A 114,591-nucleotide genomic window follows, 5' to 3' on the forward strand; every position below is an offset into this window, starting at 1 on the left:
GGCGCTCCGAATCCTAACAATCACCGCCCCGAGACCACTACTGTGACCACCGACAACAAGACCACCCCTGCACGGATGACCTCGACCCAGGCCTGGGTGACCTATCTGAGCAAGGTAGAACTGCCGGTTCTGGCCAATACGCTGCGACGCATCAATGAACTGGCCGACAACCGCAACAGCACGGTCAACGAGTTGGCCAGCGTCATCCTGAACGACGCCCAGCTCACCTCCCAGGTGTTACGGCTGTCCAACACCGTGTTTTACAACCAGACCCGGACCCAGGTCAGTACCGTCAGCCGCGCCATCACCCTGATCGGATTCGACGCCGTGAAATCCATGGCCATTTCATCCCTGATCGTCGACGCGCTGTTGCAACGCAACGACCGACCACACCTGCTGAGCTGCCTGGCCCGGGCTATCCACGCCGCGGTTCAGGCCCGGTGCCTGATGCCCAAACGCAATGAAACCGCCCTGGAAGAAGTGTTCATTGGCGCCCTGCTGATGAACATTGGTGAACTGGCGTTCTGGTCCTGCGAGACCGATCAGGCCAACGAACTGGAGCAGCGCCTGCGACTGGAGGAAGCCCCCGTGCCAGCCCAGAAGGCGGTGCTGCATTCCACCTTTACCGAAATTACCCGTGGCCTGGTCGAAGCCTGGTCACTGGGCCCTTTTATCCGCGATGTGGTCTCGCCAGGGCCCGCCAATTCCCCGGCCGCCAGCCTGGTGCGCCATTCGGTGGAAATGGCCCGTTTGTCCGAGCAGGGCTGGAGTGGCGCCGAAATGGACAAGGTGCTGGAGCAGTTAGGCAAGGACATTGACGAGAATCCGGCGACGGTTCGGGACCGGATCAAGGTCAACGCTTCAGAAGCCGCACGGGTAGCCGTTTCCCTTGGCATTCCTCAGGTCACCGCGCTGATGCCCGGCAATCGCAAAGCCGATGATCACCCCAAGGCCCTGGCCCCGGAGATGGATCCGGAGCTGCAATTGCAGATCCTTCGCGACCTGACCCACAGCCTGGCCGAGCAGCCCAATATCAACGAGATCTGCGAGCTGGTGATTGAGGGCATACACCGGGCCATCGGTATGCAACGGGTGGCCCTGTTGATGTCGGATCGGGACGGACAGGCTCTGGTACCACGAAAACTCAGTGGCCGGGGCACGGAAGGTTGGCGCGACCACCTCACCATCGCAAGAAACGGCAGTGGCATGCTCGGCGGCCTGCTACCTGAGAACGGCTGCTTCATTTATCGGCCTGGAACAACGCCAGGCTCGGTCAGCTACGACCGCTGGCTAGGCCGGGTGCCGGCCCTGATCGGGCCACTCCGGGCCGGCAACCGCCTCGTGGGATTGTTCTATGCGGACAACGCCGCCGGTGATTACACGCCCTCCGAGCAGCAGCTGACGGCGTTCGGACACTTCATCCAGAACGCCCAGCTGTGCCTGACCCTGATGGCCGCCCGCTAGGCGGCGTCAGAGTTCATACAGTTTGGTCACGTGCAGGATTGGGCCGGTGGGGGCACCCGTTGGCGAGCCGCCCACAGGCTCCAGGCTGATCGCCAGGGTACGGCTCTGGGACAGCGCTGTCCGGGCCTCGTCAGTCAACGTGACCTGGTGCACGCCGCCCGCCGGGATGACCCCGAGCGATAACGGCTGGCCCTGTTCGGGCACTACCCAGAGCTCATAATCCTTGCCGGCATCAGCCGCGCTGGCCGCAATCGAACGCAATTTCAGCAACCGGTCCGGCCCAGACTCACTGACCAGCCAGAGCGGATCACTGACATTGGCCTGGACAATCGCGCCAGACAGCTGTGGTGCGGGCACCGGCTGCTGCACGATCAATACCGCCATCATCACCGCGGCCGCTGTGGCCACCAGACTCCAACTCGGCCATAGCCAGCGCAGCCCTGATCCCGCACGCGCGCCAGACTTGGCCGTGTCCGGCCAGAGCCGACGTTCAATCGCCTGCCAGACTGATTTGGGTGGCTCCACCGAAGGTACTTCCGCAGACAGCTGGCCCAGTTTCTGTTCCCAGTACCAGACTTCCTGGCGCACCCGGCCCGATTCCATCATCCAGCGCTCGAACCGACGACGGGCCCGACCATGCAGAGAGCCCAGCACATACTCTGCCGCCAGGCTCTCAATACGTTCCGTTGTCATCTTCATTTTTCGAGACACCTCTTGAGGGCAATCAAACCGCGCCGAATCCAGCTCTTCACCGTTCCGATCGGAGAACTCAACGCCTGCGACAATTCGTCGTGGGTCAGGCCCTTGTAGTAGGACAGCAAAATGCTGTCCCGTTGCACGTCACTCAGTTCACTCAAACACCCGGTCAACTGGGTCGCGCCAGCACTGCGGAGCGATTCATCCAGCGGACCGGCACGCTGATCCTCCACATGCTCCAGCTGATCCTCGCCGGCGTGTTGGCGAACCTTTCTGGCGCGCATTAAATCCAGGGTGCGATAGCGGGCAATCGTCATCATCCACCCCAGGGGCGTGCCGCGATCGCTGTGATACTCACGGGCGTGGTGCCAGATCTGAATAAAGGTCTCCTGCAAGGCTTCTTCCGCCAGTTCCCGCTGCCCAGCCAGCTTCAGGCAAACGCCGTACATGCGGCCGGAGATCAGCTCATACATCTGCTGGAACGCACGTCGGTCCTCATGGGACACCGCAATCAAAAGGCGCATCAGGTCATCCTGACTGGCGTCGATTCGAGACATTTCAGCTCCACTCGTTGTTGTTCTGGGTACGCGCCGACTCTCGGGTGAGATGCAGCACAGTGGTCGAATTTATTTTTCAGTCAGGGGTGCATCTTTCTCGCAACGCTGCCCGTTGCTTCTGTTGCACAACCCAACAATAGACGAGGAACACGCAATGAACACAGCCACAAAACGCTCGGCCCTCGCAGTCGCCGTAGCGGGAATCTGTTTAGGCGCCAGCCTGAGCCAGGCGTCCAGTCACCGGGAAGCTCCGTTTATCACCGAAGTTCCGAAAGTAGACGGTACTGATTTTTACATGTTCCGCAGTTATGAGACAGGCCGAGAGGATTTCGTAACCCTGATCGCCAACTACTTGCCTCTACAGGATGCATACGGCGGTCCGAACTATTTTGATCTCGACGAAAACGCGATTTACGAGATTCATATCGATAATGATGGTGATGCAGTAGAAGATCTGACGTTCCAGTTTGACTTCGAGACCGTAAACCAGGATTTCACCCTAAATATCGATGGGACTGACGTTGCCATCCCGCTGAAAACCGCAGCAGCTCTTGGGGCAGACGCGAGCGCGGATGCTAATAATCCGGCGCTTCAATCCCGTCAAACCTATTCCATCGACGTTATTAGGGGGGACCGTCGTACCGGGACTGTCCAGGCAGTAACGGATATGTCAGGCGGTACCAATTTTAGTAAGCCGGCGGACAACATCGGCTCGAAGACCATTTCCAACTATCCCACCTACGCAAAAAGTCACGTCAATGATATCAGTATTCCAGGCTGTGGCATGGGACGTGTCTTTGTCGGACAACGGCAAGAAGCCTTTGCCGTCAACCTCGGCGAAATTTTCGACCTAGTCAATTTACCACTCGCCGATGTTGCGGGGTTCAACGGCCGGGATCTCGGCCTCAACATCCTAAACGATAAAAACGTTACCTCTCTGGCGATCGAAGTACCGACACAGTGTTTGACTTCAGGTAGCGAACCGGTCATCGGTGGCTGGACCTCAGCGAGCCTGCGCCAAGCCCGGGTTCTCAATCCCGAACCCACCAAGTTCACCGATACGGATATGGGTAAGGGTGCGACTGTCGAGGGTGGAGCTTACACTCAGGTTTCCCGCCTTGGTTCACCTTTGGTCAATGAAGTAGTTATTGGTCTGCGTGATAAGAACAAGTTCAATGCCAGCGAACCCAAGGACGACGCAAGCAACTTTGCTCCATATGTCCTGACTCCAACTTTGCCGGCATTGGTAGAAATTCTATTTGGCGAGCAAGCTGACACGGCCGGTTTCCCGGGAGCAGCCGATGCACCTACTGCATTTCCACGAGCAGACTTGATCTGGGCATTTCTAAACGGTGTACCAGGCTTGAATCGTCCAAGTGGCAATGTTGTTCTGAGTGAGATGTTGCGACTTAACACAACCATCGCTCCTACTGAATTGACAAGCCAGAACGATCTGGGCGTGATTGAAACTGATGGCATGGGCACTATTGTTAATCCTGATTTCGCAGGCTTCCCGAATGGAAGGCGCCCAGTTGACGACGTTGTCGATATCGCCTTGCGTGTTGCGATGGGTGTCCTTTATGCAGATCGATTCGACGCCGTACATCCGGACTTCGAAACTCTTATGCCCGGTGATGCCACCGCTAAAGACACAGAATTCACGGACGGGGCGGTCACAGCTACTGGCCCATTGCTAACCGAGTTCCCGTATCTGGGCCATCCCATTTCCGGTTCACCCAACCCGCAGCGTCCATAGCCGACAGATAAGGAGACAATCATGAAAAAAGCTCTCACTATCTCAGGCCTTCTAGCGGCAGTACTGACGCTTGCGGGCTGCACCGACGGCTCCAGCGTCGGATTTGAGCGACCGAATCCGTCAGTGGATTTCACCACCTTCGTGAAAGCGGAAATCGCCAACACCAGCGATACCCGTGCGGCGGTGGAGATCAACGACACGGACTTCAGCTTCAACGATGAAAACAACCCACAGGCCTACGATGACCTGTTCCGTTAAGAAGACCCTTCGCCGGAGCGACATCCGTCGTCGTCCGGCGATTTCCTTCCCTGCCCTCCCGGGCAGGGCTTTTTGGCTTGGGCTTACTCTGGCCGGATCACTGCTGTCGGCATCAGTGGTGACCAGTGCGCCGAGCCCAATCCAAAACGATTTTTCTGACCATGCTGTGTTGGCAACGCTTCCGGACATGTCGCCCGACCTAAGCTCTACCCCCGACAATGTCGAGGCATTGGCTGATGAGGTACAACAGCTGATCGGTCAGGCCCGATCGACCGGCGACCCCCGATTCCTGGGCTACGCCGAGCGTCTGCTGCAAGACTGGCCGGAGGCTGGCTTTACGGATCGGCTACGAGTTCTGCGTGCCACCCTGGCCCAGAGCCTGCACCGCTTCGATGCGGCCCGGCAGGATCTGGAGCGGGTCTTGCAAACCACACAACAGCGCCAGCAGCGGATTCAATCGCGGCTGACCCTGGCCAACCTCGAGCTGGTGCAGGGCAACTATGGCAAAGCCCGACAGCACTGCCAGGAACTGGCAGGCATCTACCCCGGGCTGATTGCTGCCAGCTGTCTGGCGCAAACCGACGCCAGAACCGGCCAGGCCGACGCCGCCTACGCGCACTTGCAAGCCCAACAGGCCTCAGCCTCCAATGCCGACCTAACCGGCCAACTCTGGGCCGAAGGCACATTGGGCGATCTTGCAGCACAGCTGGACCTCGACTCGGCAGCCGTCCACTGGGGTATCGTGCTTCAACAATCACCGGATGATCTCTACACCCGGACACAACTGGCAGATTGGCACCTGCAGGCAGGCAATCTCCAGGCAACCCTGGCACTCACCGAAGGCTATAAACAGGTCGATGCTCTGGCGGTTATCCGAGCGATTGCCCTGCGCGAAGCGGGGGCCCCGGCGGCGGAAGCGCTGGCAGACTCCCTGCGGGAACGGTTTGCCGAAGCCCAGTGGCGCGGCACCCTGCTGCATCAGCGGGATTTCGCCCGCTTTCAGCTCGACATCGAAAACCGTCCGACGCTGGCCCTGAAGCATGCACTGGCCAACTGGGAGACCCAGCGCGAACCCATGGACACCCGCCTGGCCTTGAGAGCTGCACACAGCGCTGGAGACCAGCCCGCCCTAGAGCGTTTACACCAATGGCTGGCGCAGTATGATCAGATTGACCAGCGCTACCCGGAGGCACCGTGATGTTCCGGCCAATTCCCCTACCACTACTCACCGTATTTCTCTGGCTATTGGCACTGGCCAATCCAGTGCTGGCCCATAAGGCCAGTGACAGTTTCATGTACCTGGACACCGACTCCAGGCAGTTCAGGATCGACGTAGCTCTGCGGGATTTGGCCCTGCTGGTTCCCCTGGATACCAACCGCGACGGCGAGGTGACCGGTGGCGAGTTGCGTCAGCATCGAGGGGCGATCCTGGCTGCCATCGAGGCAGCCATTACTCTGTCGGCTGACAATACCGCCTGCCAGCTGAGGGGCGAGGAGTCGGGAATCAGCCAGCACAGCGATGGCGCCTACGCCGCCACCCGTTACCAGGTGCTCTGCGACGGCGGTCAGGCCCCGGATAGCCTTAACTACCAGCTGCTCTTCGCGCAGGACAGCCTGCACCGCGGGCTGATTCAGATCAGCGCTGGCAACGAATCGTCACTGGCAGTGGCGGGACCAGACAGCCAAACTGTGGATTTGCGCCCGGCTGGCCGCGCGGGACTCTGGCACAGCTTCACCACGTTTCTCTGGGAAGGCGTGGTGCACCTGCTGATCGGCCTGGATCACATCCTGTTTTTGTTGGTACTGGTGCTTCCGGCCAGCCTCTCCCGCAACGATTCAATAACCTCGCCGCAGCGTTGGTTGCCATCCCGAGCGCAGATCATCGAGCTGACCGGCGTGGTCACTGCCTTTACGGTTGCGCACTCAATCACTTTGGCGCTGGCGGCCCTGAAGATCGTCAGCCTGCCCATTGCCTGGGTGGAAACGGTGATTGCAGCGTCCATTGTGGTGGCGGCGGTGAACGTGGTCTGGCCAGTGCTCGGGCGCAAAACCTGGCCGCTGGCCTTTGGCTTCGGGCTGATTCACGGCTTCGGCTTTGCCAGCGTGCTGTCGGACCTGACCTCTGGCACCGCCAATCTGGCCGTCGCCCTGGCAGGGTTCAATGTGGGCGTTGAGCTTGGCCAGCTGGCATTGCTGGCGATCTGCTTCCCGCTGCTAAACTTACTGGCGCAAGCAACACCGCTCTATCAGCGGGCACTGGTGCCGGTGGTTCTTCTGGGAGTGGTTGGCGTCAGTCTGATGTGGGTATGGGAACGCACACCGGCCGTTTAGGGGCTAAACGGCCGGAGACAATTGATGAAAGAATCAGCTGGCGTTGCTTAGTGCAGCGCTCTCAGCTCCCTGGGGTAGAGGGCTGCGCTGACTTCTGGTTCCTCAAGAAGATCAGCCAGTTCCCGATCGACATCAGTTTCCTGGCCTTCATCGGGCAGTGGCTCGAACAAGGTGCTGAGCCAAGCCGCAACCGACGGGGCTTCGTCCCGTTTATAGTCGGTGGACAGCGCCTTGATTCGGCGAAAGCCGACAATGCGCTGATGCTTGGGATCCCGAATCTGCTCGAACCCCCGCCAGTACACGTGATCTCGGGTGTGTAGCTGAACGAACAAGGTATCGATCGGGCTGTTATCAGCGGCGTCTGCGTCAGCATCGGCATGCTCCGATTCGCTGTCTGGCGCCATTTCCGGGTTTTTGTGACGAATGGTGGTCCAGGCTGGGTACAGCACGGCCACGGCATCCGCTTCCACATGCTCGCGGGCGGCGCGGAGGATCAGTCCCCAGCGGGCCTTGTCGGCATCGGTTTCAAGGGAGTTAATGGGCAAGTCGTAGCTTTGTTCACTGGACAGGACGATCGCCATCATAGGGGCATCCAGCTCCCCCATTGCCTCGGCCTGTGCTACTGACACCAGATCATCGATTGCCATCGGTTGGTTCATAATACGCTCGCCTCCTCGATGCCATCAGGGTCGTTCAGGAAGGAAGGAACCTTCCTGATAGACAGCATAGCCTGTTCCGCACACAAAGATAAACGTGGAGTTTCCCCAACCGGATCACAACCCCTAGCCGTCGAATGCGTTCTCCAGGCGCTCGTATTGGCCAAACCAGGGGCTCGCCTCTTCCAGCTGAGCCGCCAGTTGCAGCAGCCGGGCTTCATCGCCGTGCCGGCCGCCAAATTGCACGCCCACCGGTAAACCGGACTGACTCCAGTGCATGGGCACCGACATCGCCGGGGTACCCGTCAGGTTAGCCAGCTGGGTAAACGGGGTGCGGGCCAGGCTCTCCATCGCCATCTGATCCACCTGGCCAGTGCGGTGCACCAGCTTCCCCGCCTTCAGCGCCAGCATCACTTTGGCTACCAGTTTCAGGTGCGCCGGGGTATCCAGTTCGCCGATCCGGGCCGGAAGCTGGCCGGTGGTCGGGCACAGATAAAGATCGTAACGGCCAAAGAACGTGCCCAGGGCACGGGCAAAATCGTTCCAGCGCTGCCGGCGCCGAACGTAATCCGACAGCGGCATGGTGTTGCCCAGCATCCCGATCAGCCGGGTATCCAGCTCGAAACTGTCGTCCCCGGCACCGAACTCCTCGCGCGCCCGGGCCATCATCGCGGACACCTCGCCAAAGTAGAGCCCGAGGTAACAGCGGGCCAGCGCCATGCCGTCATAGTCCGGGCGGGCGTACTCCACCGTGTGGCCCAGATTTTCCAGCACCCGCGCCGTGGCTTCCACCGCGCCAACGCAGTCGGGGGCCACCTCGGTCCCGTAGGGCGAGGCCGTGAACACACCAATTTTCAGGGTGCCCGGAGACTGCTGGATCAGATCCCGATACCGTCCCGCCGGCGCCGGGATTTCAAACGGGTCGCCGGGGGCCGACCCACTAAGGACATCCAGCATGGCCGCACTATCGCGAACCGTGCGGCTGACCACGTGATCAGAAGAGGCGCCGGTCCAGGCCTCACCCACCAACGGGCCACTGGAAATGCGGCCCCGGGAGGGTTTGAGACCAAACAGGCCGTTGTAGGCCGCCGGAATGCGAATGGAACCGCCGCCATCGTTGGCACCGGCCATAGGCACCACGCCCGCAGCCACCGCCGCACCGGAACCACCACTGGACCCACCGGGAGTGCATTCGGTTTGCCACGGATTACGCGATGGCCCCCACAGCTCGGACTCGGTCACGGCTTTGAGCCCAAATTCCGGAGTCGCGGTGCGGCCCAGGAACACCAGGCCAGCCTCCCGCGCACGCCGGACAAACTCTGAGTCCTGGGACGCAATATTGCGGGTCAGACCCCGGCTGCCATAGGTACAGGGATGACCCGCCTGCTCCTGGGCCAGATCCTTGAGCAGCAGCGGCACCCCGGAGAACACCGACGAGGCTGGAAACTCCTGTTCCAGGGCTTCCGTGAACTGAGGATGGCAGATGGCGTTCAGCGAGCCGTTGACCCGGGTGGCCCGGTCAATAGCCGCCTCACACACTTCCCGGGGCGTTACTTCGCCACGTTGGATCAAATCTGCCAGTGCGGTGGCGTCATACCTCAGATATTCTGATTGCTTCATGAGCGGTTCCGTTTGTTATTGTGGTCCCGGGACGGTCACGGTTTTCTCTTGAGTGGTTCGTATATGGTTTGGAGAGTCATGAGCTTACGACAGCTCTGTGTGTTTTTCACCCTGGCCTGGGCGACGCTTGGCACCGCCAGCGCCAACCCGGGAAAAACCGCCACCAGTGACGACTGGACCCAGGTGGTTCGGAGCTCGCCCTACTGGGTCAGCCAGGGGGTCTACAGCAATGTGTTAACCATTCGCGGCTGGGTGCTGAAGGAATCCGGTTACTGCGCCGAAACCGATCGCCACATTTTGTTTGATATGCGGGGCCAGTTTCTGGCCTGGATCAGCGATGGCTCCGATCGGGACGAAACCCAGGCCCGGCTCAACGATACCCGGCAAAAGCTGTTCGATGATAACCGCACCGACACCTGGCTGCCTGGCAAAACAGGCCAGACCGGGTACCCCTTCGCCCTGGCCTGCGACCAGCCACACGTGAACCTGGACGAGGCGGTGGCCCGCTACCTTGGCACCCTGCCTTCAGAACGGATCTGGGGTGCCTGGGACGATCTGAATTTCGCCTCCAGCGGCCAACCGGAATCCCTGCATTCCGCTCTTCGTTATGTCGTCCAGACCCGTCAGGACCAGGGTCGCCTGGACCTGCCGCGGGAGCTGCCCCTGTATCTGGCAGGCCAGATCCTGATCGAAAGCGGTGGCCAGGCCCGCGCCCATTCCGGCGCTAATGCACGGGGCATCCTGCAACTGTCGCCCTCGGCGCTGTCAGACTGCCGGATCAAACCACGCAACTACTGGCACCGTCTGGCGCAGATCGACTGCGCTCTGCGCCTGATGAATCAGAATGCCCGTAATCTCGAGCCTGCATTTGCCGAGCGCTTTGGCCACCTGCCCGAGACCAAGCAACAGCGCCTGTTCACCCTGCTGCTGATCCAGGCCTACCATGGTGGCGCGGGCCGGGTTGAGGCCCTGCTGACCGACGAGGCCCTGTCCAAGCCCGCCGCCTACTTTGCCGAACACCATGACCGATTCACCGCCGGCGACATTGCCTTCGGCATGGTGTTCCATAACCTGGGCCGTGATCGCCTCGGGCTGGCCTCCCTGTATTACGTGGCCGACGTGCAGCTGGCCACGGAAGCCCTGTGCCGCACCCCCCGGCTGAACAGCACGGACTTCTGTGCATGGAAATAACTCTCCTGCCCGACAGCCTGAGCCTTCCGGTTGCGGCGTTCCTGTTAGCGTGTTCGGTCCTGACCTCCATGATCACCGCCAGCCTGGGCGCCGGCGGCGGGGTACTGCTGCTGGTACTGATGGCTACCTGGATGCCGCCCGCGGCCATCATCCCGGTGCATGGCATGATCCAGCTGGGCTCCAACGGCGGACGGGCGCTGCTTACCCGGAAACAGGTCGATTGGAAGGTGATTGGCGCCTTTGCGCCGGGTGTACTGGTGGGTGCGGCCCTTGGGGCCTGGCTGCTGGTCGATCTGCCGGCCGCAGCCTGGCAACTGACCATCGCCCTGTTCGTGCTGTTTCTGTGCTGGGGACCGGCCCTGCCCAAGGCCTCGTTTGGAAACACGGGAATATTTCTGGCCTCGGGCCTGACCAGCTTCATCAGCCTGTTTGTCGGCGCCACCGGGCCACTGGTTGCGGCCTTTATCAAACAGATTCACCGGGACCGCTTCACCACCGTGGCCACCTTCGCCACCGCCATGACCTTGCAGCACGCGCCCAAGGCGCTGGTTTTCACGGTAGCGGGGTTTGTCTTCCCGGATTGGCTGCCCTTCATCCTGGCTATGATAGCCAGTGGCTTTGCCGGAACCTGGCTGGGCCTGCACGTGCTCAAGTCACTCAGTAACCGCTGGTTTCACCAGGCCTTCAACCTGATCTTAACTGCCCTGGCCGCCCGGCTATTGTGGCAGGCCGGCCAGTCCTCAGGCTGGTGGTAAGCGTCAGGACCGGGCTGGCATCACCACCACGGCGTTGCGACCACGGGATTTGGCGGTGTAGGAGCCCTCATCGGCCCGGGCCATGACTTCTCGCGGCCCGCTGTCACCGGGGGCGAGTTCGGTCAAGCCGATACTGGCGGTAACACCAAAGCTTCGACCGTCCTGTTCGATCCGCAAGTCCTGAACCCGTGCCCGGATGCGTTCGGCCAGCGTCTCCGCCCGCTCCAGCCCGCACATGGGCAAAATGATGCCGAATTCATCACCACCCAGGCGGGCGACGGTGTCGGACTGTCGAACCGTGTCTTTGAACAGATCGGCCAGACGCTTGAGCAAGTCGTCCCCGAGCAGGTGGCCGCCCTGGTCGTTAACGGGTTTGAAATGGTCCAGATCGATCAGCATCAGCACCGAACGCGCAGTCGGCTCGGTCACTTCACTCAGGCACTTGAGCAGGGAGGCACTGAAGGCCCGGCGATTAAGCAGATGGGTCAGGCTGTCGTGGGTGGCCTCCCAGGACAGGCGTTCTTCCTGACGACGACGTTCGCTGTCGTCCCGGATCACGAACACCATACGTTCGTTAAACCGGCCCTGACGAACATGGAGCACGGTCAGGTCGATATCGTACCGACCATCGTTGCGGTTCTTCAGGGTGGCGTACAGGCTGTCGATGTCGCCACCGGTCAGAAAATCATTGTGGCTCAAAACCTTTTCTTCGCTCCAGATTTCCACCAGATCAAAAAAATTATGCTGGGCGCAGTCGCCCTCGGCGCCCAGGAATTGGCAAGCAGTCTGGTTGGCGAACCGAATCCGGCCTTCAATATCCACCATCAACACGCCTTCCTGCAGCACGCCGAGGATGTTTTCGGCGCGTTGTTGCTCCTCGCGCAGAGCCTCTTCCACCTCCAGCTCCCGGGACACGTCCCGGACAACGGTAATGCTGCCCAGGGTCTTGTCCGGTGTTTCAATCACCGAAGTCATCACATCACCCCAGATCAGGTCCCGCTCGCCGCGACTTAGAATGCGGAATCGACCCCGGAACACCTCTTTGTTCCTGAGTGACTGCCTCCAACCACTCAATACTGCTTCCCGGTCAGCCTCGAGGACGCCCTCGATCAGATAAGTATGCTGAAGTTCCGACGCTGGCCGCCCAATGAGGTTTTCAAAGGCCGGGTTCACGAAATCGATGCGGCCAAGAACATCGGTCTGGATGATGCCTATCGGCGCGCTCTGGGTCAGGGAACGGAAAAAGGCCTCGCGCTCTGCCAGAGAGGTCAATACGTCTTCACGCTCGTCCATGACAGTATTGAAAATCTCAGCCACCTGCCGGATTTCCCGACCACCGCTGACATCCACCGGCACGGTACGAACCCCCAGGTGCCGCTCATTGATTTGCTGACCCAGCACCTGAAGGGGCGCCATCAGCCGTCGGAAGCGCCAGAGTGCAAAAGGGGTCACAACACCAACAATGCCCAGCAACGTCCACAGGAAGGCATCGGTCATCCGGGTAATCGGTGCAAAAGCTTCCCGAGCCGGCCATACCGCCGCGACAAACCAGGGCACCTGATCCATCTGCCGGACCGACATGATGGTACGAACGCCCTCGCCGTTGCGGGTTTGCCGGGTACCTTCAAACCCCTCCATGGCATCCTTGAGCACCGGATTACCAACGCGCACAGGCACCATCACTTGGCCTGTCCGCCCATGAGCCAGGGTAATACCGCTGCGGGTGGCCACACCCAGGTAGCCGGTTTCGCCAATACGAAGGTCGGCAACTTCCTCCATGAAATTCTCGCCGCTCAGCAGCAGGGCGCCGGCGAGCATGCCAATGAATTTCTGACGATGATCGAAGATCGGCGCAACGATAGTGATCGCCGGCTGATCCTGATAAATCGAGACGTAGGGTTCGCTAATAACCGGGGTCAACCGCTGGGATGCGTCTTGAAAATAATCACGGTGGCTTAAATTAGAGCCGATCAGATCAAGATCCGAGAGATTTTCTGCAAGAACATTGCCTTTGGAATCAATCAGGTAAACAGCATCGAACAGGTCCTGGAGAGCATATTGCTCACCAATAAGAGCATTGGCGCGACCCTCCAGCATGGCTTCATCCATGGCAAAGCTGCGGGCCACATGACTAATCGTATCCAGCCGGCGCGCTAGCTTGTCATCCAGCTCACCAGCAACCAGTTGCGCAATGGTTGCTACCTGGTTTTTTGCCTGCTGTTCCAGCTCACTCTGACTGAGCACGGCGCCCACCACGGCAACCACCAACGCCGACGACAAGGTGAAGCCAATCACCAGCACCACCGCACGGTTCGCCAGACTCCCGAGCCAGCGTTTAATCATCATTTTCTTCCAGCGTTGAATGCTTGGGGGTTGGAGTAAAGGTTGGACTAATCAGATCGTCTCCGCAGCTGACCACGTTGTAGTTGGGCGTGATGAATTGAGGGCTGGCGCCGGGCATTTTAACAGAGCTGGGGCGATTGTCAGATTACGCCTTGCAAACGTATTGATAAGCGTTATCATTCGCAGCTGAATTTATTTTTGCGAGGATCCCCATGCCAGATTCTTCCCTGCTCTCATCAGCCGAGCCCTTCAACGGCCCGCTCGCCCAGCTGTTTGAGATGGGCGGGCCGGTCATGATGGTGCTGGCCGCCCTCGCAGTAATCGGGTTCGTAACCTTCCTCTACCTGATGCTGATCGGTGCTTTCTACGCACCACGCCTGACCCGCCCACTGAAGCGCTTCATGACGGTTTGGCAACAAACACCCGCTGATGCCCAGCCCGAGACGTTCCGCCAGCAGGCCAGCGCCGTCGGCCGGCTCAACCCGTTGCTGCCGCTGGTACTCGATACCGCCAAGGCCTGTCAGGCCCAGCGCGACCAGGCCCGCATCAAAACCACGGCGGCACGGGATGCCCAGGAAGCACTGCAGCCGTTTGAAGCCCCGCTTAAGATCATTGAGGTCATTGCCGCGCTCGCGCCGCTGCTGGGGTTGTTGGGTACGGTAATGGGCATGATCGACGCTTTTGGCGCCATGGCGACATCCGAGGGCCGTGCCAACGCGACGCAACTCAGTGGCGGCATCTACGAGGCTTTGACCACCACCGCGGCTGGTCTGGTGATTGCCATCCCCTTTGCGGCCCTGGCCGCCTGGATCGAGTTCCGGCTGCGCCGACTGCACGCCACCATCAACAGCACCCTGGTGACTGTCCTGAATGGCGCTGACGGCCTTAAGGTCGCGACAGCCGGACCAAAGGGCGAGCTGGGACCGGAAGCCGACACCCAAGACAGCAGCGAGCCACAGGATTTCGCAGCACGCAGTCGACAGCGCCTGGCCCATGCAACTGGTTGAACCCCGGCCCAGCCGACCCATTCCCATTCGCATGACACCGCTGATTGATGTGGTGTTCATCCTGCTGGTGTTTTTCATGCTCACTAGCCGTCTATTGCCCGTGGGCTCATTGGAACTGGCCAATGCCACCCCGGAGAAGCGCACCGAGGCTGGCGATCCGATTCCCGCACTGACCGTAGGCAACGACGGCCGGGTGCTATGGCAGGGGCAGGCGTTTACACCGGATGAGCTGATTCCAGCCCTTGCCGCAGAGGGGGTGAACGAAGTCACTCTGGGCACCCGGCCACAAACCCGACTGGGACAGTTCACCCAGGCCCTGACCCGCCTGGACGCCGCCGGCATCGAAACCCATTGGCAAAGGCAACCCGAACAGACCCCATGACCGACCTGGTTCCACCACCGTTCAGCTCAGGCAAGACCTTGATGGAGCGCGTGGAAGATGCGCTATTGCCACTGATCAATCTGGTGTTTCTGCTGCTGATGTTTTTTATCGTGGCCGGCCAGATGGCCGATGAGCCACTGCCAACGCTGCCCACTGCCGAGACCGGAGCGCAGCAGCAGGAACCCCGGGCCGAGCTGTCGGTGACCAGCAAGGGCGACTGGAAGATCGCCGGCCAGGTCCTGAACCGGGAACGCCTACTTGCATTGCTGCCGCCGGCAGATCCACAACAGCCGTTGACCGTCGCCGCGGCCGAGGGCCTGGCCATGGCCAAACTGGAGAGCCTGTTCAGAACCCTCGAAGACGCAGGCTACACCGAAATCCTGCTGTTGACGGAACCGGCTCCATGAAAGCATCCCCACAGTTGATCAGGACGGGGCTGTTACTGGTCGCGGTCGTGACCGCTGGGCTGATCCTGCTGTTCGCTATACCCCAGCAACCGATCACCCAACTGGCAATGGGTGAGGCGCCCAGCAACACTGCCCCGGCGGTTCGCATCAGTCTGGCGCCACAACAGGAACCCCAACCTGAGCCGACCCCCGAACAGCCGTCAGAGCCGGAGCCCCAGCCAAAACCCGAGCCCGTACCGGAACCAGAGCCTGAACCCGAACCCGAACCAGTGCCTGAAACAGTGCCTAAGCCAGAACCGGAGCCAAACACCAAACCGGAACCGGCGGCCGAAACCAGCCCGCGGGAACCGTCGGCAACCACAGCCACGGACGTTGCCGAGAGTACCGAACCGAAAAACCAGCAGGTCCAGCTTGAAGCGGGCAGTTCTGCCAGAATCGACGAGTATCTGAAGCAGCTCAGCCGGCATCTGAGCCAGCATTACCAATACCCCAGACGGGCGCGTCGGTTGGGACAGGAAGGCACGCCAGTGGTGGTCTTCAGGTTCGATCGGGAGGGGAAACTGCTGGAACTGCACTTGAAAACCGGTTCTGGCCACCCGTTGCTCGATGACGCCGCCCTGGAGATGCTCAGAGACGCCGCCCCCCTGCCGGCTGTGCCTGCCAGAATGAATGGCCAGAGTTTCAGCTACGCTCTGCCCGTCCGATTCCGTCTGCGTTGAGACCTGACTGAACCGAACCGGTCCGAACCACAGTGCAGCACTGACCGAAAAATACGCACTGAACCGGTGCGTGCCACCGTGCCAAATGACCAATGCCGCACTGTGAAAAACAAACCGCCCTCCGTAAGCCCCTGAGCCGAATAAGCTTTAAGCTTCACCCCACGACTCTGGCACAGTCCCTGCACTAATCAGATCAGTAGAGCCAACGTGGGCTCTGCTCACAGCGACAACATTATTTCAGACAACGGCGTCTGCTCTTCACCTTGCACAGGCAGCAGTAAAGGTGGTGGGCAGCGCCGTTTTTTTGTGGGCCAGAGGAACCAGCTATGTCTTATATATTACCTTCCGAGTTCGCCACCAAAATGGTGGACGCGGGTGAATCCAAGATCTTCATGTCCACCCGTGACACCCTGATCCGTGCCTTCATGGCCGGTGCAATCCTGGCTCTGGCGGCGGCGTTTGCCATTACCGTTGCGGTTCAGACCGGCGTGTTCCTGATTGGCGCCATCCTGTTCCCGATCGGGTTCTGCATGCTGTACCTGATGGGCTTTGATCTGCTCACCGGCGTGTTCATGCTGACCCCGCTGGCACTGCTGGACAAACGCCCGGGCGTTACCCCCAAGGCCATTCTGCGCAACTGGGGCTGGGTGTTCCTGGGTAACCTGGGCGGTGCCTTGACCGTTGCCTTCATGATGGCATTCATCTTCACTTACGGTTTCAACACTGACCCGGGCGCTGTCGGTGCAAAGATCGCCAGCGTGGGCGAAGACCGCACCCTGGGTTACGCCGAATTCGGCGCTGCCGGCTGGGCCACTATCTTTATCCGCGGCATGCTGTGCAACTGGATGGTGTCCATGGGCGTGGTTGGCGCGATGATCTCCACCAACGTCAGCGGCAAGGTACTGGCCATGTGGATGCCGATCATGCTGTTCTTCTTCATGGGCTTCGAGCATTCGATCGTGAACATGTTCCTGTTCCCCTCCGCCATGATCATGGGCGGTGAATTCTCGGTCATGGATTACCTGTGGTGGAACGAGATCCCGACAGTGCTGGGTAACCTGGTGGGCGGTCTGGCCTTTACCGGACTCACGCTCTACAGCACCCATGTGCGCACTGCGCCCAAGCGCCCCGCACCTGCCGCTTTTAATGACTCGGCATTGGCCAACCGTGCCTGAATCCTGTCCTGATCCGGCCACCGCACAGGCCGGAATGCCTCCGCCGGTGTTATCACCGGACGGGGGCAAACCCGTTACAGCACAACTGGAAATCACGGTGGGTCAGTACTCTGACAGAGGGCTGAAAACCATCAACCAGGATTTTCATGGCCTGCTGATTCCTGATCCACTACAGCGAACAACCAAAGGCATCGCGGTAGCCATTGCCGATGGCATCAGCTCGAGCAATGTCAGCCAGGTGGCGAGTGAGTCGGCCGTGGCCGGCTTTCTCAGTGACTACTTCTCTACACCAGAAACCTGGTCGGTCAAGAAGTCGGTTCAGCGCGTGCTGCTGGCTACCAACGCCTGGCTCCACGCCCAGACCCGCCGCAGCCAGTACCGGTATGACCTCGACCGGGGTTACATCTGCACCCTGAGTGTCCTGGTGCTGAAATCCACCACCGCGCACGCATTCAACGTAGGCGACTCCCGGATTTACAAAGTTCACAATCAGGCCCTGGAGCAATTGACCACGGATCATCGCCTCTGGTTGTCCCGAACCGAAAGCTGTCTGACCCGTGCCATGGGCATGGATCATCAGCTAGACATCGACTACCAGCAGGCTCCGCTGCAGGTCGGCGACACGTTCTTGCTGGCCACCGACGGGGTCTATGAGCACCTGGCCGAGGCCGACATCCTGGAACGGCTGAAACGGCACCCGGATGACCTGACCGCGGCCGCCAAAGCCCTGGCCGCAGCGGCACTGGCGGCCGGCAGTGACGACAACCTGACGGTGCAGATCATCCGCATCGATAACCTACCGAAGTCCCAACAGGCGGGCGAGCTGAGCCGCGAACTCAGCCAGCTGCCCTTCGCCCCGGAACTGACACCGGGACGATCCTTCGACGGCTACCGTATTCAGCGCCAGCTCCACGCCAGTGGCCGCAGCCATGTGTTCCAGGCGGTGGACGAGGCAACGCAGACACCGGTGGTGATCAAGATCCCATCCACCGATCTTCGTGACAATCCGGAATATCTGGAACAGTTCGCCACTGAGGAGTGGATTGCCCGTCGCATCTCAAACCCGCACGTAGTAAGGCCTTTCGCCCCGGATAGGCCCCGCAGCTGGGTCTACCTGGTGACCGAATTCGTGGAAGGCCGAACCCTGAAACAGTGGATGCTGGATCACCCGGCGCCTGCCCTGGAGACGGTTCGCAATCTGGTGGAACAGATCGGGCGGGGCTTACGTGCCTTCCACCGACTGGAAATGGTGCATCAGGACCTGAAACCCGAAAACATCCTGGTGGATGCTTCCGGCACCGTCACTCTGATCGATTTTGGCGCCACCCGGGTCGCCGGCCTGCAGGAAATGACCGACACCGATACCGAGCATTATCCTCGCGGCGCGGCCCTGTACAGTGCACCAGAAACCATGCTGGGCGAACCCGGCAGCTGGCTCGCCGACCAGTTCTCTCTGGGCGTCATCACTTATCAGTTGTTGACTGGTCAACTGCCTTTCGGCGCGGAAGTGCCAAGAATCCGCAGCCGCAGTCAGCAACGCCGACTAACCTATCAATCGGCCCGGCCCTACCGGGAAGATGTCCCGTTGTGGGTGGATGACGCCCTGGCCCGGGCACTGCATCCCGAACCGCACCGCCGCTATCCGGCACTGTCGGAATTTCTGCACGACCTCCGCCAGCCCGGCGCCGACTGGCAAAGCCGGCATCGGCCGCCGTTGATGGAGCGCCACCCCGTGGCCTTCTGGCAAAGCCTATCAGCGCTGCTTTTGCTAGCGCTGCTGGCCAGCCTCGCATTCGACTGAGACTGGCCGGGCGAGATTTGGCCCAGTCAGCAAGTCCTCGCTCAACGCACGGGCACCGTCTTGCCTGATGCCGGCGAAAGCCGACACAGAATGCGCCTTAGCCACTGTTTTATATAACCTTTATGTTACTGGCACGGAGTTTGTAATTGTCTGGAAGTCCAGGGAAGACCCACAGGGACACTCATTCAATCAGACGTCATGGAGCAGACAATGCCAACTCCTTGTTATATCAGTATCGAAGGCCAGACACAGGGCAACATCACCGCCGGCGCATTCACTTCCGACTCGGTCGGCAACATCTACGTAGAAGGTCACGAAGACGAAGTGCTGGTACAGGAATTCAGCCATGTGGTTACTGTCCCGACCGATCCGCAGTCAGGCCAGCCTTCCGGCCAGCGCGTGCACAAGCCGTTCAAGTTCACCTCTGCCCTGAACAAGGCCACCCCGCTGATGTACAACGCCCTGGCCTCCGGCGAAATGCTGCCCAAAGTAGAGCTCAAGTGGTACCGAACCTCCGTTGAGGGCAAGCAGGAGCACTTCTTCTCGACCATCCTGGAAGACGCCACCATCATCGACATCCAGTGCAACATGCCCCACTGCCAGGACGCCGCCAGCGCGGACTTCACCCAGCTGGTCACCACCTCCCTGTCATACCGCAAGGTCACCTGGGAGCACGCAGTTGCCGGCACCTCCGGCGCTGACGACTGGCGCTCGCCGTTCGAGGCCTGATCCAACCGCGTTGCTATCTCTACATCGGCCAGCCTCAGTGCTGGCCGATGTGGTTTTGCGCCGGCCCCGGGAGCGGGTATCATCAGCGTCGATATTCCCGGAAAAGCATTTGCTAGATGGCTCCTTGATGACCAGTACCCAGGCCCGGCAACTCGGCCAACTGATGTGCGACACCACTTATGACGTACTCTGGCAACCGGCCACCGGCTGGCTGACAGACCGCCTCCCAGGCAGCTCCCTGCAGTGTCGTGTCGGTGCCGGCCAGGCCACCTACCACCGCTTTGACCCCCAGCGAAAACAGCACCTGATCACCTACGGCGTGCGCATGGTCGAGGCCAAGCAACAGCCAGACACCGCCCATGGCTGGCTGTCCAGTCGAGAGATCCGGAAACGGGGTTATTTTGACGGCCAGCTGAGTCCGCTGAACCTGCTGGCGCACACCTGCTGCCATGAATTCGCGCACCTGTTACAGCAGAATGCCGGCAAACGCTTCCGGGGTTCGGTGCACAACCGGCACTTCTACGAGATTCTGGACGAACTGCACGCCAGTGGTGGGGCTGTGGCGGTGCGGCGGTCTCTGGCCATCCGTGCCGCCGACCGCGGCATGGCGCTGTCGACAGATCCGTTCGAACTGCCGGATCCAAGCGTCGCCCGCAAACACTGGCAGGTCGGCGAGGTAGTGACCTTTGGAGCCGGCACACGAGAAATCCGCGGCCGGATTCGCCGGGTCAACCGGAAGACCTGCACCGTTGAGGGCACCGGCCGGTCTGTGGGGTTGCGCTACCGGGTGCCCTTACCGCTACTGCGCAAAGCCGGCTGACCAAAGCTCAGGACACCTCGGCCGCTTCCGGCGCCGGGTATTGGCTCAGCAATCCGCGCAATTCCGGGATACAGGAGCCACAGTTGGTGCCGCATTTCAGGGCCTGACCCAGCGCTTCCACACTGTCTTCACCGGCCTGAATCGCCTTGGCGATCTGCATCTCACCTACCTGGAAGCAGCTGCACACCAGCGCGCCGGTGTCTTCGCTGTCTACAGCACGAGCCGCCAGCAGGCACTGACGTTGCTCGGGACTCAGACACTCGGCCTCAAAGCACTGATCCAACCAGGCCAGATCCGGCAACTCGGACGCACTCGGCGCCACCAGCAGAATCGCCTGCAGCTGCCCATCAACAATTCTAGCGGCCCGAAACCGGCCGCAGGCGACGTCGCCCATCACCACCTGAGCCGCACCGCCCAGCCAGGCATCGGCCTCCCGTTCCCAATCCACCGGCTGGTTGCCCGCCAGCCACCAGCTCTCGCTGTGACTCAGCGGCTGCCGGGCCCAGTAACCCGAGGGACTGACCAGCTCCGGCTGCCATCCACTGGCCGGGCGTCGCATCACGCGGGCGTGCCAGCGACTCGGCAACGGTTGCAGGCTGGCGACGCCATGTTTGCCCTCCGGCTGCCCGGATACCGGATCGGTCACTGCCATCATCAAATCGGTCGCAGTGCCCCGGGAGGCAAACTGACGGTTCCAGTGAATGGGCACAAACACCTCGCCCGGGCGCTGATCCGGTGTCACCCGAATCCGGCCCACGTATTCGCCACCGTTGCGACCGGTCAGCCGGCCCAGCTCGCCCTCAGCCAGGGTCAGTGCCTCAGCGTCGTTGGGGTGCACCTCAATAAACGGCTCCTGACGATGGGCAAGCAGCCGGGGTGCCAGGGCAGTCCGGGTCATGGTGTGCCACTGATCACGAATCCGGCCGGCGTTCACCACCATCGGCTGGGCGGGCGAAGGCTGTTGGCCCGCACTCACGGTGTGGATTGGCACCATTCGGGCGCGACCATCGGGCGTAGCAAAGCCGCCTTGGCCAAAAAGTCGGCGGGTGCCGGCAATCCCACCCTCCGGCGTAGCTGAAACCGGCCATTGCAGCGGTTCGAATTCGTCGTAATCAGAGTCGGACAGGGTTTTCAGGCAGTCAATATCAAACTGGCGGCGACTGCCGCTGGCCTGGACGGCGATTCCGGAAAGCGCAGCGTGCTCGCGAAAGATATCCGCCGGCCGCTGGTAGCCGAACGCCTCGCCATAACCCATCTCCCGGGCCACGTTCGCCATGATCCACCAGTCAGGTTTCACCTCGCCAGGCAGGGGCAGGAACGCCCTTTGCCGGGAAATACAACGTTCAGAGTTGGTCACCGTACCGTCTTTCTCGCCCCAGCCGGCAGCGGGCAACAGAATGTCGGCGTAGGTGGTGGTGTCGGTCTCGGCCATGCAATCGGAAACGATCACCGTGGGGCAACGTGCCAGCGCCTCGCGCACTCGGGTCGACTCCGGCAGGCTGACCGCGGGGTTGGTACCCATGACCCACAGCACCTTGATCTCGCCCCGATGCACTGCTTCAAAAAGTTCCACGGCTTTCAGGCCGGGGCCCTCGGGAACCCGGTCAGCACCCCAGAACCGGGCCACACTGTCCCGGGCACCCGGGCTGTCGTAATCCATGTGCGCTGCCAGGGTATTCGCCAGCCCGCCGACTTCACGCCCGCCCATGGCGTTGGGCTGGCCGGTCAAGGAAAAGGGTCCGGCACCCGGCAACCCGACCCGACCGGTGGCCAGATGGCAATTGATAATGCTGTTGCACTTGTCCGTTCCCGCTGACGCCTGGTTGATGCCCTGGGAAAAACCGGTCACCGTGCGCGGAGTCTGCGCAAACCAGCGGTAGAAGGTTTCCACATCGGCCATCGGGAGATCACATTGCTCAGCCACCGAGCTGACCGAGGGAGCTGCCTGGGTGGCGGCCTCCAGGGTTTCATTGAAGCCGTGACAATAGCGGGCGATATAGCCCTGATCCAGGCCGTCGTGCTCCGTCAGCCACGCCAGCAGGCCATTGAACAAAATGGTGTCGGTGCCCGGCTTCAGTTTCAGGTGCAGGTCCGCCAGCTCGGAGGTAGCCGTCCGGCGGGGGTCGATCACCACCACCCGACGCCCGGCCCGGCTGGCCGCTTTCATGCGCTGGTACAGCACCGGATGGGCCCAGGCGGCGTTGCTGCCAGCCAGTACCAGTAGATCTGCCAACTCCACATCGTCGTAGCAGCCGGGCACACAGTCTTCTCCAAATGCCCGTTTGTGGGCCGCCACTGCCGAAGACATGCACAGTCGGGAGTTGGTATCCACATGCGGTGTGCCGACAAAGCCCTTGGCCAGTTTGTTGGCGACGTAATAATCCTCGGTTAACAGCTGGCCCGACAGATAGAACGCCACCGAACCGGGACCGTGCCTGGCCACCGCCTCGCGAATGGCTCCAGACGCGGCTTTCAGCGCCTCGGGCCAATCGCTTTCCACACCGGCGAGCCGGGGCCGCAAAAGACGACCGGCAGGCACCAGGGTCTCGTGCAAGGCCGAGCCTTTAACACACAATCGCCCCTGATTGGCCGGGTGCTGCTGATCGCCACTGACTTGCCCGGGCCCGGCCGTCACGCCGCAACCGACACCACAGTAGGGGCAGGTGGTCCGAACGCCGGTCGCTGTCTGATGCTCGCTGTTCACGTCGTATCCTCTCGGCTCTAAAACAAAGACGCCCGCTTCCGGGAACCGGTATATCCGGCACACGGGAGCGGGCGTCTTTGCCTATTTCGTCGTTATCTGAAGTCTTTTTGCTAAGTTAACCGTTGCAATAACAGGGCCATCCCTGCATTGAAGCTATAACGGACCCCGGCGGGCAGGAGCATCACTTTTCACGGCCCACAATGGTGCAAGGCTCAAAAAAGCGCACTAAAACACATCGGCAACCACGCGCCAGATTCCGACCCATTGTCGGGCCTTAATCCTTACTCGGCTGTTTTAAATAACTTTTTTATCTCTGGCACAGGCTGTGCAATCAACACCTTTGAACATTTCAGATCATTGTTGATTCAACAGGCATAGGCGCCTGCCTTCCGATAACGGAGGGCAGGCGCTTTTTTTTGCCTGAAAGAACATCGCGAGGAAAGTAACCATGAAGACATCCCTGACAACCGTCTCCGGCACACTCAGGCAGCTGACCGGACTGGCCACGGCCATCTCTCTGATGGCCGGCACCGGCCTGGCCCAAGCAGAGATTGGCGCCCCGGAGAAGCCGGACCTGAGACTCGGCTTCATCAAACTGACGGACATGGCGCCCTTGGCGGTAGCCTGGGAGCAGGGCTTCTTTATGGATGAAGGCCTGTTTGTCGAGCTGGAAGCCCAGGCCAACTGGAAAGTGCTGCTGGACCGGGTCATCACCGGCGAACTGGACGGCGCGCACATGCTCGCCGGACAACCCCTGGGGGCCTCCATTGGCTATGGCACCCAGGCCGACATCATTACCGCCTTCAGCATGGACCTGAACGGCAACGGCATTACCGTCTCTAATCAAGTCTGGGAGACCATGAGCCAGCACATTCCTGAGGAGGACGGCAAACCGGTACACCCGATCAGCGCCAGCGCCCTGAAACCGGTGGTGGAGCAATCCCGGGCAGAAGGTGAACGTTTTCGTATGGGCATGGTGTTCCCGGTGTCTACCCACAACTACGAGCTGCGTTACTGGCTTGCCGCCGGTGGCCTGAACCCCGGGTTCTACGCACCCCAACGCGGTGACACCAGCGGCACCCTGGAAGCCGACGTGCATCTATCGGTGACGCCACCACCACAGATGCCCGCCACCATGGAAGCCGGCACCATTCAGGGTTACTGCGTGGGCGAGCCCTGGAACCAGCAGGCAGTATTCAAGGGCATTGGCGTACCGGTGATCACCGACTATGAGATCTGGCCCAACAACCCGGAGAAGGTGTTCGGCGTGACCCAGTCCTGGGCCGAGCAAAACCCCAACACCCACCTGCACCTGCTGCGTGCCCTGATTCGCGCGGCGCACTGGCTGGACGAGAACAACAACGCCAACCGTGCCGAAGCGGTGGAAATCCTGGCCCGCCCCAGCTATGTCGGCGCCGATGCTGAGGTCATTGCCAACTCCATGACCGGCACCTTTGAATACGAGAAAGGCGACATCCGCGAGGTGCCTGACTTCAACGTCTTCTTCCGTCATCACGCCACCTACCCGTACCCGTCGGATGCCATCTGGTACCTGTCGCAGATGCGTCGTTGGGGCCAGATTCCCGAGGCCAAATCCGATGACTGGTACATGAAAACCGCCGCCCAGGTGTATCGCGGTGACATTTATGCCCAGGCCGCCCAGTCCCTGATCGACGACGGCCTGATGCAGGCCGAGGACTTCCCGGATTTCAGCCAGGAAAACTTCGCCCGCCCTTACCAGGGTGAGCTGATTGATGGCGTTGCCTTCACGCCACGCCAGCCGAACGCCTACATCGACAGCTTTGAGATCGGCCTGAAAGGCGACGACACACCGTAACCGGGCGTAGCCAGGAGAACGACATGACCACGTTAACCAACCCCACTTCCAGAACCGGCACACCCGGCTGGCTGAAAGCACTGGCAAGCCGGTTCACCGGCGCCGAGCTGGCCCAGTCGGGCAAGCAACTGTTGCTGCCGACCATCGGCATCCTGATCTTCCTCGGGTTCTGGCATCTGGCCGCGCCCCAGGTCAACACGTCCCTGGGCGCCTTTCCGGGCCCGGCACAAGTCTGGGAGCAGGGCGGTCAGCTCTGGCAGGAACACGCCAACCAACGGGCCCGGGCCGACAAGTTCGTGACCATGCAGGAAGAGCGTAATGCACGCATCCTGGCCGATAACCCGGACGCTGACGTCAAAATTCGCGACTATCCGGGCGCCCCCACCTTTCTGGATCAGGTGGTTACCAGCCTGATCACCGTGCTCGCAGGCTTCCTGCTGGCAACGGCGATTGCAGTGCCTTTGGGCATCGTCTTTGGCTTGAACCGGCACTTCCAGGCGGCGGTCAATCCGCTGATCCAGATCTTCAAACCGGTATCGCCGCTGGCCTGGCTGCCCCTGGTGACCATGGTGGTCTCGGCTACCTACGTCAGCGACGACCCGATGTTCGAGAAGTCGTTCCTGACTTCCATGATCACCGTCACCCTGTGCAGCCTTTGGCCCACCCTCATCAACACCAGCGTCGGCGTGGCAGCGGTCAATCCGGATCTGCTCAACGTGTCCCGGGTGCTGCGCCTGTCGTTCTCGACCCACGTGCGCAAGGTGGTACTGCCGTCGTCGGTACCAATGATTTTCACCGGCCTTCGGGTCTCTCTGGGTATCGCCTGGATGGTACTGATTGCCGCGGAAATGCTGGCCCAGAGCCCGGGCCTGGGCAAGTTCGTGTGGGACGAATTTCAGAATGGCAGCAGCCAGTCCCTGAGCCGGATCATGGTGGCGGTATTGGCCATCGGTTTTATCGGTTTCCTGCTGGACCGGCTGATGCTGATGATCCAGAAGAAAGTCGCCTGGAATGAATAACGGAGACCATCATGACTAAAGCACATCTGGAATTAACCGGCGTGGAAATGGCCTTTGAGACACCCAAAGGCGCCTTCGTCGCACTCGACAACCTCAACCTGAAAATCAAGAAGGGCGAGTTTGTGTCCCTGATCGGCCACTCAGGTTGCGGCAAATCCACCGTGCTGAACATTGTCGCCGGCCTGCTACAAGCCTCCAAGGGCGGCTGCGTTCTGGACGGCCATGAGGTCAACTCGCCGGGCCCAGAGCGGGCGGTGGTGTTTCAGAATCACGCCCTGATGCCCTGGCTGACCGTGTACGAAAACGTGGAACTGGCGGTACAACAGGTATTCCGCAAGTCCATGGCGAAACAGGAGCGCAAAGACTGGATTCATCACAATTTGGAGCTGGTCAACATGGCCCACGCCGCCAGCAAGCGGCCGGGAGAGATTTCCGGCGGCATGGCACAGCGGGTGGGCATTGCCCGAGCGCTGGCGATGAAACCCAGCGTATTGCTGATGGATGAGCCGTTTGGCGCGCTGGATGCCCTGACCCGGGCACACCTGCAGGATTCACTGATGGAAATTCAGCAGGAGCTTAACAACACGGTGATCATGATCACTCACGACGTGGACGAAGCCGTATTGCTGTCCGACCGCATCATCATGATGACCAACGGCCCGGCTGCCACCGTGGGTGAGGACCTGCGCATCGAGCTGCCGCGGCCACGAAACCGGGTCACCCTGGCGGACGATCCCACGTATGTGCACTACCGCCAGGAAGTGCTGAAGTTCCTGTACGAGAAACAGCGCAAGCTGGAGAACATCAAAACACGCAAAACCCACAGCGCCGAACAGGAAGAGAGCACCGCTCGCGCCGCAGGCGCCTGAGCCTGGTGGCTTTTTCAGGCCGCCTTTTCAAACCAGGTCACTTCAGAACATCGGCCATGGAGACCAGAGCCCGGGCCACCTCGGGCAGCTTCTTGCCCTGGTCCATGGCCAGCTTCCTGAGCACCCGGTGAGCCTCGTTGTTGTCGATCTTGCGATGTTCCATCAGCAGCAGCACCGCTTTTTCCTGGGTTCTGCGGTCTTCCAGGGCCTCCTTGGCACTCTGCAGTTCGTCGGTCATCTGCTGCAACCGACGAGTCTGTTCCTGCACCAGATCGAAGATGGAGCGACCAAACTGCTGACCCACGCCCTCACTCTTCCAGGCTTCCCCGGACCGGGCATCGTCAGCGGAATCGCACAGCACCAGCAGCGGCTGCGCCGGCGGATTCTGTGCGTCCAGTGATGCGATCAGGGTTTCCTGATGGGCCAGGGAGTTCCGGGCCTCGGCAAAGCGCTCGACACAGCGGATGTGGAAACTGCCCTCAACGGCGTCTTCCACCTTCTTGAGTTCATCCATGCGTTCCGACATCAGCGCAAACCAGCGATCCGCCAGCCCGGAGTCCAGGGTTTTGTAGCGCCCCACGGAACAGCCGAGCTGACGCAGGCGCTCGATTTCCGTCTCCCGGTCATGGGACCGCAAGGTCTGCCACAAGGCACGACTGTCGTCGTCGGCAAAGCTGACAAACACCTCAAAACAGCGTTCCTGTGCTTCAACCAGGTGCGTCATGCGCTTGGATAGTGCACTGTCGAAGCCGCCACTGGAGAACCCGGCGGAACCCACGGCACGCTCCTGGCCACAGAACTCCTTACCGTTCATCAGGTGCACCATGGCCACCAGCAGACCGGCCAGGGACGGATCAACCGCGGTATCGGCGGCCTCAAACACCACCGTAATCAAGGCGTGGATCAGGTTGCCATAAGCCTCGGTGGCTTCCGCCGCCGACACCGCCTGCCCGGCCACCTGGGACCGTAAGGCCGACAACTGCTGCAAGCCGTGCAGGGCAGTGGCGAGATGGTTCAACAGGTGGCTGCTGACCGGGTGAGCCGTCAGCGCCTCCTGAACCTCGGCCAAGGCCTGCTCGAACAGCTCCGTCAGCCGATCAGAGTCCTGGATCATCGCTTCCCGTTCGTCGGCGAATTTGTCGCCACCCGAGCCCAGAAACACGTTGGAAGCGCCCCGCTCACGCTGCAGGCCGTGCACCAGGTTACTGATGCTCTGCACCACCTTGCCCATCTGCAGAAAGTACTGGAGGTTCATCAGTTCGCATTGCCGGGATGCAATCAGGAAGTCCGCGGCGGTGGGTGGTTTGGGGTTGTGCTGCTGTCGCTTGGCGTTCATGGAAGTTCTCCCGGCACTGGCCGTGCTGTCTCAATAGCAATAACCGCAGCAATAACTACGCCAGAGGAAGCCTCAAAGTCGTGCAAAACGCCCCAGCACGGGGCAGTTAACCCTGCCAGAAAGCCCCAGCACATCCACCTGAAATCAGTATCTATCTGATTTAATTAGACTTAAAAAACTGGCACGAAGATCGCAATGTCTTTGGCAAGGATGAACGTCCCGGCCAAGGATTCGGCCGGACCATCAGATCATTGTTGTTGGCATTGGCGCCGGACCATCGATTCCCCTCGGGGATGCGATGCTCCGGCTTTTTTTGTGGGTTCAGGAAAAGGTTCAGGAAATCGGAGCGCGGCTATGGCCAGGACTAAGAACGGAAACAGGGAGCGCACCTTGGTGGTTTGCGGCCACGGCATGGTAGCGCAGCGCTTTCTGGAAGAACTGATGGCCCGGGCGCCAGTGCCTTACCAGAGCATCATTGTCTTCAACGGCGAGAGCCGGCCGGCCTATAACCGCATCCAGCTTTCGGCGCTTTTGAGCGGTGATGCCGATGAGGACAGCCTGATACTGAAGCCCGACGACTGGTTCGCCAGCCACGGCATCCGGGTGCATCACGGCGAGCCGATCCGCGCCATCAACCGCCAGGAACGCACCGTGACCACCCTGACCGGTCGCAGCCAGCATTACGACACTCTGGTACTGGCTACCGGCTCCCGGCCAGGGCAACTGGGGCTCCCGGGTGAAGACCTGGACGGTGTCCGCTACTTCCGGGACATCAACGACACCCGGACATTGATCGAGCAAAGCGAAACCCGGCAGCGCGCGGTCGTGGTCGGCGGCGGATTTCTGGGCCTGGAGGCAGCCGCCGGCCTGCAAAGTCGCGGCATGGCCGTCACCCTGCTGCACCGCAGTAACCACCTGTTAAACCGGCAGCTGGATACCGTGGGCGGCCAACTGTTGGCCGAGGCACTGGAACGCAAGGGCCTGAACATTCTTACCGGCACCGCGCTGCTTCAGCTGCTGGGCCGGGATCGGGTCCGGGCCGTGCAACTGAGTGACCAGACCCTGATCAGCACCGATCTGGTGGTCATCGCCACCGGCATAGTGCCAAACCGGGAACTGGCCGAGGCCGCGGACCTGGACTGCGGCCGGGGCATCCGGGTGAACCCGCAGCTGCGCACCAGCGACCCTGACATCTACGCCTTGGGGGAGTGCTGTGAACTGGGCAACGAAACCTTTGGCCTGGTGGAGCCCGGCTACCAACAGGCCCGGATACTCGCCCGGGTGCTTACCGACGACAGCGGTGCGGCCGGGTGGGCCCCATCGGTCATCGCCACCCGGCTCAAGATCAGCGACGTGCCGGTGTTTTCATGCGGTCAGCAGGCTCCGGACGAGGCCACCGAATCGCTGATCTTCCGGGATTTCGACACCGGCAGTTACAGCCATCTACTGGTCCGCGACAACCGCCTGATCGGTGTGGTGCTGATTGGCAACACCAACCAGGGTCCCTGGTACCAGGAGCTGATCACCGACCACACCGACATTACCGGCATTCGCGCCCAACTGCCCTTTGGCAAACCATTTTGTGAGGCGGCGGCCTGAGCCGCTGCCAGGAGAGAGGACATCACCATGAGCAAGAAAACCCTGATCGTCGTTGGCAATGGCATGGTTGGCCACCACTTCCTTGAACAGCTGGTCGCCAGCCCTGCCGCCGCAGACTACGACATCCTGGTCTTTGGCGAAGAGAAACAGCTGGCCTATGACCGGGTGCACCTGTCGGAGTACTTTGCCGGTTCCACTCACGCCGATCTCGCCATGGGCACAGCAGACTGGTACACCGAACAAGGCATCCAACTGCTGCTGAACGAGCCAGTCACGGGTCTGGATCGCGACCAGCGCACGGTGACCACTCCCAAGGGCGACTACCACTACGACGAGCTGGTGCTGGCCACCGGCTCCTACCCGTTCGTGCCACCCATTGAGGGAAGAGAGCATCCCCACTGCTTTGTCTACCGCACCCTGGAAGACCTGGATGCTATCCGTGCCAGCGCCCAGGCCGGCAAGTCCGGCGTGGTGGTCGGCGGCGGCCTGCTGGGTCTCGAAGCGGCCAATGCCCTCAAAAGCCTGGGCCTGCAGGCCCATGTGGTGGAGTTTGCACCCCGGCTGATGCCGGTACAACTGGACACCGACGGCGGCGCGCTGCTGCGCCACAAGATCGAAGAGCTGGGTGTGCAGGTACACACCGAAAAGGCCACCACCGCCATTGTTGCCGGTGAAGAAGCTCGCCTGCGCATGAACTTCAGCGATGACAGCCACCTGGAAACCGATCTGATCGTGTTCTCCGCCGGCATCCGGCCCCAGGATGCCCTGGCCCGCAGCAGCGGCCTTGAGGTAGGCGAACGCGGGGGCATCGTGGTCAACGACCAGTGCACCACCTCGGACCCGCACATCCACGCCATCGGCGAGTGTGCGCTCTGGGATCAGCGCATTTTCGGCCTGGTCGCCCCCGGCTACACCATGGCCCGCACCCTGGCGTCGGTGCTGAACGGCGATCAGGAGGCCGCGTTCACCGGCGCCGACATGAGCACCAAACTGAAACTGCTGGGCGTCGATGTGGGCTCCATCGGCGATGCCCACGGCCAGACTCCGGGCGCCCGCAACATCCGCTTCAACGACGAACAAATCGGCCACTACCGCCGCATGGTGATCAGCGAGGATGGCAAGAAACTGCTCGGCGCCATCCTGGTAGGCGACAACAGTCACTACGACACCCTGCTGCAATACGCCCTCAATGGCATTGCCCTGCCGGACAACCCGGAAACCCTGATCCTGCCGGAGAGCCAGGGCGGTGCCCCGGCCCTGGGCCCGGATGCCCTGCCGGAAACGGCGTCGATCTGTTCCTGCCACAACGTCACCAAGGGCGACATCTGTGGCGCCATTGACGCCGGCTGCGGCGACCTCGGCAGCGTCAAGGCCGAAACCAAGGCCAGTACCGGCTGTGGCGGCTGCACCGCGTTGCTGAAAAACGTGGTCGACAGCGAACTGGAAAAACGCGGCGTGGAGGTCAGCAAGGACCTGTGCGAGCACTTCCCGTACAGCCGCCAGGAGCTGTTCCACCTGGTGAAGGTGAACGGCATTCGTACCTTTTCCACTCTGATCCGGCAGCACGGCCGTGGTCACGGCTGCGACATCTGCAAGCCGGCGGTGGGCTCCATTCTGGCCAGCTGCTGGAACGAACACATCCTGGCCACCGACCATGTGCCACTGCAGGACACCAACGACACCTTCATGGCCAACATGCAGAAGAACGGCACCTATTCCATCGTGCCGCGTATTCCCGGTGGCGAGATCACCCCGGACAAGCTGATTGTGCTGGGTGAGGTGGCCAAGCAATACAACCTGTACACCAAGATCACCGGCGGTCAGAGGGTCGACCTGTTTGGCGCCACCTTGAGTGAGCTGCCGGAGATCTGGGAACAGCTGATCGCTGCCGGCTTTGAAACCGGTCACGCCTACGGCAAGTCCCTGCGTACGGTGAAATCCTGTGTCGGCAGCACCTGGTGCCGTTACGGCGTGCAGGACAGTGTGGGCATGGCGATCCGTCTGGAGGATCGCTACAAGGGCCTAAGGGCACCGCACAAGGTCAAGATGGCGGTCTCCGGCTGTACTCGGGAGTGCGCCGAGGCCCAGAGCAAGGATTTCGGGGTGATCGCCACGGAGAACGGCTGGAATCTGTATGTCTGTGGCAATGGTGGCATGCGTCCGCGCCACGCCGATCTGTTTGCTACCGACCTTTCAGACGAGGAACTGATCCGCACCATCGATCGGGTGGTGATGCTCTATGTCCGCACCGCCGATCGGCTGCAGCGCACCAGTGTCTGGATGGAGAATCTGGAAGGTGGCCTGGAGTACCTGAAGCAGGTGGTGCTGGAGGACAGTTTGGGGATCTGTGCGGAACTGGAGGAGCACATGGACGGCATTGTTGGCACTTATCAGTGTGAGTGGAAGACGGCGGTGGAGGATCCGGAGAAGCGCAAGCGGTTCCGGGAGTTTGTGAATGCGCCGGAGAAGAAGGATCCGGTGCAGCAGTGGACGACGGAGCGGGATCAGCGGCGGCCGGTGCTTGAGTCGGCCTAGCCTTTTGATTTTGGGGGGGTGGAGCGAGGGGCATGGGGGTATTTTTCTTCTGGGAAAATAACTCGCTTCGCTCAGACATCTTTTCCCTGACAGAAAAGTACCCCCATTCCCCTCACTCACAGAACTTTCGGATATCGACAGCTAGGAATCAAAGGAGCAAAACTATGAAAGCTCGGACTTGTTGGGAAGCGGTTTGTACGGTTGAGGACCTGGTGCCAGAATCAGGCATTGCGGTCTGGACCGCAGCGGGGCCGGTGGCGGTGTTTTACCTGCCGCATCGGCTGCCGGCGTTGTTTGCTATCAGTCACACCGATCCGTTCAGCGGTGCCAATGTGCTGGCCCGGGGGCTCACCGGTGATCTCAAAGGTCAGCCGGTGGTGGCCTCGCCGTTGTACAAGCAGCACTTCAACCTGGTGACCGGCCAGTGCCTGGAGGACGAGGCGGTGTCGGTTCAGACTTACCCGGTGTTGTTGGACGGCAATGAAATCCGGCTCGAGGTTCCGGTCAAGCAGTCTGAAACCGAGGCGGCCTGATCCGGGTTCGACGATTTACCGAGCAGTGACTTCTCAGGGTGTTTTTCTCGTGTAAGATCAGGGCAAACACTAAGAACAAGGATGCCTCTGTGAAGTCACTCAGCCCCACCGACCAGTTGTTCCTTTGGCTCGAAAAGCGCCAGCAACCCATGCACGTCGGCGGCTTGCAGCTGTTCTCGTTTCCTGAGGATGCGCCGGATGACTATGTTGCCCAACTGGCGGAGCAACTCCGCCAGCAAACCCAGGTAACCTCGCCGTTTGACCGGCGGCTGGATAGTCGCCTGGCCCAGCCGGTGTGGGTACACGATGACCACCTGGATCTGGAGCACCATTTTCGCTTTGACGCCTTGCCCACACCCGGCGGAGTCCGGGAGTTGCTGAGGTTTGTCTCCGCCGAACACTCGCACTTGATGGATCGGGAACGGCCGTTGTGGGAATTCCACCTGATTGAAGGACTGGGCAACCGTCAGTTCGCGCTGTACAGCAAGATTCACCATTCCCTGGTGGATGGAGTTTCCGCCATGCGCATGTTCCAGCGCATGCTGTCCACCGATCCGTCACAGCGCAACATGCCGCCGATCTGGGCACTGCCCCGGCGCAGTGGCAGGAAAACGGATGATGGCCAGCCCTCGCTCTGGCAGACCATCGGCCAGATTCTGGGGGCATCGGGCAAACAACTGGGCACCCTGCCCAAGGTGACCCGGGAGCTGCTGAGAACGGTGAACGAGGCCCGCAAGGATCCGGCATACGACTCCATCTTCCATGCCCCGCGCTGCGTGCTGAATGAAAAGATCACCGGTTCCCGCCGCTTTGCCGCCCAGTCCTACTCCCTCGCGCGGATCCGAGGTATTTGCCAAGCCTTCGGCACCACCATCAACGACGTGGTCACGGCCATGTGTGCCAATGCTCTGCGAACCTATCTGATGAATCAGGATGCACTGCCAGAGAAGCCATTGATCGCCATGGTGCCCGTGTCGCTGCGCAAGGATGACAGTGCGGAAGGCAACCAGGTCGGCGTTATTCTGGCCAACCTGCATACCGATGAACCCGATCCGGTGGAACGGCTGATCAAAATCCATCAGGGCATTCGCGCCGCGAAAGACCGCTACGCCAACATGTCGTCGGAGGAGATCATCAACTACACGGCGATGATGCTCTCGCCTGCGGCGTTCCACCTGCTCACCGGGCTGGCCCCGAAGTGGCAGACCTACAACGTGGTGATTTCCAACGTGCCCGGCCCCAAGGAGACCAGTTACTGGAATGGCGCCAAGCTGGAAGGCATGTACCCGGTCTCCATCGCCATGGACCGGCTGGCCCTGAACATGACGCTGACCAGCTACAACGATCAGGTGGAGTTTGGTCTCATCGGCTGCCGCCGCACCCTGCCCAGCCTCCAGCGCATGCTGGACTACCTGGAAGAGGGTTTGACCGAGCTGGAGCAGGCGGCAGCTCGGTGATCAGCCGAACCGCCGCTCCTTGTTGCGCTCGGAGATCTGGTCGTTAAGGGTCCAGAAATCGTACAGCACGCCCAGCAGGAACAGGCCGCCGGTGAGCAGGTAAATAATGCCGGTGATCCACTTGCCCTGGTACATCCTGTGCAAACCGAAGACCCCGGTGAAGGTCAGCAGCAGCCAGCCGATGTTGTAGCTGACTTCGCCATCCCGGAACCGCAGGTCCGCCTCCCGGTCCATGGCCGGAATCAGGAACAGGTCAATGATCCAGCCGATGAAGAACAGGCCCAGGGTGAAAAACCAAATGGTGCCGGTGATCGGCTTGCCGTAGTAAAAGCGGTGGGAGCCGAGGAATCCGAAGATCCAAAGCAGATAGCCAAAGAGTTTGCTGTGGGTGTCTGTTCGGGCTTCCATGGTGTTCCTTGTAGTTTGAGTTGGTGGCCCAGCCTTTATGGATTGGTGGCTGGCCGCGGTTCAGATTATTTTTCCCTTGGGAAAATAATCCAAGCCCGGTCCAACAGACAATGGGGGCATAGTCGCTGAATACAAAGGATAAAAAATGGAAAATCTCTTTGGCGTTAACATCCACTCTGCGACCCCACTCCAAACCCTCAGGGCCCTAACTCGGGCGCCGGATCCGGCCCACCCTCACGAAACTCGCTGGCCGACTTTCCGGTCCACTTGCGGAATGCCCGGCTGAAATTCGACAGATCGGCGTAGCCCAGCTCATAGGCAATCTCGCTGACAGACTGACTGGTGTAACGCAACAACTGAATGGCGCGATCTTTCAGCACCGATTCGACGATCTCCCGGTAGTGCGTGTCTTTCTCGGCCAGGCGCCGTTTCAGGGTTCGAGAAGACACGCAGAAGCGTTCTGCCATATCCTCCAGAGACGGCAGTGGGCCAGGCATCATGCGCAGCATGTTGCGGATCGCGAGGGTGATGTCGCCCTGTTCTTTCAGCGCCTTTTGCAGCTCGAATTCACACTGATCCCGCGCCATATCCGATGCCTCCGCATCAGCCAGCCGCATGCGCACATCCAGCAGCCCCCTGGGGAACACCAACATGACTTCCGGCTGGCCGTAATGGAACTGCACCGGCAGTTGGTTGGCAAATTGGCGATAATAGACTGGCTCCGAGCTGCGGAGGCACACGCTAACCCCGGGCAATTTGCCCGCGTCCAGGGCAAAACCCCGGCGCTCGGCGTCGCCCCGGTCCAGCAACTGCTCGGTCAGAAGGATCAGCGTGGCACTGACTGTCTCAGACAGGAAAGGCTCAAGCTCAAGCACTTCGAACTCGGTGCACAGCTGCACCAACACGCGGTCGTCCTTCAGGGACTGCTTTATGCTGAGAAACGGCGCCCGCAATTGCAGGTAGCGGTGCACCGAATTGAGCGCACCTTCAAAGGTGGGGCTGGTAAGAGCGGCAAAACCCAGGGTGCCGTGGATAGTGAGCCGCAGCGCCCGGGCCAGGGCAAAGCTCAGGCCATGCTTGCCCGTCAGATCCACGGCGCGCTGGGCCATGATCATGGCGTCAGTAATAAAAACCCGGCTGTCGTTCGATTTTAGATCCTCGGGCCCGAACGCCAGGTTCTCGTAGAGACTGCGATCGTTATAGCCCAGCTGTCGAACGGTCTCTGCCAGGACCCGCATGTAAACCCCGGGTACCAGGAACAGCCCCAGCATTCGCCGCTCGTTGTCCGCGCCTGTTGTTGCCATACAAGGATCCTTAACGGGAGTTCACAACGACACTCTCCAGACTCTAGCAAATGCCCGTCAGTACCACAGTGGGGCGAGGAAAAAGGTTGAGCGTCAGCACAGTCAATCATGGTTCGTCCCTGGCCCAATCTGAACGGTCGTCGTCCCGTTCGCGCATTCCTTCAAATTGTTGACTCTCACAGACTGGTCACAGGACATCAGCCAAGGTAAGGAGTCATCCATGCTGAACTCAAAAACACACGAAACACCACCCGTCACCAGCCCCCGGGCATCCAATACGCCGGACAACGTCAGCATCAAACCCCAGCGCATGGGCTTTGAATTCGGCGACCACATCCCGCAATACTGGGTCGGCCAGAACTATCTGGTGAGCCACACGTGGAACGCGCTGTCGGTGCTGTTTCCACAGGGCGAGCAATTTTTTGTGGACTCGGTACGCGCATTCCGCGGCCTATTGGATGATTCCAAGCTGAAGGAAGAAGTTCGCGGCTTTATTGGTCAGGAAGCCATGCACTCCCTCGAACATATTGCCATGAACCAGCACGTGCACGACCAGGGTATGCCAGTTGAAGACATGGAGCGGGACTTGAAGGTACTACTGGACACGGCCCGGCGACTGCCGAAACGACATCAGCTGGCAGTGACCTGCGCCCTGGAACACGTTACCGCACTGTTGGCGGACATGCTGCTGGAGCGGGATGAGCTACGGGAAGACATGGACAAGAGTATGCGCCCACTCTGGGTCTGGCACGCAATTGAAGAAACCGAGCACAAGGCGGTGGCTTACGACGTCTTCCAGCAGGCTGGTGGTACCTACGCCGAGCGCACCGCCTATCTGGTAGTGAGTACGGCGTTTCTGGGTTTAATGACGACCTGGTTTGCTGGCCGAATGATGCTCAACGACCGCAAGAACTTTTCGATCAGATCATCGGCCAAGGGCCTTTGGCGCCTTTGGGGTCCGAAAGGCACCTTTTCCAGCCTGATCCCGGCCTGGCTGGAATACTTCAAACCCGGGTTCCATCCGTGGGACAAGGACAACAGCGAGCTGGTCGCCAGATTCAAGGCTGAGATCCAGCAATACGCGGCGCCCGCGTATCGCGATGGTAATCGGCGAACCCTGCAGTAAACGAGCGGGCATACGCTTTGCGATGACCGCCGGCGGCCTTAAGGGGCCGCCGTTCCTGTCATTACCACTTCACCTCGACGCCAGAGCCGCCATTCCCCAGGCTGGTAAACGTCCCAGACTTCGTCCGTGGTCAGGGGCTCGGTCACCACAACGCTGACCACGTCATTGGGGGTAGTCTCGGATTCAAAATCGACAATTACATCTGCATCTTTCAGGCGCGCCGGACCAAATGGCGCTCTGCGTGTAATGCTGGCCATCTTGGTGCTGCAGTAGGTGAACAACCAGTCGCCGTTGCTGAGCAGGAGATTGAACACGCCCTGGCGGGCATAGTCCCGTGCCAGCGCCACCAGACGCTCGACGATGAGCTCAGTCGCGGTATCGCGATCACAGCCCCGGCGCAGATGATTGAGGATGTCGCAAAACAGCGCCTCGCTGTCGGTTGCGCCGACCGGTTCGTAAAAGCCGGGCGACGGGCGGAATCCGGTGAGTTGGCCATTGTGGGCGAAGACCCAATAGCGTCCCCACAGTTCCCGCATGAAGGGATGGGTATTGGCCAGGCAGATTTCACCCACGTTAGCCTGCCGGATATGGCAGATCGCCACTTCGCTTTTGATCGGGTGGGTCTGCACCACTTCCGCCAGGCGTGAGTTGGCACTGGCGTCTGAATCGTGGAACGCCCGCACGCCTTTACCCTCGTAGAACGCCACGCCCCAGCCATCTTTATGGGGCCCGGTGTCACCGCCACGTCGGGTCAGGCCGGTGAAACTGAAACAGAGATCGGTGGGGGTGTTGGCACTCATTGCCAGCAGTTCGCACATGACCGGGACGGTCCTTTCAAGGTGTGGATGAAACCACAAGGGTAACCGATTTAGCCCGTCCGCCCAGCCTGAATCTGATTCGATGATGGCAGTCTTCCACCATCGGCTCGGGCCACGCAGTTACGCCCGGCTCGCTTGCCGGTGTACAGGCCCCGATCCGCCATGCGAAACAGGTCCACCGCGCTTCGACCGTGGTCTGGCCATTGTGCGATGCCAAAGGAGGCGGTTACCCGGATACGGGCGTCACCATAGGTCAACTGGCAGTCGGCGATGCGCTGTCGCAGCTCATCCATCAGTTCAAAGGCTGTCACGGATTTCACATCCCTCAAAATCAACCCAAATTCCTCGCCGCCCAGGCGGCCAACGGAGTCCGTTGCTCGCAGCCGTTCTGTCAGACGTTGTCCAATGCTTTGCAGCACCCGATCACCGGCATCATGGCCAAGGGTATCGTTAACCACCTTGAAGTGATCGATATCCATAATTACCAGCGCAAATACCGTGCTGCTGCGCTCGCATTCGGCGATGGTCCGGTTCAGAGTAGCCCGGAAACTGCTGCGGTTGGCCAGACCAGTGAGGGCATCGGTCTGGGCCATCTGCACCAGCCGCTGTTCCGCCTCTTCCCGACGCTGTTCGTAGACATGGATGAAGGTCAGCATGAGGACCGCGCACAACACCAGGTTCAGCAGATCAATCAATACCTGTGGGCTGCCCACATCACCAAGGTGGAGGTAATAGATGGAAGTCCCCACCAGCATGAACGGCAGCGACAATATCAGGCCTTCGCGCTTGCCGAGCAGGAGGTACGCCAGCACCGGGATCATCAGGATCCAGACGAAAGCTGAAACCGAAGCCTGGGGCAATACCATGATGATCAGGAAGAACGAGAACAGCAGTACCAGGTAGGCATAGATCCACTGCTGCAGAATCGGGGTGACCTGCAAACGCCAGCTCCCGAAGAACAGCAGCGCGCTGGCGGCCAGCTCTCCGGCACCGACCCACCAGAATCCGTTCAGTATTTGCAGGCAGGCAAAGACAGCCAAGGCGACACCGGTAACCGCAAAAAGCAGCCGCATCAAGGAGCGACGGTGGCTATCCCTGAGACCCGACCGACTCTGTTCGAGAGTCGCCCCCAAATCCGTTTGATGAGGTGTGTCCATGCTGTTTCCCCTGGCTGCGAGCAAGTATAGACCCTACTCGGAGCCTGTAAACCTGCTCCCTCTGGCCCACCAACCGGCCACGGCGTAGCCCGGCATGACTCAGCGATAAAGGTTTTTGCGGGAGAATCGTTCCACCAGGGGTTGATAAGCAGCGCCGAGCAATCGATTGATGGCCTCGATACCCCAGGCATCCGGTCCGACCAGAATCCGGGATTCGTCCTTGAGAATCCCTTTAACAATGATGGCCGCAGCCTTTTCCGGCGTCGTCATTGCCATCTTGTCAAAGCCCTTGCGCTGAGCCGCGGCATTCTCGGACTTACCCATGCGGGCCGCGTTGGCAATGTTGGTCCGGATACCGCCGGGGTGGACGCAGCTGACCGCCACCGGCTGCTCTTCCAGCTTCATCTCCTGGCGCAGAGCCTCGGTAAAACCGCGCACCGCAAACTTCGCAGCGTTGTAGGCACTCTGCTTGGGCACACCGATCAGACCAAACACGCTGGATATGTTGACCACGTGGCCATCGCCGGAGGCGATCAAGTGCGGCAGGAACGCGCGGGTGCCGTGGGCAACGCCCCAGAAATCGATGTCCATGACCCATTTGAAGTCTTCGTCGGTCATTTCTCGGATGCTCGCCGACAGCGCCACACCGGCGTTGTTGATCACCAGATTGACCTGACCAAAATCTGCCGCGACCGACTCGGCATGGGCGTAGATGGCATCGCGGTCGGACACGTCGAGGCGATAGCTCCTTACCTCCGCGTCTTTCAACTCGGCCATAGTCTCCGCCAGCCCGGTTTCGTTGACGTCCGACAACGCCAACCGGCAGCCCCGGGCTGCCAGGGCCTTGGCCAGCGCACGCCCGATACCTGAGCCTGCGCCAGTAATAACAGCAACCTTGTTCGTCAGATCCTTCATGGTCACACGACCCCTTTTGTTAGTGTTCGGTCAGGCTATTACTTTACCAGTTGCTTGGGCACTGAGTATGGCTCCAACCGACGTCGCCAGCAGGCACTGCGGCCACCCTGAGACGCCCTTGCCGGAATTGGGTACAATCGATTTCCGTCGGCCGGCGAGTACCGCCAGCCCTCCACCTCTGGACAATGGTAGCTGTATATGGAATGGAGTCTGACACATTTCTGGCTGATACTGGCGCTGGTTCTCAGCCTGGCCGAGCTGACCTCCGGCGTTCTGCTGTTGCTGGCGCTGGGCATTGCCTCGGCCCTGACCTCGGTGCTGGCCTTTATCGGCTTGCCGTTGGAATGGCAGCTGGTCGGCATGGGTATTTTTTCCGGCGTGCTGGTGCCCGTTGCCGTTCGCTGGATTCGGCCACGGTTTTCGCCCAAAGGCGTAGCCTATGGCACCACTGGCACGGGCGTTGAACAAGGCCGGAGTTACCGAACCCTGATCCGGGACTTCGACAGCGCCAGCGGCATCAAGGTGAACGGTGACTTCTATCGTCTGAGAGTCGCAAGCACCGGGACCACTGAACTTCCGGAAGGCACCAAGGTTCTCTTCAAGCACTTTGACGGCACCACCGCCGTCGTCGAAACCATCACTCACACGGAGCAGTAAACATGGAATCGTTCATTACGCCGGGGCTGGTGCTCAGCCTGGTTTTTGTGATTATCGGTATCTTTATCGTTGCCAAGGGCCTGGTGATCGTTCGCCAGTCAGAGGTCATGGTCATCGAACGCCTGGGGTCGTTCAACCGCGTGCTCGAAAGTGGCGTAAACATCATTATCCCGTTCATTGAACGGCCCCGGCCGATCACCATGATCCGCTACGTACGCATGGGGGAAGAGTATCACCCGGTGACTAGCGACGAGACCCGCATCGATCGCCGTGAAACGGTGATGGACTTCCCCGGTCAGCCGGTCGTCACCACCGACAACGTGACGGTCAAGATCAACGGCGCACTGTATTACCAGATCATCGACCCCCGCCGCGCGGTTTACGAGGTGGCCAACATGAGCCAAGCAGTGGAAGTTCTGGCCAAGACTACCCTGCGTTCCGTGGTCGGCAAGATGGAGCTGGATAAGCTGTTTGAATCCCGCAGCGAGGTAAACAACGCCATCCAGGCCGAGATGGAAGAGCCGGCCTCCAAGTGGGGAGTTAAACTGACCCGGGTGGAGGTTCAGGACATCAGCATGCCCGAGGAAGTTGAAGAGGCCATGCGCCTGCAAATGGCCGCCGAGCGTAAACGTCGGGCCACGGTCACCGAGGCCGAGGGTGAGAAGTCCGCAGCCATCGCCATGGCTCAGGGTCAGCGCGAATCGGCGATTCTCAACGCCCAGGGCGACAAGGAGTCCGCCATCCTGCGTGCTCAGGGTGAGCAGGAATCCATCCGCCTGGTCCTAAGCGCCATGGGTGACTCCGAAAACAACAAGCAAACCGTTATCGGCTACCTGCTGGGGCAAAGCTACATCAAGGCCCTGCCAACCATGGCCAAAGACGGTGAGCGGGTGTTCGTGCCCTACGAATCCTCAGCCCTGCTCGGTTCCATGGGCATGTTCCGGGAATTGGCGGGCAGCCCCGAGGACGCTGTCCGTCAATCCCTGCGACGTGACGGCCTGCGCGGCGGCCTGGTCGGTTCCGGCGCCGACGCCTGAGGCCCGAAATAACCTGCTGGAGCAATTACTCCAGCAGGTTATCCAGAGGCTTGTCGTAACTGGGCGCGAATACATTCATGAAATACGACACTTCCCGCAGCCCGTCCTCATCGAGACGGGCCTTGATCTGATTCGCCGCCGGCTCGAACTCACTGTTGCCGGCGCGAATTTCCGCCTGGCATTTCAGCCACGCCGACAACCGGTCGGCCGCCTTGATCAACTCCTTGTCTTCCGCTGGCAGCCTCGATTCCTGTACATAAGGCGCGAAATCGGTGCGCAGATCCTCGGGTAACAGCGCCAATAGCTCCCCTTCCGCTTTGTGCTCTATGTCACCAAAAGCTTCACGCATCACTTTCGAGTGATATTTGACCGGTGTCGGCATATCACCGGTGATTACTTCTGTGGCATCGTGGTAGAGCGCTGCCGCAGCGATCCGATCGGCGTTGACCTGGCCGCCAAAATGGCGATTTCGGATCAGGGCCAGGGCGTGGGCCAGGGTGGCCACCTCCCAGGAGTGGGTCGCCACGTTTTCCTCAATGGCATTGCGCATCAACCCCCAACGCCTGATCCAACGCAGGCGTGAAATATAAGCAAAGAAGTGGCTTGCAGCGTGAACCATGTTGCGCTTTCCTATTTTGCATATCTTTATAATTTAAACGTTCAGCCTAGGTAAACCCGGTGTTAATCTGAACATGTCTTAAATTGATACATAACTCGGGTCAATCATGTCAGTCCTTCACAGACTAAACCGAACCCTGACAGTCATTATTGCCGCACTCTTGCTGGGCGGAATTACGATTGCACAAGCAAAAACCGTGATAACCGTGGGCGCTTACCATTTCCCACCGGTTGCAGAGGTGAGCGAAGACCGCCAACCCCAGGGATTGCTGGCCGATCTGATCCAGGGACTCGAGGCGGCCCACGACGACATCGACATTCAGATCTTTCACACCTCGCCCAAGCGCCGGCATCTGGATTTCGACGCCGGCCTATACGACGTGATGTTCTTCGAGAGTCCCAACTGGGGCTGGACCAATCGGGACATCACCGTAAGTCGCCCGATCTTGATCGATGAAGACTTCTACGTTGCCCTGAGAAAGCCCGGCCGGGACCTGGATTTCTTCGAGGACATCCGAAACCGTCAATTGATTGCCATATCCGGCTACCACTACGGTTTTGCAGACCTGGAAAACAACACCAAAACCCTGAAGAACAAATTCAAAATCGAGTTTTCGGACAGTCACAGCCGCAACCTCAACCTGATCAAGGCCGACCGCCCCTCGGTAGCGGAGGTGGCGATCGTCAGCCGGGCCTACCTGCAAATGCACCTGTCTCAACAGCCTGATGACTGGCGCCATCTGTTGATCTCTGACCGGCTCGATCAGCGGTACGAACTCCGGATTATTGCCCGAAAGAACGGCCCAGTCAGCGCCAGCGACATGATGCAGCGGTTAGCGCCGCTGGTGACCGACGGGTCCTACCGGATGATGGTCGAGAAGTGGGGGCTGCAACTGCCCGCCGGCTTCCTGACCAACTTCAAGAGACGCTAGCGAACGTCCAGACTGAATTGCACGGTCACCGCGCCACTCTCGTCCACGGACGCCTCGCGCGACGGATCGAGCATAAACAGCTGGTCCGCCGGTACTTCATGGGTATCCAGCAACACGGTTCTGACCGCTCGGCCCCGGGCTGAGGCGAGATTATTCAGGGCCTCTGGCGGCAAAGTGCGTTCACCGGCCAGGTACGCCTGGCGGGCAGCTTGCCATTCACTCTCCGACAACGGCTTGGAACCGCCTGCGGTCAGCTCTTTGCGCAGCAGCGCCAGGCCGTCGGCCTCGGGCGCGATTCCGCCACGAACACTCAGCAGCAGATTGGGACGGTCCAACAGGGCATTGGCCAGGGCCGACAGTTTAGCGGGTTCATCCGCCGCCAGTTCAGTGCTGCCGGGCTTGAAACTGACCTGCCCCAACTCGTTGCTGTTGAAGCCTGCCAGGTCGGCGATGGACCCCAGCATGCTAAACGGCGACGATGCTGCCTTCGCCAGCACATTCACAAAAGCCCGCATGACCACCCGGCTAATGTTGAACTGCGGATCAGAAAGATCACCGCTGATTGGCAGCTTTACTTCGATAACCCCGTCGCGGTCCCGGAGCAGGGCCAGCCCTAATGATACCGGGGCATCAACGGCTTCAGCACTGACGATCGGTTCGCCAAGCTCGAAACGGTCCATCACCACCAGGTTGGTGCCGTCCAGCCGGGTGCCAGTGATTTCATAATTGAGATCCACATTGAGTTTGCCACTTTCGACTTCATAGCCAAGGTAACGGCCGAAATAGGGTCCCAGCTCCGGCAATGACAATTCGGTCATGGCCAGATTCATCTGACTGACATCGTCGGTGCCCAGGGTGCCGAGATTGCCCGAGAAATCGAGCTTGGCAACTTCACCCACGCGCCCGCTGATCTGGACCTTGCCCTGTTGCGGCGAAATGTTACTGAGCCCGGTCACGCTGCCGGACAACTGGTCAAAGAGCGTGGTGAATACCGGCTCAATGGAACGATCGGTGTAGGCGATTTCGCCCTGCTCCAGCATCAGTTGCTTGATCCGGAAAATGAAGCTTGGCTCGCTGTCACCGGCCTCCTCAGCAGCATCGTCCGGACTGGGGCGGAACACCCGAGCCAGGTTATGGCTACCGCTGGCGTTGCGCACCACGCTAACTTGCGGCCCGGTCAGCGTCACCGTGCCGATCTCAAGCCGGGCCGGGGCAACGTTGTATTCAATCGGTGCCAGGCGCAGGGTCTGCCAGGACAGCAGTCGGTTGTCCTGGTCTGGGAGCTGAACTGCCAGCCCAGCCACCTCCGCCGTGCCGCTAAAGGTCCCGGTCATGGGTTCCTGCTGGCCATCCAGGTCCATATTGCCATCCAGCCCGAGGGTACCACCGGTAATGCTCAGGTTGGCGCCCTCCTGCAAATAGGGCTCAAAGGCGGTCAACGCAATCTCTGAGCCGGACACCGCCGCTTCCAGAGTGAAGGGTTTTGGCGTCAGCTGACCGTCGACTGTGAGCCGACCACCGCTGGCCAGGGTTGCGTCAGCCTGGTAATTCACCGGTTCACTCAGAGTGTGATCCAGGGACCCGACCGACAGCGACAACTGTTCCAAAGCCAGATCTACCGGCGTTTCCGGTTGCTGATCCCGCCACTGAAGGCGGCCTTCAGACAGGGAAATTCCGGCCACTGACCAACGGAATGCCGATGCTCCGGATTCCGACACCTCGGTTTCCGAAGCCGACTCATCAGCGGTCCCCGCGAAGGGTGCCAGCCAGTCAATGGCGCCCGACTGATTCCGGGTTACGGCGAGCTGAAGCCCCTCCAGGCTTACCTGGCCCACATCGGCCTTCAGGGCATTAAGGTCAAAACCGATCTCATCGACACCAATGGTGCCCGAGGTGAATTCCGCTTCCTCACTGTCCTCATCGATGGCGATGGCCAGCTCATCCAGTGACAGGCTGCCATTGCGGGTCACTAACAGGAACCGTTCCCCGACCTGCAACTCGTAATCAGAACTCAGGCTGACCTTGCCGCCGCGCAAATCGTAGGGCAGGAAAGGTGCCAGGAAATGTTCCAGGGTTTTGAATCCAACCCCACTGACCTTGACCGAGCCCTTGGAGTACAGGGGCGCCAGGCTGAGGTCGCCCTGCCAGTCGATAGTCTCATCGCCAAAGGCGGCTTGCAGACTATCGTCGCTGACCGGCTCATCTCGGGGCCAGCTGGCGAGGTCATTCAGACTCAGGTCGAGGGGGATGATCCGGAACTCGGCCGGCTCCGCCTTGCTGAAATCGCGAAATAGCAGCTCACCGCCATTGATACTGATCTGGCCGAAATAGAGCCGGGGCAGGGCAGACGCGTCATCGGTCTCGCCGCGGTCGGCAGGCTGCTCCGGGGCCGGATTATTGCGCTGCCAGTCCCGGACAAAATTGACGCTGTAATCCTCCAGCAGGTCCAGACGAACGAACGGCTCCTGAAGCTCAATGGCCTCAAAGCCTACCGTGCCACTGACCAGCTGAACCAGATTCAGATCCAGCGCCAGTCGCTCAAAACTGAGCACCTTGGCGTCATCGCTGTCCTGCGCCGACAGCCCCTCTGCGCCAACGGTGAAAGTGAGCGGATTGAACGAAACATCGTCGACCTCGACCTGCCAGCCCATACGCTCCGCCAGCTGATCGGGCAACGCTCGCTCCAGCCACCAGGGCACCAACAGGAAACCCGCCAATACGTACAGCGCGATGAGCACCAATAATCCCATCGTCAGATAACTAATCAGGCGGTTTGCTCGACGGCTCGCGGCCACAAATTTCTCCTTATCAACAGCGGGATACGGGGCGTGCGCCCCTCTGATCAATAGGATAGTCGGGCGGGGCCCGTTTTGTCAGCCGCGGCTGAACCCGATATGCTCAGCGATCGTAAAGGACATCGTTACGTGATGACGAGGAACGTTCTATGGACATCGGCGACATGCGTCGTGATTTTGAAAGCGAGGGGCTCGATCGCGACGCCCTCAATGACAACCCTGTGCGTCAATTCCAGCACTGGTTTGAGGATGCCCGGGAAGCCGGCATCCTGGAGCCAAACGCCATGTCCCTGGCCACCGCCGGCAACGACGGCATGCCCGATCTGCGCACCGTGCTGTTGAAGTACTTCGACGACAAGGGCTTTGTGTTCTACACCAACTACGGCAGCCGAAAGGCCCGGGAGATGGATGAGAACCCTCGGGCAGCCCTGTTATTCCCCTGGATTGGCCTGAATCGTCAGGTGTGCATTCAGGGCAAAGTGGAAAAGGTCAGCAAGGCCGAGTCCCTTCGTTACTTTGCCTCCCGCCCACGGGGCAGCCAGATTGGTGCCTGGGTCTCTGAGCAAAGTAAGGTCATCACCTCCCGGGGCTTGCTGGAACAGAAAGTGGCAGAGCTGAAACACAAATTCAGCGAAGGCGAGATACCGCTGCCCAGCTTCTGGGGCGGTTACCGGGTGGTGCCCGAGCGCATCGAATTCTGGCAGGGCCGCCCGAGCCGATTGCACGACCGGTTTGAATACCTGCGCAATGGCGATGACTGGTTGATCCGACGTCTCCAGCCCTGATCTGACCCTGACAGCGACTCACCGGAAAATAGGAGCATAACTGCTGATGCCCGACATGGAACGCTGCCCCTGGTGCGGCACCGATCCGCTCTATGTCCACTACCACGATACGGTCTGGGGCCGGCCGGAGTACGACGACTTGGCGCTGTTCGAAAAACTGTGTCTGGATGGCCAGCAGGCGGGGTTGAGCTGGATTACCATCCTGCGCAAGCAGGGCAGTTACCGGGAAGCCTACGACCACTTCGATCCGGAACGGATCGTGCACTACGACCAGGCCCGGGTTGAGAAGCTGCTGAGTAACCCCGGCATTATTCGTAACCGGCTGAAAGTAAATTCAATCATCAAGAATGCCCGGGGTTTTCTCGAGCTCCGGGAGCAGGGTACTGGGTTCAGCGATTTCCTCTGGTCATTCGTGGGCGGCAGCCCGATTCAGAACCGCTGGCACAGCATCGGCCAGGTGCCAGTCACCACTCCGGAATCCGAGGCCATGTCCGCAGCCCTCAAGCGCGCGGGCTTCACGTTTGTCGGCCCAACCATCGTCTATGCCTTCATGCAGGCCACAGGGATGGTGAACGATCATCTCCTGCACTGCCCCCAGCATGAGGCCTGCCTGGCGCTCAGCAACTGATCCCATACCGCTCCGGAGTCGTAAGACTGCCTATATCTTCAACTCCGGAGCGTCATTGTGAGAATTACCCTGGAAGAACTGAGAGCCAGCAATGACCTGGTCATTGATCTGCTGGAAATCATCTCCCTGGAAGGCCAACACTATATGGCGCGCCTGACCCTGGACGGGCGCGAACTGCTGCTGTCGGACAAGCGGGGCATTACCAGCCTGTTCCGCAGCGCGTGGCAATTGCAGGATACCCTGGCATCCTTCCGGGTGCGCGAAACCCAGGTCGTCCATCCCTCCGCCTACCACGAGATGGTCGGTATGGAGCCAGCGGAGATTGAACCGCTGCGTATCCGTGTTCAGAAAGAGAAAGATCAGAGGGAGAAACCGTGATCGCCGTAGCACGACTGGCGATCGTCGTTGGCATCGCCGGACTCATTCCATTCATTGTCGCCGTCGCCAGCCTGTTTCTGCTGCCGCAGTTCAGTGTCACCGCGATCTCCTGGTTCTACGTCTACAGCGCCGGCATTCTCGCGTTCATGGCGGGGGTGTACTGGCCCATTGCGATGCAGCTGGAGAATTGCTCTTACCCGCAATCTCCCCTCGTCACCATGGTGCTGAGCCAGGTCTTTTTCGTCATCGCAGGGGTTGGTCTGTTACTGCCAACACTCGGGCAGGTACTGGTCTACAGCTTGGCTTATCTGGCTTTGTACGCGGTGGATGTACGCTGGATGCGGGTGTACTGGCCATCCTGGTATTTGCGCATGAGACTGGTACTGACGCTGGTGGTTCTGGCCTGCCAGCTGACGGTCGCGGCGTGGTATGTGTTACTGCATGGTGCTTAATCGGTCTTAGCCGGTAAGGGCCTTTCGCCCTTACCGATTTTGCGTTTGAACCCTCAGGCTCCAAACCTCTCTTCCAAACCGCTGAAACTGGCTTGCAGCTTTTTCAACGCGGTCTTCTCGATTTGACGCACCCGCTCCCGACTGATGCCCAGGTCGTCCGAGATGACCTGCAGGGTGTCCGGTTCGGGCAGGCCCAGACCGTATCTGCGCGACAGTATCGTTTTTTCCCGTTCGTTGAGTTCACTCAACATGGTCGCCAGGGTACGGGTGTTGTCACGTTCTGACATCGGATGATCGGGCGCGGCCTGCTCGCCACTTTCCAGACTGTCGCCCAGCGTTACTGAGCCGTCCTCAACCAGCGGTACATCCGTGGAAATTTCCCGCAGCGCCAGGGCTCTGAGCTCACCGATTCGCGACGGCGATGCTTCCATCTCCTGCGCCAGCTCCGATTGCGACGGGGTGCGGCCCAGATCCTGATGCATGCTCAGAGACACTTTCTGCAACTGCCGGATCTCGTCGATGACGTTTTCGGGAGTGTGCACCAGGCGATTACCGCGCTGCAGACAACGCTTCACTTCCTCGCTGATCCACCAGTAGGCATAGGTTGAAAACCGGAAGCCCTTGGTGGGATCAAAACGTTCGGCGCCCTTGATCAGGCCCACGTTGGCATCCTGGATCAGATCCGACATCGGAATACCGTGCTGGGAATAGCGTCGGGCAATGTGCACCGCCAGCCTCAGATTGCTCTGAATCAGCTTGCGGCGACAAGCGGTTGCCAGGTGAAAGGCCCGGCGACTGCGTGTTGAAAACGCACAGGCGTCGCCCAGGCTGCCAACAACCGTCCGGAAGGTTTGCGGCGTATCTTCCGGCAGCGCCAGTTCAGTGCTAAGAATGCGGTAGCACAAGATCAGTTTTCGACAGAGGCGACGCTCTGCCACATCGGTTAAGAGTTCATACCGGGACGCATCCCTGAAGTACAACCCAACCAGGGAATCCCTTTCGCCATCGTTGGCCGTAGTCGGAGACGGTCCCAGCTTATCGGTCTTTCGCATAGCTTTGGTACCGGTCAGAAATTTCTAAAGAATACGTCCGGGCGGCACTGATGGATTTATCGACAGGGGACGCCGGAACCGGCGTTTAAGGCTGGAAAAGGGCCATAAAAACAAAAAGCCCGACCGTGTAACGGCCGGGCTTTTCTGAGGGGATGCGGTTACTCGATGGAGGCCGCGACGATCGCATACTCGTGATTATGGGGCTCGATCAGAACCTCATGGAGCGCTGCAATCGCCCGCTCGTAATGGTCTTCATCCACCACAAACTGGATGTCCACCTGGCGCATGCACTGGTGAATGGCCAGCACACTGATCTCGTTGTCCGCCAGCGACTTCACCGACCGGGCCAGAATACCCGGCACCTTGATGTCACTGCCAATCGCAGACACCAGCGACACCTTGCGCGTGCTGATCTCAGCGTTCGGAAATTCTTCCTTCAACGCGCGCACCACCCGCTTCACGTGCTTGAGGGTGCTGCCCACGTAGTGAGTGATGGTGTTGGCGTTGGTGTCCTTGGCCATGAAGCGCACCTTGAGACGACCCAGAACGTCCAGAATCTTACGATCGGAACCGGGCTCACCCTGCATGTCCTGGTCAAACACTTCGATCGCGAACACACCCTTGGCGCCGGCAATGATCTCCACCTGAGGCGTCTCACTGACGTAATCGCCGGTGATCAGGGTACCGGTGTGCTCCGGCTCGAAAGTGTTCATCACCCGCAGCGGGATCTCGTTCTGACGCATGCCCTTACCAGCACGGGGGTGAATCGCTTCCATACCCAGGTTGGCGAGTTGGTCAGCAACGTCGTAGTTGGTACGGCCCAGCGGTACCACCTTGTCTTCGCCCACAATATTGGGATCGGCAGAGCTCAGGTGGTATTCCTTGTGAATGATGGCTTCCCGGGCCTCGGTGATGACCGCCACACGGCTGAAGGTCATTTCACTGTAGCCCCGGTCAAAGGTCCGCATCAGGCCTTCCTTGCACTGGGCGTAGCCGGTTACGATCGGCAGCTCCCGTGTCAGGTCGACGGCGTCGAACGCCTGCTTGAGCTTCTCGTCCAACGGCAGCAGCTCGGCGTCGCGCCAACCGGTCAGGTCGACAAACCGGGCGTTGATACCTTCCTGCTGCAGCTTCAGCGCAGTATTGAAAGCACTGTGGGCCTCACCAATGCCGGCGAGCATCTCCCGCACCGTCAGCAGATGTTCCTCGAGCTGGAACTGACCGTAGGAACACAGGCGCTGCAGGTCGATCAGGCAACCCCGGACGCCTTCGATGCGGTCGGTGATGAACTGGTCGGCCTGCTGCTTGAGCATGGGATCTTCGAACAGGTCCCCATTGAGGTCGGTCAGGAACTTCACCAGTTTGGTGAGATCGTCGCCCCAGGCCCAGTCCGATTCGGCATCGGCAAACAGGGCGTAAACACCCGGCTCACCGGTTTTCTTGTGCTCCAGCAACTCGTTGGTCACGCCACCATAGGCGGATACCACGAAAATACGCTGGTAAAGCTCGTCCTTGCTGCGATTACCAATGATGATGTTATCGCGGACGGCCTCGTAATTGCTCATCGAGGTGCCGCCGATTTTCTCAACGGTGTGCTGTTGCGTAGTCATAGGTTTGCCTTCGCTATCCTGCAGTTTGAAAGATCCGGGCCGGCCGGGGCGACGGGGCGTCTTAAGACGCCTCGTTAACCCCTTCCTGCATGATCTCGTCAATGCTTTCCGCCAGCAGAGCGGCGCCCTTTTTCAAATCGTCTTCGCTGGTCGTCAACGGCATCAGGCACTTGATAACCTCGTCGTTCGGACCACTGGTCTCAATGATCAAGCCACGCTCGAAAGCACGCTTGGTGATCGGACCGGTCACGTCAGCATTCTTTGCTTCGATGCCGCGCATCAGACCACGGCCTTTCATTTTGAACTGGCCGGGATACTTGTCGCAAATCGCCTGCAAGGCATCACCCAACACCTTGGTCTTGGCCTTCACCTCATTGGCGAATTCATCGTCTTTCCAGTAGGTCTCAACCGCGGTACGGGCGGTGATGAACGCCATGTTGTTACCACGGAAAGTACCGTTGTGCTCGCCCGGATCCCAAACGTCCAGCTCCGGCTTGAACAGCACCAGCGCCATCGGCAGCCCGTAGCCACTCAGGGACTTGGAAACCGTCACGATATCCGGCTTGATGCCCGCAAATTCGAAGCTGAAGAATTCACCGGTACGGCCGTTACCTGCCTGGATGTCATCCACAATCAGCAGGATGTCGTGCTTCTTGCACAAATCCGACAGGCCTTTCAGCCATTCGGCGCGGCAGGCATTCAAACCGCCCTCACCTTGAACCGCTTCAACAATCACGGCTGCCGGCAGCTCAAAACCGGACGAGCCGTCGGAGAGCAGCTTGTCCATGATCGCCAGACTATCAACGTCGTCCCCCAGGTAGCCGTCGTAGAACATGAAATCGACGTTACCCAGCGGGGTGCCAACGCCACCACGGTGATGCTTGTTGCCCGTGGTCGCAACCGCGCCCATGGTCACCCCGTGGAAGCCGTTGGTGAACGAGATGATACCGTTCCGGCCTTTCACTTTCCGGGCCAGCTTGAGCGCGGCTTCGACACAGTTGGTGCCGGTCGGGCCGGTGAACTGCATCTTGTAGTCCAGACCACGGGGATCAAGGATGTGCTTCTTGTACGACTCAATGAAGTCGTGCTTGGCCGTGGTAAACATGTCCAGGCCCTGGCTGACGCCGTCTGCCTCAATGTACTCCAGCAGTGCCTTCTTCAGGATGTCGTTGTTGTGCCCGTAGTTCAGGGAACCGGCACCCGCGAGGAAGTCCAGGTACTCCTTGCCATCTTCGGTGTACAGGTGCGCATTCTTCGCACGGTTAAAAATCACCGGGAAAGCACGGCTATATACGCGTACTTCTGACTCAGTGGACTTAAAAATTTCCATTATTTTCGCCTCTTAGCATGTCAGGTTCGAGGTAAATGCGCGGGGGGCCGGATAGCAGTGCATCAAACAGTGAAGTGCTGATCGCAAAAAAGCCCGCCGTGCGTTGGTTAAAGCCTAATGACAGACCTACCTCAGCGGTCTGCCAGCTTGTCCAAACACAGTCTCACAGTCGTTCACCACCGGCCGCGGCCGGCGTGGGGGACCGGGGCTCTCAGACAGGCTTCGTGAAGGGCCCGATGCGCAGCAGGAATTCGGAATCGTGCTGCCCACCAAAGTGGGTCTCTTTCTCGAAGTGCTCGTGATAGGTGAGCTCAGCTCCCAGATCACGGGCGAATGAGCGGAACAGCGCCCACGAGGCCTCGTTGTCAGCGGTGATCGTCGTTTCCATGTGCGTCACAGCTTTGCACGCATCACGGCCAACGATTTCTTTCAGCATCCGCTTGGCCAGGCCTTGTCCACGACCTTTCTCGTGAACGGCCACCTGCCAGACAAACACGGTCTCGGGCTGTTGGGGAGGGATGTATCCGGAGATAAAGCCGACCAGATCGCCTTCCTTCTCCGCGGCCACGCCGGTTTCGGCAAAGTGGCTGCACTGCAAGAGGTTGCAGTAAATTGAATTGGGGTCCAGAGGCGGGCATTCAGCCACCAACTGGTGCAAACGGAAGCCATCATCCTTAACAGGGGTGCGGAGGGTGATGGCGGTGGTATTCGATCCTTCAGATGTCATAGCGTGATCTTTTTGTCTTAAAAAGTTAGTGCAGAATTATATAGACCACAAAATATATATCAAGTCAGCGATACGCTGCGCCCACCCGTGGCCCCCGAGTTCATCCATTCAGAATAGCCCGGTTTATCGCTTTCGCCAGTGACAAATTGGTTAGAGAACAGAACCAAAAACCGCCTGCTCCGGTGCCAGGGACGTGCCCTGAGCGATGCGGGATCGATAGGACAGAGCGGCATCTGAACCAGCCGGCCATAAGCTATCAAACTGCGGCAACCAGGCCTTGAGATCGAACGCCACGGGCACCAGGGAAATCCGGATATTGCCCTGGTCATGGCCGGCAACAGCGTTATCTGCAGAGGCTTCGGTGCTGATTCGGGTAATCAGGCCGCGGGCATCAGCGTGCAGATTACCCATACCTGCTGACCCATTATTAACCACCGTTCGCGCCCGTTCACCGACCCACCCCGACCACAGCACCGGCAGGCAGGTATGGGTGCAGGCAATGACATCCGCATCCGTGGCCTGGAACCAGGCCTGAACCGCAGACTCGTTACCAGCGCAGAAAGCCTCATGGGCCAACCCCCAGCCGGCCAGGGAGTCCGGGTCACCATGCACAACCAGAATCTTTAGTCCTCCAAACATCAGGCACAAATAGCGGGGCTGGCGCGCAAGTTCTCCCTGGAGCTCGGGATGGCGGGCGGCGATACCCTGAAGCCGGGTCATGATCCGGTTCGAGCGCTCCACCACACCCTGATCAACAAAGTCCGGGTAGGCGCAGCCACACCCGGCCTCCGCGCTGGGGTTGGCCAGCTCGAACTCGACATTACCCAGGCTGACGGTGTGCCGGAGCACCCGCCGGTTAATGTCCTGGAACAGCTCATCACTGGCGTTGAACCAGTTGAAATCGCCGTTGAACACCAGCCGCACCCGGCGCCCGGCCTGCTCCTCGGCCTGGGCCATACGCTCAATCTCGGTCAAGGCATAGGGATTGCCGTACAGACCACCGATGATGTAGACCACGTCTTCCGACACCGGCACGGGCTCAGCACACAACTGCGCGGCTTGGTACCGGTACGCCAACGGACAACTTCGACCTTCGGTCATAATGCGGCCTCAGGCCTCCCCGGCCGCCAGCGAGCGACCAGCCAGCCGTCGCAAAGCCAGCGGCAGGAAAAAGCCAGCGGAGCAGATCAGGAAGCCATAGGCGTTGACACCCAGCAGCATGGCGTACTTGCCCGCGCCAATAGCCCAGCTGGCCGGAATCAGGCCCACCGCCAGCAACACTCCAAGCGTCAGCCCGGTCCAGAAGCTTAGGTGAAAACTCCACGGCGACCATTGGGTAAAGCCGTAGAACAGGAACACCGGACCCAGCCCCATCACCATGGTGCCGGAGATGGTTGTGGCCTTGAGGATATCGGTGCCGGCGAACATCGGCAGGTTACCGGCAAAGGCGAAAATCACCATCACCACCGCGCCAACCCGGATACTGGGCAACCGATCCTTGGCCCGACGCGCCAGACGCGGCAGGTCCACCGCCAGCGATTTGGCCAACGAGGTAAAGGTGGAATCCAGCGTCGAGCCCGCCGAAGTCATCATCACCACACTCATGAAGAACAACGCCGCCAGACCCAGTGACTGACCCACCGCGGCCGGGGCATTGCCCATGGCGTCGATGCCGTTCAGACGGGCGTGCACGCCCACCAGACTGAAAATAAAGACGGCAACAAAGCCCAGCAGACCCGCCACCACAAAACTCTTCAGCATGGTCTTTTCCTTGTTCACAAAGCCCCGGTCGGTCAGGACCGGATCATGGAACGGATAGCTGAACATCTGCAGCAGTGCGACCAACAACAGGTCAAAACCGGCATCCAGCCTGAACTCGCCGTTGCTGAGCAGGGCACTGGTGTCGTTGGCAGGAACAATCAGGAACAACACGGCCCCGACAAAGAACACGAACACCACGGCCTGAATCACATCGGTGAAGATCGACGACCGCAACCCGCCCTTCAGGCTGTAGGCCAGGGTGAAGATAGTGAACAGCATGGCCGAGACGTAGTACTCCCATTGCCCCGGAAGCCCAAAGTAACCACCCACCACGGCGGTATTACTCCAGACTTCGTTGTACAACCGGATCAGAATAGCTGCGGCAAAGGCCAGTGATGCCAGCCGCCCGAACCGTGAGGTCAGAAAATCCTGCAGCGAACGGGCTCCGGTCTGGGTCCGAATCAGATAGATGATGTAACCGGCCACCGGAATCGACAGCCAGTAACTGGCATAGGCCAGCCCCCCGGTCACCCCGTAGGCAGCACCCAGGTTGGCGGCGTTGGTCACCGACTTGGCGAAAATCCAACTGATGAAGATACTGGCGGTCAGTGACCACTGACCAACCGGATTACCCTGATCATCGGCGCCCTTGTAAAATGAATTAGCGTTCTTGCTCTTGGGCGACAGCACATACATCACGATGCCGTACACCACCAGAAAACCCCAAAACAGGGCACCCTCAAAAGTCGTCATATCTCATCGATCCACGTTTATTATTAGCGAAACGCACCCGGTTGGGCGCGGCCTGTGGGGCGGGGACTTTTCTCCGCCAGGAAAAGGTGTCTGAGCGAAGCGAGTTCTTTTCCCAAGGAGAAAAGTCCCCGCCCCGCAGGCCGCCAATGCCCAATTAACAGGCTGCGGTTGTCACCCGGGCGCCGAACAACTCGCCCCAAACCGGTAACAGGAAAAGCACCGGTGATGCCGCAACATAATCCGCTCATCCATGCTCTCGGCCAGGGTACCGCCCAAATCGTACTGCGGATCGTCATCCACCAGCGTGCAAGCATAAACCCGCACCTGATCCCCCTTCTTCACCAGCATCCGGGTATAGGTACACATGAAATGCGACCGAGCCTCTTTGGTCGGGTACTTCTCCATACAGGTCTCGGTGATTTCCGGACTGCCGTCCTCGGATCCTGGCGTACCGAGATCCGGAAACGCGGTAAAGGCCAGGTCTTCGGCGATGTTCCACTCCCGGAAGATGGCGCGGAACTCCGCCTCCACTTCCGCCGGGATCTCGTCCGGATCGGTCTGGCGAGCAATGGACACCTTGAAGCCCTGCTCCAGCAGCCAGTGGATACCCTCCAGCGCCTGATCAAAACTGCCATCGCCGCGATCCTTGTCGTGACGGGCCCGGCTGGGGAAATCGAGACTGACCCGGAAATGGATCGGGTAGGAATTATCCAGCAGCGGCAGCACCTGGTGCTTGCGTTTGAGCAGCGGCTCGGTGGCGTTGGTCAACACAAAACAGGGCCGGTGCTGGCTGGCGTAATCGAGAATATTGACGAAATCCCGGATCACGAACGGCTCGCCGCCGGTGAACGAAAACTGCTCCACGCCCATCTCCAGGGCTTCGTGGATAAACGGCGTCACATCGCTGAGCTTCATGCCCGGAATACGGCCATCGCCCGGGTGTGAGCCTTCCAGGCAGAACGGGCACGCCAGGTTGCAAGCAGTCCCGGTGTGAATCCACAGCTCCTTCAGGCGATCGGCATCAATGTAACCACGCGGATCACCGTTGCGGGTGTGGGTCCAGCTGTCCCGAGCTCTGGGTTCAAGCACTTCAACCGCCGGAATGCGCTTCCGGGCCGGCCGTGTTTCAGTCAGGGGCATATACGCTCCGAGATTCTTTGGTGTCTTTGCCACGGCGCCAGCCGTGCAGTTTTTCCAGTAGATTCAACACGCCCTGTGGCGCGTGGGCCCGCTTCCATTCCCCGGCGGCAAACTTGGCCGACTCGTTCCAGGTGGGATAGGGATGGATAGTCCCGAGAATCTTGTTCAGTCCCAGACCATGCTTCATGGCCAGGGTAAATTCCGCCAGGATTTCACCGGCGTGGGTGCCGACCACCACGGCGCCCAGGATCTTGTCCTTGCCCGGCGGTGTGAGTACCTTGATAAAGCCATGATCGGCACTTTCGGCAATGGCGCGATCAAGGTCGTCCAGGCCATAGCGGGTCACCTCGTAGGCAACACCCTGCTCCTTGGCTTCGGCCTCACTCAGACCAACCCGGGCCACCTCCGGAGAGGTAAAGGTCACCCAGGGCATTACCCGGTAATCCACCTGGAACCGCTTGAACTGACCAAACAGCCCGTTCACTGCGGCGTACCAGGCCTGATGCGCGGCGGCGTGGGTGAACTGGTAGGGCCCGGCCACATCGCCGCAGGCAAACACGTTCGGGTAGCGCATGCTCATATCTTCTTCCACCGGCACCGTACCGTTGGGCAGGGTTTCGACACCGATCTTGTCGAGCCCCAGATCCCGGGTATTGGCCGCACGACCCACAGCTACCAGCACCTGATCAAAGGCAATACGCACCCTCTCACCCTGATGCTCGCAGTAAACCACCTTCTCGCCGTCTTCGATGGCGAATTCCTTGGCCGCATGACCCAGGCGCACGTCGATACCATCTTGCTCAAACTGGCTTTTGATCAGCGCGGAAACGTCGCTGTCCTCTTTCATCAGCAGCCGGTCCGCCATCTCCACCTGAATTACCTGGCTACCGAGGCGGGCAAAGGCATGGGCCAGCTCCGAACCGATCGGTCCGCCGCCCAGCACCAGCAACCGTTCCGGCTGGGTTTCCAGGGACCAGAGGTTGTCGGAATTCAGCGGTTCCATCTCGGCCAGGCCGGGAATCGGCGGCATCGCCGGCTTGCCACCGGTGGCAACAACAATGCTACGCGCGGTAAGGCGTTCGGTATGGCTATCGCTGTGGGTAACTTCCAACTCCCAGGGAGATACGAAACTGGCGTGGCCCGAGATGCAGTCAACGCCAAGTTTCCGGTAACGCTCCGGCGAATCGTGAGGCTCGACCTTGGCAATGACGTTTTGTACCCGGTCCATAATGGCCTTGAAGGAGCCTTTCACCGGCACCGCCTCCAGACCGTAGCGGTCAGCGTGGCGCAGCGTATCCGCGGCCTTGGCACTGCGAATCAGGGCCTTGGACGGCACGCAGCCAGTGTTCAGACAGTCACCGCCCATCTTGTGCTGCTCAATCAAAGCCACCTTGGCCTTCACGGCAGCCGCAATGTAGGCCGACACCAGGCCGGCGGAACCACCCCCGATCACCAGCAGGTTGTAATCGAACGAGTCCGGTTTCTGCCAGCCGGCATACACCCGGCGCCGGCGGATAAAGCCGACCACGAATTTGGCGATCAGCGGGAACAGCCCCAGCAAGGCAAAAGACAACAGCAGGTCGGCAGAGACAATGTCACCGGTGGACTCAATCTGCGCCAGCTGGGTGCCCGCGTTTACATACACGAAGGTGCCCGGCAGCATGGCAGCCCAACTGACCAGCGCGTAGGTGCGCAGCTTCATGGCGGTCAGGCCCATGGCGATGTTGATGAGGAAAAACGGGAAGGCCGGCACCAGCCGCAAGGTAGCCAGGTAAAAGGCGCCGTCTTTTTCGATGCCCCGATCCATACGCGCCACCGTGCTGGCGTATTTCTTCCTCAGGGTGTCGCGGGCCAGGAAACGGGCCACCAGAAAGGCGATGGAGGCGCCGATGGTGGAGGCGACGGACACCGCCGCCAGGCCATAGACATTGCCAAAGAACGCACCGCCGGCGAGAGTCATGATGGTCGCGCCCGGCAACGAAAGCGCCGTGACCGCAATGTAAATCACCATGTAACCACCGACGGCCATCCAGGCATGGTCAACAATCCAGGCGTCCAGGCTCTGCTGGTGAGCTTTCAGGGCATCAAGGGTCAGGTATTCCTGGGCTCCGCTGCTCCAGAAGGCCACCACTATCACCACGATGGCCAGAATCATCAGCCACTTTTTCGCGTTCATCACATCATCCTTTGCTAGACATTGGTTACGTCATCGACCCTAAAGCGGAGCGGTTGTTACAGTTCTTGTGGAAAAAAGTTCCTGTACTGACATAAATCGCATCAGGTACAGAGTACGTGAGTCAGTAGCAGTAAAGGTCACAAATTAATAACAATCCCCTCAAAAATCTGGTTCCTGATCTAAGCTTGAGAACAAAAAACACGTTCAGACTAATTTCTGGGGAACCTGAGCAGCCCGGCGCTGACCAATGGCTGAACAACCATCAATCGGCAGAGATGACCGTGAACGCGCATCCGAATCTTGATGAAAGCAGACTGGTTGAAGCCCTGAAGCGTGGCGAACAGGCCGCCTTTACCGAGGCCGTCTCAACCTACACCGCCGGCATGCTCGCGGTTGCACGCTACTATGTCGACCCCGCCAACGCTGAAGAAATCGTGCAAGACTGCTGGGTGACGGTGATCGACGCCGTCCGCCGCTTCGAGGGCCGTTCAGGCCTGAAAACCTGGTTGCACCGAATTGTGGCCAATCGCTGCAAGAACCTGCTACGAACCAGCCACCGCGAGATCACCACCGACTTTACCGAACGCCTCGAGCCGGAATTGGAAAGCCGCTTCAAAACCTCCGGTCGCTGGGCCACGCCACCGAAGCTGCGATTCGATGAGTCCGCCGACGTCCTGCTGGAGAACGGCGCCTTGAGCGATTGCCTCGACAAACACCTGGGCCACCTGCCGGAAAATCAGCGTTCGGCCCTGATCCTGTACGAAGCGCACCAGCACAAGTCCGATGACGTCTGTAACATCCTCGATGTCAGTGCGTCTAACCTGCGGGTTATGCTTCATCGGGCACGTCAGAAAATCTTTCTGATGGTGGAAACCTTTCAGGAGACCGGCGAATGCTAATGTGCCGTGAGCTGGCGGGGATTGCCAGCGACTACATTGACGGCGAACTGAGTACCGGCAGACGCCTGTCCGTGCAAATGCACCTGATGATGTGCCGCCACTGTCGCTCGTTCATTGGCAATCTGCGGGCGAGCACGGAATTGCTGCGGGGACATTCGTCTGCGCGCGTCGAACCAGCGGTGATCGATCGCATCAACCATCGCGTCACTGAGGCCTTAAGCCACCGCCCCGAGACTCCTGACCCAGACCCAGACCCAGACCCAGATAAGGACCGTTAAGCCTTGTTCGCCAATGCCGATCCAAGCGATGGCAACCAGGGCAGGGCCCGTCGCTGTTGCTCCAGGGTCAGCGCCTCCGCCCAGGTATCCAGATCTACCGGAAGGGTGCCGGTTACTTCCAGGCGCCGGTCTTCCCGCACGTCTGCCAATGCTTGCCCGCGACTCTCGGCCAGCACCTGGTCCCGGTAGCATTCACGAATCTCGCTGATCGCCGCCAGGCTGGTGCGAATCTGCTCGTCACTCAGGCCGGTCAGCTCTGGCGACTGAAGCTCAATCAGTTCTGTCTGCGTCATAGCGGTCTCCCTTGTCTATTGCACCGGCTCCAATGGCGCGTGGCCTGTATTACGCCAGGCGCCATCGGAATCTGGTCAGCATCCCGCCCTCACTCGGAGGCTGATTTTGTTACGGCCGTGATTCGGGGCCGACATGCACTGGCTCCGTCCGCTAAAGTAGGGCCAGGAAACAGGGGAGGACAACATGGGCAGCATTCTGCGCTGGCTGTCGGGCTGGCTTGCCAGGTACCTGACCAAGCAGATCACCGAAAATTCGATACCGACCTCGACCTATTGGCAACTGGAGCAGGCGCTGCAACCGGCGGACGTGTTGCTGGTGGAGGGCGACACCCGTATCAGCGTCGCAATCAAATACCTGACCCAATCCACCTGGTCTCACAGCGCCCTCTACCTGGGCCCTGATGCAGGCTTGGGCCAGAGCGACGCCGGCGAGCCCAATGTCCTGATTGAAGCCGATCTGGAGCAGGGCATTCGCGCGCTGCCGCTGTCGTACTATCGGCACAGCCATACCCGGATCTGCCGCCCGGTCGGTTTGAACAGTGAGGACATTCAGCAGCTGACCGGCTTCGCACTCAGCCGGCTTGGCAATACCTACGATCTCAAAAACGTGTTCGACCTGGCCCGGTACCTGTTGCCCACGCCGCCGGTGCCCACCCAGTACCGACACCGGCTACTGGCATTTGGCAGTGGCGATCCGACCCGGGCGATCTGCTCCACCTTTCTGGCCGAAGCCTTCCAACAGTTACGCTACCCTATCCTGCCACTGATCCGGACGGTGCCTGCCGACGATCCCGACTGCGCGGATTGCACCCGGGCCGCCTACCGGGTCCGGCATCACTCCCTGTTCACACCCCGGGACTTTGATGCCTCGCCGTTTTTCCAGATTATCAAGCCAACGCTCACGCCAGACTTTGACTATCACAGACTGGCTTGGGAAGATCGCTCGAAACATCCCCAGCAAACGCCATAACGCACCCAGAGCAAACCGACCTCCAGGAAAGCCCGTATCGATGGCCGCTCCTGGATTGCTAAACTATTGGCAAACTTGATTTCAATCTTCATTCTCATGCGCCTGCGCAATCGCCATTGACGACGTCACGGCAATAAACCGGAAAGGACAAGATTATGAAAACCCTGCTAGTTTCTGCACTGGTGATTCTGTCACTGGCAACCACTTCCGTTCATGCCCAGGACGACACCATCCGGGTCGGCATGTCTGGCCAGTATTTCCCGTTCACCTTCGTGGAGCAGGACACCCTGAAAGGCTTTGAAGTGGACGTGATGAACGCCGTCGCACAGGAAATGGGCCGGGAGGTTGAGTACCAGACCGCTGCCTTCTCCGGCCTGTTCGGCATGCTCGGTGCCGGCCGCATCGATACCGTGGCCAACCAGATCACCATCACCGAAGAACGCCAGCAGGCCTACCTGTTCAGTGAGCCGTACGTGTACGACGGTGCCCAGGTAGTCACCAAGGCCGGTAACGACGACATCAACGGTGTGGAAGATCTCAAGGGCAAGACCGTGGCGGTCAACCTGGGCTCCAACTTCGAGGCGCTGCTGCGTGACTTGCCCTACGCCGATGAAATCGACATCAAAACCTATGAAAGCAACATCGAGCGCGACACCGCCCTGGGCCGGGTCGATGCCTTTGTGATGGACCGGGTCAGTGCCAGCCAGATCATCAAGGAAAAGCCGCTGCCGCTGGCACTGGCCGGACCGACCTTCTCCCAGATCACCAACGCCTACCCATTCAAGGACACCGAGCGTGGCCGGGCCCTGCGGGATGAAGTGAACGCGGCCCTGAAAACCCTGCGGGACAATGGCACCCTGAAAGCCATTTCCGAGGAATGGTTCGGCACCGACATCACCGCGCCTTAATCACACAGGAAACACGCTATGGGCGCTCTCGACGTCGACTACATGCTGGGGCTGGTCCCGGTGTTACTGAGCTACCTGCCCCTGACCCTGCAGCTGGCGTCGCTGGGCATGGTGCTGGCGCTGATCCTGGCGTGCCTGTTTGCGGTCATCCGGGTTCAGCGGATTCCGGTGCTGAACCAATTTACCGTGGTGTTCATTTCCTTCTTCCGCGGCACGCCGCTGCTGGTCCAGCTGTTCCTGTTCTACTACGGGCTGCCCCAGCTGTTCAGTGCGCTCACCGTCATCGACGGCATCACCGCCACCATCATGGGTCTGACCATGCATTTCTCGGCCTACATGGCCGAGTCCATCCGGGCCGCCATTGTTGGCGTTGATCGCAGTCAGACCGAAGCTGCACTGTCCATCGGCATGACCAACAGCCAACTGATGCGCCGGATCATCCTGCCCCAGGCCACCCGAGTCGCACTGCCCACATTGATGAACTACTTCATCGACATGATCAAGGCGACGTCGCTGGCCTTCACCCTCGGCGTCACCGAGCTGATGGGCGCCACCCAGAAAGAGGCGTCCGGCAGCTTCCTGTACTTCGAAGCCTTCATCGTGGCAGCGATCATGTACTGGATCGTGGTGGAGATGCTGTCCTGGCTGCAGGGCAACCTGGAAACCCGTCTGAACAAGGCCTACAGCCGATGATTGAACTCAAGGGTCTGCGCAAGCACTTTGGCGATGCAGTGGTGCTCGACGGCATCGATCTGACCATCGAGAAAGGCGAGATCGTGGTGATTATCGGGCCCTCGGGCACCGGCAAATCCACCCTGTTGCGCTGCGTGAATTTCCTCGAACAGCCCACCGCCGGCGAGATCACCGTTGGCGATCTGACCGTGGATGTAAACCGGGCCACCAAGAAAGACATCCTGTCGCTGCGCCAGCAGACCGCGTTCGTGTTCCAGAACTACGCCCTGTTTGCCAACAAAACCGCCCTGCAGAATATCGCCGAGCGGCTATTGGTGGTGGATCGCTGGCCGAAAGCCAAGGCCTACGAGCGAGCCCGGGAAATCCTGCGACGCATTGGTCTGGAAGACAAAGCCGATGCCTACCCGGCGTCGATGTCCGGTGGTCAGCAACAGCGTGTGGGCATTGGCCGGGCCATGGCTGCCGGCGCGGAAGTGATCCTGTTCGACGAACCCACCTCATCCCTGGATCCGGAATGGGTCGAAGAAGTGCTGGCGCTGATGAAGCAACTGGCGGCGGAACGCCAGACCATGATGCTGGTCACCCATGAGATGTCGTTCGCTCGTGACGTGGCAGACCGGGTGATCTTTATCGACGACGGCCGAATCGTGGAACAGGGCCCACCGAGTGAGATCTTCTACCACCCGAAAGACCCCCGCACCCGGGATTTCCTGCAGAAAATCCTGGCGACGCACCAGGCCTGAAGGGTCAGGTGCGGCTGGAGGGGTCAAGGCGGTTTCAACATGGCCCTGACAGGAGTTAAACGCGAAGGTAATACTCCAGGGCGAGACACCCCGGGTTCACGGAGAAGGAAGTAGACGCGTTACCACGAAAAGGGAAGCCCTCGCTCCATCGTTCAGGGACTATCGAATCAGACCTGACCGTCCAGTTGCAACCAACGCGACAGCCGGGAATGGGGGCGGCGACTGAGGTACAGGGGCAGGGTGCTCATGACCACCAGAATGACAACGGCAGCAACGACGGTCAGTACCGGGTTGAATTCGAAGGTATGGCCGAGCCCGGCGAAGACAAAGGTCATCGGCAACATGCCCAGGGTGGTCGCCAGGGCGTAACGCCAGAGCGAGATGGCGGTGACGCCCGCGGCGTAGCTGATCAGAGCGAAAGAGAACACCGGAATCAGGCGAGTTAAGGTCACCGCAACAAACAGAAAACGCTGGGAACCCCGGGCTGAAAACACCGGGTTCTTGTGCAGCTTGCGCTGCACCAATTCGCGCCCCAGGATCCGCGCCAGGTAAAACGCGATAATGGCTCCGGCCAGGGCACCCGCAACGGCAACCGCAGTGCCCATCGCCGTGCCATAAACCAGACCGGCGGTGGCACTGATCGGCAGGGTTGGTATTGGCCCAATCACTACGGCCAGAACCATCAGCAGCATTAGCAGCACCATGCCCAAGCCATCCTGCTGGCTGAGCCACTGCGACAATGCTTCCGGAGCCAGACTTGCGGGCATGCCAAGCTGGCGTAACACCAGCCAAATGGCGGCCATGGCGAGGGCGATGACAATCAGAACAGACAGACGGAATAGCCGGGATGAGTGCTGCATCCCACTATTCTACCCGTCATCCGCGCAGCGAACAGCCTCCCCGCACCGCCCTGGCCACCGACCCGGTTAGCGCAGCGCCGGATTCAGCGTATAGGTGCCGGTTACCCGGGCACTGGCCAACACGTGTCCGGCCATGGCTTCGCGTACGTCGTTGCCATCGAATTCGCCGGTAAGGCCCAGACTTTCCACATCCAGCGCATGTACCTCGAAGTGGTAGTGATGGATGATTTCGTCGTTCCAGGGTGGGCAAGGGCCGTCATAACCGGCGTAGGTGCCCGCCATGTCCGGATTACCGGCCAGGAACTGGGTGTAGCTATTCACGCCGCGGATGCCGATGGGTCTAGGCCCGGATTCCTTGCCCTTGGGAATCACGCCATCGCTGTCCTCTCCCTCGGGGATACGGCTGGTTCCGGCCGGCACATCCACCAGCAGCCAGTGGAAGAAATCGACCCGGGGCAGGTCTTTGGCCACGATCTTGCCTTCCTGGTTCACATCATCCGCCACGCTCGGCACGTCCGGATCAAACATCATGACCACAAAGCTTTTGGTTTCCTCCGGCGCGCCCTCCCAGGCAATTTCCGGGTTGCGATTGGGACCAAAACTCATATGATCGGTGTCGCTGTAGACACCAAACGCAAATTTCTCCGGGACTGGCTGACCTTCTTCGATGCCTCGAACTTCTAATTTCACGACGTTGCCTCCTGTTGATCGTGGGCTCGGCTTACAGACATTGTGTCTGAAGCCGGCCTGTTCAATCATACGTGTGTGATACGCCGGTTGTAGCAATGCAACTGCACATCTGTCCAGAGGATCGAAGCACGAGACTGGACGCAGCCACCGTCAAAACTTCTTGCAACCATCCTGACCTACCAGGGGAGCCGCCATGAGCAAACAGCAAACGGGCCAGCCGCAGGCGCCGGACAACCAGAAAGACGAAGACGCCGTTGCCTTCGCCCAGGGCATCTTCGAACTGGCCCGAAACGGCGCCGCCGGACTTCTGATGCCGCTGCTCGGCGCTGGCGTGCCGGTGGACATCCGCACCAGTGCGGGCGAGAGTCTGCTGATGCTGGCCACCGCCAACGACCACACCCAGACCGTCGAGGTGCTTCTGGAGCAGGGCGCCAACCCGAACCTGGCGGACAACCAGGGCCAAACACCCCTGATGATCGCGGCCGACAACAACGCAGTTCATCTGATTGAGCCGTTACTGGCCGCTGGCGCCAAGCTGGAACTGACCGACGAAAAAGGCGCGACCGCGCTCGACCATGCCCGCGCGGCCGGGGCGGAATCGGCCATTGCCAGACTGAGTGCCTGACGCCTGTGTTCAATCAGGGAGAGATTATTCACCACACCAAGGACGCCCTCGGCAGCATCCTGGTGATCGATTACCGCAAGCACCGGGTGCTGACCTTCAACTCAGCGTTCGAGCAAAGCAAGATCGACCGGCGACGCCCCCACCTGCCGGTGCACGAGTACAATCGGGCCATGATGTTGCCCGCGGCCTTTGCCCACCCCCGCCATGTCACCATTTTGGGTCTGGGCGGTGGCGTGATGGCCAGTGCCTTCCACCACCTGTATCCGGACTGCCAAATCCACGCCGTGGAGTTGCGTCCGGAGGTCGTGGCGGTGTCCCGGGAATACTTCGGACTGCCCGAGAGTGACCGCCTGACCGTAACCATTGCAGACGCCCGCGACGCACTCTCGAAACTGCCCGATGCGAGCACCGACCTGATATTAGCCGACCTTTACAGCGGCGACCGGATGAGTCCGGCCCAGGCCCAGCGCTTGTTCATCGACCAGTGCAGCCGGGTACTCAGCCCGAACGGCTGGCTGACCCTGAACTACCACCGGCCACCGGACCCGGGCAGCGTCTATTTGCGCCAGCTGCGGAAGCAGTTTGCCAAGCTTTTGATGTTCCGTAGCAAAACCAACAACACCGTGATTTACGCCAGCAAGCAACCCTTCGAAGCCCTGCACAGCCGCGATCCTTCGCTGTTGGCCCTGGAGCAGCAGCTGCCCATTGACTGGCGCAAGCTGATGGCCAAGGTGACGCCCTTGTGATCGCTTTCGCCTTGATCAATGGCCAGGATGATCCACAGCTATAAGTAACAATCCCGCCAAGGGAGGAGGAGGCCCGTAACGAAGCCGAGTAATGATTCAGCTCCATTTCTCATGGGGCGGGCGGTATCGACTGAATCCATCCACCAGCTGTTCAGGCGTGTGCGCCAGCACCAGCATGTCGATGTATTCCTGTTTCAGAAAACCCGTCTCTTCCATGCGCTGCGCCATGGCCAGCAGAGGGTCATAGAAGCCGTCCACGTTATAGAGCGCGCAAGGCTTGTGGTGAAAACCGAGCTGGCCCCAGGTCCAGGCCTCGAAAATCTCCTCCAGAGTGCCAATGCCCCCGGGCAAGGCGACAAAGCCGTCCGCCAGCTCGGCCATCTTGGCCTTGCGCTCGTGCATGTCCGCCACCACCAACAGCTCGGTCAGGCCGGGATGGGCCAGCTCGCGGTCCCGCAGGTGCTCGGGAATTACTCCAAACACCTTACCGCCGTAGGCCAACACCGCATCGGCTACAATTCCCATCAAGCCAACATGGCCACCTCCGAACACCACATCGATACCGTGGCTGCCAAAATAGGCGCCTAATTCTTCGGCTGCGCGCGCAAATTGCGGGTCTGAGCCCGAACGGGAACCACAATAGACTGCAATTTTCATCAAACCCTCACTGATTTCCTATCCGACTGTTTCTAAAACAGTAGCAGAGCGCTGGCACAGAGGTGGCAGATAGCGTGGCTGGAGGCGTTAGCAGAGTTTCCAGACATTTGGGCCGCGCAGTCGGCGACAGGGCAGCGTGGACAGCAAAGGTCTTAATAGCAGGGCAGAAAAAGAGGGCGGGCAACAGACATACGACGGATGCGGGCCGGGCCCGCATCCACGTTGATGACCAAGCAAATTACTTGGCTTTTTTCCAGGCGAACTTCTGGAACGGCTCGTCGACCGGAGTTTCGGCGATGTGGTTGATGTAGTTACTCATCACCTTTTGCGACAGCACCAGAATCACTTCCAGCACGTGACTGCGCTGGTAACCCGCCTCATAGAAGGCGTTGAGGTCTTCGCTATTCACTTCGCCACGCTTGCGAACGACGGCCAACGTGAAGGTACGCAGGGCTTCCAGCTTGTCGCTGGGCAGCGGCGTCTCGTCACGCAGGGCGTTAATGATGTCATCCGACACCTTCATGCTCTTGGCGATGCCGGTGTGCGCCGGAACGCAGTAATGGCAGGCGTGCTCAACGTTGATGGTTTGCCACACCACGGTGGTCTCGTCGTTGTCAAAGCTGCTGTCCAGTACCAGTTGATGCAGCTTCTGGTAGCCATCGAGGACGGTCGGCGCGTCAGCCATAACCGCGTGCAGCCCCGGGATCATGCCGAACGCCTTCTGAGAGTTCTCCAGCAGCGGCTTGGATTTTTCCGGTGCGGAATTTGTATCGTGCAGGGTAAAGTCGGTCATATCACGCTCCTGATTTGAGTGATTTTTTGAGTGATTGCTCAACAACACCATCACCATAACTGTTATTGAGTGATCACTCAAGTTATAATTTGAACATTCATTCAACATCACTGGAAAATTGAAACGGACCGAAGTTATGGCCAGGCACGCCCGCTACGATCGACAAACCGCATTGGCAAAAGCCGTTGCCTTATTCTGGGAGCGTGGTTACCACGGCAGCTCGATGAAACAGATTGAGCAGGCCCTGGATATGCGCCCGGGCAGTATCTACGCAACGTTTGGCAGTAAGGATGGATTATTTTCCGAAGCCCTGGCCGCGTACGCCGAACAAGGCAGCCAGGAGCTGAAGACCTACCTGGAGCCGGCCGAGTCCATCATCGATGGTCTGGAAGCTTACCTGCGCGGTATCGCCCAGACTGGCACTCAAACCCAGGCCAAGCCCTCCCGGGCCTGCATGATTGTAAAAACCCTGCTGGAATCCAGTAACACCCATCCGGCGCTGGCTGAGCAGGCCAACCGGATACTGGCCAACATCCAGCAGGCCCTGTGCGAGGCCCTGGAAACCGCAAAGGCCCGGGGTGAATTGCTGGCATCCACCGACTGCCATCGCCTGGCGCGACTGCTGCAGGCCCAGATTGTTGCGATCCGCTCCATGGCGGAACGCGATCTGGCACCGGATGAGTTGTCGGACCTGGGCGCCGATGTCGCCAGCATTCTGGAGAGCTACCGCGTGCGGCACTGATACCGTCGCCCTTCGGGCACCCGTAGCACTTCCGTCCAATTGTGCCTGGGGTGCCCTCCGCGTTATTCTATTCCCTTCAGCATCAGTACCCTACATTTTCTGCCCCGTCCCAGTGACGACAGCCAAGCATTTTGCCTGGAGAGTGCTTGGCTTTCTTCACTTCTGGGGCTGATTGTTATGGAAAACCTTCATCACATCGTGGTGGTCGGCGGGGGCGCCGGCGGGCTGGAACTGGTCACCCGGCTCGGCAACAAGCTGGGCAGAAAAGGTAAGGCTCGCGTCACCCTGGTGGATGCCGGGCTGACCCACGTCTGGAAACCACTGCTACACGAAGTTGCCTCCGGTTCGCTGGATGCCAACGCCAACGAAATCAATTACCGGGCCCACGCCCGCAAGCACCATTACGAATTTCAGCTCGGCCGCATGAATGGTCTGGATCGCGACGCCAAACAGCTGGTGATATCCGCCTTTCACGATCAGGACGGTGCCGAAGTGGTGCCGGAGCGGCGCATCCGTTACGACACGCTGGTTATCGCCGTCGGCAGTACCGCCAACGATTTTGGCACTCCGGGCGCGCAGGACCACTGCCTGTTCCTGGACAGCCTCAGTCAGGCCCGCCGGTTCCACAACCTGATGCTCAATGCGTTCCTGCGCAAAAACCACGAGGCGCTTCAGGGCCAGAATCACGCCCTGAACATCAGCATCATTGGTGCCGGCGCCACCGGTGTCGAGCTGGCCGCCGAGTTGCGCCTGGCGTCCCGGGAATTGCCGGTTTACGGCATGAACCACCTTAAACCCTCGGATGTCTCAATCACCGTGATCGAAGCCGCCGACCGCATTCTGCCCGCATTGCCGGCACGGTTGTCGGCTGCCGCCAACCGGGAGCTGGAGCATCAACACATCAATGTGCTTACCGGACAGCCAGTCAGCGAAGTGCACAGTGCCAGCATCGTTATGAAAGACGGCACCGAGTTACCCTCGGAAATGACCATCTGGGCAGCCGGTATCAAGGCACCGGCGTTCCTGGCCGATCTGGACGGACTGGAAGCCAACAGAGGCAACCAGTTGGTGGTCAAGCAGACCCTGCAGGCCACCCGCGACGACAGCGTCTTCGCCCTGGGTGACTGTGCCGCCTGCCCGCAACCGGATACCGACCGACCTGTGCCGCCCCGGGCCCAGGCCGCACACCAGCAGGCTGATACGCTGTTCAAGACCTTGCGCAACCGCATCACGGGCGGCGATGCCGTGCCGTTTGTCTACAACGATCATGGTTCACTGATCAATTTCAGCCACTACACCACCGTCGGCAACCTGATGGGCAACTTGTCCGGGCGCAGCATGTACATTGAGGGCAAGGTCGCCCGACTGTTCTACGTGTCCCTGTACCGCATGCACCAGGTTGCCCTGCATGGCCCCGTCCGGGCCGGCATCATCTGGTTGATGGACAAAATCAGCCGTGCGATGCAGCCTCGTCTCAAATTACACTAGGTGGCTTCGGGGTAAACTCTGAGGAAGCAATGGAGCGGGTGAAGGGAATCGAACCCTCGTATGCAGCTTGGGAAGCTGCCGTTCTACCATTGAACTACACCCGCCTTTGCGATGACTGCGTGAGCAATCTAAGCAGTCCGTGCGCAAATGAGCAAGTACTCTAGCTGGAGCATTAATGGATCCCACCCTAACCCTGATTGGCGCCCTGATGCTGGTCATCAGTATTGTGCTCAGCCCGTTGTCGAGCCGGGTGGGTATGCCGGTGCTGCTGATTTTCCTCGGGGTCGGCATGATAATGGGCGAAGACGGCCCAGGCGGCATTCAGTTCGACAACTTCGAACTGGCCTTCCTGATTGCCAATCTGGCGCTCGGGGTGATCCTGCTCGATGGCGGAATGCGCACCCGGGCCGAGACCTTCCGGGTGGGCTTGCGCCCGGCACTGGTGCTGGCCACCTTGGGCGTGTTCATGACCGCAGCCGGCGCCGCCGTAGTGGCGCGCTGGGTCTTTGACCTGGAGTGGCTAACCGCTCTGTTGATAGGAGCGATCATTTCCTCCACCGACGCTGCGGCCGTGTTCTCACTGCTACAGGGCCGGGGCCTGCACCTGAACGAGCGGGTCAGCGCGACCCTGGAAATCGAATCGGGCAGCAACGACCCGATGGCCATCTTCCTGACGCTGATGCTGGTGACGCTGATCGGTAACAGCGGTGACAGCCCCACTTGGTCGGCCCTGATCATGCTGATCAAGCAATTCGGCATTGGCAGCGTGGCCGGCATCCTGGGCGGCTACCTGGTGGTAGAGCTGGCCAATCGGATCCGGCTGACGCCCTCGCTGTATCCGCTGCTGGTGGCCGCCGGCGGTATCGCGGTGTTCTCCGCGACCAACGCGTTAGGTGGCAGTGGTTTCCTGGCGATCTACCTGACCGGTGTGATCATTGGCAACCGCCATGTGCGGATGATGCCAATGATTCTGCAGGTCCACGATGGCCTGGCCTGGCTGGCCCAGCTGTGCCTGTTCCTGATGCTGGGGTTGCTGGTCACACCTTCCGACCTGCTGCCCCTGTTGGGCGGTGGTCTGATCCTGGCGTTGGCACTGATTTTCGTGATTCGGCCACTGACGGTGCTGCTGACGCTCTGGCCTTTCGCCTTTAACCGCCGGGAACTGGGTTTTATCAGCTGGGTTGGCCTGCGTGGCGCAGTGCCAATCGTGCTGGCGCTGTTTCCAATCATCGCCGACCTGCCAGAAGCGCAACTGGTCTTCCACGCCGCCTTCTTCATTGTCCTGGTGTCGCTGGTGGTCCAGGGCACAACCATGGCACCGTTAGCCCGCAAGCTCCGGCTGGAGGTCCCGTCCGGCGAAGATCCGTACCGGCGCCTGCCACTGGATGCCCCCGGTGCCGGTGATCATGAGCTGATGCTGTTCCCACTGCGCGGCGAGCCCTGGGCGACGCCACGACCTCTAAGCCAGTTGCGGTTCCCGGAAAACACCACCGTCGCCGGCGTGTTCCGGAACCGGGTGTGCCTGCAGCCCAACGGCGACCTGCAAGTGTCCAGCGGCGACATAGTGGCGATGTTTGCCACCCCAGAGGTACTGCCTGAGCTGAGTAAGGCCCTGAGTGGCCGGCAAGCGCCCCGCTACCTGGCCGAACGGGCCTTCTTCGGCGACTTTGTGCTTAATGGCGATGCCCTGTTGGGCGATGTTGAGCAGGTGTACGGTATCGAGTTCGACGACCTGCCACCGGAACTGTCCCTCGCCGAGTGCTTTGCCAAGCGCACCAAGGGCCATCCGGTTGTTGGTGACACGGTAACCTTGGGGCCGGTTGTGCTCGTTGCCCGGGCGACTGACGCTGACCAGGTCACCAAGGTAGGTCTGAAAATGGAGGGTTCACAAAACACCTGATCCTGAAAAGAGATCACTGAAAAAGTTAACAAAAGCCCTCAACATTCCATCGACCGGCTATGTTATAAACGTGGCTGCTCGAACATTAACCATTGGTAAGTTAAGGCTATGTTGACCCGTTTTCTGATCACCGTCTGTCTATTTGCAACCACCGCGCTCGCCCCCCTCACCGGTGCGGCTAGCGAACTGCTGGCACGGGCCGACCTGACCATGCCCGGCGCGGAGGTGTTTGACCACGACTCGGTAGACATCAACAAGGTGCTGGTGCGCAAGAGCGAACGCCGGTTGTATCTGATGGACGATGATCAGGTGGTGAAGAGCTATCGCATCTCCCTGGGCGACAATCCTGAGGGCCACAAGCTCTACGAAGGCGACGAGCGCACCCCTGAAGGCGATTACACCCTGGACTGGCGCAATGCCAGCAGCGACTTCTACAAGTCCATTCACATCTCCTACCCGAGCGAACAGGACCGGGAACTGGCCCGTTCCTGGGGCTTGAGCCCCGGTGGCAGCATCATGATTCACGGCCTGCCCAACGACGCCGAAGACATGGCCTTCGCGTACCGCGGCCTGGACTGGACCGACGGCTGTATTGCGGTGACCAACGAGGAGATGGACGAAATCTGGCAACTGGTCGCCAACGGCACCCCGATTCGCATCCTTCCCTGACCGTTTACTGACTCCTGCATTAAGTTGTTGTCATAAGCCGTGAAAATATACGTATCCCCAGTTAACATTTTGTCTCAGAGTGTTTTACACTGTTTCACGACTCCGGTAGTCAACGCCTATCGGGCCGATTTGACAGAAAGTCGTCCATGAACTGAACTGACTTCACGGATCTTAGGAAATAATTCGACCAATAAGGGGATTTACAATGCGTAAACTGACTATCGCCGGGTTTGCAATGGCTACTGTACTGACCGCCGGTTGTGCCTCTAACCAGGCAGCTATCGACGAAGCCAATGCAACTGCGAATTCCGCAGAGCAAACTGCAGAGAATGCACTGAACACCGCTAACAGCGCTGCCAGCTCTGCACGCACTGCCCAGCAGACCGCCGAAGAAGCTCTGGCCGCTGCCAAGGCTGCTCAGAAGTCTGCTAACGAAGCGAACGAGCGCGCCAAGCGTATGCTCGAGCGTTCTAGCATGAAGTGAAGCTCAGCTTACGCTGATGCTGAAAAGGCCGGGTAACCCGGCCTTTTTTTATGCCTCCGGTTCGGGCTTTTCGGGTGATGCTGGTGCGTTCTGCTTCAGAAACGTCGTCATCAGTTCCATCGGCAGTGGGAAAACGATGGTGGCGGTATTGGTATTGCTCATGTCAGCCAAGGTCTGCAAATACCGGAGCTGCATCGAACCCGAGTTTGCCGACATGACGTTCGCCGCTTCCACCAGCTTCTTCGAGGCCTGCAACTCGCCTTCCGCGTGAATTACCTTGGCCCGCCGCTCACGTTCCGCCTCGGCCTGACGGGCAATGGCGCGAATCATGGTTTCGTTCAGATCCACATGCTTGATCTCGACATTGGCGACCTTTATGCCCCATTCCTCAGTCTGGGCATCGATGATCTCCTGAATATCCGAGTTCAGCTTGTCCCGCTCCGACAGCATTTCGTCCAGATCGTGCTTACCCAGCACCGAACGCAGGGTGGTCTGTGCCAACTGACTGGTAGCTGAGTTGAAGTCCTCAACCCGGATGATGGCGCGTTCTGGATCCACCACGCGGAAGTACAGCACGGCATTAACCCGAACCGTGACGTTGTCCTTGGAAATCACATCCTGGCTGGGCACATCCAAGACGACGACTCGCAGGTCGACTCGCACAATCTGCTGAATTCCGGGGATGACGATGATCAAGCCAGGCCCTTTCACGCCCTGGAAACGTCCCAGAAAAAACACCACGCCGCGCTGGTACTCGGGCAGGATTTTGATCGCCGACCCAAGAATTAGCAGCAACACCACAGTCGGTGCAAGGTAAGGAATCAGTTCGCCAATCATGCGGCCTCCTTAATATTGCCACTGGCTTGTCCGTACTGGATCAGCGGTGCGCGTCCAAAACCTCGACGGTTACCGTCAACCCATCCATTGCCATGACTCGCACCGAATCGCCTTCACCGACCGGATTTGAACAAATGGCATTCCAGCGCTCGCCGTTCAGACGAACATGGCCCCTGTACTGGTCGCGTTCCTGGGCAAAATTTTCGAGCGCCAGCCCGTGCTCGCGGATCATGAGCTCACTGCCGCTGACCGGGCCTTTTCGCCGCAGGCCAATAAATTTGGTCACCGTCCACAGGATGAAGCCGGCGGCTACCACTGCAGTCCCGCCGATGGTGGGTAGCGAGATGTCACGGTGCGAGCCATCCATCAGAATCACCGAACCGGTAACAAAGGCGACAATGCCGCCCACGCCCAGAATGCCGAAGCTGGGCACGAAGGCCTCGCCGACAATAAAGGCCAGTCCGAGCAGGATCAGCGCCAGGCCAGCGTAGTTCACTGACAGCACCTGGAACGCGAACAGCGCCAGAATCAGGCTGATGGCACCGATCACCCCGGGCACCACTGCTCCCGGATTAGCCAGCTCGAAGATGATGCCGTAGAAACCGATGATCATCAGGAAGTAGGCAACATTGGGATCGGTGATGACAGAGAGCAACCGGGTACGCCAGTCGGGTTGTGAACGCACCAGGGCCAGCGAACTGGTCGCCAGTACCAAGTCACCGCGGGCCGTGCGCACGGTGCGACCGTCGATCTGCCGCAACAGATCGCCCAGGCTGGGCGCCACCACATCAATCACGTTTTGCTCCAGAGCGGCATTGGCACTGAGGTTGACCGCTTCACGCACGGCCTCCTCGGCCCAGTCGGCGTTGCGGCCGTGGCGCTCGGCCAGCCCGCGAATGTAGCTGACGGCATCCTCCAGCACCTTGCGCTCCATGGCGGTATTGCCACGGCGCTTGCCGTCTTCGTTCTGGTCACCATTAGCTGGCTCTGGTTCCGGCTCAGGGCTGCCCGGCAGGCCGCCCATCTGTACCGGCGTTGCTGAGCCCAGGTTTGTGGCCGGCGCCATGGCGGCAATGTGACTGGCATACAGGATGTAGGTGCCGGCGCTTGCGGCCCGGGCGCCCTGGGGCGAGACATAGGTGGCAACTGGCACGTCAGAAGAGAGGATGACCTTGATGATGTCGCGCATGGAATCCATCAGGCCGCCAGGGGTATCCATTTCCAGCACCACCAAGGCAGTGCCGTCGGCTTCCGCCTGCCGGATGCCGCGGGTGATGTAGTCCATGGTGGCCGGGCCAATGGCGCCGTCGATGGTCAGCACCAGGGCGGTGCCAGAGGCTTCCTGCTCGGCGTGAACCTGGTGCAGTAGGGATCCGAGCGCGAGCGCCAGACCGGCGACCAGGGTCGCGCCCCAGATTTTGAGTCGTTTGGCGCGGGTTGAAGACACGGGTTTGAAATCCTGCATACCACCTCCCCGCCCCTGATTGAAATTCAGAACACCTTCGCTAACACCGACACGGGTAAGCGGCGTAGCAGGAATCCAACGGCCGTCCACGGCCAGCCCGGCACGAAACACTCCGCCCGGCCAGATTCAATAGCTTTTACCATGGCCTTGCAGCCGGTTTTGGCATCCACACGGAACGGCGCATTCTTTACTTGTTCGTTGATGGCCGTTTTTATGTAGCCTGGATACAGTGTAGTCACACGAATCGGAGATTTCGCCTTTGCAAGTTCGACACGCAGACCCTCCGAAAGTGCCGCAAGGCCGACCTTGGTGGCGGCGTAGGTGTTGATGCTGCCGGGCATGCCCCGTACCGCCGATACCGAGGACACGGTCACCAGGTGACCCTGGCCCTGCTGGCGGAAGATCTCCATCGCCGCTTCCATCTGGGCCAGGGCAGAGACAAAGTTGGTTTCAGCGGTCTGACGGTTGGCCTCGAAGTTGCCGGTTCCCAGGGCCTGACCGCTACCGATACCGGCGTTCACGATGACCCGGTCCAGGGTGCTGAATTCGCTCTGGAAGGCACGGAACACCTCAAACACCTGGTCGTGATTGTCCACGTCCAGGGCCCGGACACTGACGGTGACGCCAGGATAATCCCGTTCAAGTTCCGCTTTCAGATGATCCAGGCGCTCGGTTCGGCGGGCGCACAGGGCCAGGCGGTCACCCCGGGCGGCAAATTCCCGGGCCATGCCCTCGCCGAGACCGGAGCTGGCACCAGTAATCAGGATGGTACGAGCCATGGGCTCTCCTTGTTGTTGTCATTGTTTTTGAGAAGAGCCGTGCGTAAGGCTCAGAAATACAGCGTGGATGTCGAGTCTTGGTCGGTATTCGGGGTTTTGTCCTCGGAGCTTTCGTCGGCCGCCACCTGGGTGACCCGCTCCCCGATCATGGTGGGAATACCATCAGCCTGATCAACGGCGATTTCGATCGCCCGACGCTGGATTTCCACTCCGGGATGCTGCTTGCGGAAGACTTCAACCTCGGCCAACGCCTGACGCCAGAGTTCGTCGCGATCCGAACGCGGGTATTCCTCGTCCGGACGATGCACCTCGAGCCACACCTCGCCGCCAGACAAACCGATTTTGACCGGGTCCCGGACCACCTGCACCGACGTACCCTTGTCGACCTGATAAACGAAGCGCGAGATGTCTTCGTTGTACATACGGAAACAACCGTGGCTGACCGCCATCCCGACGCCAAACTTTTTGTTAGTGCCGTGGATCAGATAGCCCTTCTCGCTCAGCAACAAGGCGTGGGTGCCGAGCGGGTTGGAAGGGCCAGGCGGGATCATACGGGGCAGATAGTCGCCATCACGCTCGTACTCCGCCCGAATACTGGCCGGTGGGTACCAGGCAGGAGACTCCAGCGGCATGGTCACCTTGGCGTCAGTCAGCGGCGACGGGTTCTCTTCCGTGCCGACGCCTACCGGGTAGACCTGCACCCCGTTCTCGGTGAAATAGTACAGGCGGTATTCGGCCAGGTTGATCACGATGCCCTCGCGCCGGGCGTCCGGCATTACGTAACGACGGGGCAGGGTAATGGTGGTGCCCTCACCAGGCAGCCAGGGGTCAACGCCAGGATTGGCCTTCACCAGTTCCAGATAGCCCAAGGCAATCCGGTTCCCGATACCGGCAAAGGTGTCCTCGTAGCGGGTGGTGAGCACATCGATCCGTCCCGCCAGGTCGCCATCCAGCTCAAAGGTCGGTACGCGCGGCGAACGATCCGGCTCCGTTTCCTCGCCTTTTGCTTTAGCGTCGGGGCCGGACTTGCTGTCTTCGGCCGCCTGCAGCGGCGCCACCATCAGAACCAAAGCCATCAGGGCAAACTTTACACATCTGAACCACATAGAGATTCTTTCCAACCGTCTTGTCGACACGGGTACCGTGACAGCCGCCAGCATCAGGAGTTCATGAAAGTGGCGGCGATGGTCACAATCGCCAGCACCAAAAACAAGACGCTGGCACAGATTCTTGCGGTAGCCAGGGGAAGTCGATCCATCAGCCACCGCCCTGCCATGATAACCGGTATATTGGCAATCAACATCCCCACGGTAGTACCAAGAACTACCCATACCGTCTCGGTGTAGCGTGCGGCCAGCACCACAGTGGCCACCTGGGTCTTATCGCCAATTTCAGCCAGGAAGAACATCACCGTGGTGGCCATGAAGGCACCCATACCCAGAAAGCGGGAATCTTCGGAGTCGTCTTTGTCCGGGATCAGCAGCCAGGCCGCTATGGCCACGAAACTCAGCGCCAGGATCCAGGGCAGCCAGGCCTCGGGAATAAACCCGGCAATCCAGGCGCCGAGCCAGGCCGACAAGGCATGGTTAAGCAAGGTCGAAATGAAGATGCCAAGGATGATCGGCAGGCGCTGGCCGTAGCGCACCACTAGGAACAGGGACAACAGTTGGGTCTTGTCGCCAATTTCAGCAATGGCAACAGCGGCCGTTGAGGCCAGAAAGGCTTCCATAAAGAGCTCCAGGGCGGATTCTCAGACATGAGACAGCGCACCTTCCGCCCTTGGGAGATGCCCTGCCTCAGGTCTTGCCAATTCCACCAATATCCGGTGGAACACGATAGCCATGGAGAATGAGCTCCAAGTGTGTTGACTACCGTCCGGCCGTCACAATCTGCGTGGCGCGGAGGCTACTCCCCTGAAGGAGCGAACAGTTTAAGCAATAAGCCCTCGGGTAACAACTAGGCCCGCATTTTCCAGACCGGGATTACCGCCAGTGCAACAAACACCGCCACCAGCCACCAGGCGGTATGAAACGCCTCGATAGTCGGCATGCCATTGCGGTGCTCACCAAACTCGATGGTCAATGCCACCATGTTAACGCCAAAGGCACCCCCCAACTGGCGGGCGAAATTGATGGTGCTGGAGCCAGCGCCCAATTCTTCCGGAGCCAGCGGATTCAAAGCCCCAGTGGACAACGCCGGGAGCATAAAACCAATACCAATGCGACCGACCACGGTCCAGAGTGCCAGCCAGCCGAACGCAAGCGTCAGATCCGACACCGCAAACAACACCGCCGATGCGGCAAACAGCCCGATGCCAAACACCACCAGTTTGCGCGCACTTTGACGGTCGGCCAGTCGTCCGGCCAGGGGAAAGGTCATGCCAAGAACCACCCCGGCCGGCAACATCAGCAAGCCGGCGTCGGTGGCGGTGTAATCCAGCGCAGTCTGAACGAACAATGGTATCAGGTAGGTTGACCCGAACAGTGCCAGACCAAGCGCCAACGCGCCAAGATTGGCGTACAGGAACACCGGCTTACGCAACAGCGAGATGTTGACGAGGGGATGACGGGTGCGCCGCTCCCGGAACAGGAACAACACCAGTGCCAGGCCTGACAGCACGCCACCGATGACCACGCGCACCTCCTGGCCAGCCAGATTCTGCAACCGGTTCAGAGTGTCGAGCGACAGCGCCAGGGTAGCGCCCAGCAGAATCAGGCCCAGCAGGTCAAAGCGATAGGGCTGCGGGCGGGAGGGCGGCAAGGGTAAAAAGCGCCAAGCCATGGCAACACCGATGATGGTGACCGGTGCCGGCGCAAACATGACGTAACGCCAGCTCAGCTGATCGACCAGAAAGCCGCCCAATACCGGCCCCAGGGCGGGCGCCAGGATCACCCCCATGCCGTAGATGCCCATGGCCTGCCCCCTTTTCTCCCGGGGAAAGATGCGGAAGACCAGGTACATGCCCATGGGCTGCATCAGCCCAGCCATCGCGCCCTGGCCAATACGGGCGGCAATGAGCTGTTCCGGGGTGGCAGCAAAGCCGCCGGCAATGGAGATCACGGTGAACATGAACATGGCGCCGGCCAGAGTCTTGCGGACACCAAAATGGTCCAGCAGCCAGGACGAGGCCAGCATGGTGGTGGTCATAGCGGCAATAAACCCGGTCGCCAGCCAGTGCACCCGGCCCTGGCGAATGCCGAACTCCAGCATGATGTCGTGCAGGGCAACGTTGACCACCGTGGCACTGAGCACCGTTGCCATGGTGCCGAGCATCACCGTGGCCACCGCCAGCCAACGCCAGCGTTCCCCGTATCGGGCCCGGAGACCCTCGACCGTGTTGTCGCTCAAGGCTTACTTCTGCTTTTCAGCGTTTTCCAGGATCTTGGTGAAAACCCGGACCGTGGTTTCGATGTCGTCGTCGCTGATGCCGTCCAGCATCTGCTCCCGCAGCTTCTCAGCCCGCACGGTCAGATCGTCCATGAACGCCCGGCCAGCCGGGGTCAGGTGTAACCGGCGCGCGCGACGGTCATTGGGACAGGGCCGACGCTCGATCAGCCCCTGCTCTTCCAGGCTGTCCAGCAACCGCACCAGGGTCGGGTTCTCAATGGCCATCAGGCTGGCCAGCTCCCGTTGGGTGAGGCCTTCGCCGCCCTTGTCCAGATACACCATGGTGCTCCAGCGGGCCTGGGTTACGCCCAAATCCTTCAGGCGCTCGTCAAGCATTTTTCTCCAGCGACGGGTAACCCGGGCCACGGCAAAGGGGAACTGATCTCTCATGCCTCAAACTCCGTTCAAATAGGCGGGTCAGCGGAGTGCCATCCAACCGGACTGGCACGCCAACCTCATAATGATCTTAAAACTGACATTATCGGAAAGGTAACAATAGTATGCTAACCATTGCTATAAATACAGATGTGAAGACAAAAACAACGTCGTAGAAAACCGAGAGACGGATCAGCCTGCCGGATTCTGGGCCGCCCGCTGGATGTCCTCCATCTCGGGCGACTCATGGAATTCTTCGTTACGGGGGTCAATTTCCGTCAATACCGGAGAAGTTTCCGGCATGGCCGCAACGTAATGCTCCTGATCCTGTACGGTCACATCCTCGGTGTGACTGATGCGATAGCTGGTTATCAGCGCCAGCACCGCCAAGAAACCAGCGTTGCCGTAAAACAGCCCAGATGGCCCCAGTACATTGATCAGTTCGGCCATGACCACAGGGCCGATCACGCTGCCAACGCCGTAACTAAGCAACAGTGTGGCACTGGCCGCAACAATCCGGCTGCTCTCCATCCGGTCATTAGTGATGGCCACCGCCACCGGGTATAGGGTGGCGGACAGCCCGGTAAACAGGCCGACAAACAAGGTCAGCTGCCAGATGTTATCCGCCCCGAGGACCGCCACGGCAACGGCGGAGCTGGCCGCCAGTATGGCGACCCAGAACAGCACCCGGCGCCGGTCAAAGTGATCGCACAGGCGTCCCAGCGGCCAGGCCAGGATCATGGCGGCCACGATGGCACTTGCCATAAACGTCGAGGTCTTGGCAACGTCCAGGCCGACCAGGGTCGCATACACTGGCCCCAGGGCGTAGAAACCACCAATCATGACGCCGCAGGTCAGGGCGCCGGCAACACCGGTAAACGACTCACGAGCAAGAGTGAAAATGGAAATCCGGTCCACCTGGTGAATGGCTGGCGCTTCCATCCGGGTCAGCGACAGCGGCAACAGGGCCAGAGTCAGCAGGATGGCCGCCAGCGAAAAGGGCATGAAATTGGCCGGATCACCAACGTTGACGATCAGCTGACCGCCCGCGGCTGAGGAATAGAATACGATCTGATAGACCGCAAACAGGGCGCCCCGGTTGGTGTTAGTCGCGCGGCTGGAAAACCAGCTTTCGATGACCACCAGGACACCGGCAATACTGAACCCGGAAATAACCCGGAGTACCGCCCAGAACGGCTCGGATACGGCCATCGGGTAGAGCAGTGCCGCCACTGCAGAAGCTGCCGCGAATACCGCAAAGGCGCGAATGTGGCCAACCCGACCGATGACCTTATGGACATAAAGGGTGCCGAGCACGAAACCAATGGAGTAACACACCAGAATCCAGCCAATGATGTCGGGCGACACCGCTTCGATACTCAACCGGATACCCAGCAAGGTCATTAGGAAGGCGTTACCGCTGACCAGCAGCACGATGCTAATAATCAGGGCAGACAGAGAAGCGACCATCTGGGTCATGCAACAGACTCCGGGAATTACAGATACGGTAGGTGGTAACAGAAAACCGACAACATCAAGATCCGGAACCGGCCGGACGCGCATTAGATCAGTACCAAATATTCACCACCACTAAGCACTTGCCGAGACACCCTGGAAGCGTAGTCGACACCCCTGCAACTCCGCCACCATGCGGTTTTACAGTGTTTTACATTAATGGGTCGTAACAGACTGCACGTACGAGAGCAGGTAACATGACTTTCAGCTATTTATTGGACTCGTGAGCGCTTGGTTATGAAAAAAACGGACTGGCCCATCCGCTGGGATTTGCTGCTTCGCTACCGACTGATCGAAACCATTGCTTTGTGGGAAGGTCGCCTGACCACCAACCACATCTGTCACAGCTTTGGCATTGGTCGCCAGCAGGCATCCAAGGACATCAATACCTATCTGCGCGAGCTTGCTCCTGGCAACCTGGTTTACGACCGGCATCTCAAGGGCTATGTCCCGGCGCCGAACTTCCAACCGGTGGTTACCCGCGGGCTGGTAGGCGAGTACTGGGATCTGCTGGCCCGCCAGCAGAACCTAAGCACCACCTTCGAATCACTGGATATCGACTTGCCCGAGAGCACCATCGTGCAGGGTCCTAACCGGGTCATCTCTCCGGAAACCATGCGCGCGGTTGTGCTGGCGACACGTCACGGCCGGCAGCTGCGTGCCAGCTACGTTTCCCTGAGTCGCCCGGAGGCGGTCGAGAGCATACTTGAGCCCCACACCCTGGTGTGCACTGGCAACAGCTGGCACCTTCGGGCCTGGTGCGAATCCAACCGGGAGTTTCGGGATTTCGCCCTGAGTCGTTTCCATCGGCCGCCCGAGGCGTTGCGCCAGCGCGCCAAACGCGGCCGCCAGCAGGACAACGACTGGAACCGCGAAGTCACCATGGTGCTGACCCCGGATCTACGTCTGACAGAAGCCCAGCAACGCATCATTGCCCGGGACTATGGCATGGAGCGGGGCCGGCTTGAGGTTGAAACCCGCGCGGCCCTGGCGCCTTATGTGCTGTCCCGATTGGGTATTACCCTGGACAACCAGCATCCGGACCCTTTGGTGCAGCAGCTGGAGCTTGCCAATCCGGACCAGTTGGGCTTTGGCAGCAAGCGGGAGCGGGCACTGAAAGCGGTAGCCGGCGTCTGCTAGACTGGCGGCGTGACCACCACCGCCCGTTTTCTACTTCGTGCCACCGCCCTGGCGCTGTTGCTCCTGCCCCCGGCAGGCGCGGCAGCGACATCCTGTGGTGACCCAGCTACTCCCATTGCCCGCATTCAGGGTACCGGTGACCACTCGCCCATGGCCGGCCAAACCGTCACCGTCGAAGCCGTAATGAGCCACGACAGCCGTCAAAAGGGCGGCTTTCAGGGCTTCTACCTGCAGCAGGCCGACCACCAGACCGACTCCGATCCGCGCACCTCCGAAGCCCTGTTCGTGTACACCCGTCGCAGCACCGGTGACATCGGCGATCGCCTGCGCATTACCGGTACTGTAAAGGAGTTTCACGGGCTCACCGAACTGGTTGGCATCAAGGCCCTGACTCTTTGCGGGCGCGAGCCAGTACCTGCTCCTGTTGCCCTGAGCCTGCCCTGGCCACAGCACCCGGAAACCCTTGAAAGCATGCGGGTACGCTTCGAGCAGCCGCTAACGGTGATCGACAGTCATAACCTTGCCCGCTACGGCGAACTAACCCTGGCCCAGACCGACCAAGTCAACGCCACCGAGTACCTGGAGCCCGGACCATCGGCCCAGCAAGCCACCGAGCGCCAGCGCCTACAGCGGGTGGTGCTGGATGACGGCCACCGGCAACAACATCCTCGGCCAGTACCCTGGCCTCCGGGTGGGCTGACAGCCGACAACACTGTCCGTGCCGGCGACCGTTTCAGTCAGCTAGCCGGCGTTCTGGATTTCCGCTTCGGCGACTGGCGCCTGCAGCCCCACATAACGCCGAAACTCCTGCCGGCCAACCCCAGGCAACCGCCACCAGCACGCCCTGAACAGCCACACCTGCGCCTCGTCACCTTGAACCTGGCCAATTACTTCAACGGCAGTGGCGACGGCCAGGGTTTTCCCACCAGCCGTGGCGCGCGCTCACATGCCGACTACGAACACCAGCACCAGCGCCTTCTGGCCGCTTTGCGGGCGCCGGACCCGGACATCCTGGCACTCGCCGAACTGGAAAACGACGGTTATGACGCCACCAGCTCGGTAGCCAACCTGGCCGAGGCGCTGGGGCCAAACTGGCGGGTGGTAGCCACCCCAGGTGCGGACGGTCAGGATGAGATCCGCACGGCATTGTTGTACCGCTCCGATCGGGTGCAAACCAGTGGTCGGGCCGAGCGCCTGACCAGCGCACTGTTCCGGCACCGGGGCCGGCCACCGGTAACTCAGGTGTTCCGAGCCAACGCTGGCGACGCTGAGGTCCGAATCATCGCCCTGCACCTGAAATCCAAGTCCTGCCGGGGCGCCACCGGAGCCGACCTTGACCAGCAGGATGGTCAGGGCTGCTACAACGATCGTCGGGTTCGGGCCGCCCAGGCGATCGTGCAATGGCTCTCGGATTTGCCCACGCCTGACCATCTGGCGGGCACCCTAATTACCGGTGATCTCAACTCGTACGCCCGGGAAACTCCGCTTGAGGTATTTCGCAGCGCCGGCTTTGCCAGCATGGTGCACCAGCTTCAGCCCTGCGATGCCAGCACTTGCCCGCACTACACCTACCGCTACAAAGGCGCCAGAGGCTCGCTCGACTACACGCTGGCATCCGGCCCCTTGCAGCCCCGAATCCTTACCGCCACCACCTGGCTACTCAACGCCGACGAGCCCCGGGCCCTGGCCTACGACGGCCCGCTCGACATCAAACCCGCTCTGCCCTGGCGCTCCTCCGACCACAACCCGGTGATCACTGACATCCGGCTCTGATGGCGTGAACAGGCCTGTGCCAGGGTTCGGTTGTGGCCGCATCGCCACCGAAGGCAGGCTCACTGGCCAAGGTTCCAAAATCCACGGGCGCTAAACTGGGCGTCGACCTTCTGCGACCAGAGTGATAAGCCCATGAGCCTGCCCGCGCCTAATCTATGGCCCCTCGCCAGAATCGGTCAGCGCCTGCTGCATCAAGCCAAGCGACGGGTAACTACGGTGGATAACCACCGCATGGTCTATCTGGAACGCGGCACCCCGGGACCGAACCGGCCGACCCTGGTGCTGATCCATGGCTTCGCCTCAATGAAGGAAAACTGGAGCTTCTGGCTACCACGCCTGCCGCAGCACTGGCACCTGCTGGTTCCTGATCTTCCGGGTCTGGGTGAGAGCGACTACCGGGTGGACGCCCTTTACGGCTATGAAGCCCAGGCCCGACGCCTCCGGGACTGGCTTGCCGGCCTACCCACGGATAACCTGCACCTGGCCGGCAGCTCCATGGGCGGTGCCATTGCCGCCGTGCTGGCCCACCAGCTGGCGCCCGCGCCACGATCACTGACCCTGCTGAACAGCGCCGGTATTCCAGAACGCCCGGACAGCGATCCGGAGGCCCGGTTCGTATCCGACCGTGATGCCCTGTTGATCCCACAGGACTGGAAAGGGGTATATCGCATGTTCAACAGTGTCGGCGACGGCAAGGTGAGTGCATCCGGGCTTGCGATGGCCGGACTGCTGGGCCCGGATCTGCTCCAGCGTGCCCCTGCCCTGCGCCATATTTTCCGAGACATGGCGGCCGACGGACTGGCACCGATGCGCTACCTCGGCCCCTCGACGCCACCGCTGCAAGTACAGTGGGGTGACCGGGACAAGATCACCCCGACTCGCTGTGTCGACTGGTTCGCCAATGCGATGCCCGAGGCAGAGGTGCACGTCTTTCCCGGTGTCGGCCACCTGCCGATGCTGGAAAACCCAAGCCGCTCGGCCCGGGTCCTGAGCGACTTCGTGACCCGCCACAGCCACTGAGCCCGTCCCCGCCGCCTAAGATCACGGCCTGTCCGAATGGGTCAATTGGCCCGTTAGGCCCAACCCGCTGTCATTGAGGTCATGGGGGGCAACGCCGGTACAGGTCATAATTAATAACCATCTACGTCCTTTGATAACAACAACAGCCAGAACACGAGGAACAGCCATGCGCACGTCCACCTCCACCGCACAGGATCTGGGCATGCCGGCCATTTACCTGCACCTGTTGGCCGACTTGCTGCACAATATTGGTGTCGATGAAAAAGCTTTGCTGTTGCGGGTTGGTCTTGATCCTCACAGGCTCAATTGCCCCGATCTCAGAGTCAGCCAGGCTCAAGCCAGCGAATTCGTGACCCGGGCCATCATTGAAAGCGGCGAGCCCGGCTTAGGCATCATGCTGGCCCGGGAACTGAAGATGCCCCTGCACGGGGCTCTGGGCACCGCAATCATGAGTAGCCGCACCCTGGAGCAGGCGCTGGAACTGATGACCCGCTACCTGACACTGAGGGCACCGAACCTGCACGTCACCACCCGGCACAGCAAGGGCAATGCCTGCTACAGGGTGACCTGTGATCAGGATTTGGGGCCGCTGCAGGGCTTCATCATGGACGCCATGTTGTTCGGTTGTATTTTCATGGGGGCACAACTGACGGGCTCTACCGTGCCCGGCTTCCGGATCCTGCGGCGGGGGCCGGAGCCCGCATTCTTCCAGCGCTTCCGGCCGACGCTGCCGGTACCGGTGGAATACGGAGCCATCGAAGATGCGTTGCTAATCCCAGTCAGCCATCTCGATATGCCGATCCGCTTCTGCGACGACCAGCTTGCTGAGTCCTCTCGAATTAAGTGCGACGAAGCACTCAGAGAGCTGACGGAAGACGCCGGCTTTGCCTGTCGGGTAAGGCGGGTGATTGAAACCAGCTACCCATTCCCGCCCAAACTGGCCCGGGTGGCCGCCACCTTGTTCGTGTCCGAACGAACGCTGAAACGTCGCTTGCAGGAGGAATCCGCCAGCTTCCAGAATTTAGTGGATGAGGTACGACTGGAGCGGGCTCGGGATTTGCTAACCACCACCAGCATGAACCTGAGCCAGATTGCCGACGCCCTTGGCTACGCCGACGCTGCCAACTTTACCCGCGCCTTCAAGCGCTGGACCGGAAGCAGTCCGAGCCGATACCGCAACTGGGCGCGGCAACCCAAGGCGAAGCCATCGCCGGCGGCAATGGCCGCCAGCGTCTAAGTCAGCAGTTCAGTCGATGCCGATGATCTTGTGCATCTGCAGGGTCAGGCGCCACTGGGGGTGAGCCAGACAGTACTCGGTGGCTTTGCGGGTGTTGCTCTGCTTGATCGGATCCGGGCCTGACCCGGGCACGGTCGGTGATGCCATCGGTGACAGGAAATAGTGCTGGGCACGAATGTGTTGGAATCGATCCGGCATGGCCAGGACCTGGGGATAAACCAACTTGAGTTCATCGCAGGTTTCAAGCACCACCTGGGCATCGGCCTTCGGGCTCACGCACAACCAGTCGATGCCCGCCGGGGCCGGCAGAGTGCCGTTGGTTTCCACCCCCACCTCGAAACCTTCCCGGTGCAAAGCCTCGATCAGCGGCACGTCCAGCTGCAGCAGAGGCTCGCCACCGGTGCAGACCACGTAGGGGCGCCCAGGGGCATCCGGCCACAGGCTGCGGATGTGCGCCGCGAGCGCCTCGGGGGTCTCGAACTGGCCACCGTTCTGGCCGTCAGTGCCGACAAAATCAGTATCGCAGAAACTGCACACCGCCCCGGCCCGATCCTTTTCCCGGCCAGTCCACAGGTTACACTTACTGAACCGGCAGAATACAGCGGCACGCCCAGCCTGGGCACCTTCGCCCTGCAGGGTGTAAAACGCTTCCTTGACCCGATACATCAGACGCTCTCCTCATAGAGCAGGGGGTCGGTTACGCCATGGCTGGCGAAAGCCTCCAGACGCTCGACACAGGAGCCGCAACGGCCGCAGGCTCGCTCCCGGCCGTTGTAGCAAGTCCAGGTCTGGCTGTAGTCCAGACCCAGCTTCAGTCCTTCGGCCAGAATCTCGCCCTTGTCCAGGGCCATAAACGGCGCCTCGACCCCTACCGGTTCGTAGTTGGCTACCCGGCATACCGCATCCATCTTCTCGACAAACTCGGGACGGCAATCGGGGTAGATGGCGTGATCACCACCATGGGCGCCATACCAGACGGCACCGGCGCCAACGGTAACGGCATAACCGGTGGCCAGTGACAACAGAATCATATTGCGGTTGGGGACCACCGTCGCCTTCATGCTGTCCTCTTCGTAGTGGCCCTCGGGCACATCTACGTCCGAGGTCAGCGCCGAGCCGGCCATAACCTCGCCCATGGCCCGGATATCGATGACCTTGTGGGGAATAGAGAGGCTTTCACACACCGCCGATGCGGACTCAAGCTCCCGAACATGACGCTGGCCGTAATTGAACGACAGCGCATGCACATGCAGGCCCTGGGCCCGGGCCACATGCAGCAGCGTGTAGGAGTCCATGCCCCCGGAATAGATTACAACCACGGTGTCAGTCATTCGGAATCCCCAGTCGGTGTGGTGCGGGTTCAATCGGCCAACGGCCGCGCCCAATACAGGTGGCTGTCATCAGGCTTTTACAATCAGTGGACATATTGTAACAGTGCAGGCACAGGTTGGGTTCGCGTCTCACGACCGGGGCGGGTAAACTCGGCTAAAAACAACGCATCGACTACACTGAGCCCATGACCACCGACAGCCACCCGGCATTCATTGATTTTGAGGCTTCCAGCCTCGACCTGATCGCGAGTTACCCGATTGAGGTCGGTCTCTGCATGCCCGATGGCACACTTCATAGCTGGCTGATCGCCCCACACGTACTTTGGCAGGACTGGTCAGACAGTGCGGAACGTATCCACGGCATTTCGCGGGCAACGCTGGAAGCCGAGGGCACCTCGGTACGGGACGTGGCGCATCACCTCAACGAGCTGCTGCCAAACCAGGTTTTTTGCGATGCCTGGACCTTCGACAGCTTCTGGCTGCACCGGCTATTCCGGGCAGCCAAGGTACGGCCGGAGTTCCAGCTTGAATCCATATCCATGCTGCTGAACACACAGCAGGTCCGGGAATGGTCGGCTGTTCGCCAAGAGGTCATCGTCGAGTTGGGCTTACCGGTACACCGGGCCGCCAACGATGCGCTGATTCTGCACAAGACCTGGGAACGAATCCGACCGGAAGACAACGCGCCCCTGCCATCTACGGATCACAGCCATCAGGCCTGATGCCTGATACTGATAGACCCCGAAAAATCTGGCCGTTAGTGGCGGACGCTTTTCGCGCGCAGGGCAATGACTTCCAGACCATCCTGAAGGGTGTTCAGGGTCCAGTAGGTCACCAGGGCCATCAAGCCTGCACCGACAACCGTAAAGATAAGATCTTCGCCGACTGGCTTTTCTTGTGCCAACACCATGTACAGCGCCAGAGCGGCGATGAGGGCAAGTTCGATAATTACGTGAGAGCGGAATTTGTTGCGGATAGAACCGGCTTGGTCGGTCATTTGCTTAGGTTACAACCTCGTTGAAATTCGATATGAATGATTAATCGATGCGCAAATTATCACCAAGTTAATGTCAAATTTCTGTACGAAGTAATGGCTACGAGGTTTCCACTATCAAAAAAAACGCAGCCAAAAGGCTGCGTAGAAAGGAGAGATCCATGCAGTTTCCGGCTCACCAGAACCTGTGGATTGCACAACGTAAAACACGTGACACTAGAAATTATCCCGACCAAGCCCCAAGCCGTCTGTACGGGTTTGCCGAAGCTCCCAGACTCTTGCAAACCCGCAACTAGCCTATACACTGATGACTGAACCGAACCACAAAGAGCCGGTATGTCCGAGATGATCACACAAACCTGTTTCCAGTCCGCTACAGATTGCCGCGTCGCGCAATCTGCGCGCGCTATGGTGAAAGACATCTAACGGCTTTCGGTCAGTCCCGGGAGCCTCAACAGCGACCGGGTCAGCTTCTCCGCAAGAACCCCGGTTGCTCAGGCTCCGGGGTTTTGTTTTTGCAGCCGCAAAACGACAAGGAGAACATCATGAAAAGACAACCGACAACACGTGCAGCAAACCAGCCTGACCATCAGCGTCCCGGAGCCCTGAAGCGTCCGGCCAAGCTGCCGCTGCTGGATGCGATCTGCAAAAAACTGAACCAGCGAGTCAATCTCGACGACGAACAGCGAGTGCTGGGTGTGTACGAGCGTGGCTGGATCTTCAAGGGCGTACTCGGCAATCTTGATGGCGCCGAGGCCCGCTATGTCAGAGCCCTGGCCACTCGCTACAATTCATGGATTGCCCGTCAGGTGGCTTGATACTTAACCGCCGCCGGTCCTGCCTGCAGGACCGGTGCAGCGCCAGAGCGTCTAGTGGGGCCGGTTGAACTCAAGCACCACGGCCGATTCACCGCCGTGCACTATTGAATAGTTGCTAATCACATCGGAAATCTTTTCTTGGGAATAGGGTTTAACCACATAGCCATTAGCGCCGGCACTGATCGCACGCTGAATGCTTTCAATGGAATCGTCGGCCGTCACCAATACTATGTGCTGCTCGGCCCGAGTCTTTTTAAACGCCCGCATCAACTCGTGCCCGTCGCCATCGGGCAGCCCCAGGTCGAGCAGGATAATCTGAAACTCCTGATCCGCGAACGCCGCCTTGGCTGCCGCCGCGTCGACACAGGCAAATACCTGAGTGGCACCGGCCTGATAAAGCATACTGACCAGCCGCTCCCGCATGATTGGCTCGTCTTCTACTACCAGCACCCTGAGGTCACTCATTGATTGTCTCCTTCAGTTTTGTGCACCCGGTCATTGTCTGGTTCCTTCATAGCGGATCGTTGCCCGACCGTCGTGGCAGATCGAGCGGTCCAGGCCGGACATCGACGGAGTGATGGGTGTCAGCCGTCGCATCGCCATAGCCGGCCCCTGAATCCGCGCCTTCGGTGCCAAAACGGGTCAGGATGTTGCTGATGCTGACCGCCGTGGAATACAGGGAGATGGCGATAATCAGCAGAATCGGCTGCACAAATGCGACGAATCCGGGCACCTGGTTGCTTCCCAGTATACTCAGCATAAGAATTATCGCAGGCCCGAGCACGGCAAACAGCGTCAGGGCGATAAAGAACACGATCCGCTCTTTGTACCGCCCCAGGTCCCGGTTGGTCACCAACCCCAGCACGAACTTACCAATAGCCAGGCCGGCGAGGATGGCGGCAGCAATACTCAGGTCCGGGCGCATCAGGGTCTCGTGGAGCCGGCCATCCCAGAGTCGCTGCATGCCCAGCACCAGAAATGGGAAGAGCACGAACAGGATATCGGCGTAGGTACCGTACATCATGCTCAAGGAAAACTGTTCGCTGCGGGGGTGTTTGTTATTCATTGGCCAGTTCCTGTCATTGTTCTGAGAAGTGCGATCGTGGCGATGTGGCTGCTGCCGAACACGCTCGTTCAATCATCGCATTGAGCTCGTCCAGCTCGCCGCGAACCCGCCCCCAATCCGGAGCCGCGGTTTTCAGCAGGGCCTCAACCCTGCCCGCCTGCTCGGTCATTTTCGGGTAGCCCATGGCCCCCGCGGTGCCCTTGATCTGATGTGCCTCGGATTTCAGGGTCTCGACATCGCCATGAGTGCAGGCTGAGTCCATGCGCCGCTGACACTCCGGCAAACCTGCCAGGAACTGAGGCACCAGACGTTCAATGTCTTCATCCTCGACGTCGCTCCTGACACTGCCGGTCTGGGGCCGGAGGTACCGTTCCAGCAGGGCCTGAACATGAGTATGGTCAATGGGTTTGTTGAGCACGTCGTCACACCCGGCCGCCAACAGGGCGTCGCTCTCTTTCTGGTCTCCAGCGGTGAACGCGATAATGGGGCGCCGGAAACCGGTCTGCCGTAATAGCCGGGTGGCGGCAACACCGTCCATGCCCGGCATGTGGCTGTCCATCAACACCAGATGGATCGACTCGGACAGAGCCCGGCGCACCGCGTCCTCACCACTGGCCACCGCCAGCACCTCCAGCCCCTGACGGCCCAGCATCCGCTCCACCAGGCGACGATTGTCCTCGCTATCCTCAGCCACCAGCACCCGGCCCTTAAAGGCACGGGCCGGAAGTTCGACCGATTCCGGCGTGAACTCCAGGTATCTGGCCAGGGCCTCGTAGAAACGCTGTTTATCAATGGGTTTGGCCAGATGCTCGTTGCAGCCCGCCAGGCGGTAGTCGGCTATGTCTTCGGCCATGACGTTGGCGGTGAGCGCGATCACCGGGGTATTGACGCCTGCCTCCCGCAACGCCGCAGTGGCATCGCGGCCATTCATCACTGGCATCTGGATATCCATCAGGATCAGGTCGAAGTAGTCGCGCAGGGCCAGCTCAAGGGCCTCAGCACCATTGCCAACGTGCACCAACTCGGCACCCGTGCGCGCCACCAACAGCGACACCAAGCGCCGGTTGGTCTCGTTATCTTCAGCGCAGAGAATGCGCCCCGTCAGACTCGGCGCCAGCACCATCGGAATGGTACGCCGGCGCTGGCTCAGTTCCGAGGCATCCTGCAGGAAATAAACGTTGGCAAGGGCTCCGGTGCGAATCGACAGTTCAAATTCACTGCCCTCGCCGTAAGTGCTGCGCACCTCGATATCGCCACCCAGCATTTCTGCCAGGCGCCGGGAAATACTCAGCCCCAGCCCGGTACCACCGTACTGCCGGGAGATGGCGGCGCTGCCCTGGGCAAACGGATCAAACAGTCGTACCAGCTGTTCTGGCTTCATTCCGATGCCGGTATCAACCACTCGGGCAATCAGGGTTTCGCGTTCTCGATCACACCGAATTAACAAGGAGATAGAGCCCTTTTCAGTGAACTTAAGCGCATTTCCGCACAAATTGATAATTATCTGCCGCAACCGGGTGGGGTCAGTGAGAATCCGTTCCGGCAACGGATATTCACAGACAATGCTGAATTCGAGACCCTTTTCCCGAGCTCTCGGGGCAAAGAATGCGCGAATTTCATCCAGCAGCTCCGGCAGGTCCACCAGCACCACATCCACGGCCAGTTTGTTGGCGTCGATCTTGGAGTGATCAAGAATGTCGTTGACCAGTTCCAGCAGGTGCCGACCGCTACGCACAACGGTTTCCGCGCTGCTGCGCTTTTCCTGAGGACTCAGGTCCGGTTCCAGCAAGGTCTCGCCATAACCAATGATCGCCGCCAGCGGGGTCCGGATTTCGTGGCTCATGTTGGCCAGGAACTGGCTCTTGGCCTCGGCCGAATTGCGCGCCACTTCCTTTTCCAGCCGCTCCTGTTCGCGTTCGCGCTCAATGCGCTGACGCTGGCGACTTTCTGTGGCATCGATGCAAGTGCCTTCCAGATGGGTGGGCTCGCCGTTCGCGTCATACACCGTGTGCAGGGAGATGTTGGCCCAGCGCTCCTCGCCATCGCTGGTCAGATACCGGGTTTCCACGCCCTTGATCATACCCTCAGCTTCCAGCTGCGCCACCACTCGTTGCCGAACCCGGTCATCAACAATGCAGGTTTCCAGCACATCGAGGTTACGGGCCAACAATTCACGGGCACTGCTGTACCCCATCAGCTCTGCCATCGCAGGATTGACGGTGATGAAGCGGCGATCCGGCGACATCTGAAACACACCTTCAATGGCATTATCAAACAGCGACTGATAGCGCTGCAGGTTCGACAATGCCCGCTGGCTCCACCCCAGGGCTTCGCCCTGAACCTGCTTGATCCGGTCGGCCAAGGCAAAGGAAAACAGGATGATCTGGGCCGTCAGCCCGATCTGTGGTGAGTAGTTGGTGAGGGGGTTGAGCGGCAGATAGCCCATCACCGTGAGGGCGTAAACCCCGAACCCAATCAACGCCAGGGTCCAGGCAAAGAAGTAGGAGCGGGCAGCAGGGTTGTAATAGCGCCAGGACAGATAACTGACCACGATCAACACCACACTGAGCACCAGTGAGCCAATGACGATCCACTCCATCGCCACATGGTAGGGCAGGAACAGCGACAGCACGCCTGTTACCACCACCGAGTACAAGCACAGCCGCAGCACCTGGTCGAGATCGGCCGAGCGCTCCCGGGTTTCTAGCAGGTGGCGGGCCATCAGCAGACCCCAGAACCAGGTCATGATGATCTGTAAATGCAGGTAGGCCTTATCAAACAGAGCCGGCCGGCTGTCCAGCAACTGGATGCCATGCACCTGTTCCGTGACGATAAATATGGCCGCTGAAACCAGGTAGAGCACGTAATAGATGTTACTGCGTTCGCGCACCGATACTGCAACGAACAGGTTGTACGCAAGGATGGCCAGCACGGCGCCTAACAGCAGTCCCCGCACCACCTCGTCCACGGACACTTTCTGGATATAGGCATTGGGATGCCAGAGGGTGAGAGGCAGGCGGAAGGTATTGGTGTTGGTAATGCGCAAATAGACGGTGTTGACCGAGTCCGGCAACAATCCGAGCCGGAAGGTAGGGTTAGGGACGGCCAGATCCCGCTCGGTCCAATTGTCCTGGTAACCGGCCCGGCTCTGCTGCACAACCTCCCCCCCCTGCACCAGATACAAACGCACCTCATCCACCAGGGGCAGAGCCAGCTCCAGGATCCAGTCGTTCGCTCCGGCGCTACCGAGCGTGCGCACGTCAAACCGGACCCAGTAGGCTGATTCGGTGTAACCGAAGTTGAGCACGCCCCTCTCGTGCCGGGTAAAGGCGCTGAGACCGCGATCCTTGACGGTATTGAACTCCAGCTGCTGTTGAGGGTCTTCCAGGTACCAGATGCAACGGCTCAGGTCACGGACGGCGGTGGTACTGCTGTTCAAAACCAGGGAGCCGTCACGACAGGCGGGCTGAATGGACGCTGACGACGACAGAGATGCCGTCAGCAGGATCAACAACGCCACCAGCACGCGCAGCGCAGCGCGAACCACCGGGGCCGATGTCGAATAATGCCGTTGCCGCAAAATGTGATCTCCTTGCGGGCAGATGCCTGTCTTATCGTTTATTGTCAGCATTCACAGCGGGGCCGAGAATCCCGCAGACGATCACTTTAGCGGTTTACCCGCGATTGCGCACCTCAGAGTCCGACTAAATGAGACATATCCGCCACTTCATTCAGATCGCCTGCATCCCTCTGGTGCTTGCCGGCTGCGGTTCCGAGGATTCCGGGCCAAGTGCCTTCAACCCCGCCACTAATGTGGATGTCACCTTTTCGACCTTTACCCTGACCGAGGCCACCGACATCCTGTTGTTCAGTGACCTGGTTCTGGCGGTAGAGCCGGCTGACAGCGATGACACCACAGACCAGGATATCGCCGCAGGCATTCGCGCCCAACTCGCCGTCTTTCTGGAGCTGAACTATCCAGACGACGACCCAACGGCCATCGCCTCGGTGCGCAATCCGCTGGATTTGATGCGCCGGGTGATTGGTGAAAGCGCTATTGGCAATTTTATCGATGGCCGACGCTACATGAGCGAGCGCATTAATGACGGACAGGCTGGCGAGTACAGCAACACCACCAACAACGTTTCAATCCGATTCACCGATCAGCAGGCGCTGACAGACGGGCTGGAGGTGTCCGAGTACAGCTGGCGTTACCCGATCGTGAAATGGGTGTACGCGCCGGACAGCTCCAATCGGGTCACACGGGTGATTAACTGGGTGGCTTCCGGGTCGTTCGGGGCAGATACCACCAACCCCAGCGCCACCCTCGGTACCCAGTACCTGGCCCGGGACTTCCAGACCTCCGGATACAATGACGGCGCCCGGGCACTCACAGAAGGCAGCATCGTGATTGAGGGCGAGCGGGAAATGGCGTTTGTCCGGTATTATCAGGGACTCAACACCGACATTGTACGAATTGATGGCACGGCTATTGGCACCAACGGGGGCACTGAAGGTGGGCCGGAGTTCGAGTTTGCGGGGGAAACCATTGATTGTCTGCGCATTGAAATGAACTACACCGATCCGTCGGTTGCGGTGTTCACCTCACTGGACGAACCACCGCAGCAGAACGATCCCGACAACCCCGGGCAAACCGAAGCCAATCCGGATTACTGCCTGAATCTGGACACTCCAAGGTCAAGCTACGCGACCGCGCCTAGCGGGCTGCGCAACTGATCCGGCCCATGCCGATCAACTCATGTTCCGATCACTCAGGTCCCAGTTCTGCAGAAAACCTTTTTTCTGGTCGATTATGCGCTGGTAACTGGAAATCATGAGCGCGACGTGGGGTGCCTGGGTCAGACGCAGGACTTCAATGCGACGCTGCAAGCGCTCAACTTCCGAGCTGACGCGCTGGTGCACGTGGTTGCGGACACTGTCGTGCTGATCAAGGTCCACCGTTCGTTCGAACTGGCCCTGGCGGGCGGGCGTGGGCGCTGGCTTGTCCATTCGGCATCTCGTCCATTGAGTGTTGATAAGGTCCATCTCCCAGCTTCAGAGTGTGCCCAGCTACTCCGCCGAGTGCAATAAAAATGAACAGAGTTTCACTTTTATTCAAGCGCCTAAATTGGGCCACCACTCTCTCCACGTTGCCAGCCCTGCTATAGTTCCCTTTAATTCATTCCCTGTACTGTCCGAGAGTGACCATGCCCCAGACTTCCGTCTCCGATACCCTCCGAGAATACCTGTCCTTGCTGGAACTGCTGGATGACGCCTATTGGGAAGCCGGCAACATCCATCACAAGGACATGCTGTACGACATCATCAGCATTTTTAGTCAGGAAGTGGCCGAGATGAACAAGCTCAGCATCCAGGACCATCACTACCCGTACGAAGTCATTACCGAGGGAATCCGGCGGGTGGTGCCCAAGTTGGAGAGACTGGATGAAAACCGTGAGGATGTGATCCAGAGGACCCAGACACTGACCGACTTCCGCGACATCCTGTCGTCAGTGCTGGGCATTTTGGAAGATCAGTTGAGAACGCTCTGACCCGGGCGGCCTTACGCGGCCACCAGTGGCCGCTGGCTTTCCGGGATCAGGGGAAAGTTTTTGCAGACGGTGTAGACAAACTTGGCCAAGGCCGGCAGATGATGCCCAACAATCGGGAAACCGGTGTTCAGCAGGCTGACCGAAATGTCCCGCGCTGGATCGGCCCAGCACAGCTTGTTGATCAGGCCAACGTGGCCAAAGGCATCGCGGCTTTGCGGCCCCCACAGGCCCACCGGATTTCCGCCCAGCATCAGGCCGGCACTGAAGCGCATCGGAATCATCATGGTACGGTCGATCTGCAGTGAACCAAACTGCTGGATAGCGCGCCGAACCGTCATTTCGCTGCAGATGCGCTTGCCGTTCCAGATCCCGCCATTAAGCATCATCTGGTAGAACCGGCTCATTTCTTCGGCAGTGCCAACCAGGTTGCCGGCGGGAATGACCGCCTCCTGGAATCGGGGATCGTTGGTGACCTTTTCCACCGTATGGATGTCACTGCCCAGGGCACGATTGACAATCCAGGACACTGGGAACCGGGGCGTCGGACCGGTAGCGTAATTGCTGGCCAACTGGTGCAGGTTCCCCGGGGCAATGCCGTAAGTGAACCATTTCATGCCCATGGGCTGGCGCAGGTGTTCATCCAGAAATTCCTCAATGCTTTGGCCGGTGACCTTCTCCAGCACCCGCTGCAAAACAAAGCCGCCCGTGATGGCGTGGTAGGCCACCTTGGCGCCGTCGACTTCCACCGGCTTGGCCTCGCACAACAGGCGCCAGATTTCATCCCTCTGCCAGAGCACATCAATCGGAGTATCCCGAGGAATGGCGGGGATGCCTCCGCGGTGGGAAAGCACCTGATGCACGGTGATCGTGCGCTTGCCACTCTGGGCAAATTCCGGGCAGTAATAGGCGACCGGATCGGTCAGGTTGACCAGGCCTTGCTCAGCCAACATATGAATCAGCAGCGCTGTGACCGCCTTGGAGGCAGAGAAATAGCAGATGGGCGTATCGGTCGTCATCGGCGACTTCAGAACGCCTTCACTGTCGTTCGGACCATTGCCGGTGGCGTGGCCGAGAGACCGGTGCAGAACCTGCTCGCCCCGGTGCCGCAGTGACAACTGCAAGCCCGGATGCACGCCAGTACGATACAAAGCCTCGGCACTCTGCCAAATGGCATCAGTCGTCTCCTGACTGACACCAACTACGTCCGGGCGTTCGCCCGCAGCATCGCGATAAGTAACAGCGGACAAGTCGGCGGGGACTTTGCAGGTGTGCAGGGCACGGCGCGCTATACGATTCATCCAGGTACAACCTTAGTTCAGGGGAATTATTGTTATGGCCGGTTCAAGCTTCATTATGAACATGGGGGGAGAGGTGTGCCATAGAAACACAGTTGCGACCTCGATCTTTGGCCCGGTACATGGCTCGATCGGCAGCAGCCCGAAGCTGAGGAGCAGTCAGACCGTGGTTGGGGTAGACCGCTACCCCAACACTGATCGTCAGGCGAACCGAACGGCCGTCACCCAGCGGCTGGGGCACCGAACTGACCAAATCACGAATCCGTTCCGCAGTTTCATGGGCCTCATTCGCATCCATTTCCGGCAGCACGATAACAAACTCCTCTCCGCCAAATCGACCCACCCAGTCAACACTGCGGACACTGTCGAGGAACAGTTTGCTGACCGACTTCAGCACCGAGTCACCGGCGGCATGACCGTGAGTGTCGTTAACGTCTTTAAAATGATCGAAATCGATCCAAAGGATCGCCATCGAGCGCTGGTAACGTTTAGCGCGTTCCAGCTCCTCCTCAAGCAATCGGGATAGCTCTCGGCGATTGAATAGCCCGGTAAGGGGGTCCCGGGTGGCCATCTCAGCCAGTTCACTTTCCAGCTTCTTGCGCTCAGAAATGTCCAGCACAATCCCTTCTACCAGGGTATCGCCCTGTTCATCCGTCACCGCACGCCCGCGTTCCCAGACCCAGATCTCTCGCTTGTCTTTGCGGATCAGGGCGTACTCGACGGAAAACGGCTCATTGTTGGCGAAGGCCTCAGAGATCACCTGTCCCACGCGTTCGCGAGTTGGTGCATCCACCAAGTCCGAATAGCCCAGACGCCGGCTATCAATCAGCTCAGACGGCTCGTAACCGGTCAGTTCAACGCAGCCGTCGGAGACAAACAACAGGCTCCACTGGTCGTCGCGCAGACGGCGATACGCCATGCCCGGCAGGTTGTCCATGAGCACCGTGAGTTGTCGCTCCCGTTGGCGCAACGCCTGGCTTTGACCATACTGCAAGGTCAGTAGGGTGCGATCTTTGTGCAGTTGCCGGAGCAGGATCGTAAACACCACCAGGCCCGTGACCAGAATAAAGAAAAAGCCCTTCCAAGTCTGAACCCGGGACAACATGGCCGGGTCTTCAAACCACGCCTCCACCAGACGATCAGAAAAGGCAATCCAGGCAAACCCGGCCACCAGATATATTGATGCCGCCCAAACGGCCCGGAGCACCGGCAACAAGCGATTGGGGATAGGGCGGTTGAGGAGTTGAGTCATTGATTTTTCACATCTATCTGTTGAGCCAAATGTTCGCGGACAAAATACAGGATTGTCTTAAAAAATAGCCACCACCTCAGCGTAAGTCGAGCCCTGCGCGCGCTCCAGAGACAGCTTCCCACCCTCTCTGTGCTAAATTTTAATCTGACCGAATCCACGAGGAGAGTCCATGACCCCGGGAATCAATGCCGCCAGGAAAGCCAAAATTGAGCATGACATTCACGAATACGACCACGACCCGGGCAGCGAGAGCTACGGCTCCGAAGCCGCGGAGAAGATCGGAGTTCAGCCCAGCCGTGTGTTCAAGACTCTGGTGGTGGCCGTGGACGGCAAGGAACTGGCAGTCGGAGTAGTCCCGGTGACGGCGATGCTGAGCATGAAACGGATTGCCCGCGCGGCCCACGGCAAAAAAGCCGCCATGGCGGACCCGGAGGCGGTCCAGCGCAGTACCGGTTATGTCATGGGTGGGGTCAGCCCACTGGGCCAGAAGCGGCGACTAAAAACGTTTATCGACAGCTCGGCTCAGAGTTATGACACCGTTTTTGTCAGTGCCGGCCGGCGCGGCCTGGAGATAGAGTTGGCGCCGAGCGATCTGGCGAAGCTCACCGGCGGCCAGTTTATGGAACTCCAACAGGATTAATCAGGAAACGCCTGTGCACCATGCAATGGATTTGCTTGTGATCGGTGGGACCTTGCTGCTGGCTCTTGCAGCCCACGGCCTGGGACAAAAGATCCATGTACCTCGAGTCACCCTGATGCTGCTGCTTGGAGCCCTCGCTGGCCCAGACCTGCTCTCGCTGCTTCCGGAAGGTAGCGATCAAAGCTTTGGCTTTGTCACTCACCTGACCTTGGCACTGGTCGGCTTTCTGCTCGGTGAGAGAATGTCCATGAAAGACCTGCACGAAGGCCGGGAAGCACTGATCCTCAGTCTGGCGGTTACTCTGGCCACGGCAACGGTTGTCACGCTGGTAGTCTGGTTAATCACCGGCGACGGCGTCGCAGCGTTGCTCCTCGGCGCAATCGCCACGGCAACAGCCCCGGCGGCGACTATGGACGTGCTGAAGGAGGCTGGCGCCCAAGGCCCACTGACGAGGCTTGTTTACCAGGTGGTTGCCATTGACGATGCCTGGGGCGTCATCCTGTTCAGTCTCGCTCTCGTGACGGCCGGACTGCTGGCCGGTTCCTCTGATCTGGGATGGACAATTTTGGGCCAGGGACTTGCTGAAGTCGGCGGCTCAATAGTGCTTGGTCTTACGCTGGGCTTCCCCATGGCCTGGCTGACCGGTCGCCTGAGGCCGGGCGAGCCCATGCTTCTGGAATCCGCCGGATTCGTTTTTATCGCAGCTGGCCTAGCCAGCCTGCTTGGGGCCTCTTATCTGCTGACGTGCATGACGCTCGGGATTGTTGTGGCTAACCGGGCAAAACATCATGTCCGTCCTTTTAGATCCATTGAAGGTATTTCCGAGCCGTTTCTCGCACTGTTCTTTTTCATGGCTGGCTACCAGCTGGAATGGTCTTTGCTCCCGGCACTGGGTGCCCTCGGCCTCGCCTACGTTGGAGCCCGAATTGCCGGCCGGGTTCTGGGCGGCCAGATTGGCGGCTTACTGGCCGGATCTGATGACCACACGCGCAATCGTATCGGCGCCTGCCTGATGCCGCAGGCCGGTGTCGCGCTCGGCCTCGCCCTGCTGGCGACAGAACGGTTTCCTCACTTGGGCTACCTGTTGCCGCTGGTGATTAGTGCTACGGTGATTTTCGAACTGGTCGGCCCACCCTTGACGTTATTGCAACTCCGCCACGCTGGGGAAACTGGCCAGAGCGTCGAGGAAGATAAGGACGAAGACTAAGTGCTGGCCATAAAAAACCCGGAGAGCCATAAGGCTGTCCGGGTTTTTTTCGATCCGGCCAATGGCCGGACCTGGATCCCTACGACGCTTACTTCACTGAAGCACGAGCGTCGGCCAGGATCTTGTTCAGCGTGGCGCTGGGCTGCATAACTTCGCAGACCCGCTCCGTCGGCGGGTGGTAGTAACCACCGATGTCGGCCGGATTGCCCTGAACGTCAGTCATCTCCTGCAGGATCTTGTCCTTGTTCTCTTCCAGCTGCTTGGACAGCTTGGCGAAGAACTCTTTCAGATCCTTGTCGCTGTCCTGATTGGACAGCTCTTCCGCCCAGTAACGGGCCAGGTGGAAGTGGGAGCCGCGGTTGTCGAGCTCGCCGGTCACGCGGGACGGTGACTGGTTGTTCTCAAGCAGGCGCTCGGTGGCCTTGTCCAGGGTCTGACCCAGCAGGCGGGCGCGCTCGTTGCTCTGCTTCTCACCCAGCTCGTCCAGGGACACCGCCGTTGCCAGGAACTCACCCAGGGAATCCCAGCGCAAGTGGTTTTCCTGAATCAGCTGCTGCACGTGCTTGGGCGCAGAACCACCGGCACCGGTCTCGTACAGACCACCGCCGTTCAGCAGTGGCACGATGGACAGCATCTTGGCGCTGGTACCCAGTTCCAGGATCGGGAACAGGTCTGTCAGGTAGTCACGCAGGACGTTACCGGTCACGGAGATGGTGTCCAGGCCGCGGATCAGGCGTTCCATGGTCCAGCGGATGGCGCGAACCGGCGACAGGATGTGAATTTCCAGGCCATCGGTGTCGTGATCTTTCAGGTAGGTCTGAACCTTTTTGATCAACTCAGCGTCGTGGGCACGCTCATCGTCCAGCCAGAACACCGCCGGCATGCCAGTGGCACGGGCGCGGCTGACCGCCAGCTTGACCCAGTCGCGGATCGGCAGGTCCTTGGTCTGGCACGCGCGCCAGATGTCGCCTTTCTCAACGTTGTGCTCGGTCAGCACGGTGCCGTCTTCGGCAATTACACGAACAACACCCTGTTCCTTGATTTCATAGGTCTTGTCGTGGGAACCGTATTCTTCGGCTTTCTGCGCCATCAGCCCAACGTTCGGTACCGTACCCATGGTGGTGGGATCAAAGGCGCCGTGGGTTTTACAGAAGTTGATCACTTCCTGATAGATGGTGGCGTAGGTGGACTCCGGCATTACCGCCTTGGTGTCCTTGAGCTTGTTGTCCCGGGCCCACATCTTGCCGGAGTTACGAATCATCGCCGGCATGGAGGCGTCAACGATCACGTCGCTCGGTACGTGCAGGTTGGTGATGCCCTTGACCGAATCAACCATGGCGATTTCCGGGCGGTGCTCGTAGCACGCGTGCAGGTCTTCCTGAATTTCTTCCTGCTTGGACTCAGGCAGCTGCTTGATCTTCTCGACCACGCTGGACAGACCGTTGTTCGGGTTCACGCCAATTTCATCGAACAGCTGGCCGTGCTTGTCGAACAGGTCCTTGTAGAAAACCTTCACCGCGTGACCGAACACGATCGGGTGGGAGATTTTCATCATGGTGGCTTTGACGTGCAGGGAGAACATCACGCCAGTGTCTTCGCAATCTTTGATCGCATCTTCGAAGAACTTCACCAGCGCGGTCTTGCTCATGAACATGCCATCCAGAACTTCGCCTTCCTGCAGCGGCAGTTCGGACTTCAGCACGGTCTGTTTGCCCTGCTTGTTCTCGAACACGATGCGGGCTGTTGTGGCCTTGTCCAGGGTGACGGACTGTTCGCTGGAGTAGAAATCGCCGCCGCGCATGTGCGCCACGTGAGTGCGGGACGCCGGGCTCCACTCGCCCATGGAGTGCGGGTACTTGCGAGCAAAGGCTTTTACAGCAGTCGGCGCGCGACGATCGGAGTTGCCTTCACGCAGGACCGGGTTTACGGCACTACCCAGAACCTTCGCGTAGCGAGACTGAATGTCTTTTTCTTCGTCAGTTTCCGGGTGCTCTTTGTATTCCGGTACCTTGAAGCCCTGCTCGTTCAGCTCCTTGATGGCAGCACGCAACTGCGGGATGGAGGCTGAAATGTTTGGCAGTTTGATGATGTTGGCGTCCGGGTCTTTGGTGTACTCGCCCAGCTCTGCCAGTGCATCCGGAACCCGCTGACCTTCTTCGAGGAAGTCCGGGAAATTCGCCAGGATACGCGCCGCGAGGGAGATGTCGCTGGTTTCAAATTCGATACCAGCCGGCTTGGCGTAGGTTTCCAGGATAGGAAGAAGTGACCGTGTTGCGAGGGCAGGTGCCTCATCGGTCAGGGTATAGACAATCTTGGCTTTGGATGATGTCATTTTCGTCCTCAGGCTATTGGGTGGGTTCAGGACGGTCATGGCTAGGTCTGGCGTCTTGTGAACGGCTTACCCAAGCAATGACTGATTAGGAACTTTTGATAGACCTACTAAGATACCATTTTTTGGCGAAATGGGGTTACGATCTTAGTATAAGAACGGAGTAAAAGTTCGCTAATTCCCGTGACAGGACAATGAAATGCCTCGAATTTACGAAACTTTCGTACATTCGGGCATTAGAGTGGCGCAAGAAAAAAGGCCTGGTTCGAAACCCGCTCAAGCACATCCCTGTGGCGCTTGTGCCTCGCCATCCTTGGCGAGGCACAGTTTCGAACCAGGCCTTTTCCCTTACGCGGCTGACTCGCGCGGTGGGCTGCGCCCAGTTTGGGAGGCCGGCAACCCCACCGCTCGTCAGATTCAGGCAATGCTACCCTTTTGGCAGCAAATCGGCGGCTGCCAACTGATCACGAATGTGATCCAGCGCTTCCGGGTTCGACAGCGCATCCCGATTGTCCGCTTTGGTTGAGCCGTTGATCAGGCGGGCCACCGCCAGTTCAACCTTCTTGCCGCTGCGGGTGTAGGGGATGTCAGCCACGTCGACAATGTGCTTGGGCACATGCCGCGGGCTGGCGCCTTCGCGAATGCGGGTGCGCAGCCGTTTCATCAGATCCTCTGTAAGACTCTGACCTTCGGCCGGTACGACCAGCAGGACGACTTCCACGTCGCCTTCGATCTGGCGGCCGACGACCAGGCTGTCTTTCACTTCCGCGATGGTCTCAACCTGACGATAGATTTCCGCGGTACCGATACGGACACCGCCCGGGTTAAGAGTGGCGTCGGAGCGGCCATAAATGATCGCGCCGCCGTGCTCGGTAAATTCTATGAAATCGCCATGAGCCCAGACACCCGGGAAGGTTTCGAAGTAGGCGCCACGGTAGCGCGCGCCATCAGTGTCGTTCCAGAAGCTCACCGGCATGGAGGGCAGCGGCTGGCGACAGACCAGCTCGCCCCTGCCACCGGTAACAGGCTGGCCGTCGTCGCCGTAGGCAACCGCATCGACACCCAGGAACCGGCACTGAATTTCGCCTCGGCGCACCGACAGCAACGGTGTGGCACCCACGAAGCAGCCGCAAATGTCGGTGCCGCCGGCAATGGAGCCCAGCAGCACGCCGGGCGCGCCATCTTCATAAACCCAGTCGTAATCCTCCGGCAACAACGGTGAGCCGGTGGAGAACAGCACCCGCAGATCTTTTAAATCCAGATCCTGGGCCGGGGTCAGCTCGGCCTTACGGCAACCGGCCAGGAAGCGGGCGCTGGTACCAAAATGAGTGACTTTTTCAGTGGCCACGGTTTCCCACAGGGAATTCAGGCTGGGGTAGCCGGGTGAGCCATCGACCGTGATCACAGCCGCGCCGGTCATCAGCGCGGACGCCTGCCAGTTCCACATCATCCAGCCACAGGTGGTGAAATACAGGAACCGGTCTTCCGGACCGACATCACCGTGCAGCATCAGCTCCTTGGCGTGGTTAACCAGCAAGCCGGCACTGCCATGGACGATGCACTTGGGCTGGCCGGTGGTGCCGGAGGAGTACAGGATATAGACCGGATGGTCCGGATCCAGAGGCGTAAACGACGGTGCCTGACCGGCGCCGGCGGCAATGGCCTGGTCCCAGGCGGTGACCAGCGGCCCTGAAATCGGTGCCTGGTCCGGCAACTGGGCCACGCTGACCACACATTTCAGGGAAGGCAGGCCAGCAATCAGTTCGGCGAAATCGTCCTGGCGGGCGAACACCTTGCCGCCGTAACCATAGCCATTCACCGCAATCAGTGCCGACGGCTCAATCTGGCTGAAGCGGTCCAGGATGGCGCCCACCCCAAAGTCAGGCGAGGCCGAGCTCCAGATGGCGCCCAGGCTGGTGGCGGCGAGCATGCCAACCATGGCCTCATAACCATTGGTGACCACGCCTGCCACTCGATCGCCAGACTTAATGCCCTTCGACGTCAGGAAGGCTTCCAGCGCGCCAACATCGGCTTTCAGTTCGGCGTAGGTGCGGCGCAGCACAGGCCGGGTCTCGCAGTAGGCCACCACGGCTTCGTGATTGGCATGCTCACCATCCGCCAGCCGCAGCAGATTGCCGGCAAAGTTCAGCTTCATGCCCGGGAACCACTCAGCGCCCGGCATGTCACGCTTACCCAGCACCCGCTCAGCAGGCGTATCGTAGACTAGGCCGCAATATTCCCAGACCTTGGCCCAGAAGGTTTCCAGATCGTCGATCGACCACTGGTGCAGGGCGTGGTAATCGGCAAAGGGGCCATAACCCTGGCCTTCCAGCCAGGCGATAAACTCCCCCATGCGCGAATGCCGGAGCATTGTCTCTGAAGGTGACCAGACGACCGGCGCTTGTTCTGTGTGACTCATCCGTCTCTCCTGTGTCTTATTGCATGTGCCAGCCATGGCTAACCACGATAGATTGGCCGGTCAGCGCAGCTGATGGAAACGCCGCCAGGTGAACGGCCAGCTCAGCAACATCCTCCACGGTGGTGAACTCACCATCCACGGTGTTTTTCAGCATCACCTTGCTGATGACGTCTTCCTCGGACATGCCCAGTTCTTTGGCCTGCTCGGGAATCTGTTTGTCGACCAGCGGGGTGCGGACAAAGCCCGGGCAAATAATGTTGCTGCGCACGCCGTGCTCGGCGCCCTCTTTGGCCACGGCCCGGCACAGGCCCAGCATGCCGTGCTTGGCTGCAACGTACGGGGCCTTCAACGGCGAGGCTTCCAGGGAGTGCACCGAGCCCATGTACAGCATGGTGCCGCCACCGCTGGCGTACATCTCCTTGAGTGCAGCCCGGGTCACCAGGAAGGCGCCGTCGAGATGCACGTTCATCACCTTGCGCCAGTCGGCAAACGACAGCTTGTGCACAGCATCGATGTGCTGAATGCCGGCATTGGCCAGGGCGATGTCCAGCCCGCCCCATTTCTCAACAATAGCGGCCACACCGGCGTCTACGGCGTGCTCGTCGGTGACGTCCATGGCGAGGGCCATGGCGGTACCGCCGGCCTGCTCAATGGCGTCGACCGCTTCCTGGGCACTTTCCAGGGTCAGGTCAGCAACCGCGACACGGGCACCTTCGCGGCCGTAGTGCTCGGCGATGGCCCGGCCGATGCCACGACCGGCACCGGTAATCAGTGCAATCCGGTTTTCCAGACGCATTGGTAATTTCTCCTTAGTCATAAGCCACGCTTGGCAGCCAGGTCGCGATTTCAGGCACGACGAATACGATAGCCAGACCAACCAGCTGAATAATAATGAACGGAACAACGCCCCGGTAAATATCGGTCACACTGATCTCCGGCGGCGCCACGCCCTTGATGTAGAAGAGGGCAAAACCGACCGGCGGGGTCAGGAACGACGTCTGCAGACACATCGCGAACAAGATGGTGAACCACACCAGATCAAAGCCAAGCTGCTGCACCACGGGTGCTACCAGGGGCAAAATGATCAGGGTGATTTCCACCCAATCCAGGAAGAAGCCGAGCAGAAAGACGCCGAACAGGATGGAAAGCACAATGCCGTAGGGGCCGAATGGCAATCCCAGCAGGGCATCCTCGATGACCTGGTCACCGCCCAGTCCACGCAGCACCACAGAGAAGGCTGTTGCACCCAGGAAGATGGCAAAAATGAACGCAGCCGTGCGGGTTGTCTGCTGCATGGAGGAGCTCAGTACCTTCATGTTCAGTCGACCTGCCATCAAAGCCAGTATCAGGGCGCCCAGAGCACCAACACCGGATGCCTCCGTGGGCGTTGCTACCCCGGCAAAGATAGAGCCGAGCACGCCCAGAATCAGCGCAGCCGTTGGCACAACGGCTTTTGCCACTTCCCAGACAATACTCCAGGTCACTTTTTCCGTGCCCTCAGGCACCGGCGCCATGTGCGGCTGCAGCAGGGGACGAACCATGGCGTAGGTCACGTACATGGCACCAAGCATGAGACCGGGGAAGAACGCGCCCATGAACAAATCGCCCACTGACGCTTCGGGAACCGCCAGGCGGTCGGCCATCAACACCAACATGATGGAGGGCGGAATCAGAATTCCCAGGGTACCGGTGGCACAGGCGGTGCCCACGGCAAAGCCCTTGTCGTACTTGTGTTCCATCATCACCGGCAGTGACAGCATGCCCAGCAGCACCACGGACGCACCGATGATACCCGTAGTCGCTGCCAACAGTACGCCGATAACGATGACGGTAACGGCATAACCGCCGCGCACAGCCCCAAACAGCTTGACCATGCTGTTCATCAGTCGCTCCGCGACTCCGGACTGGTCAAGCATGATGCCCATGAAGATAAACATGGGTAGAGCGACAAGGGTCTCGCTGTTGACAACCTTCCATATCCTCTCAGGCACAAGCCCCATGGAGGAGGAATAATCAAACCAGAGATTTGCACCAAAATTCTCGACGGCGACGACACCGACGACTGTCCAGATAACCGCGGTGCCACCCAACACCCACGCAACTGGAAAACCGGTCATCAACAATGCCCCGAACGTCAGGAACATGCCGATCACAAATAGGGTTTCAAGCTCCATCAGGACGCATCCTCTTTCTTATTGTCCCCGGATTCGATCCGGATTGGCTTTGGAAAACCGAACAGCAAAGCCGTTACTTTCAGCAGACGGGATAACGCAGCCAGAATCAGCAGAATAAAAGACACGGCCAGAATGCTCTTCAGAATCCAGCGGTAGGGAAGCCCTGCAGGAGCCTGGCTGGTCTCGCCCTGTTCCCAGGAACTGAAGGCGTAAGGAATCATTTCGTAAACTGCCAGCCCGAGAAACGGTAACAACAGCAATAACAAACCAAGCAGTTCAATCCAGGCCTGGCCTTTGAGCGACATGCGCTCATGAAGGACATCCACCCTGACATGATCATCGGTGACCAGGGTATAGCCCAGGCCCAATAGCCAGCCTGCGCCGGCCAAATGCCACTGCACTTCCTCCAAAGTGACCGACCCCTGGCCAAAGGCATAACGGCCCACCACCGCGTAGATGATCACGCCGGTAACCACGACCCAGAGCCAGGAAGCACTCTTGCCTATTGCAGAAATCACACCATCCATAAACTGGCTGAGCGAAGTAGTCGGAAGCTCCGTGTGGTGATGAATATATTGATCGGCGTCCGACACCGATACCTGCACATCGGGCGGTGAGCCTTTATCAGACACTGTCATACAACAGTTCCTCGTTCAGAAAGCCTGCCGTGAAACAAGGATGGCCCCGTAGGGCCATCCAGACTATATGCGAGAGCACCGGAATTGTGCCCGGTGCTCTGGGTCAGCCCCGAACCTTAAAGGTCCGCTGGAACGTAGGCGCGGGTATCCCACACCTTGTAAGTTTCCATGAACTCCTGCTGACTTTCGTAAACGCGCTTGAAGTCAGCATCCTTGGACGCTTCTTCTTCAAGCACTTCATTAGTCACGTCTCGCAGCTTGAGCAGAACGTCGCGGGGAATCTGGTCAGCCTGAACACCCTTGTCCTGGAATTCGGCCAGAACCTTACCGTTCTTGTACTCGCCTTCGGCCAGACCACGAGTGGTAGCCGCAGTACAGGATGCCTCAACCAGCGCCTTCTGGGCGGCGGTCGCTTTGTTCCACTCGTCCTTGTTGATCAGCATGTACTGGGCCGTGAACTGCTGGTGCCAACCCGGGAACAGGTTGTACTTGACGACCTGATTGAACCCGAGGATCTGGTCGATGGCAGGCATGGAGAACTCAGTGGCATCAATGGTGCCTTTTTCCAGCGCCTGGTAAAGTTCGCCGCCGGGCATCATGGTGACGGAAGCGCCCAGCTTCTCGAGTACCTTGCCACCCAAACCGGCGAAGCGAATCTTCAAGCCTTTATAGTCTTCCAGCGTTTTAATGGGCTTGGAATACCAGCCTGCTGTTTCGGGTCCGATAATGCCGCACAGCTGTGCATGCACATTGAAACCTTTGTTGGCATAGGTTTCCTGCAGCATTTCATGACCGCCGCCGTAGTAATACCAGCCGGTGTAAGCCCAGGGCTTCATACCAAAGGGGACAGCAGCAAACAGGGGGATCGCAGGCACTTTACCCTGGTCGTAACCGATCCAGGTGTAACCAGCTGAAACCTTGCCGTCTGAAACCGATTGCAGAATATCGAAGGGAGGAACCAGCTTGCCTGGCTCGTATACGCGAACCTGGATGCTGCCGTCAGAAGCGGTGGTCAGATTATCGGCAACCCAGGCGGCCGGTGAACCAAGGCCGGGCAGGTTGGTGGCGAAGGCAACGGGCATCTTCCAGCGTAGATCGTCAGCTACCGCGGAACCCGTCGTCAGGGCAATAGCACCGGCGATCCCGGTGATGGCCTTCAAAAGTTTCATTGGCAAGTCTCCTAGCATTGTTATTTTGGCTGGCCTGCCGGGTGCAACCCCAGACAGGCCTAGTCTGAGTATAGTCAGACATCGCAGGAAACAGACGGACACGGGTATTTTGGGGGTCCAACGAAAGGCGTCAATCTTGTTTTCTGCGTTGTTCTGACGTCCTGCACGCCAGTCACTGCAGACAACATGCCAATGGACAATTTGTTATTATTTTCAGTCAGTTAACGATTTATTGGCAGGATTGTCCGGAACGATTTTGTCCGGAAAACCAGACATATTTAGACATCAGTCGTAAGGGTTTGTACGGATGTCAGGACATGTGTCCGGAAATCAGGACAATTTCGCCAGCTTCTCGTACAACACAGATCGGGAGATCCCCAGCAACTTGGCGGCGCGGGTACGGTTACCTCGGCTGGCCACCAGCGCCTCTTCGATAGCCTGGGCTTCGGCGTCGGCCAGGGTTTGGGCCAGCGGGCGCACCGGCTGCGGCGTCAGGGAAGAGATCGGCCGGGCGCTGCTGCGGGGCAGCACCTTGAACACCGCATCGGCGTCCAGTATTCCGCTTTCTTCGCCCATGGTCAGGGCGCGCTCCAGAACATTGCGCAGCTCCCGGATATTGCCCGGCCAGTCATAGCTGCCCAGGGCCGACACGCCGGCGTCGGTGATCTCGCCGCGAAGTTCAAGGCCTTCGCAGATCTCGCCTAATAATGCTTCGCACAACACGCCAAGATCGGCCAACCGGTCCCGCAGAGGCGGAATTGGTATTTCCAGCACATTGAGCCGGTAGTAGAGATCCGAACGGAAACTGCCCTCGGCAATCATCGCTTCCAGATTACGGCTGGTGGCCGCTATGACCCTTACATCCACCCGCTCGATCTTGTTTGAACCGAGGGGCTCGATCTCACCTTCCTGCAGCGCACGTAGCAGCTTGGCCTGCAGCGGCAGGGGCATGTCACCGACCTCATCCAGAAACAGGGTGCCGCCATTGGCGAGCTGGAACTTGCCGTCCCGGGTGCGGCGGTCGGCCCCGGTGTAGGCGCCCGGCGCCACGCCAAAAAATTCCGCTTCCAACAGATTATCCGGAATGGCGGCGACGTTAACCCCAACAAACGGCTTCTCGGCACGGGCCGATACCGTGTGAATGGCCTGGGCCAACACTTCCTTGCCGGTGCCGGTTTCACCCAGCAGCAGTACCGGCATTTCGCGGCCAGCCGCTAGACGGGCCCGACGCTTGACCTCCAGGGCCGCCGGACTGGCGCCAACAAAATCACCCAGGCTGTAGCGGGTGCCACGTACTTTCTTGGCCAAGGCCTTGCGGGCCGCGGCCAGATCCTGATGCAGGCGCCGATACTTGGAAACCAGGGGGGTCAGGGGTTGCAGATCGTCATACAACACGAACGCCACGGCACCCACGATGCGGCCAGATTCGTCATAGTAGGGCAGCCGGGTCACCACCAGCTGCTGCTGGTTGTGCTCCATGATATCGAGCAGCAACGGCTTGCCCGACTCAACCACCTCCGGCATCCGGGTCTGCGGGATCAGCTGACGTACCGGCTTGCCAATGACCCGGGCTGGATCGCCCAGGCCGAGCAAATGTGAATAACTGCTGTTGATCCAGGTGATACGACTCTGACCATCCACCGCAATGGCACCGGCGCTGGCTTCCTCGAACATCGGGAACAGCGCTTCGATCAGGTCACGGGTCAGTCCGTTTTTGTTCTTTTCAGAAAACAGCTCTGTCATGTACCGCGCACCATCACCGGCTTGAATGTCGTTCATCGTAAAAACCCCAGCATCCGGTGGCCCGGATGCAGTCAGGAAGTATATGGGGCCCCTTCGGTGGGGGCAAACTGAGCCGCTCCGAATGCAGCCGGAGCGGCTGAGCTCCGGTTTAGTCAGGGATCCGCAGCTGGTTGTCCACAAACAGAATGCGGTCGGCATCGGCCGGATTCGGATCAATGGCTGGCAAATTCTGCGCAGATAGCGGCGTGCCGATGTCGCCACGGGGCTGGGTACGAACCACTTGGCTCGGCGGCAGGGGCTGGCGATGCTTCAGCTTTTCCCACACCAGATCCAGGGCCTGGAAGTAGTAGTGGTGCAGCGGCACATAGCGGTCGGCGAGGCCGGGAAAGCCATTCAACACATCCAGATGGTGGGCGTTCAGGATCTCGTAGTAGCGCAGGTTGCTGAGGCGGCCCTCAACCTTCTGGTTCAGGCCCACGTAAGGCCGTGACGTGTGATTGATGGGCAGGATGGCATCGGCCCGGCCGGTCACGAACACCGCGGGTTTACGGCGCAGGTTGCCGGAGGCCCGGATCCGGGCAATGCCCTTGGCAATGGCACGGGCCTGTTCGTCGGCATCGCCATCGAGTTGACCGCCGGCCACAGCATCACGGCCTTCAGCGAGACTGCGCAGACACAGCAGGGCATCCAGACCGTAGTCCTGCTGGCTGGAGCTGGGTGAGGCGCTGGCCGCCAGATTGGTGGGTTGTCCCGCTGCGCCATCGTAAACCAGGTCCACCCCGGCGGTTGGCGGAATACCGTTACTGGCGGAGAACAGCGCAGCTTCGGTGGCCGGCGCCAGCGGTGTCACCGCACCGGCGACATCGGTCGCGGCCAGACTGAGATCACAGAGTCGGTCCTCAACCCCGGCCCGGGCGTAGGCATTGGCGTAGGTCATGGAAATTCCCTGGGCCACCGCGAGGCCAAAGTGCACCGGTGCCAACAGGTTTTGCTCCGGCTGAATGCCAAAGTCCTCGTTGAGAATCCGCAATGCATCGGTGGCGCGCTCGTCCAGGGTAGCGCCGGAGACCAAACCTTTGTTCGCCAGGGCATGACAGATGTTTTCGCCAATGCCCGGTGGGTTAAACACGGCATTCAGGGGTGCGCTGTCGCGGACCGCCGGTGCCTGGTTGGCACAACCCTGGTAGACCGCCAGTGCGGTGGTGTAGTCCAGCAGGCTGCGGCTGTGTTCGGTGATTACCGGTCCGTCGCCCTGGCGAATGGTAAAGCGCCGATCTACCCGCGGGTTCACGTTCGGCTCGGACACCGCAATGCCGTCGATCAGGCCCCACCAGTCCTGCTCGGCAGCGCGCACCGAGGCACCGCCGCCGTTGGAGACACTGGAGGCAATCACCAGGGTGTTCCTCGGTTTGAGGGTAATCAGGGTTTTGCCGTTACGCAGCGGGCGGCCAAATTTTTCATTCAGCACGTAGAAGCCGAAGCGGATGGACTGAAGTACATGGCGACCCCAGCGCGCTTCCGGGTTGGCTTTGGAGTGAGCGTGTTTGAATGCCATCCGGTCGGGCCAGACGGCGCTGAAATCTGCTCTTGCCGTATCAGACAGGTCGGCCCGGAACTGCACCGGCTGTCCGGACTCGGTCAGGGTGCCATTTAATTGCTGGGCGGCGTTGGTCTCCAGGTTATGGGAACCGGTGCCGGTGCCCTTATCGGTGTAGACCACGGCACAGCCCTTTTTCAGGCCCCACTCACCGGCGGTGCCAATGGCGCCATAGATACCCCTGGACCCGGACGAGGGAGCGGTGATCATGCAGGCATTGCGCGGATCAAAACTGGCCGGTACCTGAACCATCACGGTCACGGGCACATTGCTGCCGCGGACGTTTATGAAGGCACGGTATTCATCGCCGGCAATCAGCCCCTCACCATCGGCATCGACACCGGGACCGAAGAACACGCCGTAGCCACCGCCAGGCGCGGTATCCACCAGGGCCCGGTAGTTGTTGTAAATGGCCAATCGGCGCAGCTCCGCCGGTGTCGGTGCTAGCGGATCATCGAATGCCGGCGCGGGCCCGGCCAGCCCGGATGCGCCGAGACCGGCGGTGAGCAGGTCGTCGGTGACGCCATCGAAAGAGGTCTGTTCAACGTCACCCTGAATAAATCCGGGCAAGGTGTTGAACGGGAAGTAACCTTTGGCCCAGGCACTAGAGGCAAACACGGAGGCACCGAGCACGATGCCCAGTAGGATTCGTTTCATTGTCGTTCCTTGTTTGTTGTTGTTAACGAACGGGTCATGCCCGTGGGCTCCAGCCCAACCAGGGTTATGCGTATCCTGTGCCAACCGCCCAACTCGCTGTTTTTAAGTAATAAATTCAAAACAGCTTTGAATTCGGGCCGAAAAAAGGTGAAAACAATCCGGAAATCCGGACAACTACAGACCGACCGGGGCTCACCAAAGCCCCGGATAGAGGCGCAGGACGGCCTGTCCGCCATTCCGGACACCGTCTGGAGAATCGGACAACTGCCTATCATCGGTAGGAAAAAAACGCCGGCCGCATCCGGCCGACAGCCAGAGTCGTACTATTGATCATTGACCATTAGGGACGAGAGGGAAACGATGATTCAGAACCGATCCAGGCTGGCCCGCCGGATGCTGACCGGGCTGCTGGGAAGTGTGGCGCTATTGGCAGGCTGCTCAACGCACACCAATGCGCCCGGCACCGAGGTGGCCCTTGACGAAACCGGGTACACGGTGGAACGGGATCTGCGCTTCTCCCCCGACGGTTGGCCCCAGGCCCTGTACGCCGACCTTTACCTGCCGGAACAATCGACACCGAGGCCAGTGGTGCTGATGGTGCACGGCGGCGGCTGGGAACGCCGGTCCCG

The 114,591-nt window shown here is 59.8% G+C and carries 106 protein-coding genes and 1 tRNA gene (1 of these 107 running past the window's edge); 54 read left to right on the top strand and 53 right to left on the bottom strand.

What is annotated here, in order from left to right; translation table 11 throughout:
• Positions 1 to 42 precede the first annotated feature (42 nt).
• On the top strand, positions 43 to 1,464 hold the full coding sequence (locus tag FGO67_RS01805) for an HDOD domain-containing protein (protein WP_203299028.1): 1,422 nt from the start codon (positions 43 to 45) through the stop codon (positions 1,462 to 1,464).
• A gap of 6 nt (positions 1,465 to 1,470) precedes the next feature.
• Here FGO67_RS01805 and FGO67_RS01810 read toward each other — a convergent pair whose 3' ends face one another.
• Positions 1,471 to 2,163 (bottom strand): anti-sigma factor, encoded by a 693-nt coding sequence (locus tag FGO67_RS01810; RefSeq protein ID WP_203299029.1) that lies wholly within the window; start codon positions 2,161 to 2,163, stop codon positions 1,471 to 1,473.
• Complete coding sequence (locus FGO67_RS01815) at positions 2,160 to 2,717, bottom strand: sigma-70 family RNA polymerase sigma factor (protein WP_203299030.1); 558 nt, start codon at positions 2,715 to 2,717, stop codon at positions 2,160 to 2,162. The genes FGO67_RS01810 and FGO67_RS01815 overlap by 4 nt, the downstream gene beginning before the upstream one ends.
• Before the next feature lie 154 nt (positions 2,718 to 2,871).
• On the opposite strand from FGO67_RS01815, the gene FGO67_RS01820 reads away from it, so the two are divergent.
• From FGO67_RS01820 to FGO67_RS01835, 4 genes are read left to right on the top strand one after another with little or no spacing between them, the layout of a single operon-like run.
• Positions 2,872 to 4,473 carry a DUF4331 domain-containing protein gene (locus FGO67_RS01820; protein ID WP_203299031.1) on the top strand — a complete coding sequence of 534 codons (1,602 nt, stop codon included), beginning with the start codon at positions 2,872 to 2,874 and terminating at the stop codon, positions 4,471 to 4,473.
• 21 nt (positions 4,474 to 4,494) lie between these two features.
• Positions 4,495 to 4,731 carry a hypothetical protein gene (locus FGO67_RS01825; RefSeq protein ID WP_203299032.1) on the top strand — a complete coding sequence of 79 codons (237 nt, stop codon included), beginning with the start codon at positions 4,495 to 4,497 and terminating at the stop codon, positions 4,729 to 4,731.
• Positions 4,715 to 5,929, top strand: coding sequence for a tetratricopeptide repeat protein (locus FGO67_RS01830; protein WP_238942134.1), 1,215 nt, complete (start codon positions 4,715 to 4,717; stop codon positions 5,927 to 5,929). The genes FGO67_RS01825 and FGO67_RS01830 overlap by 17 nt, the downstream gene beginning before the upstream one ends.
• Positions 5,929 to 7,062, top strand: coding sequence for a HupE/UreJ family protein (locus FGO67_RS01835; RefSeq protein WP_203299921.1), 1,134 nt, complete (start codon positions 5,929 to 5,931; stop codon positions 7,060 to 7,062). The genes FGO67_RS01830 and FGO67_RS01835 overlap by 1 nt, the downstream gene beginning before the upstream one ends.
• A gap of 47 nt (positions 7,063 to 7,109) precedes the next feature.
• Here FGO67_RS01835 and FGO67_RS01840 read toward each other — a convergent pair whose 3' ends face one another.
• Both FGO67_RS01840 and FGO67_RS01845 read right to left on the bottom strand, forming a co-directional pair.
• A complete protein-coding gene (locus FGO67_RS01840) occupies positions 7,110 to 7,721 on the bottom strand; it encodes a hypothetical protein (RefSeq protein WP_203299033.1) in 612 nt (203 codons plus the stop codon).
• A 123-nt stretch (positions 7,722 to 7,844) separates the two neighbouring features.
• Complete coding sequence (locus tag FGO67_RS01845) at positions 7,845 to 9,338, bottom strand: amidase (RefSeq protein ID WP_203299034.1); 1,494 nt, start codon at positions 9,336 to 9,338, stop codon at positions 7,845 to 7,847.
• A gap of 78 nt (positions 9,339 to 9,416) precedes the next feature.
• Between FGO67_RS01845 and FGO67_RS01850 the strand changes: the two genes are divergently transcribed.
• Positions 9,417 to 10,529 carry a lysozyme family protein gene (locus tag FGO67_RS01850; RefSeq protein ID WP_238942135.1) on the top strand — a complete coding sequence of 371 codons (1,113 nt, stop codon included), beginning with the start codon at positions 9,417 to 9,419 and terminating at the stop codon, positions 10,527 to 10,529.
• Complete coding sequence (locus FGO67_RS01855) at positions 10,520 to 11,284, top strand: sulfite exporter TauE/SafE family protein (RefSeq protein ID WP_203299036.1); 765 nt, start codon at positions 10,520 to 10,522, stop codon at positions 11,282 to 11,284. Before FGO67_RS01850 ends, FGO67_RS01855 begins: the two co-directional genes overlap by 10 nt.
• Positions 11,285 to 11,287: 3 nt before the next feature.
• Here the strand turns inward: FGO67_RS01855 and FGO67_RS01860 are convergent, their stop codons facing one another.
• Positions 11,288 to 13,630 carry a diguanylate cyclase domain-containing protein gene (locus tag FGO67_RS01860; protein ID WP_338039521.1) on the bottom strand — a complete coding sequence of 781 codons (2,343 nt, stop codon included), beginning with the start codon at positions 13,628 to 13,630 and terminating at the stop codon, positions 11,288 to 11,290.
• Between the two features lie 209 nt (positions 13,631 to 13,839).
• Here FGO67_RS01860 and FGO67_RS01865 point away from each other — a divergent pair, with 209 nt between their 5' ends.
• From FGO67_RS01865 to FGO67_RS01900, 8 genes are all read left to right on the top strand, one after another.
• Complete coding sequence (locus tag FGO67_RS01865; RefSeq protein WP_203299037.1) at positions 13,840 to 14,634, top strand: MotA/TolQ/ExbB proton channel family protein; 795 nt, start codon at positions 13,840 to 13,842, stop codon at positions 14,632 to 14,634.
• Positions 14,621 to 15,016: an ExbD/TolR family protein gene (locus FGO67_RS01870; RefSeq protein ID WP_203299038.1), complete on the top strand. Its 396-nt coding sequence runs from the start codon at positions 14,621 to 14,623 to the stop codon at positions 15,014 to 15,016. The genes FGO67_RS01865 and FGO67_RS01870 overlap by 14 nt, the downstream gene beginning before the upstream one ends.
• On the top strand, positions 15,013 to 15,423 hold the full coding sequence (locus FGO67_RS01875; protein WP_203299039.1) for an ExbD/TolR family protein: 411 nt from the start codon (positions 15,013 to 15,015) through the stop codon (positions 15,421 to 15,423). Before FGO67_RS01870 ends, FGO67_RS01875 begins: the two co-directional genes overlap by 4 nt.
• On the top strand, positions 15,420 to 16,142 hold the full coding sequence (locus FGO67_RS01880) for an energy transducer TonB (protein ID WP_203299040.1): 723 nt from the start codon (positions 15,420 to 15,422) through the stop codon (positions 16,140 to 16,142). The genes FGO67_RS01875 and FGO67_RS01880 overlap by 4 nt, the downstream gene beginning before the upstream one ends.
• A gap of 326 nt (positions 16,143 to 16,468) precedes the next feature.
• Positions 16,469 to 17,317, top strand: coding sequence for a formate/nitrite transporter family protein (locus tag FGO67_RS01885; protein WP_203299041.1), 849 nt, complete (start codon positions 16,469 to 16,471; stop codon positions 17,315 to 17,317).
• A 34-nt stretch (positions 17,318 to 17,351) separates the two neighbouring features.
• The gene (locus FGO67_RS01890) at positions 17,352 to 19,118 is read left to right on the top strand and encodes a bifunctional protein-serine/threonine kinase/phosphatase (RefSeq protein ID WP_203299923.1); all 1,767 of its coding nucleotides are present in this window, start codon (positions 17,352 to 17,354) and stop codon (positions 19,116 to 19,118) included.
• Positions 19,119 to 19,328: 210 nt separating this feature from the next.
• Entirely contained in the window at positions 19,329 to 19,847 is a 519-nt protein-coding gene (locus FGO67_RS01895) for an Hcp family type VI secretion system effector (protein ID WP_203299042.1), read from the top strand.
• A gap of 109 nt (positions 19,848 to 19,956) precedes the next feature.
• Positions 19,957 to 20,667 (top strand): hypothetical protein, encoded by a 711-nt coding sequence (locus FGO67_RS01900; RefSeq protein WP_338039522.1) that lies wholly within the window; start codon positions 19,957 to 19,959, stop codon positions 20,665 to 20,667.
• A gap of 7 nt (positions 20,668 to 20,674) precedes the next feature.
• On the opposite strand, the gene FGO67_RS01905 is transcribed toward FGO67_RS01900, so the two are convergent.
• Positions 20,675 to 23,371: a molybdopterin-dependent oxidoreductase gene (locus FGO67_RS01905; protein WP_203299043.1), complete on the bottom strand. Its 2,697-nt coding sequence runs from the start codon at positions 23,369 to 23,371 to the stop codon at positions 20,675 to 20,677.
• 448 nt (positions 23,372 to 23,819) lie between these two features.
• On the opposite strand from FGO67_RS01905, the gene FGO67_RS01910 reads away from it, so the two are divergent.
• From FGO67_RS01910 to FGO67_RS01920, 3 genes are read left to right on the top strand one after another with little or no spacing between them, the layout of a single operon-like run.
• Complete coding sequence (locus tag FGO67_RS01910; RefSeq protein WP_203299044.1) at positions 23,820 to 25,208, top strand: CmpA/NrtA family ABC transporter substrate-binding protein; 1,389 nt, start codon at positions 23,820 to 23,822, stop codon at positions 25,206 to 25,208.
• Between the two features lie 23 nt (positions 25,209 to 25,231).
• Positions 25,232 to 26,227: an ABC transporter permease gene (locus tag FGO67_RS01915; protein ID WP_203299045.1), complete on the top strand. Its 996-nt coding sequence runs from the start codon at positions 25,232 to 25,234 to the stop codon at positions 26,225 to 26,227.
• An 11-nt stretch (positions 26,228 to 26,238) separates the two neighbouring features.
• Positions 26,239 to 27,096, top strand: coding sequence for an ABC transporter ATP-binding protein (locus tag FGO67_RS01920; protein WP_203299046.1), 858 nt, complete (start codon positions 26,239 to 26,241; stop codon positions 27,094 to 27,096).
• Between the two features lie 37 nt (positions 27,097 to 27,133).
• Here FGO67_RS01920 and FGO67_RS01925 read toward each other — a convergent pair whose 3' ends face one another.
• Positions 27,134 to 28,432 (bottom strand): nitrate- and nitrite sensing domain-containing protein, encoded by a 1,299-nt coding sequence (locus FGO67_RS01925; protein WP_203299047.1) that lies wholly within the window; start codon positions 28,430 to 28,432, stop codon positions 27,134 to 27,136.
• A gap of 354 nt (positions 28,433 to 28,786) precedes the next feature.
• On the opposite strand from FGO67_RS01925, the gene FGO67_RS01930 reads away from it, so the two are divergent.
• The 4 genes from FGO67_RS01930 (at position 28,787) to FGO67_RS01945 (ending at position 34,556) form a co-directional block, all read left to right on the top strand.
• Positions 28,787 to 30,031 (top strand): NAD(P)/FAD-dependent oxidoreductase, encoded by a 1,245-nt coding sequence (locus tag FGO67_RS01930; protein ID WP_203299048.1) that lies wholly within the window; start codon positions 28,787 to 28,789, stop codon positions 30,029 to 30,031.
• Positions 30,032 to 30,058: 27 nt separating this feature from the next.
• Positions 30,059 to 32,566: a nitrite reductase large subunit NirB gene (gene nirB, locus FGO67_RS01935; protein ID WP_203299049.1), complete on the top strand. Its 2,508-nt coding sequence runs from the start codon at positions 30,059 to 30,061 to the stop codon at positions 32,564 to 32,566.
• Between the two features lie 164 nt (positions 32,567 to 32,730).
• Entirely contained in the window at positions 32,731 to 33,099 is a 369-nt protein-coding gene (gene nirD, locus FGO67_RS01940) for a nitrite reductase small subunit NirD (RefSeq protein ID WP_203299050.1), read from the top strand.
• Between the two features lie 89 nt (positions 33,100 to 33,188).
• The gene (locus FGO67_RS01945) at positions 33,189 to 34,556 is read left to right on the top strand and encodes a wax ester/triacylglycerol synthase family O-acyltransferase (protein ID WP_203299051.1); all 1,368 of its coding nucleotides are present in this window, start codon (positions 33,189 to 33,191) and stop codon (positions 34,554 to 34,556) included.
• On the opposite strand, the gene FGO67_RS01950 is transcribed toward FGO67_RS01945, so the two are convergent.
• Positions 34,557 to 34,964, bottom strand: a complete 408-nt coding sequence (locus FGO67_RS01950) for an NINE protein (protein ID WP_203299052.1) — start codon at positions 34,962 to 34,964, stop codon at positions 34,557 to 34,559.
• Positions 34,965 to 35,161: 197 nt separating this feature from the next.
• Positions 35,162 to 36,268: a helix-turn-helix domain-containing protein gene (locus FGO67_RS01955; RefSeq protein ID WP_203299053.1), complete on the bottom strand. Its 1,107-nt coding sequence runs from the start codon at positions 36,266 to 36,268 to the stop codon at positions 35,162 to 35,164.
• A 220-nt stretch (positions 36,269 to 36,488) separates the two neighbouring features.
• Between FGO67_RS01955 and FGO67_RS01960 the strand changes: the two genes are divergently transcribed.
• Positions 36,489 to 37,394 (top strand): metal-dependent hydrolase, encoded by a 906-nt coding sequence (locus FGO67_RS01960; RefSeq protein ID WP_203299054.1) that lies wholly within the window; start codon positions 36,489 to 36,491, stop codon positions 37,392 to 37,394.
• A gap of 38 nt (positions 37,395 to 37,432) precedes the next feature.
• On the opposite strand, the gene FGO67_RS01965 is transcribed toward FGO67_RS01960, so the two are convergent.
• The 3 genes from FGO67_RS01965 to FGO67_RS01975 form a co-directional block, all read right to left on the bottom strand.
• Positions 37,433 to 38,212, bottom strand: coding sequence for a class II glutamine amidotransferase (locus FGO67_RS01965; RefSeq protein WP_203299055.1), 780 nt, complete (start codon positions 38,210 to 38,212; stop codon positions 37,433 to 37,435).
• Positions 38,213 to 38,262: 50 nt separating this feature from the next.
• Positions 38,263 to 39,369 (bottom strand): GGDEF domain-containing protein, encoded by a 1,107-nt coding sequence (locus FGO67_RS01970; protein WP_203299056.1) that lies wholly within the window; start codon positions 39,367 to 39,369, stop codon positions 38,263 to 38,265.
• Positions 39,370 to 39,468: 99 nt separating this feature from the next.
• On the bottom strand, positions 39,469 to 40,284 hold the full coding sequence (locus FGO67_RS01975) for an SDR family NAD(P)-dependent oxidoreductase (protein WP_203299057.1): 816 nt from the start codon (positions 40,282 to 40,284) through the stop codon (positions 39,469 to 39,471).
• Positions 40,285 to 40,482: 198 nt separating this feature from the next.
• Here FGO67_RS01975 and FGO67_RS01980 point away from each other — a divergent pair, with 198 nt between their 5' ends.
• Both FGO67_RS01980 and FGO67_RS01985 read left to right on the top strand, forming a co-directional pair.
• Positions 40,483 to 40,941 carry an NfeD family protein gene (locus FGO67_RS01980; RefSeq protein WP_203299058.1) on the top strand — a complete coding sequence of 153 codons (459 nt, stop codon included), beginning with the start codon at positions 40,483 to 40,485 and terminating at the stop codon, positions 40,939 to 40,941.
• A gap of 2 nt (positions 40,942 to 40,943) precedes the next feature.
• A complete protein-coding gene (locus tag FGO67_RS01985; RefSeq protein ID WP_203299059.1) occupies positions 40,944 to 41,978 on the top strand; it encodes an SPFH domain-containing protein in 1,035 nt (344 codons plus the stop codon).
• Between the two features lie 25 nt (positions 41,979 to 42,003).
• Here FGO67_RS01985 and yfbR read toward each other — a convergent pair whose 3' ends face one another.
• Positions 42,004 to 42,597, bottom strand: a complete 594-nt coding sequence (gene yfbR, locus FGO67_RS01990) for a 5'-deoxynucleotidase (protein WP_203299060.1) — start codon at positions 42,595 to 42,597, stop codon at positions 42,004 to 42,006.
• 106 nt (positions 42,598 to 42,703) lie between these two features.
• Here yfbR and FGO67_RS01995 point away from each other — a divergent pair, with 106 nt between their 5' ends.
• A complete protein-coding gene (locus FGO67_RS01995; protein ID WP_238942136.1) occupies positions 42,704 to 43,528 on the top strand; it encodes a substrate-binding periplasmic protein in 825 nt (274 codons plus the stop codon).
• Here the strand turns inward: FGO67_RS01995 and FGO67_RS02000 are convergent.
• Positions 43,525 to 46,323, bottom strand: coding sequence for a DUF748 domain-containing protein (locus FGO67_RS02000; RefSeq protein WP_338039523.1), 2,799 nt, complete (start codon positions 46,321 to 46,323; stop codon positions 43,525 to 43,527). The two genes, FGO67_RS01995 and FGO67_RS02000, sit on opposite strands and share 4 nt — an antisense overlap.
• A 149-nt stretch (positions 46,324 to 46,472) precedes the next feature.
• Between FGO67_RS02000 and pdxH the strand changes: the two genes are divergently transcribed.
• Genes pdxH through FGO67_RS02020 form a run of 4 tightly spaced genes read left to right on the top strand, consistent with a single transcriptional unit; the run spans position 46,473 to position 48,566 of the window.
• Entirely contained in the window at positions 46,473 to 47,108 is a 636-nt protein-coding gene (gene pdxH, locus FGO67_RS02005; RefSeq protein WP_203299061.1) for a pyridoxamine 5'-phosphate oxidase, read from the top strand.
• A 46-nt stretch (positions 47,109 to 47,154) separates the two neighbouring features.
• Positions 47,155 to 47,736 carry a DNA-3-methyladenine glycosylase I gene (locus FGO67_RS02010; protein WP_203299062.1) on the top strand — a complete coding sequence of 194 codons (582 nt, stop codon included), beginning with the start codon at positions 47,155 to 47,157 and terminating at the stop codon, positions 47,734 to 47,736.
• Between the two features lie 57 nt (positions 47,737 to 47,793).
• Positions 47,794 to 48,114, top strand: a complete 321-nt coding sequence (locus FGO67_RS02015; RefSeq protein ID WP_203299063.1) for a DUF6482 family protein — start codon at positions 47,794 to 47,796, stop codon at positions 48,112 to 48,114.
• The gene (locus tag FGO67_RS02020; protein ID WP_203299064.1) at positions 48,111 to 48,566 is read left to right on the top strand and encodes a DUF3429 domain-containing protein; all 456 of its coding nucleotides are present in this window, start codon (positions 48,111 to 48,113) and stop codon (positions 48,564 to 48,566) included. The genes FGO67_RS02015 and FGO67_RS02020 overlap by 4 nt, the downstream gene beginning before the upstream one ends.
• A 53-nt stretch (positions 48,567 to 48,619) precedes the next feature.
• On the opposite strand, the gene FGO67_RS02025 is transcribed toward FGO67_RS02020, so the two are convergent.
• From FGO67_RS02025 to FGO67_RS02060, 8 genes are all read right to left on the bottom strand, one after another.
• Complete coding sequence (locus FGO67_RS02025) at positions 48,620 to 49,618, bottom strand: sigma-70 family RNA polymerase sigma factor (RefSeq protein ID WP_203299065.1); 999 nt, start codon at positions 49,616 to 49,618, stop codon at positions 48,620 to 48,622.
• Between the two features lie 158 nt (positions 49,619 to 49,776).
• Positions 49,777 to 51,228 carry an aspartate kinase gene (locus FGO67_RS02030; protein WP_203299066.1) on the bottom strand — a complete coding sequence of 484 codons (1,452 nt, stop codon included), beginning with the start codon at positions 51,226 to 51,228 and terminating at the stop codon, positions 49,777 to 49,779.
• Positions 51,229 to 51,289: 61 nt separating this feature from the next.
• The gene (ectB, locus tag FGO67_RS02035; protein ID WP_203299067.1) at positions 51,290 to 52,558 is read right to left on the bottom strand and encodes a diaminobutyrate--2-oxoglutarate transaminase; all 1,269 of its coding nucleotides are present in this window, start codon (positions 52,556 to 52,558) and stop codon (positions 51,290 to 51,292) included.
• 211 nt (positions 52,559 to 52,769) lie between these two features.
• A complete protein-coding gene (ectA, locus tag FGO67_RS02040; protein WP_203299068.1) occupies positions 52,770 to 53,285 on the bottom strand; it encodes a diaminobutyrate acetyltransferase in 516 nt (171 codons plus the stop codon).
• 150 nt (positions 53,286 to 53,435) lie between these two features.
• Positions 53,436 to 54,386, bottom strand: a complete 951-nt coding sequence (locus FGO67_RS02045; protein ID WP_203299069.1) for a metallophosphoesterase family protein — start codon at positions 54,384 to 54,386, stop codon at positions 53,436 to 53,438.
• 9 nt (positions 54,387 to 54,395) lie between these two features.
• Positions 54,396 to 55,799: a sodium:solute symporter family transporter gene (locus FGO67_RS02050; protein WP_203299070.1), complete on the bottom strand. Its 1,404-nt coding sequence runs from the start codon at positions 55,797 to 55,799 to the stop codon at positions 54,396 to 54,398.
• A 171-nt stretch (positions 55,800 to 55,970) separates the two neighbouring features.
• On the bottom strand, positions 55,971 to 56,939 hold the full coding sequence (locus FGO67_RS02055; protein WP_203299071.1) for a radical SAM protein: 969 nt from the start codon (positions 56,937 to 56,939) through the stop codon (positions 55,971 to 55,973).
• Positions 56,926 to 59,115 carry an FAD-dependent oxidoreductase gene (locus FGO67_RS02060; protein WP_203299072.1) on the bottom strand — a complete coding sequence of 730 codons (2,190 nt, stop codon included), beginning with the start codon at positions 59,113 to 59,115 and terminating at the stop codon, positions 56,926 to 56,928. Before FGO67_RS02060 ends, FGO67_RS02055 begins: the two co-directional genes overlap by 14 nt.
• Before the next feature lie 275 nt (positions 59,116 to 59,390).
• On the opposite strand from FGO67_RS02060, the gene FGO67_RS02065 reads away from it, so the two are divergent.
• Positions 59,391 to 60,014, top strand: a complete 624-nt coding sequence (locus tag FGO67_RS02065) for an RNA polymerase sigma factor (protein WP_203299927.1) — start codon at positions 59,391 to 59,393, stop codon at positions 60,012 to 60,014.
• Positions 60,008 to 60,292 carry an anti-sigma factor family protein gene (locus tag FGO67_RS02070; protein WP_203299073.1) on the top strand — a complete coding sequence of 95 codons (285 nt, stop codon included), beginning with the start codon at positions 60,008 to 60,010 and terminating at the stop codon, positions 60,290 to 60,292. The genes FGO67_RS02065 and FGO67_RS02070 overlap by 7 nt, the downstream gene beginning before the upstream one ends.
• Here FGO67_RS02070 and FGO67_RS02075 read toward each other — a convergent pair.
• Positions 60,289 to 60,585 carry a hypothetical protein gene (locus FGO67_RS02075; protein ID WP_203299074.1) on the bottom strand — a complete coding sequence of 99 codons (297 nt, stop codon included), beginning with the start codon at positions 60,583 to 60,585 and terminating at the stop codon, positions 60,289 to 60,291. The genes FGO67_RS02070 and FGO67_RS02075 overlap by 4 nt on opposite strands.
• Positions 60,586 to 60,769: 184 nt before the next feature.
• Between FGO67_RS02075 and FGO67_RS02080 the strand changes: the two genes are divergently transcribed.
• The 4 genes from FGO67_RS02080 (at position 60,770) to FGO67_RS02095 (ending at position 63,899) form a co-directional block, all read left to right on the top strand.
• Positions 60,770 to 61,555: a C40 family peptidase gene (locus FGO67_RS02080; protein WP_203299075.1), complete on the top strand. Its 786-nt coding sequence runs from the start codon at positions 60,770 to 60,772 to the stop codon at positions 61,553 to 61,555.
• 155 nt (positions 61,556 to 61,710) lie between these two features.
• Positions 61,711 to 62,463 carry an amino acid ABC transporter substrate-binding protein gene (locus FGO67_RS02085; RefSeq protein WP_203299076.1) on the top strand — a complete coding sequence of 251 codons (753 nt, stop codon included), beginning with the start codon at positions 61,711 to 61,713 and terminating at the stop codon, positions 62,461 to 62,463.
• A gap of 18 nt (positions 62,464 to 62,481) precedes the next feature.
• A complete protein-coding gene (locus FGO67_RS02090; protein WP_203299077.1) occupies positions 62,482 to 63,156 on the top strand; it encodes an amino acid ABC transporter permease in 675 nt (224 codons plus the stop codon).
• Positions 63,153 to 63,899: an amino acid ABC transporter ATP-binding protein gene (locus FGO67_RS02095; RefSeq protein WP_203299078.1), complete on the top strand. Its 747-nt coding sequence runs from the start codon at positions 63,153 to 63,155 to the stop codon at positions 63,897 to 63,899. Before FGO67_RS02090 ends, FGO67_RS02095 begins: the two co-directional genes overlap by 4 nt.
• Before the next feature lie 167 nt (positions 63,900 to 64,066).
• On the opposite strand, the gene FGO67_RS02100 is transcribed toward FGO67_RS02095, so the two are convergent.
• The gene (locus FGO67_RS02100) at positions 64,067 to 64,759 is read right to left on the bottom strand and encodes a TVP38/TMEM64 family protein (protein ID WP_203299079.1); all 693 of its coding nucleotides are present in this window, start codon (positions 64,757 to 64,759) and stop codon (positions 64,067 to 64,069) included.
• Between the two features lie 66 nt (positions 64,760 to 64,825).
• A complete protein-coding gene (locus tag FGO67_RS02105) occupies positions 64,826 to 65,449 on the bottom strand; it encodes a YbhB/YbcL family Raf kinase inhibitor-like protein (RefSeq protein WP_203299080.1) in 624 nt (207 codons plus the stop codon).
• A gap of 193 nt (positions 65,450 to 65,642) precedes the next feature.
• Between FGO67_RS02105 and FGO67_RS02110 the strand changes: the two genes are divergently transcribed.
• Both FGO67_RS02110 and FGO67_RS02115 read left to right on the top strand, forming a co-directional pair.
• Positions 65,643 to 66,074, top strand: coding sequence for an ankyrin repeat domain-containing protein (locus FGO67_RS02110; RefSeq protein ID WP_203299081.1), 432 nt, complete (start codon positions 65,643 to 65,645; stop codon positions 66,072 to 66,074).
• A 5-nt stretch (positions 66,075 to 66,079) separates the two neighbouring features.
• Complete coding sequence (locus tag FGO67_RS02115) at positions 66,080 to 66,820, top strand: methyltransferase domain-containing protein (RefSeq protein ID WP_203299082.1); 741 nt, start codon at positions 66,080 to 66,082, stop codon at positions 66,818 to 66,820.
• A gap of 96 nt (positions 66,821 to 66,916) precedes the next feature.
• Here FGO67_RS02115 and FGO67_RS02120 read toward each other — a convergent pair whose 3' ends face one another.
• On the bottom strand, positions 66,917 to 67,477 hold the full coding sequence (locus FGO67_RS02120; RefSeq protein ID WP_203299083.1) for an LOG family protein: 561 nt from the start codon (positions 67,475 to 67,477) through the stop codon (positions 66,917 to 66,919).
• 238 nt (positions 67,478 to 67,715) lie between these two features.
• The gene (locus FGO67_RS02125) at positions 67,716 to 68,270 is read right to left on the bottom strand and encodes a carboxymuconolactone decarboxylase family protein (protein ID WP_203299084.1); all 555 of its coding nucleotides are present in this window, start codon (positions 68,268 to 68,270) and stop codon (positions 67,716 to 67,718) included.
• 136 nt (positions 68,271 to 68,406) lie between these two features.
• Between FGO67_RS02125 and FGO67_RS02130 the strand changes: the two genes are divergently transcribed.
• The gene (locus tag FGO67_RS02130; protein ID WP_203299085.1) at positions 68,407 to 69,012 is read left to right on the top strand and encodes a TetR/AcrR family transcriptional regulator; all 606 of its coding nucleotides are present in this window, start codon (positions 68,407 to 68,409) and stop codon (positions 69,010 to 69,012) included.
• Positions 69,013 to 69,189: 177 nt separating this feature from the next.
• Positions 69,190 to 70,500 carry an NAD(P)/FAD-dependent oxidoreductase gene (locus FGO67_RS02135; protein ID WP_203299086.1) on the top strand — a complete coding sequence of 437 codons (1,311 nt, stop codon included), beginning with the start codon at positions 69,190 to 69,192 and terminating at the stop codon, positions 70,498 to 70,500.
• Between the two features lie 30 nt (positions 70,501 to 70,530).
• Here the strand turns inward: FGO67_RS02135 and FGO67_RS02140 are convergent.
• Positions 70,531 to 70,604, bottom strand: a tRNA-Gly gene (locus FGO67_RS02140).
• Between the two features lie 71 nt (positions 70,605 to 70,675).
• On the opposite strand from FGO67_RS02140, the gene FGO67_RS02145 reads away from it, so the two are divergent.
• The 3 genes from FGO67_RS02145 to FGO67_RS02155 all read left to right on the top strand — a co-directional run bounded on the left by FGO67_RS02145 (position 70,676) and on the right by FGO67_RS02155 (position 73,553).
• Positions 70,676 to 72,400, top strand: a complete 1,725-nt coding sequence (locus tag FGO67_RS02145) for a potassium/proton antiporter (RefSeq protein ID WP_203299087.1) — start codon at positions 70,676 to 70,678, stop codon at positions 72,398 to 72,400.
• A 108-nt stretch (positions 72,401 to 72,508) separates the two neighbouring features.
• Positions 72,509 to 73,069: a L,D-transpeptidase family protein gene (locus FGO67_RS02150; RefSeq protein WP_203299088.1), complete on the top strand. Its 561-nt coding sequence runs from the start codon at positions 72,509 to 72,511 to the stop codon at positions 73,067 to 73,069.
• A 205-nt stretch (positions 73,070 to 73,274) separates the two neighbouring features.
• Entirely contained in the window at positions 73,275 to 73,553 is a 279-nt protein-coding gene (locus FGO67_RS02155; protein WP_041339864.1) for an Lpp/OprI family alanine-zipper lipoprotein, read from the top strand.
• Between the two features lie 48 nt (positions 73,554 to 73,601).
• Here the strand turns inward: FGO67_RS02155 and FGO67_RS02160 are convergent, their stop codons facing one another.
• From FGO67_RS02160 to FGO67_RS02195, 8 genes are all read right to left on the bottom strand, one after another.
• On the bottom strand, positions 73,602 to 74,390 hold the full coding sequence (locus FGO67_RS02160) for a slipin family protein (protein ID WP_203299089.1): 789 nt from the start codon (positions 74,388 to 74,390) through the stop codon (positions 73,602 to 73,604).
• A gap of 40 nt (positions 74,391 to 74,430) precedes the next feature.
• A complete protein-coding gene (locus tag FGO67_RS02165; protein WP_203299090.1) occupies positions 74,431 to 75,855 on the bottom strand; it encodes an NfeD family protein in 1,425 nt (474 codons plus the stop codon).
• A 26-nt stretch (positions 75,856 to 75,881) separates the two neighbouring features.
• Complete coding sequence (locus tag FGO67_RS02170) at positions 75,882 to 76,634, bottom strand: SDR family oxidoreductase (protein ID WP_203299091.1); 753 nt, start codon at positions 76,632 to 76,634, stop codon at positions 75,882 to 75,884.
• A 50-nt stretch (positions 76,635 to 76,684) separates the two neighbouring features.
• Positions 76,685 to 77,740, bottom strand: coding sequence for a L,D-transpeptidase family protein (locus FGO67_RS02175; protein ID WP_238942138.1), 1,056 nt, complete (start codon positions 77,738 to 77,740; stop codon positions 76,685 to 76,687).
• Between the two features lie 53 nt (positions 77,741 to 77,793).
• Positions 77,794 to 78,363 (bottom strand): TMEM165/GDT1 family protein, encoded by a 570-nt coding sequence (locus tag FGO67_RS02180; protein WP_203299092.1) that lies wholly within the window; start codon positions 78,361 to 78,363, stop codon positions 77,794 to 77,796.
• 227 nt (positions 78,364 to 78,590) lie between these two features.
• Positions 78,591 to 79,982 (bottom strand): DHA2 family efflux MFS transporter permease subunit, encoded by a 1,392-nt coding sequence (locus FGO67_RS02185; RefSeq protein ID WP_203299093.1) that lies wholly within the window; start codon positions 79,980 to 79,982, stop codon positions 78,591 to 78,593.
• Positions 79,983 to 79,985: 3 nt separating this feature from the next.
• Positions 79,986 to 80,411, bottom strand: a complete 426-nt coding sequence (locus FGO67_RS02190) for a MarR family transcriptional regulator (protein WP_203299094.1) — start codon at positions 80,409 to 80,411, stop codon at positions 79,986 to 79,988.
• Positions 80,412 to 80,588: 177 nt separating this feature from the next.
• Positions 80,589 to 81,875 carry an MFS transporter gene (locus FGO67_RS02195; protein WP_203299095.1) on the bottom strand — a complete coding sequence of 429 codons (1,287 nt, stop codon included), beginning with the start codon at positions 81,873 to 81,875 and terminating at the stop codon, positions 80,589 to 80,591.
• A 273-nt stretch (positions 81,876 to 82,148) separates the two neighbouring features.
• Between FGO67_RS02195 and FGO67_RS02200 the strand changes: the two genes are divergently transcribed.
• The 4 genes from FGO67_RS02200 (at position 82,149) to FGO67_RS02215 (ending at position 87,081) form a co-directional block, all read left to right on the top strand.
• The gene (locus FGO67_RS02200) at positions 82,149 to 83,051 is read left to right on the top strand and encodes a helix-turn-helix transcriptional regulator (RefSeq protein ID WP_203299096.1); all 903 of its coding nucleotides are present in this window, start codon (positions 82,149 to 82,151) and stop codon (positions 83,049 to 83,051) included.
• Between the two features lie 9 nt (positions 83,052 to 83,060).
• Entirely contained in the window at positions 83,061 to 84,824 is a 1,764-nt protein-coding gene (locus FGO67_RS02205; protein ID WP_338039525.1) for an ExeM/NucH family extracellular endonuclease, read from the top strand.
• Positions 84,825 to 84,956: 132 nt separating this feature from the next.
• Positions 84,957 to 85,844, top strand: coding sequence for an alpha/beta fold hydrolase (locus FGO67_RS02210; protein WP_203299097.1), 888 nt, complete (start codon positions 84,957 to 84,959; stop codon positions 85,842 to 85,844).
• A 166-nt stretch (positions 85,845 to 86,010) separates the two neighbouring features.
• On the top strand, positions 86,011 to 87,081 hold the full coding sequence (locus tag FGO67_RS02215; RefSeq protein WP_203299098.1) for an AraC family transcriptional regulator: 1,071 nt from the start codon (positions 86,011 to 86,013) through the stop codon (positions 87,079 to 87,081).
• Positions 87,082 to 87,090: 9 nt separating this feature from the next.
• Here FGO67_RS02215 and queE read toward each other — a convergent pair whose 3' ends face one another.
• Both queE and queC read right to left on the bottom strand, forming a co-directional pair.
• Positions 87,091 to 87,747, bottom strand: coding sequence for a 7-carboxy-7-deazaguanine synthase (gene queE, locus FGO67_RS02220; protein ID WP_203299099.1), 657 nt, complete (start codon positions 87,745 to 87,747; stop codon positions 87,091 to 87,093).
• A complete protein-coding gene (queC, locus tag FGO67_RS02225; protein ID WP_203299100.1) occupies positions 87,747 to 88,412 on the bottom strand; it encodes a 7-cyano-7-deazaguanine synthase QueC in 666 nt (221 codons plus the stop codon). The genes queE and queC overlap by 1 nt, the downstream gene beginning before the upstream one ends.
• 185 nt (positions 88,413 to 88,597) lie before the next feature.
• Here queC and FGO67_RS02230 point away from each other — a divergent pair, with 185 nt between their 5' ends.
• Positions 88,598 to 89,134, top strand: coding sequence for a 3'-5' exonuclease (locus FGO67_RS02230; protein ID WP_203299101.1), 537 nt, complete (start codon positions 88,598 to 88,600; stop codon positions 89,132 to 89,134).
• Positions 89,135 to 89,169: 35 nt separating this feature from the next.
• Here FGO67_RS02230 and FGO67_RS02235 read toward each other — a convergent pair whose 3' ends face one another.
• Complete coding sequence (locus FGO67_RS02235) at positions 89,170 to 89,409, bottom strand: hypothetical protein (RefSeq protein WP_203299102.1); 240 nt, start codon at positions 89,407 to 89,409, stop codon at positions 89,170 to 89,172.
• A 542-nt stretch (positions 89,410 to 89,951) separates the two neighbouring features.
• Here FGO67_RS02235 and FGO67_RS02240 point away from each other — a divergent pair.
• Positions 89,952 to 90,224 carry a hypothetical protein gene (locus FGO67_RS02240; RefSeq protein WP_203299103.1) on the top strand — a complete coding sequence of 91 codons (273 nt, stop codon included), beginning with the start codon at positions 89,952 to 89,954 and terminating at the stop codon, positions 90,222 to 90,224.
• Between the two features lie 51 nt (positions 90,225 to 90,275).
• Here FGO67_RS02240 and FGO67_RS02245 read toward each other — a convergent pair whose 3' ends face one another.
• From FGO67_RS02245 to FGO67_RS02255, 3 genes are read right to left on the bottom strand one after another with little or no spacing between them, the layout of a single operon-like run.
• Positions 90,276 to 90,689, bottom strand: a complete 414-nt coding sequence (locus FGO67_RS02245) for a response regulator (RefSeq protein WP_203299104.1) — start codon at positions 90,687 to 90,689, stop codon at positions 90,276 to 90,278.
• A 46-nt stretch (positions 90,690 to 90,735) separates the two neighbouring features.
• The gene (locus tag FGO67_RS02250; protein ID WP_203299105.1) at positions 90,736 to 91,290 is read right to left on the bottom strand and encodes a hypothetical protein; all 555 of its coding nucleotides are present in this window, start codon (positions 91,288 to 91,290) and stop codon (positions 90,736 to 90,738) included.
• Between the two features lie 13 nt (positions 91,291 to 91,303).
• Positions 91,304 to 94,870 carry a response regulator gene (locus FGO67_RS02255; RefSeq protein WP_420844488.1) on the bottom strand — a complete coding sequence of 1,189 codons (3,567 nt, stop codon included), beginning with the start codon at positions 94,868 to 94,870 and terminating at the stop codon, positions 91,304 to 91,306.
• A 128-nt stretch (positions 94,871 to 94,998) separates the two neighbouring features.
• On the opposite strand from FGO67_RS02255, the gene FGO67_RS02260 reads away from it, so the two are divergent.
• Positions 94,999 to 96,027 carry a hypothetical protein gene (locus FGO67_RS02260; protein ID WP_203299107.1) on the top strand — a complete coding sequence of 343 codons (1,029 nt, stop codon included), beginning with the start codon at positions 94,999 to 95,001 and terminating at the stop codon, positions 96,025 to 96,027.
• 15 nt (positions 96,028 to 96,042) lie between these two features.
• Here the strand turns inward: FGO67_RS02260 and FGO67_RS02265 are convergent, their stop codons facing one another.
• Complete coding sequence (locus tag FGO67_RS02265) at positions 96,043 to 96,300, bottom strand: hypothetical protein (RefSeq protein ID WP_203299108.1); 258 nt, start codon at positions 96,298 to 96,300, stop codon at positions 96,043 to 96,045.
• 197 nt (positions 96,301 to 96,497) lie between these two features.
• On the opposite strand from FGO67_RS02265, the gene FGO67_RS02270 reads away from it, so the two are divergent.
• Positions 96,498 to 96,842 (top strand): hypothetical protein, encoded by a 345-nt coding sequence (locus tag FGO67_RS02270; protein ID WP_203299109.1) that lies wholly within the window; start codon positions 96,498 to 96,500, stop codon positions 96,840 to 96,842.
• Positions 96,843 to 96,853: 11 nt separating this feature from the next.
• Here the strand turns inward: FGO67_RS02270 and FGO67_RS02275 are convergent, their stop codons facing one another.
• Together FGO67_RS02275 and FGO67_RS02280 are read right to left on the bottom strand one after the other, a co-directional pair.
• A complete protein-coding gene (locus FGO67_RS02275) occupies positions 96,854 to 98,140 on the bottom strand; it encodes a serine hydrolase domain-containing protein (protein ID WP_203299110.1) in 1,287 nt (428 codons plus the stop codon).
• Positions 98,141 to 98,183: 43 nt separating this feature from the next.
• On the bottom strand, positions 98,184 to 99,389 hold the full coding sequence (locus FGO67_RS02280; protein ID WP_203299111.1) for a sensor domain-containing diguanylate cyclase: 1,206 nt from the start codon (positions 99,387 to 99,389) through the stop codon (positions 98,184 to 98,186).
• Between the two features lie 169 nt (positions 99,390 to 99,558).
• On the opposite strand from FGO67_RS02280, the gene ybaK reads away from it, so the two are divergent.
• Positions 99,559 to 100,029 (top strand): Cys-tRNA(Pro) deacylase, encoded by a 471-nt coding sequence (ybaK, locus tag FGO67_RS02285; protein ID WP_203299112.1) that lies wholly within the window; start codon positions 99,559 to 99,561, stop codon positions 100,027 to 100,029.
• A gap of 13 nt (positions 100,030 to 100,042) precedes the next feature.
• On the top strand, positions 100,043 to 101,236 hold the full coding sequence (locus FGO67_RS02290) for a cation:proton antiporter domain-containing protein (RefSeq protein ID WP_203299113.1): 1,194 nt from the start codon (positions 100,043 to 100,045) through the stop codon (positions 101,234 to 101,236).
• Between the two features lie 88 nt (positions 101,237 to 101,324).
• On the opposite strand, the gene FGO67_RS02295 is transcribed toward FGO67_RS02290, so the two are convergent.
• The 8 genes from FGO67_RS02295 to FGO67_RS02330 form a co-directional block, all read right to left on the bottom strand.
• Complete coding sequence (locus FGO67_RS02295) at positions 101,325 to 103,568, bottom strand: NADP-dependent isocitrate dehydrogenase (protein WP_203299114.1); 2,244 nt, start codon at positions 103,566 to 103,568, stop codon at positions 101,325 to 101,327.
• A 424-nt stretch (positions 103,569 to 103,992) separates the two neighbouring features.
• Positions 103,993 to 105,984 carry an acetoacetate--CoA ligase gene (locus FGO67_RS02300; RefSeq protein ID WP_203299115.1) on the bottom strand — a complete coding sequence of 664 codons (1,992 nt, stop codon included), beginning with the start codon at positions 105,982 to 105,984 and terminating at the stop codon, positions 103,993 to 103,995.
• A gap of 16 nt (positions 105,985 to 106,000) precedes the next feature.
• A complete protein-coding gene (locus FGO67_RS02305) occupies positions 106,001 to 106,780 on the bottom strand; it encodes a 3-hydroxybutyrate dehydrogenase (RefSeq protein ID WP_203299116.1) in 780 nt (259 codons plus the stop codon).
• Positions 106,781 to 106,793: 13 nt separating this feature from the next.
• Positions 106,794 to 108,158, bottom strand: a complete 1,365-nt coding sequence (locus FGO67_RS02310) for a TRAP transporter large permease (RefSeq protein ID WP_203299117.1) — start codon at positions 108,156 to 108,158, stop codon at positions 106,794 to 106,796.
• A complete protein-coding gene (locus tag FGO67_RS02315; protein WP_203299118.1) occupies positions 108,158 to 108,796 on the bottom strand; it encodes a TRAP transporter small permease subunit in 639 nt (212 codons plus the stop codon). The genes FGO67_RS02310 and FGO67_RS02315 overlap by 1 nt, the downstream gene beginning before the upstream one ends.
• A 116-nt stretch (positions 108,797 to 108,912) precedes the next feature.
• Entirely contained in the window at positions 108,913 to 109,965 is a 1,053-nt protein-coding gene (locus tag FGO67_RS02320; protein WP_203299119.1) for a TRAP transporter substrate-binding protein, read from the bottom strand.
• 330 nt (positions 109,966 to 110,295) lie between these two features.
• Positions 110,296 to 111,744 carry a sigma-54 interaction domain-containing protein gene (locus FGO67_RS02325; RefSeq protein WP_275297909.1) on the bottom strand — a complete coding sequence of 483 codons (1,449 nt, stop codon included), beginning with the start codon at positions 111,742 to 111,744 and terminating at the stop codon, positions 110,296 to 110,298.
• Between the two features lie 112 nt (positions 111,745 to 111,856).
• Complete coding sequence (locus FGO67_RS02330) at positions 111,857 to 113,962, bottom strand: 3-hydroxybutyrate oligomer hydrolase family protein (protein WP_203299120.1); 2,106 nt, start codon at positions 113,960 to 113,962, stop codon at positions 111,857 to 111,859.
• A 360-nt stretch (positions 113,963 to 114,322) separates the two neighbouring features.
• Between FGO67_RS02330 and FGO67_RS02335 the strand changes: the two genes are divergently transcribed.
• Positions 114,323 to 114,591, top strand: the start of a protein-coding gene (locus FGO67_RS02335; protein WP_238942139.1) for an alpha/beta hydrolase. The gene runs 634 nt beyond the window's last position; the window shows 269 of its 903 coding nt (coding positions 1-269); the start codon lies at positions 114,323 to 114,325; its stop codon lies beyond the right edge, outside the window.

The sequence above is a fragment of the Marinobacter sediminum genome (genome assembly GCF_016820575.1).
Classification (GTDB): domain Bacteria; phylum Pseudomonadota; class Gammaproteobacteria; order Pseudomonadales; family Oleiphilaceae; genus Marinobacter; species Marinobacter sediminum.

Coding starts and splice junctions, on each gene's coding strand:
- FGO67_RS02155 (WP_041339864.1), top strand. CDS start 73,275: ATGCGTAAACTGACTATCGCCGGGTTTGCAATGGCTACTGTACTGACC.
- FGO67_RS02160 (WP_203299089.1), bottom strand. CDS start 74,390: ATGATTGGCGAACTGATTCCTTACCTTGCACCGACTGTGGTGTTGCTG.
- FGO67_RS02295 (WP_203299114.1), bottom strand. CDS start 103,568: ATGACATCATCCAAAGCCAAGATTGTCTATACCCTGACCGATGAGGCA.
- FGO67_RS02025 (WP_203299065.1), bottom strand. CDS start 49,618: ATGCGAAAGACCGATAAGCTGGGACCGTCTCCGACTACGGCCAACGAT.
- FGO67_RS02120 (WP_203299083.1), bottom strand. CDS start 67,477: ATGAAAATTGCAGTCTATTGTGGTTCCCGTTCGGGCTCAGACCCGCAA.
- FGO67_RS01890 (WP_203299923.1), top strand. CDS start 17,352: ATGCCTCCGCCGGTGTTATCACCGGACGGGGGCAAACCCGTTACAGCA.
- FGO67_RS02110 (WP_203299081.1), top strand. CDS start 65,643: ATGAGCAAACAGCAAACGGGCCAGCCGCAGGCGCCGGACAACCAGAAA.
- FGO67_RS01830 (WP_238942134.1), top strand. CDS start 4,715: ATGACCTGTTCCGTTAAGAAGACCCTTCGCCGGAGCGACATCCGTCGT.
- FGO67_RS02250 (WP_203299105.1), bottom strand. CDS start 91,290: ATGAATAACAAACACCCCCGCAGCGAACAGTTTTCCTTGAGCATGATG.
- FGO67_RS01840 (WP_203299033.1), bottom strand. CDS start 7,721: ATGAACCAACCGATGGCAATCGATGATCTGGTGTCAGTAGCACAGGCC.
- FGO67_RS02315 (WP_203299118.1), bottom strand. CDS start 108,796: ATGACAGTGTCTGATAAAGGCTCACCGCCCGATGTGCAGGTATCGGTG.
- FGO67_RS01850 (WP_238942135.1), top strand. CDS start 9,417: ATGAGCTTACGACAGCTCTGTGTGTTTTTCACCCTGGCCTGGGCGACG.
- FGO67_RS02010 (WP_203299062.1), top strand. CDS start 47,155: ATGCCCGACATGGAACGCTGCCCCTGGTGCGGCACCGATCCGCTCTAT.
- FGO67_RS02150 (WP_203299088.1), top strand. CDS start 72,509: ATGTTGACCCGTTTTCTGATCACCGTCTGTCTATTTGCAACCACCGCG.
- FGO67_RS01820 (WP_203299031.1), top strand. CDS start 2,872: ATGAACACAGCCACAAAACGCTCGGCCCTCGCAGTCGCCGTAGCGGGA.
- FGO67_RS02145 (WP_203299087.1), top strand. CDS start 70,676: ATGGATCCCACCCTAACCCTGATTGGCGCCCTGATGCTGGTCATCAGT.
- FGO67_RS01910 (WP_203299044.1), top strand. CDS start 23,820: ATGAAGACATCCCTGACAACCGTCTCCGGCACACTCAGGCAGCTGACC.
- FGO67_RS02325 (WP_275297909.1), bottom strand. CDS start 111,744: ATGAACGACATTCAAGCCGGTGATGGTGCGCGGTACATGACAGAGCTG.
- FGO67_RS02260 (WP_203299107.1), top strand. CDS start 94,999: ATGAGACATATCCGCCACTTCATTCAGATCGCCTGCATCCCTCTGGTG.
- FGO67_RS02135 (WP_203299086.1), top strand. CDS start 69,190: ATGGAAAACCTTCATCACATCGTGGTGGTCGGCGGGGGCGCCGGCGGG.
- FGO67_RS02305 (WP_203299116.1), bottom strand. CDS start 106,780: ATGCGTCTGGAAAACCGGATTGCACTGATTACCGGTGCCGGTCGTGGC.
- FGO67_RS01845 (WP_203299034.1), bottom strand. CDS start 9,338: ATGAAGCAATCAGAATATCTGAGGTATGACGCCACCGCACTGGCAGAT.
- FGO67_RS02280 (WP_203299111.1), bottom strand. CDS start 99,389: ATGACTCAACTCCTCAACCGCCCTATCCCCAATCGCTTGTTGCCGGTG.
- FGO67_RS02300 (WP_203299115.1), bottom strand. CDS start 105,984: ATGAGTCACACAGAACAAGCGCCGGTCGTCTGGTCACCTTCAGAGACA.
- FGO67_RS02230 (WP_203299101.1), top strand. CDS start 88,598: ATGACCACCGACAGCCACCCGGCATTCATTGATTTTGAGGCTTCCAGC.
- ectA (WP_203299068.1), bottom strand. CDS start 53,285: ATGACATCTGAAGGATCGAATACCACCGCCATCACCCTCCGCACCCCT.
- FGO67_RS02060 (WP_203299072.1), bottom strand. CDS start 59,115: ATGAACGCGAAAAAGTGGCTGATGATTCTGGCCATCGTGGTGATAGTG.
- FGO67_RS02310 (WP_203299117.1), bottom strand. CDS start 108,158: ATGGAGCTTGAAACCCTATTTGTGATCGGCATGTTCCTGACGTTCGGG.
- FGO67_RS02030 (WP_203299066.1), bottom strand. CDS start 51,228: ATGACTACGCAACAGCACACCGTTGAGAAAATCGGCGGCACCTCGATG.
- FGO67_RS01835 (WP_203299921.1), top strand. CDS start 5,929: ATGTTCCGGCCAATTCCCCTACCACTACTCACCGTATTTCTCTGGCTA.
- FGO67_RS01860 (WP_338039521.1), bottom strand. CDS start 13,630: ATGATGATTAAACGCTGGCTCGGGAGTCTGGCGAACCGTGCGGTGGTG.
- FGO67_RS01985 (WP_203299059.1), top strand. CDS start 40,944: ATGGAATCGTTCATTACGCCGGGGCTGGTGCTCAGCCTGGTTTTTGTG.
- FGO67_RS02195 (WP_203299095.1), bottom strand. CDS start 81,875: ATGACCCAGATGGTCGCTTCTCTGTCTGCCCTGATTATTAGCATCGTG.
- FGO67_RS02050 (WP_203299070.1), bottom strand. CDS start 55,799: ATGACGACTTTTGAGGGTGCCCTGTTTTGGGGTTTTCTGGTGGTGTAC.
- FGO67_RS01885 (WP_203299041.1), top strand. CDS start 16,469: ATGTCTTATATATTACCTTCCGAGTTCGCCACCAAAATGGTGGACGCG.
- FGO67_RS02125 (WP_203299084.1), bottom strand. CDS start 68,270: ATGACCGACTTTACCCTGCACGATACAAATTCCGCACCGGAAAAATCC.
- FGO67_RS02095 (WP_203299078.1), top strand. CDS start 63,153: ATGATTGAACTCAAGGGTCTGCGCAAGCACTTTGGCGATGCAGTGGTG.
- FGO67_RS01955 (WP_203299053.1), bottom strand. CDS start 36,268: ATGGCAACAACAGGCGCGGACAACGAGCGGCGAATGCTGGGGCTGTTC.
- FGO67_RS02245 (WP_203299104.1), bottom strand. CDS start 90,689: ATGAGTGACCTCAGGGTGCTGGTAGTAGAAGACGAGCCAATCATGCGG.
- FGO67_RS01960 (WP_203299054.1), top strand. CDS start 36,489: ATGCTGAACTCAAAAACACACGAAACACCACCCGTCACCAGCCCCCGG.
- FGO67_RS02055 (WP_203299071.1), bottom strand. CDS start 56,939: ATGCCCCTGACTGAAACACGGCCGGCCCGGAAGCGCATTCCGGCGGTT.
- FGO67_RS02100 (WP_203299079.1), bottom strand. CDS start 64,759: ATGCAGCACTCATCCCGGCTATTCCGTCTGTCTGTTCTGATTGTCATC.
- FGO67_RS01970 (WP_203299056.1), bottom strand. CDS start 39,369: ATGGACACACCTCATCAAACGGATTTGGGGGCGACTCTCGAACAGAGT.
- FGO67_RS01925 (WP_203299047.1), bottom strand. CDS start 28,432: ATGAACGCCAAGCGACAGCAGCACAACCCCAAACCACCCACCGCCGCG.
- FGO67_RS01895 (WP_203299042.1), top strand. CDS start 19,329: ATGCCAACTCCTTGTTATATCAGTATCGAAGGCCAGACACAGGGCAAC.
- FGO67_RS01965 (WP_203299055.1), bottom strand. CDS start 38,212: ATGTGCGAACTGCTGGCAATGAGTGCCAACACCCCCACCGATCTCTGT.
- FGO67_RS01855 (WP_203299036.1), top strand. CDS start 10,520: ATGGAAATAACTCTCCTGCCCGACAGCCTGAGCCTTCCGGTTGCGGCG.
- FGO67_RS01920 (WP_203299046.1), top strand. CDS start 26,239: ATGACTAAAGCACATCTGGAATTAACCGGCGTGGAAATGGCCTTTGAG.
- yfbR (WP_203299060.1), bottom strand. CDS start 42,597: ATGGTTCACGCTGCAAGCCACTTCTTTGCTTATATTTCACGCCTGCGT.
- FGO67_RS01870 (WP_203299038.1), top strand. CDS start 14,621: ATGCAACTGGTTGAACCCCGGCCCAGCCGACCCATTCCCATTCGCATG.
- FGO67_RS01980 (WP_203299058.1), top strand. CDS start 40,483: ATGGAATGGAGTCTGACACATTTCTGGCTGATACTGGCGCTGGTTCTC.
- queE (WP_203299099.1), bottom strand. CDS start 87,747: ATGTATCGGGTCAAGGAAGCGTTTTACACCCTGCAGGGCGAAGGTGCC.
- ectB (WP_203299067.1), bottom strand. CDS start 52,558: ATGGAAATTTTTAAGTCCACTGAGTCAGAAGTACGCGTATATAGCCGT.
- FGO67_RS02070 (WP_203299073.1), top strand. CDS start 60,008: ATGCTAATGTGCCGTGAGCTGGCGGGGATTGCCAGCGACTACATTGAC.
- pdxH (WP_203299061.1), top strand. CDS start 46,473: ATGGACATCGGCGACATGCGTCGTGATTTTGAAAGCGAGGGGCTCGAT.
- nirD (WP_203299050.1), top strand. CDS start 32,731: ATGAAAGCTCGGACTTGTTGGGAAGCGGTTTGTACGGTTGAGGACCTG.
- FGO67_RS02175 (WP_238942138.1), bottom strand. CDS start 77,740: ATGTGGTTCAGATGTGTAAAGTTTGCCCTGATGGCTTTGGTTCTGATG.
- FGO67_RS02090 (WP_203299077.1), top strand. CDS start 62,482: ATGGGCGCTCTCGACGTCGACTACATGCTGGGGCTGGTCCCGGTGTTA.
- FGO67_RS02130 (WP_203299085.1), top strand. CDS start 68,407: ATGGCCAGGCACGCCCGCTACGATCGACAAACCGCATTGGCAAAAGCC.
- nirB (WP_203299049.1), top strand. CDS start 30,059: ATGAGCAAGAAAACCCTGATCGTCGTTGGCAATGGCATGGTTGGCCAC.
- FGO67_RS01865 (WP_203299037.1), top strand. CDS start 13,840: ATGCCAGATTCTTCCCTGCTCTCATCAGCCGAGCCCTTCAACGGCCCG.
- FGO67_RS02165 (WP_203299090.1), bottom strand. CDS start 75,855: ATGCAGGATTTCAAACCCGTGTCTTCAACCCGCGCCAAACGACTCAAA.
- FGO67_RS02275 (WP_203299110.1), bottom strand. CDS start 98,140: ATGAATCGTATAGCGCGCCGTGCCCTGCACACCTGCAAAGTCCCCGCC.
- FGO67_RS01975 (WP_203299057.1), bottom strand. CDS start 40,284: ATGAAGGATCTGACGAACAAGGTTGCTGTTATTACTGGCGCAGGCTCA.
- FGO67_RS02240 (WP_203299103.1), top strand. CDS start 89,952: ATGAAAAGACAACCGACAACACGTGCAGCAAACCAGCCTGACCATCAG.
- FGO67_RS02235 (WP_203299102.1), bottom strand. CDS start 89,409: ATGACCGACCAAGCCGGTTCTATCCGCAACAAATTCCGCTCTCACGTA.
- FGO67_RS01810 (WP_203299029.1), bottom strand. CDS start 2,163: ATGAAGATGACAACGGAACGTATTGAGAGCCTGGCGGCAGAGTATGTG.
- queC (WP_203299100.1), bottom strand. CDS start 88,412: ATGACTGACACCGTGGTTGTAATCTATTCCGGGGGCATGGACTCCTAC.
- FGO67_RS02200 (WP_203299096.1), top strand. CDS start 82,149: ATGAAAAAAACGGACTGGCCCATCCGCTGGGATTTGCTGCTTCGCTAC.
- FGO67_RS02080 (WP_203299075.1), top strand. CDS start 60,770: ATGGGCAGCATTCTGCGCTGGCTGTCGGGCTGGCTTGCCAGGTACCTG.
- FGO67_RS02270 (WP_203299109.1), top strand. CDS start 96,498: ATGCCCCAGACTTCCGTCTCCGATACCCTCCGAGAATACCTGTCCTTG.
- ybaK (WP_203299112.1), top strand. CDS start 99,559: ATGACCCCGGGAATCAATGCCGCCAGGAAAGCCAAAATTGAGCATGAC.
- FGO67_RS02075 (WP_203299074.1), bottom strand. CDS start 60,585: ATGACGCAGACAGAACTGATTGAGCTTCAGTCGCCAGAGCTGACCGGC.
- FGO67_RS02215 (WP_203299098.1), top strand. CDS start 86,011: ATGCGCACGTCCACCTCCACCGCACAGGATCTGGGCATGCCGGCCATT.
- FGO67_RS01880 (WP_203299040.1), top strand. CDS start 15,420: ATGAAAGCATCCCCACAGTTGATCAGGACGGGGCTGTTACTGGTCGCG.
- FGO67_RS02265 (WP_203299108.1), bottom strand. CDS start 96,300: ATGGACAAGCCAGCGCCCACGCCCGCCCGCCAGGGCCAGTTCGAACGA.
- FGO67_RS02330 (WP_203299120.1), bottom strand. CDS start 113,962: ATGAAACGAATCCTACTGGGCATCGTGCTCGGTGCCTCCGTGTTTGCC.
- FGO67_RS01930 (WP_203299048.1), top strand. CDS start 28,787: ATGGCCAGGACTAAGAACGGAAACAGGGAGCGCACCTTGGTGGTTTGC.
- FGO67_RS02085 (WP_203299076.1), top strand. CDS start 61,711: ATGAAAACCCTGCTAGTTTCTGCACTGGTGATTCTGTCACTGGCAACC.
- FGO67_RS02170 (WP_203299091.1), bottom strand. CDS start 76,634: ATGGCTCGTACCATCCTGATTACTGGTGCCAGCTCCGGTCTCGGCGAG.
- FGO67_RS02045 (WP_203299069.1), bottom strand. CDS start 54,386: ATGACCGAAGGTCGAAGTTGTCCGTTGGCGTACCGGTACCAAGCCGCG.
- FGO67_RS01875 (WP_203299039.1), top strand. CDS start 15,013: ATGACCGACCTGGTTCCACCACCGTTCAGCTCAGGCAAGACCTTGATG.
- FGO67_RS01825 (WP_203299032.1), top strand. CDS start 4,495: ATGAAAAAAGCTCTCACTATCTCAGGCCTTCTAGCGGCAGTACTGACG.
- FGO67_RS02180 (WP_203299092.1), bottom strand. CDS start 78,363: ATGGAAGCCTTTCTGGCCTCAACGGCCGCTGTTGCCATTGCTGAAATT.
- FGO67_RS01995 (WP_238942136.1), top strand. CDS start 42,704: ATGTCAGTCCTTCACAGACTAAACCGAACCCTGACAGTCATTATTGCC.
- FGO67_RS02190 (WP_203299094.1), bottom strand. CDS start 80,411: ATGAGAGATCAGTTCCCCTTTGCCGTGGCCCGGGTTACCCGTCGCTGG.
- FGO67_RS02065 (WP_203299927.1), top strand. CDS start 59,391: ATGACCGTGAACGCGCATCCGAATCTTGATGAAAGCAGACTGGTTGAA.
- FGO67_RS01815 (WP_203299030.1), bottom strand. CDS start 2,717: ATGTCTCGAATCGACGCCAGTCAGGATGACCTGATGCGCCTTTTGATT.
- FGO67_RS02320 (WP_203299119.1), bottom strand. CDS start 109,965: ATGAAACTTTTGAAGGCCATCACCGGGATCGCCGGTGCTATTGCCCTG.
- FGO67_RS01915 (WP_203299045.1), top strand. CDS start 25,232: ATGACCACGTTAACCAACCCCACTTCCAGAACCGGCACACCCGGCTGG.
- FGO67_RS02210 (WP_203299097.1), top strand. CDS start 84,957: ATGAGCCTGCCCGCGCCTAATCTATGGCCCCTCGCCAGAATCGGTCAG.
- FGO67_RS01950 (WP_203299052.1), bottom strand. CDS start 34,964: ATGGAAGCCCGAACAGACACCCACAGCAAACTCTTTGGCTATCTGCTT.